Source organism: Ensifer sp. D2-11 (assembly GCF_054161295.1).
Genome location: NZ_CP096433.1, coordinates 3,305,343 through 3,420,685 on the forward strand (window position 1 = coordinate 3,305,343; position 115,343 = coordinate 3,420,685).

Annotated in this window: 98 protein-coding genes and 1 riboswitch (1 of these 99 only partly in view); of the genes, 57 read left to right on the forward strand and 41 right to left on the reverse strand. The window is 63.9% G+C overall.

Annotation, left to right across the window (positions count from 1 at the left end):
* Window positions 1-280 precede the first annotated feature (280 nt).
* Window positions 281-2,170, forward strand: coding sequence for an MFS transporter (locus M1D34_RS15795; protein WP_498779837.1), 1,890 nt, complete (start codon window positions 281-283; stop codon window positions 2,168-2,170).
* A 100-nt stretch (window positions 2,171-2,270) separates the two neighbouring features.
* On the opposite strand, the gene M1D34_RS15800 is transcribed toward M1D34_RS15795, so the two are convergent.
* Window positions 2,271-2,978 carry a phosphatase PAP2 family protein gene (locus M1D34_RS15800; protein ID WP_003535894.1) on the reverse strand — a complete coding sequence of 236 codons (708 nt, stop codon included), beginning with the start codon at window positions 2,976-2,978 and terminating at the stop codon, window positions 2,271-2,273.
* 128 nt (window positions 2,979-3,106) lie between these two features.
* The gene (gene leuB / locus M1D34_RS15805; RefSeq protein WP_003535893.1) at window positions 3,107-4,219 is read right to left on the reverse strand and encodes a 3-isopropylmalate dehydrogenase; all 1,113 of its coding nucleotides are present in this window, start codon (window positions 4,217-4,219) and stop codon (window positions 3,107-3,109) included.
* A gap of 172 nt (window positions 4,220-4,391) precedes the next feature.
* On the opposite strand from leuB, the gene M1D34_RS15810 reads away from it, so the two are divergent.
* A complete protein-coding gene (locus tag M1D34_RS15810) occupies window positions 4,392-5,033 on the forward strand; it encodes a LysE family translocator (protein WP_498779840.1) in 642 nt (213 codons plus the stop codon).
* Window positions 5,034-5,119: 86 nt separating this feature from the next.
* Window positions 5,120-7,183 carry a M3 family metallopeptidase gene (locus M1D34_RS15815; protein ID WP_498779842.1) on the forward strand — a complete coding sequence of 688 codons (2,064 nt, stop codon included), beginning with the start codon at window positions 5,120-5,122 and terminating at the stop codon, window positions 7,181-7,183.
* Window positions 7,184-7,401: 218 nt separating this feature from the next.
* On the opposite strand, the gene M1D34_RS15820 is transcribed toward M1D34_RS15815, so the two are convergent.
* Window positions 7,402-8,571 carry a dihydrodipicolinate synthase family protein gene (locus tag M1D34_RS15820; RefSeq protein WP_498779844.1) on the reverse strand — a complete coding sequence of 390 codons (1,170 nt, stop codon included), beginning with the start codon at window positions 8,569-8,571 and terminating at the stop codon, window positions 7,402-7,404.
* Between the two features lie 297 nt (window positions 8,572-8,868).
* Here M1D34_RS15820 and M1D34_RS15825 point away from each other — a divergent pair, with 297 nt between their 5' ends.
* The 13 genes from M1D34_RS15825 (at window position 8,869) to M1D34_RS15885 (ending at window position 24,813) form a co-directional block, all read left to right on the forward strand.
* Window positions 8,869-9,912, forward strand: a complete 1,044-nt coding sequence (locus M1D34_RS15825; RefSeq protein ID WP_498779846.1) for a LacI family DNA-binding transcriptional regulator — start codon at window positions 8,869-8,871, stop codon at window positions 9,910-9,912.
* Window positions 9,909-10,910: a 1,5-anhydro-D-fructose reductase gene (locus M1D34_RS15830; RefSeq protein WP_127596800.1), complete on the forward strand. Its 1,002-nt coding sequence runs from the start codon at window positions 9,909-9,911 to the stop codon at window positions 10,908-10,910. Before M1D34_RS15825 ends, M1D34_RS15830 begins: the two co-directional genes overlap by 4 nt.
* On the forward strand, window positions 10,910-12,532 hold the full coding sequence (locus tag M1D34_RS15835; RefSeq protein ID WP_498779848.1) for an acyl CoA:acetate/3-ketoacid CoA transferase: 1,623 nt from the start codon (window positions 10,910-10,912) through the stop codon (window positions 12,530-12,532). The genes M1D34_RS15830 and M1D34_RS15835 overlap by 1 nt, the downstream gene beginning before the upstream one ends.
* Window positions 12,525-13,304 (forward strand): enoyl-CoA hydratase/isomerase family protein, encoded by a 780-nt coding sequence (locus M1D34_RS15840; RefSeq protein ID WP_010970558.1) that lies wholly within the window; start codon window positions 12,525-12,527, stop codon window positions 13,302-13,304. Before M1D34_RS15835 ends, M1D34_RS15840 begins: the two co-directional genes overlap by 8 nt.
* Complete coding sequence (locus M1D34_RS15845) at window positions 13,304-14,812, forward strand: aldehyde dehydrogenase family protein (protein ID WP_498779851.1); 1,509 nt, start codon at window positions 13,304-13,306, stop codon at window positions 14,810-14,812. Before M1D34_RS15840 ends, M1D34_RS15845 begins: the two co-directional genes overlap by 1 nt.
* 160 nt (window positions 14,813-14,972) lie before the next feature.
* A complete protein-coding gene (locus M1D34_RS15850) occupies window positions 14,973-16,217 on the forward strand; it encodes an ABC transporter substrate-binding protein (protein WP_010970556.1) in 1,245 nt (414 codons plus the stop codon).
* A 184-nt stretch (window positions 16,218-16,401) separates the two neighbouring features.
* The gene (locus M1D34_RS15855) at window positions 16,402-17,280 is read left to right on the forward strand and encodes a carbohydrate ABC transporter permease (protein ID WP_003535875.1); all 879 of its coding nucleotides are present in this window, start codon (window positions 16,402-16,404) and stop codon (window positions 17,278-17,280) included.
* Window positions 17,280-18,161 (forward strand): carbohydrate ABC transporter permease, encoded by an 882-nt coding sequence (locus M1D34_RS15860; RefSeq protein WP_003535874.1) that lies wholly within the window; start codon window positions 17,280-17,282, stop codon window positions 18,159-18,161. Before M1D34_RS15855 ends, M1D34_RS15860 begins: the two co-directional genes overlap by 1 nt.
* Window positions 18,162-18,164: 3 nt before the next feature.
* Complete coding sequence (locus M1D34_RS15865; RefSeq protein ID WP_003535873.1) at window positions 18,165-19,277, forward strand: ABC transporter ATP-binding protein; 1,113 nt, start codon at window positions 18,165-18,167, stop codon at window positions 19,275-19,277.
* The gene (locus M1D34_RS15870; RefSeq protein WP_498779855.1) at window positions 19,274-20,794 is read left to right on the forward strand and encodes a GMC oxidoreductase; all 1,521 of its coding nucleotides are present in this window, start codon (window positions 19,274-19,276) and stop codon (window positions 20,792-20,794) included. Before M1D34_RS15865 ends, M1D34_RS15870 begins: the two co-directional genes overlap by 4 nt.
* Window positions 20,791-21,564, forward strand: a complete 774-nt coding sequence (locus tag M1D34_RS15875) for a 3-ketoacyl-ACP reductase (protein WP_498779857.1) — start codon at window positions 20,791-20,793, stop codon at window positions 21,562-21,564. The genes M1D34_RS15870 and M1D34_RS15875 overlap by 4 nt, the downstream gene beginning before the upstream one ends.
* 210 nt (window positions 21,565-21,774) lie before the next feature.
* Complete coding sequence (locus M1D34_RS15880) at window positions 21,775-23,430, forward strand: GMC family oxidoreductase (protein ID WP_010970552.1); 1,656 nt, start codon at window positions 21,775-21,777, stop codon at window positions 23,428-23,430.
* A 15-nt stretch (window positions 23,431-23,445) separates the two neighbouring features.
* Window positions 23,446-24,813, forward strand: coding sequence for a glycerate kinase type-2 family protein (locus tag M1D34_RS15885; protein WP_498779859.1), 1,368 nt, complete (start codon window positions 23,446-23,448; stop codon window positions 24,811-24,813).
* 78 nt (window positions 24,814-24,891) lie between these two features.
* Here M1D34_RS15885 and aptA read toward each other — a convergent pair whose 3' ends face one another.
* Window positions 24,892-26,229, reverse strand: a complete 1,338-nt coding sequence (gene aptA, locus M1D34_RS15890; RefSeq protein ID WP_498779862.1) for an omega-aminotransferase AptA — start codon at window positions 26,227-26,229, stop codon at window positions 24,892-24,894.
* 145 nt (window positions 26,230-26,374) lie between these two features.
* On the opposite strand from aptA, the gene M1D34_RS15895 reads away from it, so the two are divergent.
* A complete protein-coding gene (locus M1D34_RS15895; RefSeq protein WP_498779864.1) occupies window positions 26,375-26,923 on the forward strand; it encodes a cupin domain-containing protein in 549 nt (182 codons plus the stop codon).
* 187 nt (window positions 26,924-27,110) lie between these two features.
* Here M1D34_RS15895 and M1D34_RS15900 read toward each other — a convergent pair whose 3' ends face one another.
* From M1D34_RS15900 to hglS, 4 genes are read right to left on the reverse strand one after another with little or no spacing between them, the layout of a single operon-like run.
* A complete protein-coding gene (locus tag M1D34_RS15900; protein ID WP_498779866.1) occupies window positions 27,111-28,343 on the reverse strand; it encodes a pyridoxal phosphate-dependent aminotransferase in 1,233 nt (410 codons plus the stop codon).
* Window positions 28,344-28,359: 16 nt separating this feature from the next.
* Window positions 28,360-29,892: an L-piperidine-6-carboxylate dehydrogenase gene (gene amaB, locus M1D34_RS15905; protein WP_498779868.1), complete on the reverse strand. Its 1,533-nt coding sequence runs from the start codon at window positions 29,890-29,892 to the stop codon at window positions 28,360-28,362.
* Between the two features lie 34 nt (window positions 29,893-29,926).
* Window positions 29,927-31,348 (reverse strand): FAD-binding oxidoreductase, encoded by a 1,422-nt coding sequence (locus M1D34_RS15910; protein ID WP_498779870.1) that lies wholly within the window; start codon window positions 31,346-31,348, stop codon window positions 29,927-29,929.
* A 10-nt stretch (window positions 31,349-31,358) separates the two neighbouring features.
* Window positions 31,359-32,759, reverse strand: coding sequence for a 2-oxoadipate dioxygenase/decarboxylase HglS (hglS, locus tag M1D34_RS15915; protein ID WP_127516410.1), 1,401 nt, complete (start codon window positions 32,757-32,759; stop codon window positions 31,359-31,361).
* Window positions 32,760-32,872: 113 nt separating this feature from the next.
* On the opposite strand from hglS, the gene M1D34_RS15920 reads away from it, so the two are divergent.
* The gene (locus M1D34_RS15920; protein WP_027994095.1) at window positions 32,873-33,766 is read left to right on the forward strand and encodes a LysR family transcriptional regulator; all 894 of its coding nucleotides are present in this window, start codon (window positions 32,873-32,875) and stop codon (window positions 33,764-33,766) included.
* A gap of 62 nt (window positions 33,767-33,828) precedes the next feature.
* Here M1D34_RS15920 and M1D34_RS15925 read toward each other — a convergent pair whose 3' ends face one another.
* A complete protein-coding gene (locus M1D34_RS15925; RefSeq protein ID WP_003535216.1) occupies window positions 33,829-34,050 on the reverse strand; it encodes a hypothetical protein in 222 nt (73 codons plus the stop codon).
* A gap of 155 nt (window positions 34,051-34,205) precedes the next feature.
* Between M1D34_RS15925 and ndvB the strand changes: the two genes are divergently transcribed.
* Together ndvB and M1D34_RS15935 are read left to right on the forward strand one after the other, a co-directional pair.
* Complete coding sequence (gene ndvB / locus M1D34_RS15930) at window positions 34,206-42,704, forward strand: cyclic beta-(1,2)-glucan synthase (protein WP_498779874.1); 8,499 nt, start codon at window positions 34,206-34,208, stop codon at window positions 42,702-42,704.
* Window positions 42,705-42,881: 177 nt separating this feature from the next.
* Window positions 42,882-44,039 carry an OpgC family protein gene (locus M1D34_RS15935; RefSeq protein ID WP_027994093.1) on the forward strand — a complete coding sequence of 386 codons (1,158 nt, stop codon included), beginning with the start codon at window positions 42,882-42,884 and terminating at the stop codon, window positions 44,037-44,039.
* Between the two features lie 90 nt (window positions 44,040-44,129).
* On the opposite strand, the gene M1D34_RS15940 is transcribed toward M1D34_RS15935, so the two are convergent.
* Both M1D34_RS15940 and M1D34_RS15945 read right to left on the reverse strand, forming a co-directional pair.
* Entirely contained in the window at window positions 44,130-44,252 is a 123-nt protein-coding gene (locus M1D34_RS15940) for a hypothetical protein (RefSeq protein WP_498781745.1), read from the reverse strand.
* A 233-nt stretch (window positions 44,253-44,485) separates the two neighbouring features.
* Entirely contained in the window at window positions 44,486-46,243 is a 1,758-nt protein-coding gene (locus tag M1D34_RS15945; protein WP_028004583.1) for a glucan ABC transporter ATP-binding protein/ permease, read from the reverse strand.
* A gap of 379 nt (window positions 46,244-46,622) precedes the next feature.
* Here M1D34_RS15945 and M1D34_RS15950 point away from each other — a divergent pair, with 379 nt between their 5' ends.
* Both M1D34_RS15950 and pyc read left to right on the forward strand, forming a co-directional pair.
* Window positions 46,623-47,363 (forward strand): helix-turn-helix transcriptional regulator, encoded by a 741-nt coding sequence (locus tag M1D34_RS15950; RefSeq protein WP_003535227.1) that lies wholly within the window; start codon window positions 46,623-46,625, stop codon window positions 47,361-47,363.
* Between the two features lie 391 nt (window positions 47,364-47,754).
* A complete protein-coding gene (pyc, locus tag M1D34_RS15955) occupies window positions 47,755-51,213 on the forward strand; it encodes a pyruvate carboxylase (RefSeq protein WP_498779877.1) in 3,459 nt (1,152 codons plus the stop codon).
* Between the two features lie 14 nt (window positions 51,214-51,227).
* Here pyc and M1D34_RS15960 read toward each other — a convergent pair whose 3' ends face one another.
* The 3 genes from M1D34_RS15960 to M1D34_RS15970 form a co-directional block, all read right to left on the reverse strand.
* Entirely contained in the window at window positions 51,228-51,989 is a 762-nt protein-coding gene (locus M1D34_RS15960; RefSeq protein ID WP_010970537.1) for an amino acid ABC transporter ATP-binding protein, read from the reverse strand.
* Complete coding sequence (locus M1D34_RS15965) at window positions 51,986-52,666, reverse strand: amino acid ABC transporter permease (RefSeq protein WP_003535752.1); 681 nt, start codon at window positions 52,664-52,666, stop codon at window positions 51,986-51,988. The genes M1D34_RS15960 and M1D34_RS15965 overlap by 4 nt, the downstream gene beginning before the upstream one ends.
* Before the next feature lie 367 nt (window positions 52,667-53,033).
* The gene (locus M1D34_RS15970; RefSeq protein ID WP_003535753.1) at window positions 53,034-53,807 is read right to left on the reverse strand and encodes an amino acid ABC transporter substrate-binding protein; all 774 of its coding nucleotides are present in this window, start codon (window positions 53,805-53,807) and stop codon (window positions 53,034-53,036) included.
* A 255-nt stretch (window positions 53,808-54,062) separates the two neighbouring features.
* Between M1D34_RS15970 and M1D34_RS15975 the strand changes: the two genes are divergently transcribed.
* The 3 genes from M1D34_RS15975 (at window position 54,063) to ispG (ending at window position 57,546) form a co-directional block, all read left to right on the forward strand.
* The gene (locus tag M1D34_RS15975) at window positions 54,063-54,860 is read left to right on the forward strand and encodes a DeoR/GlpR family DNA-binding transcription regulator (RefSeq protein ID WP_014529968.1); all 798 of its coding nucleotides are present in this window, start codon (window positions 54,063-54,065) and stop codon (window positions 54,858-54,860) included.
* 72 nt (window positions 54,861-54,932) lie between these two features.
* Window positions 54,933-56,123: an MFS transporter gene (locus tag M1D34_RS15980; protein ID WP_003535755.1), complete on the forward strand. Its 1,191-nt coding sequence runs from the start codon at window positions 54,933-54,935 to the stop codon at window positions 56,121-56,123.
* A gap of 169 nt (window positions 56,124-56,292) precedes the next feature.
* Window positions 56,293-57,546, forward strand: a complete 1,254-nt coding sequence (gene ispG, locus M1D34_RS15985) for a flavodoxin-dependent (E)-4-hydroxy-3-methylbut-2-enyl-diphosphate synthase (protein WP_014527003.1) — start codon at window positions 56,293-56,295, stop codon at window positions 57,544-57,546.
* 9 nt (window positions 57,547-57,555) lie between these two features.
* Here the strand turns inward: ispG and M1D34_RS15990 are convergent, their stop codons facing one another.
* Complete coding sequence (locus M1D34_RS15990) at window positions 57,556-58,197, reverse strand: LysE family translocator (RefSeq protein WP_498779879.1); 642 nt, start codon at window positions 58,195-58,197, stop codon at window positions 57,556-57,558.
* 317 nt (window positions 58,198-58,514) lie between these two features.
* Here M1D34_RS15990 and M1D34_RS15995 point away from each other — a divergent pair.
* Window positions 58,515-59,461 (forward strand): IS630-like element ISRm2011-2 family transposase gene (locus M1D34_RS15995; protein WP_011970797.1). Its coding sequence is split into 2 segments (ribosomal slippage): window positions 58,515-58,854 and window positions 58,854-59,461, totalling 948 coding nucleotides; the frame shifts between segments, so codons are not numbered across the junction.
* Between the two features lie 374 nt (window positions 59,462-59,835).
* Here M1D34_RS15995 and hisC read toward each other — a convergent pair.
* On the reverse strand, window positions 59,836-60,891 hold the full coding sequence (hisC, locus tag M1D34_RS16000) for a histidinol-phosphate transaminase (RefSeq protein WP_498779881.1): 1,056 nt from the start codon (window positions 60,889-60,891) through the stop codon (window positions 59,836-59,838).
* A gap of 4 nt (window positions 60,892-60,895) precedes the next feature.
* Window positions 60,896-61,810, reverse strand: coding sequence for a polyprenyl synthetase family protein (locus M1D34_RS16005; protein WP_010970531.1), 915 nt, complete (start codon window positions 61,808-61,810; stop codon window positions 60,896-60,898).
* A gap of 150 nt (window positions 61,811-61,960) precedes the next feature.
* Between M1D34_RS16005 and mtgA the strand changes: the two genes are divergently transcribed.
* The 3 genes from mtgA (at window position 61,961) to rpmF (ending at window position 63,835) form a co-directional block, all read left to right on the forward strand.
* Window positions 61,961-62,749: a monofunctional biosynthetic peptidoglycan transglycosylase gene (gene mtgA / locus M1D34_RS16010; protein ID WP_010970530.1), complete on the forward strand. Its 789-nt coding sequence runs from the start codon at window positions 61,961-61,963 to the stop codon at window positions 62,747-62,749.
* Window positions 62,750-62,838: 89 nt separating this feature from the next.
* Window positions 62,839-63,486 carry a glutathione S-transferase family protein gene (locus tag M1D34_RS16015; protein WP_010970529.1) on the forward strand — a complete coding sequence of 216 codons (648 nt, stop codon included), beginning with the start codon at window positions 62,839-62,841 and terminating at the stop codon, window positions 63,484-63,486.
* A 163-nt stretch (window positions 63,487-63,649) separates the two neighbouring features.
* Entirely contained in the window at window positions 63,650-63,835 is a 186-nt protein-coding gene (rpmF, locus tag M1D34_RS16020) for a 50S ribosomal protein L32 (protein WP_003535764.1), read from the forward strand.
* Between the two features lie 73 nt (window positions 63,836-63,908).
* Here rpmF and phaR read toward each other — a convergent pair whose 3' ends face one another.
* On the reverse strand, window positions 63,909-64,487 hold the full coding sequence (gene phaR, locus M1D34_RS16025; RefSeq protein ID WP_003535770.1) for a polyhydroxyalkanoate synthesis repressor PhaR: 579 nt from the start codon (window positions 64,485-64,487) through the stop codon (window positions 63,909-63,911).
* Window positions 64,488-64,709: 222 nt separating this feature from the next.
* Between phaR and M1D34_RS16030 the strand changes: the two genes are divergently transcribed.
* From M1D34_RS16030 to M1D34_RS16060, 7 genes are all read left to right on the forward strand, one after another.
* Window positions 64,710-65,891: an acetyl-CoA C-acetyltransferase gene (locus M1D34_RS16030; protein WP_003535771.1), complete on the forward strand. Its 1,182-nt coding sequence runs from the start codon at window positions 64,710-64,712 to the stop codon at window positions 65,889-65,891.
* Between the two features lie 117 nt (window positions 65,892-66,008).
* Window positions 66,009-66,734, forward strand: coding sequence for a beta-ketoacyl-ACP reductase (locus M1D34_RS16035; protein WP_498779885.1), 726 nt, complete (start codon window positions 66,009-66,011; stop codon window positions 66,732-66,734).
* A gap of 687 nt (window positions 66,735-67,421) precedes the next feature.
* Entirely contained in the window at window positions 67,422-70,493 is a 3,072-nt protein-coding gene (locus M1D34_RS16040) for a helicase-related protein (RefSeq protein WP_498781736.1), read from the forward strand.
* Window positions 70,494-70,502: 9 nt separating this feature from the next.
* Complete coding sequence (locus M1D34_RS16045) at window positions 70,503-70,934, forward strand: RNA-binding S4 domain-containing protein (protein ID WP_498779886.1); 432 nt, start codon at window positions 70,503-70,505, stop codon at window positions 70,932-70,934.
* Window positions 70,935-71,318: 384 nt separating this feature from the next.
* The gene (gene fdxA, locus M1D34_RS16050; protein WP_003535779.1) at window positions 71,319-71,657 is read left to right on the forward strand and encodes a ferredoxin FdxA; all 339 of its coding nucleotides are present in this window, start codon (window positions 71,319-71,321) and stop codon (window positions 71,655-71,657) included.
* Between the two features lie 408 nt (window positions 71,658-72,065).
* On the forward strand, window positions 72,066-72,635 hold the full coding sequence (locus M1D34_RS16055; protein ID WP_003535785.1) for a CarD family transcriptional regulator: 570 nt from the start codon (window positions 72,066-72,068) through the stop codon (window positions 72,633-72,635).
* Window positions 72,636-73,059: 424 nt separating this feature from the next.
* A complete protein-coding gene (locus M1D34_RS16060; RefSeq protein ID WP_498779889.1) occupies window positions 73,060-73,926 on the forward strand; it encodes an RNA polymerase factor sigma-32 in 867 nt (288 codons plus the stop codon).
* A gap of 265 nt (window positions 73,927-74,191) precedes the next feature.
* Here M1D34_RS16060 and M1D34_RS16065 read toward each other — a convergent pair whose 3' ends face one another.
* The 4 genes from M1D34_RS16065 to thiB all read right to left on the reverse strand — a co-directional run bounded on the left by M1D34_RS16065 (window position 74,192) and on the right by thiB (window position 79,405).
* Window positions 74,192-75,703 (reverse strand): M48 family metalloprotease, encoded by a 1,512-nt coding sequence (locus M1D34_RS16065; RefSeq protein WP_498779890.1) that lies wholly within the window; start codon window positions 75,701-75,703, stop codon window positions 74,192-74,194.
* 321 nt (window positions 75,704-76,024) lie between these two features.
* Window positions 76,025-76,741, reverse strand: a complete 717-nt coding sequence (gene thiQ / locus M1D34_RS16070) for a thiamine ABC transporter ATP-binding protein (RefSeq protein ID WP_107608554.1) — start codon at window positions 76,739-76,741, stop codon at window positions 76,025-76,027.
* Window positions 76,738-78,345, reverse strand: a complete 1,608-nt coding sequence (gene thiP / locus M1D34_RS16075) for a thiamine/thiamine pyrophosphate ABC transporter permease ThiP (protein WP_498779892.1) — start codon at window positions 78,343-78,345, stop codon at window positions 76,738-76,740. Before thiP ends, thiQ begins: the two co-directional genes overlap by 4 nt.
* A gap of 31 nt (window positions 78,346-78,376) precedes the next feature.
* Window positions 78,377-79,405, reverse strand: coding sequence for a thiamine ABC transporter substrate binding subunit (gene thiB / locus M1D34_RS16080; protein WP_003529762.1), 1,029 nt, complete (start codon window positions 79,403-79,405; stop codon window positions 78,377-78,379).
* Window positions 79,406-79,453: 48 nt separating this feature from the next.
* A riboswitch (TPP riboswitch) is annotated at window positions 79,454-79,567 on the reverse strand.
* Between the two features lie 133 nt (window positions 79,568-79,700).
* Between thiB and M1D34_RS16085 the strand changes: the two genes are divergently transcribed.
* The 3 genes from M1D34_RS16085 to M1D34_RS16095 all read left to right on the forward strand — a co-directional run bounded on the left by M1D34_RS16085 (window position 79,701) and on the right by M1D34_RS16095 (window position 82,745).
* Window positions 79,701-80,186, forward strand: coding sequence for a GNAT family N-acetyltransferase (locus tag M1D34_RS16085; protein WP_107608551.1), 486 nt, complete (start codon window positions 79,701-79,703; stop codon window positions 80,184-80,186).
* Window positions 80,187-80,263: 77 nt separating this feature from the next.
* A complete protein-coding gene (locus tag M1D34_RS16090; protein WP_010970521.1) occupies window positions 80,264-80,914 on the forward strand; it encodes a thiamine diphosphokinase in 651 nt (216 codons plus the stop codon).
* Window positions 80,915-80,918: 4 nt separating this feature from the next.
* Window positions 80,919-82,745: an ABC-F family ATP-binding cassette domain-containing protein gene (locus tag M1D34_RS16095; protein ID WP_498779895.1), complete on the forward strand. Its 1,827-nt coding sequence runs from the start codon at window positions 80,919-80,921 to the stop codon at window positions 82,743-82,745.
* A 65-nt stretch (window positions 82,746-82,810) separates the two neighbouring features.
* On the opposite strand, the gene M1D34_RS16100 is transcribed toward M1D34_RS16095, so the two are convergent.
* From M1D34_RS16100 to rplS, 3 genes are all read right to left on the reverse strand, one after another.
* Complete coding sequence (locus M1D34_RS16100) at window positions 82,811-83,632, reverse strand: amino acid ABC transporter permease (protein ID WP_003529754.1); 822 nt, start codon at window positions 83,630-83,632, stop codon at window positions 82,811-82,813.
* A 69-nt stretch (window positions 83,633-83,701) separates the two neighbouring features.
* Window positions 83,702-84,511, reverse strand: coding sequence for a basic amino acid ABC transporter substrate-binding protein (locus M1D34_RS16105; protein ID WP_010970519.1), 810 nt, complete (start codon window positions 84,509-84,511; stop codon window positions 83,702-83,704).
* 126 nt (window positions 84,512-84,637) lie between these two features.
* A complete protein-coding gene (gene rplS / locus M1D34_RS16110) occupies window positions 84,638-85,171 on the reverse strand; it encodes a 50S ribosomal protein L19 (RefSeq protein ID WP_003529750.1) in 534 nt (177 codons plus the stop codon).
* A 333-nt stretch (window positions 85,172-85,504) separates the two neighbouring features.
* On the opposite strand from rplS, the gene M1D34_RS16115 reads away from it, so the two are divergent.
* Window positions 85,505-86,251 carry a sulfite exporter TauE/SafE family protein gene (locus M1D34_RS16115; protein WP_498779897.1) on the forward strand — a complete coding sequence of 249 codons (747 nt, stop codon included), beginning with the start codon at window positions 85,505-85,507 and terminating at the stop codon, window positions 86,249-86,251.
* Here M1D34_RS16115 and trmD read toward each other — a convergent pair.
* From trmD to M1D34_RS16150, 7 genes are all read right to left on the reverse strand, one after another.
* Window positions 86,233-86,955: a tRNA (guanosine(37)-N1)-methyltransferase TrmD gene (trmD, locus tag M1D34_RS16120; protein WP_498779898.1), complete on the reverse strand. Its 723-nt coding sequence runs from the start codon at window positions 86,953-86,955 to the stop codon at window positions 86,233-86,235. The genes M1D34_RS16115 and trmD overlap by 19 nt on opposite strands.
* A 10-nt stretch (window positions 86,956-86,965) precedes the next feature.
* Window positions 86,966-87,529 carry a ribosome maturation factor RimM gene (gene rimM, locus M1D34_RS16125; protein WP_010970516.1) on the reverse strand — a complete coding sequence of 188 codons (564 nt, stop codon included), beginning with the start codon at window positions 87,527-87,529 and terminating at the stop codon, window positions 86,966-86,968.
* Between the two features lie 135 nt (window positions 87,530-87,664).
* Complete coding sequence (gene rpsP, locus M1D34_RS16130) at window positions 87,665-88,039, reverse strand: 30S ribosomal protein S16 (RefSeq protein ID WP_003529742.1); 375 nt, start codon at window positions 88,037-88,039, stop codon at window positions 87,665-87,667.
* A gap of 38 nt (window positions 88,040-88,077) precedes the next feature.
* Window positions 88,078-88,413 (reverse strand): chorismate mutase, encoded by a 336-nt coding sequence (locus M1D34_RS16135; protein ID WP_003529740.1) that lies wholly within the window; start codon window positions 88,411-88,413, stop codon window positions 88,078-88,080.
* 12 nt (window positions 88,414-88,425) lie between these two features.
* The gene (gene ffh / locus M1D34_RS16140; RefSeq protein WP_248448779.1) at window positions 88,426-89,964 is read right to left on the reverse strand and encodes a signal recognition particle protein; all 1,539 of its coding nucleotides are present in this window, start codon (window positions 89,962-89,964) and stop codon (window positions 88,426-88,428) included.
* Window positions 89,965-90,383: 419 nt separating this feature from the next.
* Window positions 90,384-90,797, reverse strand: coding sequence for a hypothetical protein (locus M1D34_RS16145; RefSeq protein ID WP_003529738.1), 414 nt, complete (start codon window positions 90,795-90,797; stop codon window positions 90,384-90,386).
* Window positions 90,794-91,063 (reverse strand): type II toxin-antitoxin system prevent-host-death family antitoxin, encoded by a 270-nt coding sequence (locus tag M1D34_RS16150; RefSeq protein WP_003529737.1) that lies wholly within the window; start codon window positions 91,061-91,063, stop codon window positions 90,794-90,796. Before M1D34_RS16150 ends, M1D34_RS16145 begins: the two co-directional genes overlap by 4 nt.
* Window positions 91,064-91,320: 257 nt before the next feature.
* Here M1D34_RS16150 and dapF point away from each other — a divergent pair, with 257 nt between their 5' ends.
* The 5 genes from dapF (at window position 91,321) to M1D34_RS16175 (ending at window position 96,472) form a co-directional block, all read left to right on the forward strand.
* Entirely contained in the window at window positions 91,321-92,226 is a 906-nt protein-coding gene (gene dapF, locus M1D34_RS16155; RefSeq protein ID WP_050543906.1) for a diaminopimelate epimerase, read from the forward strand.
* Entirely contained in the window at window positions 92,223-93,497 is a 1,275-nt protein-coding gene (mtaB, locus tag M1D34_RS16160; RefSeq protein WP_498779901.1) for a tRNA (N(6)-L-threonylcarbamoyladenosine(37)-C(2))-methylthiotransferase MtaB, read from the forward strand. Before dapF ends, mtaB begins: the two co-directional genes overlap by 4 nt.
* A gap of 14 nt (window positions 93,498-93,511) precedes the next feature.
* Window positions 93,512-95,152 (forward strand): signal recognition particle-docking protein FtsY, encoded by a 1,641-nt coding sequence (ftsY, locus tag M1D34_RS16165; protein ID WP_498779903.1) that lies wholly within the window; start codon window positions 93,512-93,514, stop codon window positions 95,150-95,152.
* Window positions 95,153-95,249: 97 nt separating this feature from the next.
* A complete protein-coding gene (locus M1D34_RS16170; protein WP_010970512.1) occupies window positions 95,250-95,882 on the forward strand; it encodes a septation protein A in 633 nt (210 codons plus the stop codon).
* Window positions 95,879-96,472 carry a DUF2585 domain-containing protein gene (locus tag M1D34_RS16175; RefSeq protein WP_498779904.1) on the forward strand — a complete coding sequence of 198 codons (594 nt, stop codon included), beginning with the start codon at window positions 95,879-95,881 and terminating at the stop codon, window positions 96,470-96,472. The genes M1D34_RS16170 and M1D34_RS16175 overlap by 4 nt, the downstream gene beginning before the upstream one ends.
* Window positions 96,473-96,630: 158 nt before the next feature.
* Here M1D34_RS16175 and M1D34_RS16180 read toward each other — a convergent pair whose 3' ends face one another.
* Genes M1D34_RS16180 through ccmA form a run of 5 tightly spaced genes read right to left on the reverse strand, consistent with a single transcriptional unit; the run spans window position 96,631 to window position 99,518 of the window.
* A complete protein-coding gene (locus M1D34_RS16180) occupies window positions 96,631-97,239 on the reverse strand; it encodes a DsbE family thiol:disulfide interchange protein (protein ID WP_088217593.1) in 609 nt (202 codons plus the stop codon).
* Window positions 97,236-97,412, reverse strand: coding sequence for a heme exporter protein CcmD (gene ccmD, locus M1D34_RS16185; RefSeq protein WP_003529719.1), 177 nt, complete (start codon window positions 97,410-97,412; stop codon window positions 97,236-97,238). The genes M1D34_RS16180 and ccmD overlap by 4 nt, the downstream gene beginning before the upstream one ends.
* A complete protein-coding gene (locus M1D34_RS16190) occupies window positions 97,409-98,179 on the reverse strand; it encodes a heme ABC transporter permease (RefSeq protein ID WP_107608085.1) in 771 nt (256 codons plus the stop codon). The genes ccmD and M1D34_RS16190 overlap by 4 nt, the downstream gene beginning before the upstream one ends.
* A 59-nt stretch (window positions 98,180-98,238) precedes the next feature.
* Window positions 98,239-98,898: a heme exporter protein CcmB gene (gene ccmB, locus M1D34_RS16195; RefSeq protein ID WP_003529714.1), complete on the reverse strand. Its 660-nt coding sequence runs from the start codon at window positions 98,896-98,898 to the stop codon at window positions 98,239-98,241.
* Entirely contained in the window at window positions 98,895-99,518 is a 624-nt protein-coding gene (ccmA, locus tag M1D34_RS16200; RefSeq protein ID WP_248448775.1) for a heme ABC exporter ATP-binding protein CcmA, read from the reverse strand. Before ccmA ends, ccmB begins: the two co-directional genes overlap by 4 nt.
* Window positions 99,519-99,788: 270 nt before the next feature.
* Here ccmA and acnA point away from each other — a divergent pair, with 270 nt between their 5' ends.
* From acnA to M1D34_RS16230, 6 genes are all read left to right on the forward strand, one after another.
* Window positions 99,789-102,479 carry an aconitate hydratase AcnA gene (acnA, locus tag M1D34_RS16205; protein WP_028010562.1) on the forward strand — a complete coding sequence of 897 codons (2,691 nt, stop codon included), beginning with the start codon at window positions 99,789-99,791 and terminating at the stop codon, window positions 102,477-102,479.
* 242 nt (window positions 102,480-102,721) lie between these two features.
* Window positions 102,722-103,525, forward strand: a complete 804-nt coding sequence (locus tag M1D34_RS16210) for a DUF1223 domain-containing protein (RefSeq protein ID WP_003529710.1) — start codon at window positions 102,722-102,724, stop codon at window positions 103,523-103,525.
* A 328-nt stretch (window positions 103,526-103,853) separates the two neighbouring features.
* Complete coding sequence (locus M1D34_RS16215; protein WP_027993216.1) at window positions 103,854-104,264, forward strand: DUF2794 domain-containing protein; 411 nt, start codon at window positions 103,854-103,856, stop codon at window positions 104,262-104,264.
* A 152-nt stretch (window positions 104,265-104,416) separates the two neighbouring features.
* Window positions 104,417-104,731: an ArsR/SmtB family transcription factor gene (locus M1D34_RS16220; protein ID WP_003529706.1), complete on the forward strand. Its 315-nt coding sequence runs from the start codon at window positions 104,417-104,419 to the stop codon at window positions 104,729-104,731.
* The gene (locus M1D34_RS16225) at window positions 104,728-105,087 is read left to right on the forward strand and encodes an SRPBCC family protein (protein ID WP_010970508.1); all 360 of its coding nucleotides are present in this window, start codon (window positions 104,728-104,730) and stop codon (window positions 105,085-105,087) included. The genes M1D34_RS16220 and M1D34_RS16225 overlap by 4 nt, the downstream gene beginning before the upstream one ends.
* Before the next feature lie 44 nt (window positions 105,088-105,131).
* Window positions 105,132-105,749: an ATP-dependent Clp protease proteolytic subunit gene (locus M1D34_RS16230; protein ID WP_028010559.1), complete on the forward strand. Its 618-nt coding sequence runs from the start codon at window positions 105,132-105,134 to the stop codon at window positions 105,747-105,749.
* Between the two features lie 21 nt (window positions 105,750-105,770).
* Here M1D34_RS16230 and M1D34_RS16235 read toward each other — a convergent pair whose 3' ends face one another.
* From M1D34_RS16235 to M1D34_RS16250, 4 genes are all read right to left on the reverse strand, one after another.
* Window positions 105,771-106,328 (reverse strand): GNAT family N-acetyltransferase, encoded by a 558-nt coding sequence (locus M1D34_RS16235; protein WP_498779909.1) that lies wholly within the window; start codon window positions 106,326-106,328, stop codon window positions 105,771-105,773.
* Between the two features lie 125 nt (window positions 106,329-106,453).
* Window positions 106,454-107,191 carry a Bax inhibitor-1/YccA family protein gene (locus M1D34_RS16240; RefSeq protein WP_010970505.1) on the reverse strand — a complete coding sequence of 246 codons (738 nt, stop codon included), beginning with the start codon at window positions 107,189-107,191 and terminating at the stop codon, window positions 106,454-106,456.
* Between the two features lie 246 nt (window positions 107,192-107,437).
* Window positions 107,438-110,029: an ABC transporter permease gene (locus M1D34_RS16245; RefSeq protein ID WP_498779911.1), complete on the reverse strand. Its 2,592-nt coding sequence runs from the start codon at window positions 110,027-110,029 to the stop codon at window positions 107,438-107,440.
* Complete coding sequence (locus M1D34_RS16250) at window positions 110,026-110,745, reverse strand: ABC transporter ATP-binding protein (protein WP_003529697.1); 720 nt, start codon at window positions 110,743-110,745, stop codon at window positions 110,026-110,028. Before M1D34_RS16250 ends, M1D34_RS16245 begins: the two co-directional genes overlap by 4 nt.
* A gap of 70 nt (window positions 110,746-110,815) precedes the next feature.
* Between M1D34_RS16250 and M1D34_RS16255 the strand changes: the two genes are divergently transcribed.
* From M1D34_RS16255 to rlmN, 6 genes are all read left to right on the forward strand, one after another.
* Window positions 110,816-111,457 (forward strand): arylesterase, encoded by a 642-nt coding sequence (locus tag M1D34_RS16255; RefSeq protein WP_003529696.1) that lies wholly within the window; start codon window positions 110,816-110,818, stop codon window positions 111,455-111,457.
* A gap of 114 nt (window positions 111,458-111,571) precedes the next feature.
* Window positions 111,572-112,159, forward strand: coding sequence for an RNA 2',3'-cyclic phosphodiesterase (gene thpR, locus M1D34_RS16260; protein ID WP_003529695.1), 588 nt, complete (start codon window positions 111,572-111,574; stop codon window positions 112,157-112,159).
* 130 nt (window positions 112,160-112,289) lie between these two features.
* A complete protein-coding gene (locus M1D34_RS16265) occupies window positions 112,290-112,607 on the forward strand; it encodes a 4a-hydroxytetrahydrobiopterin dehydratase (protein ID WP_028010554.1) in 318 nt (105 codons plus the stop codon).
* 128 nt (window positions 112,608-112,735) lie between these two features.
* The gene (locus M1D34_RS16270) at window positions 112,736-113,113 is read left to right on the forward strand and encodes a YkvA family protein (protein WP_003529692.1); all 378 of its coding nucleotides are present in this window, start codon (window positions 112,736-112,738) and stop codon (window positions 113,111-113,113) included.
* Between the two features lie 549 nt (window positions 113,114-113,662).
* Window positions 113,663-114,166 (forward strand): invasion associated locus B family protein, encoded by a 504-nt coding sequence (locus M1D34_RS16275; protein ID WP_003529690.1) that lies wholly within the window; start codon window positions 113,663-113,665, stop codon window positions 114,164-114,166.
* A gap of 255 nt (window positions 114,167-114,421) precedes the next feature.
* Window positions 114,422-115,343 carry the 5' portion of a dual-specificity RNA methyltransferase RlmN gene (gene rlmN / locus M1D34_RS16280; RefSeq protein ID WP_003529689.1) on the forward strand. 314 nt of this gene lie beyond the right edge of the window, so the window shows 922 of its 1,236 coding nt (coding positions 1-922); its start codon is at window positions 114,422-114,424; the stop codon falls past the right edge of the window.

A 115,343-nucleotide genomic window follows, 5' to 3' on the forward strand; every position in this document is an offset into this window, starting at 1 on the left:
AACTCCTATCCATAAGCGTCTACAGGTCCTAGGCCTTGCCCGGTGCCGGCTGCGCGTCGGGAGCCGGGCCGCCTTCCTCAGGAATTCCCCCATCCTGGTCACGGCATTAGACGAAAGTCATAAGCCCAAAGCATCCCTGCCTCGCGTGCCACTTTTCTGACATCTTGTTGCGAGGCGCACCACGCCCGGATGTCAAAGGGGACCCGACGTTCAGGGAGGAATGTCCGGACCGGGGAATGGGCGCTCCAATAGACCGATTTTTGGAGTGGAGGATATCAAAATGGCAAACGTCGTGACAGCGGGCGGCACAAAAGCCGGCCCGATGACCGGCGAGGAGAAGAAGGTCATCTTCGCCTCGTCGCTCGGTACCGTCTTCGAATGGTATGATTTCTATCTCTACGGTTCGCTTGCCGTTTATATCGGTGCAACCTTCTTCAGCCAGTATCCCGAGACCACGCGCAACATCTTTGCGCTTCTCGCCTTCGCGGCCGGCTTCCTTGTCCGGCCGTTCGGCGCGCTGGTTTTCGGCCGCCTGGGAGACCTCGTCGGCCGCAAATACACATTCCTCGTCACCATCCTGATCATGGGCCTGTCGACCTTCCTCGTCGGCGTCCTGCCCGGTGCCGCCTCGATCGGCATTGCGGCTCCGATCATCCTGATCGCGCTGCGCCTCCTTCAGGGTCTTGCGCTCGGCGGTGAATACGGGGGTGCCGCGACTTATGTGGCAGAGCATGCGCCGCACGGCCGCCGCGGCTATTTCACCTCGTGGATCCAGACGACGGCGACGCTTGGTCTCTTCCTCTCGCTGGTGGTTATCCTTCTGGTCCAGTACATGCTGGGTAAGGAAGCTTTCGCCGAGTGGGGCTGGCGCATACCCTTCCTGCTCTCCTTCGTACTGCTCGGCGTCTCCGTCTGGATCCGCCTGAAGATGAACGAGTCTCCTGCCTTCAAGAAGATGAAGGAAGAGGGCAAGGGTTCGAAGGCGCCGCTGACGGAGGCTTTCGGCCAGTGGCGCAACGCCAAGATTGCCCTTCTGGCGCTCTTCGGCGCGGTCGTCGGCCAGGCCGTGGTCTGGTATTCCGGCCAGTTCTACGCGCTGTTCTTCCTGCAGAGCATTCTGAAGGTGGACGGCCAGTCGGCAAACCTGATGGTTGCCGCCTCACTCCTTCTCGGCACGGGCTTTTTCGTCTTCTTCGGCTGGCTGTCGGACAAGATCGGCCGCAAGCCGATCATCATGGCGGGCCTCCTGCTTGCCATGCTCACCTACTTCCCGCTGTTCAAGGCGCTGACCTGGGCCGGCAACCCCGCGCTTGCGGAAGCGCAGCAGAGCGTTCGCGCCACCGTCACCGCGGCTCCGGGCGACTGTAAGTTCCAGTTCAACCCGACGGGCACGGCGAAGTTCACCACGTCGTGCGACATCGCCACCGCCTTCCTGACCAAGAACTCGGTTCCCTATGACGTCGTGACCACGGCGGCTGCGGGTACGCCGGCGACGGTGAAGATCGGCGAAACGACGATCACCAGCTATGACGCTATTGCGGCCGGCGACAAGGCGAAGGCCGAGGAAGCGGCTTTCGGCAAGCAGATCAACATGGCGCTGCAGGCCTCGGGCTATCCGCTGGTGCGCGGTGTTGCCAAGGTTCCGGAATCGAAGCTCGACGCCTTCGTCGCTGCCAATCCGGAACTTGCCCTCGACGCCGCTGCCGTGCGCGCCGGCGAAAAGACCATGGTGCCGGCCGACAAGCTCGTCGCCGACAAGCTGCTCACCCAGGAAGAAGTCGGCAGCGCCACCGAAATGGCGGTCTATAACATCGACAAGGGCGGCGCCTTCACGATGGTGGCCGACCCGGCCCGCGTCAACTGGACGGTGATCATTGCCGTGCTGACCGTGCTCGTCATCTATGTGACGATGGTCTACGGCCCTATCGCGGCACTGCTCGTCGAACTCTTCCCGACCCGCATCCGCTATACCGGCATGTCGCTGCCCTACCATATCGGCAATGGCTGGTTCGGCGGGCTGCTTCCGGCAACGGCCTTCGCGATGAGCGCGGCAAAGGGCGATATCTACTACGGCCTCTGGTACCCGATCGTTTTCGCGGGCATCACGCTGGTGATCGGTCTTCTGTTCCTGCCCGAGACGAAGGACCGGGATATCCACACGATGGAGTGAGCCGGCGGACGGGAGCGGGATGGGGAGCGTGTTTCCCATTCCGCTTTCTCAACAGCTCTCCTGACTCCGGCGCGGCTTCCGCGCCGGCTTTTTATTTGGTTTACTCGGCTCCCCTTTCCTTGGCCTCGTGCTCCACATGCCTCAGCACAGGCCAGCCGGCCGCACCGAGCTTGAACAGCCAGCCCTGCCGGGCAAAGACGAAAGCCATCATCAGCGCGACCCAGAGCCCGAGCAGCAGGCCGGCGGCGACATCGCTCGGGTAATGCGCGCCGACGACGACGCGCGAGATGCCGACAAGCAGGGCCAGCAGCAGAAACAGCGGCCGAAGCTGCGGCATCACCATCGCGAAGGCGCCGAAGAAGGCGCCGGCCGCCGTGGAATGTCCCGACGGGAAGCTTTCGAACAGCGTGTCGCCGGTGAAGGGCGTGAGGCTGTAGGGGCCGTAATCGGCAAGGAGTTCGGGACGGGCACGGCCGATCAGGAATTTCAGGCCGTGCACCAGCACGCTCGCCGTGCCGATCGTCAGCAGGAAATAGGCGGAAAGATTGCGCGCCGCGCGCGCCCTCTGCCGCAAGGTGTCGCGCGCGGAGGATCGCCTGACGACGAAGGCGATCAGCAGCAGCAAGGCCGAGCTGTAGATCATCCAGGCGAAGGTGCCGATATCGGTGATGGCGCGATTGAAGCCGACGATCTCCTCCGGCAGACCTTGCGCCCATTCGGACAGATGCGGGTCGAAAGGGGTGAAGGCGACGACGAGGACGACCGTCATCAGCCAGATCCAGACGGTCAGTGAAAGCGGTCGGTTCATTTTGCTCCTTCCTTCGCCTTATGGATGTGAAGGCGCGGCCGGCAAAATCAAGACCCCGCAAACGCAAAGCACCCCCGGCAAAGCCGGAGGTGCCGTTCTCCAGGGACAATTGCGCGAAAGCGCAGCCGTCAGGCCGAGAGGCTCTTGAACTCGGCGAGGATCGCGTCGCCCATCTCGGCGGTACCGACCTTCCGGCAGCCCTCCGCCATGATGTCGCCGGTGCGGATGCCCTGATCGAGCACGTTGGCGATCGCTTTCTCGAGGTCGTCGGCTTCCTTCACGAGGTTGAAGGAGTAGCGCAGGCACATGGCGAAGGAAGCGATCATGGCGATCGGGTTGGCGACGCCCGTGCCGGCGATGTCGGGTGCCGAGCCGTGCACGGGCTCGTAGAGCGCCTTGCGCTTGCCGGTCTTGGCATCCGGTGCGCCGAGCGAGGCGGAGGGCAGCATGCCGAGCGAGCCGGTCAGCATGGCGGCGACGTCCGACAGCATATCGCCGAAAAGGTTGTCGGTGACGATCACGTCGAACTGCTTCGGCTGCCGCACGAGCTGCATGCCGCCGGCATCAGCCAGCATGTGCTCGAGCTGGACGTCGGAATATTTCGCCTTGTGCGTCTCGGTCACGACCTGGTTCCAGAGCACGCCCGACTTCATCACGTTGCGCTTTTCCATCGAGCAGACGCGATTGTTGCGGGTACGGGCGAGTTCGAAGGCGACCCCGGCGATGCGCTCGATCTCGTAGGTGTCGTAGACCTGCGTGTCGATACCGCGCTTCTGGCCGTTGCCGAGATCGACGATCTCCTTGGGCTCGCCGAAATAGACGCCGCCCGTCAGCTCGCGCACGATGAGAATGTCGAGGCCCTCGACCAGCTCGGGCTTCAGCGACGATGCGTTGGCGAGCGCCGGGTAGCAGATGGCCGGGCGCAGGTTGGCGAATAGCTCGAGGTCCTTGCGCAGGCGCAGGAGCCCGGCTTCCGGCCGCACCTCGTAGGGCACCGCATCCCATTTCGGTCCGCCGACGGCGCCGAAGAGCACCGCATCGGCGGCAAGCGCCTTCGCCATATCCCCTTCGGAGATCGCCGCGCCATGGGCGTCATAGGCGGACCCACCCACAAGTCCCTCGTCCGTCACGAAGCCGGCGTCACGTTCGGCATTCATGTAAGCGATGATTTTGCGGACTTCCGCCATGGCTTCCGGGCCGATGCCGTCGCCAGGCAGAAGGAAGAGATTGCGCACAGTCATGGAAAGTCCTTCTCGCGTGAAAACTCGGCCGGGTTCTTAGCGCAACTTCGTATCGAGGGAAATTGCGTCTGCGAAAGAATTGTGCGTGCTGCTGTGTCACGGCTACCCTGTTTCCGCTTGACGGAACCGCGCGCCGGCGCTCGAATGGCTGCACTCAACCGGGGATTTCGCCATGTCCGAAACGCTTCTTTTCGGTGCCTTTCTCGCAGCGCTTTCCTACACACTGATCCCCGGCCCCGCCTTCCTGGCGCTTCTGGGCATCGGAGCAGGCCAGGGCCGAAGGGCCGGCGCGCTCTTCATGGGCGGTCATCTTGCCGGCGACATTCTCTGGTCGACATTGGCGCTCGTCGCCATCGTCGGTGCCCGATCGGTCGGCACGGCGCTCTTCGACGTGCTCGGGCTCCTCTGCGGCGCCTATCTCGCCTGGATCGGCTGGACGGCGCTCACCGCCCGCCCGAGGGGCGACAACAAGGGGCTGTTGGTGGTGGAGCGGCCGCTCAGGCGTGGACTTGTCTTCGGGCTCACAAACCCCAAGGGCTATCCGGTCGCGCTCGCGACCTTCACGGCGCTTCTTGCGGGTTCCGCCAATGCGCTGGAATTCACGGCGCTGCCGATGTTGCTTGCCGTGTCGCTGGTCGGCTTCCTGGTCGCCGACGTCATTCTCATCGCGATTATCGGCGCATCCGTGGTGCGCCGTTTCTATCGCCGCCACGAGCTGGCGATCGTCCGGCTCTCGGGATTGCTCTTCATCGGCTTCGCGGCGCAGGCGGTCTGGCACGCGGCGCCCGGCCTTTTCGGCCTGCGCAGACCTTGACGGTCCGGCGTCGATCGACCACTTCAAGCACCTGCTTCGCGGTTCGCGCTACGCCCCCGCCCGCTGCATTTCGAAAAGGAATCCTGATGACCACCATTGCTTCGCTCAACCCCGCCCTCGTGAACTGGACCGGACATGAGGGCCTGCCCCGGTTCGAGGCGATCATGGACGAGGATTTCGCGCCTGCCTTCGACGCGGCATTGGCGAGTCATGAGGCGGAGATCGAGGCCATCGCCAACAATCCGGAGGATCCCACCTTCGCCAACACCGTCGTCGCGCTGGAAATCGCCGGCGATGAACTTTCGCGCGTCTCCGCTCTCTTCTGGAGCAAGGCGGGTGCCCATACGAACGAGGTGATCCAGGCGCTGGAGCGCGAGATCGCGCCCAAGATGTCGCGCCATTATTCGAAGATCGGCACCAATCCGGCACTCTTCGGCCGCATCGACGCATTGTGGGAGAAACGGCAAGAGCTCGGCCTCGATGTCGAGGCCATGCGAGTTCTGGAGCGGCACTGGAAGAGCTTCGTGAAGGCAGGCGCCAAGCTTCACAAGCCCGAGCAGGAGCGCCTCGCGGCGATCAACGAGAAGCTCGCCGGCCTCGGCGCCCGGTTCGGGCAGAACGTTCTCGCGGACGAGAAGGACTGGGCGCTGATCCTGTCGGGCGAAGAGGACCTGGCGGGGATTCCGGATTTCCTGAGAGATGCGATGGCGGCGGCCGCGCGCGAGCGCGGCGGGGAAGATAAATATGCGGTCACGCTGTCGCGCTCGATCATCGAGCCGTTCCTGACCTTCTCCGAAAGACGGGAACTGCGCGAACAGGCTTTCAGGGCCTGGACGGCGCGCGGCGAAAATGGCGGTGAGACCGACAATCGCGGCATCATCGCCGAAACGCTCGCTCTGCGGGCGGAGAAGGCGAAACTGCTCGGCTATGAGAATTATGCGGCGCTGAAGCTCGACAACACCATGGCGAAGACGCCCGAGGCCGTGAACGGCCTGCTGATGCAGGTATGGGAAAAGGCGGTGGCGCGGGCTCGCGAAGAGGAGGCGGACCTCGCAACGCTCATTGCCGAAGAAGGCCGCAACCACGAGGTCATGCCTTGGGACTGGCGCCACTATGCGGAAAAATTCAGGGCGCAGAAATTCAGCTTCTCGGAAAGCGAACTGAAGCCCTATCTGCAGCTGGAGAAGATCATCGACGCCTGCTTCGCCGTTGCCCGGCGCCTCTTCGGCATCACGGCAACCGAGAAGAAAGGCATTCCCGCCTATCACCCGGACGTCCGCGTCTTCGAGATCCGCGACGCCTCCGGCCGGCTTACGGCCCTTTTCCTCGGCGATTATTTCGCGCGCTCCTCGAAACGCTCCGGCGCCTGGATGAGCTCCTTTCAGTCGCAGCACAGGCTGAAGCTCAAGAATGGCGAGACCGGCGAAATCCCGATCGTGTACAATGTCTGCAACTTCGCGAAACCCGCCGAGGGCAAGCCGGCGCTTCTGTCGATCGACGACGCCCGCACGCTCTTTCACGAATTCGGCCATGCGCTGCACGGCATGCTTTCCAACGTCACCTATCCCTCGGTTTCGGGTACCGGTGTCGCGCGGGATTTCGTGGAGCTGCCCTCGCAGCTTTACGAGCATTGGCTGACGGTGCCTGATATTCTGAGGAGATATGCGGTGCACTACAGGACCGGCGAGCCGATGCCGCAGGCGCTGCTCGACAAGGTGTTGGCGGCGCGGACGTTCAATTCCGGCTTCGCGACGGTCGAGTTTACCGCCTCGGCTCTCGTCGACATGGCCTATCACACGGCGGAAGCGGTCGGCGATCCGATGGCGCTCGAAGCGGCGACGCTCGAGAAGATCGGCCTGCCGCAGTCGATCGTCATGCGCCACCGCAGCCCGCATTTCCTTCACGTCTTCTCCGGCGACGGCTATTCGGCCGGCTACTACTCCTACATGTGGTCGGAGGTGCTCGACGCCGACGCATTCGCGGCTTTCGAGGAGACCGGCGATCCATTCGATCCGGCGATGGCGGCCAGACTGAAGGACAATATCTATTCGGTCGGCGGGTCCCTCGATCCGGAAGACGCCTACAAGGCCTTCCGCGGCAAGCTGCCGAGCCCGGATGCGATGCTGGCGAAGAAGGGGCTGGCGGCTTAGGTTTAAGTCGGGAAAATTGCCCCTCACCCTAGCCCTCTCCCCGCAAGCGGGGAGAGGGGACGTGCACCGCATGGGCGATCTCATTGCGGCTACGCCTATGGCGTGGAGGGGGACCGGGAGGGTGCGGCGTCGCCCCTTCGCCCCGCTTGCGGGGAGAAGGTCGCGGCAGCGGGATGAGGGGCTCAATCGGCCCAGATGAGGACGCGATCAGGCGAGATCTACGCCTGCTCCACGCCCAGCACAGCCAGCAGATTGCGCATGCGTGCCGCCGCGAGTTCCGGCTTGTCGAGCACATTGGCCTGATCTGCCAGGCGGAAGATGTCGGCATAATGGAGCAATCCGCGGGCCGATTGCAGGCCGGACGGCAGGGTGAAATGCCGTTGGTGGCCGTTCAGCCAGGCCAGGAAGACGACGCCGGCCTTGTAGTATTGCGTCGGCGCTTCGAAGATCTTGCGCGAGAGAGGCACGGTCGGCTCGATGACGCCGCGAAAGGTCGCAAGATCACCCTCGGCGAGGGCCGCGAGCGCCTTCGAGGCGGACGGCGCGACGGCGTCGAAGATGCCGAGCAGTGCGTGGCTGTACTTCTTGCCGTCGCCCTCGATCAGTTCCGCATAGTTGAAGTCGTCGCCGGTGAAGCAGAGCACGCCCTCCGGCAGCCGGCTGCGCAGCGCCAGTTCCTTGGCGTTGTCGAGCAGCGAAATCTTGATGCCCTCTACCTTTGCGCTGTTCTCGCCGATGATGGCCAGCACGGTTTCGAGCGCCTGCCCGAAGTCTTCCGAGCCCCAATAGCCTTTGAGCTGCGGGTCGAACATGTCGCCCAGCCAGTGGAGTACGACCTTGTCCTTCGTCCGGGACAGGATGCGGCCATAGACGCGGCGGTAGTCGTCGGGGGAGCGCGCCACGCGGGCGAGCGCCCGGCTCGCCATCATGATCGCCCGGCCGCCCTCGGCCTCGACGAAGCCGACCTGTTCCTCGTAGGCGGCGATGACATCGTCTATCGAGCGCGCGTCGGCTGGCGAAAGGTGGTCGGTGCCGGCGCCGCAGGCGAGATCGGCGCCCGGAACGTTCCGCGCTTCGGCGAGCGAGCGGCGGATCAGTTCCTGCGCCGCCGGCCATGGAAGTCCCATGCCGCGTTGCGCGGTATCCATCGCCTCGGCGATCCTGAAGCCGAGGCCCCACAGGTGATGGCGGAAGGCCATCGTCGCCTCCCAGTCGATCGCCGGATTGCCCCAAGGGTCGCTATCGCGAAGCGGATCGGAAACGACATGCGCGGCCGCATAGGCGATGCGGTTGAAGGCCGGGGCCGCGCCGGGCCGGGTGATGGGTTCGCCCCGAAGCCGGTACTCTTCGAGCGAACCGTCCTGGCGTGGCAGAAAAACGCTGGTCATCGGCTTTAAGTCCTCCTCTAGCTCATCGCATCGAATAATTTAGACCGTTCCAAATTTCAAGGTGAAAATCAAACTCTCTCCTCGCAACAGGGGGCGCTCACCTTTGGAATCCCCGTCAGTCCGAGAAGAAGTAATCCCCTCGGAGTAATTATATCAGCCACTTAAGGAAACGTTGCAGTTCCATGCATTGCCAGGCGCCGGGCTAAATCGGAGAAGAATGTGAGCAGAAGCCTCTTGACGAAATTGGAACGTTCCAATTATTAAGAATGCGAGAGATGAAATTTCAGGAGGATGTTCATGAGGAAGGAGCGGGTGACGGTTGTCGACATCGCGCGCGCCGCCGGCGTGTCGAAGTCGACCGTGTCGCTCGTGCTGCAGGCAAGTCCGCTCGTTAATGAATCGACGCGGGCGAAGGTCAATGCAGTGATCCGTGAGCTCGGCTATGTGTATAATCGCAGCGCCGCCAATCTGCGCCAGGCGAGATCGAAGATCATCGGCATCGTCGTCAACGATCTCACGAACAGCTTCTTTGCGGAGCTCGCGGTCGGCGTCGATGAGGTCGTGCAGACGGCCGGTTTCGTGCAGTTCCTCGCCAATACGAGCGAGAAGCTCGACCGCCAGCGCGAGGTCATCGCTTCGATGCGCGAGCACGGGGTGTCGGGGCTCATCATATCCCCGGCGCGCGGAACGGAAGCCGCGGATCTCGCGCCGCTCGTTGCCGCCGGCATTCCGGTCGTGCTCGTCGTGCGCGACATCCCCGGCGCCGGTGTATCCTCTTTGACTTCGGACAATCACGCCGGCGCCGTTGCCGCCGTGCGCCACCTGGTCGAGCGTGGCCATCGCCGCGTCGCCTTCCTCGGAGGCTTCGCCGATACCGCGGTCTTCGAAGCACGCATGCGCGGCTATGGCGATGCCCTTCGGGAAGCGGGCCTCGAGGTCTCAGACGATCTCATCATCGGTTCGGCGCCGTCGCGCGCCGGCGGGGTGACGGCGATCGAGCAGGCGATGATGCTGAAGGAGCGGCCGACCGCGGCTCTCTGCTTCAACGATGCCGTCGCCTTCGGCGTCTGCGACGGGCTGCGTGCGCGCCGGCTGGAGCCCGGCGAGGATTTCGCGGTGATCGGTTTCGATGACGTGATCGAGGCCAAGACCGCGGTGCCGGCGCTGACCACGGTCTCCGTCGATCCGCAGGGCATGGGCGAGCGTGCGGCGGAACTGCTCTTGAAACAGATCAATAGCGGCCGTGTCGAGCCGGAAGCGATTGTCAGCCCGGTTCGGCTCGCCATTCGCCAGAGCTGCGGCGCTGCCGTCGGACGCAGAGTGAAGGAGATTTCGTCATGATTCGCTGGGGACTGATCGGCGCGAGCACGATCGCGCGCGAATGGGTGATCGGCGCCATCCGCGCCGCAGGCGGCGAAGTCGTCTCGGTGATGAGCTCGAGCGCGGAACGAGGAGAGGCCTATGCCGCGGAGAACGGGATCGCAAAGGCTGTGACGAGCGTCGACGATCTCGTCGGCGATCCCGACGTGGACGCCGTCTACATCTCGACGACCAACGAGCTTCACCACGGCCAGGCGCTGGCAGCGATCCGCGCCGGCAAGCACGTTCTCTGCGAGAAGCCGCTGGCGATGAACCTCAATGACGGCTGTGAAATGGTGCTCAAGGCCTGTGAGGCCGGCGTCGTGCTCGGCACCAATCATCACTTGCGCAATGCCGCCACGCATCGGGCCATGCGGGAAGCGATCGCCGCGGGCCGGATCGGCCGGCCGATCGCGGCGCGGGTCTTCCATGCCGTCTATCTGCCGCCGCACCTCCAGGGCTGGCGGCTCGACAAGCCGGAGGCGGGCGGCGGCGTCATTCTCGATATCACCGTGCACGACGCCGACACGCTGCGCTTCGTTCTGAACGACGACCCGATCGAGGCCGTCGCGATCAGCCACAGCGCCGGCATGGGCAAGGAAGGACTCGAGGACGGGGTCATGGGCGTGCTCCGCTTCCGCTCCGGCGTTATCGCCCAGTTCCATGATGCCTTCACCACGAAATTTGCCGAGACGGGTCTCGAAGTGCACGGAACCGCGGGATCGCTGATCGGCCGCAACGTGATGACGCAGCGGCCTGTCGGCACGGTCGTGCTGCGCAATGAGGAGGGCGAGAGCGAATTGCCGCTCGACCACCGCAATCTCTACGAGACTGCGATCGAGGCTTTCCATTCGGCGATCGGGGGCAATGGCCGTCCGTCGGCGAGCGGTGAGGATGGCGTCTGGTCGCTCGCCACCGGCCTTGCGGTGGTCAAGGCGGCCGCCACCGGCGGTGCCGTCGAGATCGAAACGGGACTTTGATGCGCATGACGGGCAAACATATTTCGCTTGCGGACGCTGCCGGCTTGATTCCGGACGGCGCAGTCGTTTCGGTCTCCTCCTCCAGCGGGCTTGGCTGCCCGGACCTGATGCTGAAGGCGATCGGCGAGCGCTTCGAGGCGACCGGACATCCGCGCGATCTGACGACGCTGCATCCGATAGCCGCCGGCGACATGAGCGGCATCAAGGGCGTGGACTACATCGCCAGGAAGGGTCTCCTGAAAAAAATCATCGGCGGCTCCTATCCTTCCGGTCCGTCGAGCGCCGAACCGCCGCTGATCTGGCAGATGATCGGCGCGAACGAGGTGGCAGCCTACAATATTCCCTCGGGCATTCTCTTCGACATGCATCGCGAGGCGGCGGCGAAGCGTCCCGGCGTAATGACCAAAGTCGGGCTCGACACCTTCGTCGACCCGTCGCGCGAAGGCTGCGCCATGAATGCGTCCGCCGCTGCCGAACCGGTGGTGAAGAAGGTCGCCTTCGAGGGCGAGGACTGGCTTTATTTCAAGGCGATCGCGCCGCAGGTGGCGATCATCCGCGCGACGACCGCCGACGAGCGCGGCAATCTCACCTATGAACACGAGGGCGCCTATCTCGGCGGCCTCGACCAGGCGCTTGCGGCCCGCAACAATGGCGGCATCGTCATTGCCCAGGTGAAGCGGATAGCCAAGGAGGGCTCGCTGAAGCCTCATGATGTGCGTGTTCCGGGCGTCCTGGTCGACTATGTCGTCGTGGATCCCGATCAGAAGCAGACGACGCAGACGCTCTATGACCCCGCCATTTCCGGCGAGATTTTCCGTCCGCTCGACAGCTTCCGGCTGCCGGAATTCAATATCCAGAAGGTGATCGCGCGGCGCGTTGCCCAGGAGCTCGAGGCGGGCAGCGCGGTCAATCTCGGTTTCGGCATTTCCGCCAACGTCCCGCGCATCCTCATCGAAGAGGGTCTGCACGGCGCAGTCACCTGGGTCATCGAACAGGGCGCCGTCGGCGGTGTGCCGCTCCTCGATTTCGCCTTCGGCTGCGCTTCCAATGCGGACGCCTTCATGCCGTCGCCGTACCAGTTCACCTATTTCCAGGGCGCAGGCTTCGATGCCTCGCTGCTCTCCTTCCTGGAGATCGACCGCACCGGCTCCGTCAACGTCTCGAAGCTCAGCTTCCGTCCGCATGTGACGGCGGGGGCAGGCGGCTTCGTGGACATAACCGCGCGGGCGAAGAAGGTCGTCTTCTCCGGCATGTTCAATGCGGGCGCGAAGCTGGCGGTCGCCGATGGCCGGCTCGTGATCGAGAAGGAAGGCAAGCTCAGGAAGCTCGTCAACGCGGTCGAGCACGTCACTTTCGCCGGCCGTCGCGCCGTCGAGCAGGGGCAGGACATCACCTATGTCACCGAGCGCTGCGTGATGAAACTGACCCCGGAGGGCGTGATGCTCACCGAAATCGCCCCGGGCGTTGATCTCGAAACGGATATCCTTGGCCAGTCGGAGTTTCCGCTGATCGTCTCCGACGCGCTGAAGCCGATGGATCCGGCGCTGTTCGGCGAGGGGCCGATCGGCCTGACGCTGCCCGCCAAGGCGCCGCGCCGGCTCAAGGGAGGCGCCGATGGCTGACGAACGCATCCGCGTCGATTTCGAAGGCCCCATAGCGATCGTGACGGTCGCACGGCCGGAAAAGCTCAACGCCTTCGACATCGACATGCTGAAAGCGCTCGACTCGGCCTGCGATACGGTCGAGGCAAGGCGCGACTTGCGGGCCGTGATCCTTACCGGCGAGGGCAAGGCCTTTTCCGCCGGCGGCGACATCAAGGCCTGGGGCGGAATGGAGCCAGCCGCCTTCGGCCATGACTGGGTGCGTTTCGGCCACCGCGTTTTCGAGCGGCTCGCGACGCTGCGCATGCCGGTGATCGCGGCCCTCAACGGCCATGCGCTTGGCGGCGGTCTGGAGCTCGCGGCGGCGGCGGATATACGTCTGGCCGAAAAACAGGTGAAGATCGGCCTGCCGGAGACGAGCCTCGGCATGGTTCCGGGCTGGTCGGGCACGCAGCGCCTGGTCGCGCGCTTCGGCGCGCAGATCGTTCGCCGCATGGTGCTCGGCGGCGAGATGTTCTCGGCGGCGGAAGCCAGGGCCGAGGGGCTCATCGACGCAGTGGTCGAGACCGGCGCGGTCATGCAGGCGGCGCGCGACTACGCCGCGCGGGTCGCCGGCCGCGGGCCGGCGGCGCTCGAAATATCGAAGCTGATGATCGCCTCGGCGAGCGGCGAAGACAAGGGCGCGGCGGTGGAAGCGTTGGGATCGATCCTCGTCGCCAAGACCGGCGATCTCAAGGAAGGCGTAGCCGCCTTCAGCGAAAAGCGTGAAGCCCGCTTCAAGGGAGAATGGTGATGACGGTGGTGGTGAGGCCAAAGGCGCTCGGCGACTACGAGACCCGCGAATTCCGGATGCTGATCGACGGTCAGTGGGTGGATGGCGCCGAGGGCCGCACGATCGAGCGCGTGGCGCCGGGTCACGGCGTCGTCGTCAGCCGCTATCAGGCGGCGGCGAAAGCGGATGCCGAACGGGCGATCGCCGCCGCACGGCGCGCTTTCGACGAAGGTCCGTGGCCGCGCATGACCGCCTCGGAACGGTCGTTGATCCTGCTCAGGGCCGCCGACATGATTGCCGCGCGAGCGGATGAGCTGGCTTTTCTCGACGCGGTCGAATCCGGCAAGCCGATCAGCCAGGCGAAGGGCGAATTGGCGGGTGCCGCCGACATCTGGCGCTATGCGGCAGCACTTGCCCGCGAACTCTCGGGCGAAAGCTACAATACGCTCGGGGAGGGTACGCTCGGCGTCGTTCTGCGCGAGCCGATCGGCGTCGTATCGATCATCACGCCGTGGAACTTCCCTTTCCTGATCGTCAGCCAGAAGCTTCCCTTCGCCCTTGCCGCCGGCTGCACGACGGTGGTGAAGCCCTCTGAACTCACCTCGGCCTCGACGCTGGTTCTCGGCGAAATCCTGGAAGCGGCCGGCGTGCCCCAGGGGGTCGTGAACATCATCGTCGGCACGGGGCCGGAGGCCGGCGCGCCGCTCACCACGCACCCGCATGTCGACATGGTCTCCTTTACCGGCTCGACCGGAATCGGCCGGCTGACCATGGCGAATGCGGCGCAGACCCTGAAGAAGGTCTCGCTGGAACTCGGCGGCAAGAACCCGCAGATCGTCTTTCCGGACGCAAACCTGGACGAACTCATCGATGCGGCCGTCTTCGGCGCCTATTTCAATGCCGGCGAATGCTGCAATGCCGGCTCGCGGCTGATCCTGCACCGCGATATCGCCGAGGAGGTGACGGCGCGCATCGCCAGCCTCTCGGCCAAGGTCAAGGTCGGCGATCCGCTCGACCCCGAAACGCAGGTCGGCGCGATCATTACACCGCAGCATCTGCAAAAGGTTGCCGGCTATGTTTCTTCGGCATCGAACGAAGGCGCGAGAATAGCCCATGGCGGCACCACGCTCGATCTCGGCATGGGACAGTTCATGGCGCCGACCATCCTGTCGGCCGTTCGGCCCGAAATGGCCGTGGCCCGGGAGGAAGTCTTCGGGCCGGTTCTCTCCGTTCTGACTTTCGAGAAGACGGAAGAGGCGATCCGCATCGCCAATTCGATCGATTACGGGCTTTCCGCCGGAGTCTGGAGCCGCGACTTCGATACCTGCCTGACGATCGGGCGGCGCGTACGCGCCGGCACGGTCTGGATGAACACCTTCATGGATGGCGCATCCGAGCTGCCTTTCGGCGGCTACCGGCAATCCGGGCTCGGCCGCGAGCTCGGTCGCCATGCAGTCGAGGACTATACGGAGACGAAGACGCTCAACATGCATATCGGCCGGCGCAGCAACTGGTGGATGCCGCGCTGAGGAAGGGGAGGGGTGAGGTTTCGTAATCGGCGAAAGGGTGTAACGTCTTGAATTGGCCGAGTGATGTTAGTCGCAGGCCATGCCGTCCGCGGGAACCGGGCGGTACCAGAAAAGAGCGGAGGAGGTTCCGCTTCGGAAACTTGCAAACGGGAGGATAACGATGCGCAAGTTCATGACGACGACTGCTGTTGCAGCACTGATGTTGGCGGCGACAGCCGCGCGTGCAGCCGAGAATGTGGAAGTACTGCACTGGTGGACGTCCGGCGGCGAAGCCGCGGCCCTCGACGTCCTCAAGAAGGACCTGGAGAGCAAGGGCATCAGCTGGACCGACATGCCGGTCGCCGGCGGCGGCGGCACCGAAGCGATGACGGTGCTTCGTGCCCGCGTCACCGCGGGCAATGCGCCGACGGCCGTGCAGATGCTCGGCTTCGACATTCTGGACTGGGCCAAGGAAGGCGCGCTGGGCAATCTGGACGAGGTCGCCGCCAAGGAAGGCTGGGACAAGGTCGTTCCGGCTGCCCTGCAGCAATTCTCCAAATATGACGGCCACTGGATCGCCGCGCCGGTGAACGTTCACTCGACCAACTGGGTCTGGATCAACAAGGCCGCGCTCGACAAGGCCGGCGCCAAGGAACCGACGACCTGGGAAGAGCTGATCGCACTGCTCGACAAGTTCAAGGAGCAGGGCATCACGCCGATCGCCCATGGCGGCCAGCCCTGGCAGGACGCGACGATCTTCGACGCCGTGGTTCTTTCGCTGGGCAACGACTTCTACAAGCAGGCCTTCATCGATCTCGATCCGGCGGCGCTCGGCGGCGACAAGATGAAGGAAGCCTTCGATCGCATGACGAAGCTGCGCTCCTATGTGGACGACAACTTCTCCGGCCGCGACTGGAACCTCGCCTCGGCGATGGTCATCGAGAACAAGGCCGGCCTGCAGTTCATGGGTGACTGGGCGAAGGGCGAGTTCCTGAAGGCGAAGAAGGTGCCCGGCACCGATTTCGTCTGCATGCGCTTCCCCGGAACGCAAGGTTCGGTCACCTTCAATTCCGACCAGTTCGCGATGTTCAAGGTGTCGGAAGACAAGGTTCCGGCACAGCTGCAGATGGCCTCGGCAATCGAGAGCCCGGCCTTCCAGTCGGCCTTCAACGTCGTCAAGGGCTCCGTTCCCGCCCGCACCGACGTCCCGGATACCGATTTCGACGCCTGCGGCAAGAAGGGCATCAAGGACCTCGCGGAAGCCAATACCAACGGCACGCTTTTCGGGTCCATGGCCCACGGTCATGCCAATCCGGCTGCCGTCAAGAACGCGATCTACGACGTGGTCACGCGCCAGTTCAACGGCGAACTCAACTCGGAAGAGGCGGTGACGGAACTCGTCGCGGCGGTCGAGGCTGCGAAGTAAGGCGGAGCGAGGGAAGTTGCCCTTCTCCTCGGGTTAAACCCGAGGACTAACCCTCTCCCCGCTCGCGGGGAGAGGGGACGGAGGCGGCGCGGCATACCCCTTCTCCCCGCATGCGGGGAGAAGGTGCCGGCAGGCGGATGAGGGGCAGACCGCGGCACGAACGAAACATACGGTGGTAGCAAACATGGATAGCCGCAACCGGCTGCAGGAGCTTTTGCCGAAGCTCGTGCTCGCCCCCAGCTTTCTCATAGTTCTGGTGTTCGTCTACGGCTTCATAGCCTATACGGGCTTCCTGTCGATGACGGACAGCAAGATGCTGCCGTCCTACAATTTCGTGGGTTTGAGTAATTACAGCCGGCTTTGGGCCCTGCCGCATTGGTGGCGCGCGGTCAGCAACCTGGCGATCTTCGCCACGCTCTACATCGCCGTCTGCTCGGTGCTGGGACTGGCGCTGGCGATCCTGCTCGACCAGAAGATCCGCGCTGAGGGATTTCTGAGGCCCATCTATCTCTATCCGATGGCGCTTTCCTTCATCGTCACCGGCACCGCATGGAAATGGTTCCTCGATCCGGGGATCGGGCTCGAGAACACCATGCATCTCTGGGGCTGGGAAAGCTTCTCGTTCAACTGGATCAAGGACCGCAACTACGCGATCTACTGCGTCGTCATCGCCGCCGTCTGGCAGTCGACCGGCTTCATCATGGCGATGTTCCTGGCGGGTCTGCGCGGCGTCGACAACGAGATCATCAAGGCCGCCCAGATCGACGGGGCGACGACCCCCACCATCTATCGGCGGATCATCATTCCCCTGATGCGGCCGGTCTTCCTTTCGGCTTTTGTCGTCCTCGCCCATCTGGCCATCAAGGCCTACGACCTGATCATCGCACTGACGGGCGGCGGGCCGGGGCAGGCGACCGAGCTGCCGGCGACCTTCATGTATTCCTACACCTTCACCCGAAACCAGATGGCGATCGGCGCCTCGTCGGCGATCGTGATGCTGGTGATGATCTTCTCGATCATCGTTCCCTATCTATATTCCGAAGTCCGGGGAGGAAAACGCTGATGGGCGCTCCCAATCCCGAGAACGTCATCTCGCACAACCGCCTGACGCGCGCCCTGATCTATTCGGCGCTGATCCTCTTCGCACTCTATTCGCTGCTGCCGCTCTACGTGATGCTGGTGAATTCCCTGAAGCCGCTGGATGAGATTCGCCAGGGCGGCATGCTGAACCTGCCTCAGACCTGGACCGTCGAACCGTGGCTCTCGGCCTGGTCGACGGCGCAGATCGGCGTGCAGCCGACGGGCCTTCGACCTTTCTTCATCAATTCGATCCTGATGGTCGTTCCGGCCGTGGCGATCTCCACGATCATCGGCGCGCTCAACGGCTACGTGCTGACCAAGTGGCGCTTCCCCGGCGCGAACATATTCTTCGGCATGCTGCTTCTCTCCTGCTTCATCCCCTTCCAGATCGTGCTGATCCCGATGGCGCGCATTCTCGGTATTCTCGGCATCGCCGGTTCGATCTGGGGTCTGATCCTGGTTCATGTGGTCTACGGTATTGGCTTCACGACGCTCTATTTCCGCAACTACTACGAGGCCTTCCCGACCGAGCTGGTGCGTGCGGCGCAGATCGACGGCGCCAGCTTCTTCCAGATATTCCGGCGGATATTGCTGCCGTCGTCAGGGCCGATCATCGTCGTCTCGGTCATCTGGCAGTTCACCAATATCTGGAACGACTTCCTGTTCGGGGCCTCGTTCTCCGGGCCGTATTCAACGCCTATGACGGTGGCTCTCAACAATCTCGTGAGCTCGTCAACGGGGGTCAAGGAATACAATGTCCACTTCGCCGGCGCGATCCTCGCCGCCCTGCCAACGCTCATCGTCTACATCGTGTCCGGCCGCTATTTCGTCCGCGGGCTGATGTCCGGCGCCGTGAAAGGATAAGCCATGTCGTTTCTGAAGATCACCAATCTGCGCAAATCCTACGGTGCCCTCGAGATCTTGAAGGACATCAACCTGGAGATCGAAGAAGGCGGCTTCCTCGTGTTGGTCGGCCCCTCCGGCTGCGGCAAGTCGACGCTTCTGAACACGATCGCCGGCCTGGAGCCGATCACCTCGGGCGACATCGCCATAAACGGCCGCTCGGTTTCGGGGCTGCACCCGTCGAAGCGCGACATCGCCATGGTCTTCCAGTCCTATGCGCTCTATCCGAACATGACTGTGGCCGGGAACATCGCCTTCGGCATGGAGATCCGCGGCGTGCCGAAGGAGGAACGCGAGAAGGCGATCAAGCAGGTGGCCGACATGCTGCAGATCGGCCATCTGCTCGACCGCAAGCCGAGCCAGCTTTCCGGCGGCCAGCGTCAGCGCGTGGCCATGGGCCGGGCGCTGGTGCGCAATCCCCAGGTCTTCCTCTTCGACGAGCCGCTCTCGAACCTCGACGCGAAGCTGCGCGTCGACATGCGCACCGAGATCAAGCGGCTGCATCACCGCATGAAGACGACCATCGTCTATGTGACGCACGACCAGATCGAGGCGATGACGCTCGCGACCAAGATCGCCGTCCTGAAGGACGGCGTGCTGCAGCAATTCGGAACGCCGGCGGAGATCTACAACAACCCCGCCAACATGTTCGTCGCCGATTTCATGGGATCGCCTGCGATGAACCTGCTCAAAGCGCAGATAGAGACCGCAGGCTCGCAAGTCTCGGTGACGCTGGCGCGGCCGAATGCCGAACCCTTGAGACTCGCCGTGCCGCATAACGGCGCGCTCTCCGCCTATGCCGGCAAGGAGGTGGTCTTCGGCATCCGTCCGGAAGCGCTCACCGACCCGGACGGGGCGGACCGCAATGCGCAATTCGTCGCCGAAGGCGAATGCCTGATCGAGGTGGTCGAGCCGGCCGGCTCCGATACCTTTGCCGTGACGAGGCTTGGCGGCAAGGAAATCGTCGCAAGGCTCAGGGCCGATGCGCGCATCGCGCCCGGCCAGACGTCACGGCTCGCCTTCAACCTCGACAAGGCCGTCTTCTTCGACCCGCAAAGCGAAAAGCGGATTGCATGAGGAAGACGATGGAGAGCCAGCCGGATATCGTCATCATCGGATCGGGGGTCGGCGGCGCAACGGTCGCTGCGGGCCTTGCTGCCTCGGGCGCCGAGATACTGATCCTCGAAGCGGGCTCGCATATCGAGGACCTGCCGGTCAATCGCGACCAGCGGGCGATCTTCCAGCGCGGCCATTTCCGCCCGAAGGAGACCTGGTACGAGGCCGGCGGCCCCGGCTTCAATCCCGGCAATTACTACAATGTCGGCGGCAATTCGAAGTTCTATGGCGCGGTGCTGACCCGCTATCGCCGGGAGGATTTCGAGGAGATGCAGCATCGGGACGGCGTCTCCCCGGCCTGGCCCTTTTCCTATGAGGAGCTCGAGCCGTGGTATTCCAGGGCAGAGCAGCTTTACCAAGTGCGAGGTAAATTGGGCGAGGACCCGACGGAGCCCGCTCATTCGAGCGGCTATCCCCACGGCCCGGTGCCGGACGAGCCTGCGATCGCCATGGTCCGCGAGCGCCTGGCCGAGATCGGCCTCCATCCCTATTCGCTGCCGCTCGGCGTCGATATCGAGCGCTGGCTGGCCAAGGGCAAGACGCCGTGGGACGCGCATCCGAACTCGTCCGACGGCAAGATGGATGCCGAAACGGCGGCGCTGGCGGCGGCGCTGAAATTTCCGAATGTGCGGCTGCAGACCGGCTCGCGAGTGACCCGGCTCGTAACCGGGCCGGACGGCAAGGCGATCGAAACCGTGCTCTACGCCAGGGACGGGGCAGAGCACAGTCTTTCGCCGAAGCTCGTCATCCTCTGCGCCGGCGCGGTGCAGTCGGCCGTACTGCTCCTGCGCTCGGCCGACGACAGCAATCCGACCGGGCTTGCCAACCGGTCCGATCAGGTCGGCCGCAATTTCATGAACCACAATTCAAGCGCCGTCATCGCGCTCAGCCCCTGGTACCGGAACGACTCGGTCTATCAGAAGACCTTCGGCCTCAACGACTTCTATCTCTCCGACGGTGCGGGCGGGCCGCCGCTCGGCAATGTCCAGCTTCTCGGCCGCATTTCCGGCGCGATACTGAAGGCGAACATGCCGGCAATGCCGGAATGGCTGCTAAACCGGGTGTCCGCCCGCGGCATCGACTTCTACGCCATGAGCGAGGACCTGCCCTCACCGGAAAGCCGCGTCATGGTCGACGGCGAGCGCGTTGTGCTGAAATGGGTGCGCACCAATTGGCAGGCCCATCTCGACCTCGTCGCCAGGCTCAAGGCGGTGCTGAAGAAAGCCGGCTTCCCGATCGTGCTCGCACGGGCCTTCGACAAGCGGACGCCCTCGCACCAGTGCGGCACGGTCCGGATCGGCAATGATCCCGGCCAGGCGCCGCTCGACGTCTATTGCCGCGCCTTCGATCATCCGAATCTCTTCGTCGTCGATGCCGGCTTCCTGCCGACCTCCGCCGCCGTCAATCCGGCGCTGACCGTCGCGGCACAGGCGCTGCGTGTCGCCGACCATATCGTGAAACAGGATCTGCGGTCATGACCGAGAAGGCACGCCCCGTCGCGATCGTCACCGGCGGCCGCCGCGGCATCGGGCTCGGTATCGCCCGGGCACTCGCGGCGAGCGGCTTCGACATCGCCATCACCGGCATTGGCGATGCGGAGGGTGTCGCTCCCGTAATCGCCGAACTCAACGGGCTCGGCGCCCGGGTGATCTTCCTGCGCGCCGATCTTGCCGACCTTTCGAGCCATCAGACGACCGTCGACGCTGCCGTCGCGGAATTCGGCCGGATCGACTGCCTCGTCAACAATGCCGGCATCGCCTCCATCGTGCGCGGCGATTTTCTCGATCTGAAGCCGGAGAATTTCGACACGATCGTCGGCGTCAATCTGCGCGGCACGGTGTTTTTCACGCAGGCCGTTGTGAAGGCGATGCTGGCGAGCGACGCTCGAGCGTCGCGCTCGATCATCAACATCACCTCGGTCTCGGCCGCGATGACGTCGCCCGAGCGGCTCGACTACTGCATGAGCAAGGCGGGGCTTGCGGCCTTCAGCCAGGGCCTGGCGCTGAGGCTCGCCGAGACCGGCATCGGGGTCTTCGAAGTCCGCCCCGGCATCATCCGCTCGGACATGACGGCTGCGGTTTCCGGCAAATACGACGGTCTGATTGAAAGCGGTCTGGTGCCGATGCGGCGTTGGGGCGAACCCGAGGACATCGGCAATATCGTCGCCGGCCTCGCCGGCGGGCAGTTCGGTTTCGCCACAGGCTCTGTCATCCAGGCGGATGGAGGGCTCTCGATCGGGCGGTTGTGAATTTTCCTCTCGCCGGTCGTGAGATTTGCCCCTCACCCTAACCCTCTCCCCGCAGGCGGGGAGAGGGGACGTGCGCCGACGAGATGGTGGCGAGCGGTTGCCGCGAGTCCCTTCTCCCCGCCTGCGGGGAGAAGGTGGCGGCAGACGGATGAGGGGCATGGCGAGACAGACGATACCGCGCCCGAAGCGCGTGACTTTGAGGACATGTGAATGACCTACGACTACATCATCACCGGGGCCGGTCCGGCCGGCTGCGTGCTCGCCAATCGCCTGAGCGAGGATCCGGACGTCAGGGTGCTGCTGCTCGAAGCCGGCGGCGGCGACTGGAATCCGCTGTTCCACATGCCGGCCGGCTTCGCCAAGATGACCAAGGGGGTCGCCAGCTGGGGCTGGCACACGGTGCCGCAGAAGCACATGAAGGGCAGGGTGCTGCGCTATACCCAGGCCAAGGTGATCGGCGGCGGTTCTTCCATCAATGCACAGCTCTATACCCGCGGCAATGCGGCCGACTACGACCTCTGGGCGAGTGAGGAGGGCTGCGCCGGCTGGGACTATCGCAGCGTGCTTCCCTATTTCAAGCGCGCCGAGGACAATCAGCGCTTCGCCGACGACTATCATTCCTATGGCGGTCCGCTCGGCGTTTCCATGCCGGTTTCGGCGCTGCCGATCTGCGACGCCTATATCCGCGCCGGCCAGGAACTCGGCATTCCCTACAACCACGACTTCAACGGCAGGCAACAGGCGGGCGTCGGCTTCTATCAGCTGACGCAGCGCAACCGCCGCCGGTCCTCCGCCTCGCTCGCCTATCTCTCGCCGATCAAGGATCGCCCGAATCTGACGGTGCGCACCGGCGCCCGCGTCGCGCGCATCATGCTCGAGGGCAGGCGCGCCGTAGGGGTGGAAGTCGTAACGGGGAGGGGCAGCGAGATCATTCGTGCCGATCGCGAGGTGCTGGTCTCGTCGGGTGCGATCGGTTCGCCGAAACTGCTGTTGCAGTCCGGCATCGGCCCCGCCGATCACCTTCGTTCCGTCGGCGTCGAGGTCAGGCACGATCTCCCCGGTGTGGGCGGCAATCTCCAGGACCATCTGGATCTCTTCGTCATCTCCGAATGCACCGGCGATCATACCTATGACGGCGTCGCCAGGCTGCACCGCACGCTCTGGGCCGGGCTGCAATATGTGCTCTTCCGCTCCGGCCCGGTCGCCTCGTCTCTCTTCGAGACCGGCGGCTTCTGGTATGCCGATCCGAATGCCCGCTCCCCGGACATCCAGTTCCACCTGGGCCTCGGTTCGGGCATCGAGGCCGGGGTCGCACGGCTCAAGAATGCCGGGGTCACACTCAATTCCGCCTATCTGCACCCGCGCTCGCGCGGCACCGTCCGGCTCTCCTCGGCCGACCCGGCGGCAGCACCCCTGATCGATCCGAACTACTGGGAGGATCCGCACGATCGGCAGATGTCGCTCGAAGGTTTGAAGATCGCGCGCGAAATCATGCAGCAGCCTGCGCTGAAGCCGTTCGTCCTCGATGAACGTTTGCCCGGCAACGGCATCCGCACCGACGAGCAGCTCTTCGACTATGGCTGCGCCAACGCCAAGACCGACCACCACCCGGTCGGCACCTGCAAGATGGGGACCGACGCGGCGGCGGTGGTCGACCTGGAGCTCAAGGTTCGCGGGATCGAGGGCCTGCGCGTCTGCGACAGCTCGGTAATGCCGCGGGTCCCATCCTGCAACACCAACGGCCCGACGATCATGATGGGCGAGAAGGGGGCCGACATCATCCGCGGATTGCCGCCGCTGCCCCCGGCCGTGTTCCAGCACGAGCGCAACGACGCGCGCCCGCGGGCGCGCGCGGAGGTCCGCTGAAGGAGCGATCGGGCGTTGCAGTTTCGGGCGGCCGTTCGAAAAATCGTTGCGGCGGCTGAAGGCGGCGTCCAAGGTGCCTTCGTCCCTATCCAGAAATCCCGGTCTGATTCCATGACGTCAATAGAGCCGCGCCCTTTTCTCATATCCCTCTTCGAGGCCGCCGTCGCCGCGGCCGATCCTGAAGCAGCCATTCGGGCGCATCTTCCGGCGCGGCCGAAGGGCCGCACGATCGTGGTCGGCGCCGGCAAGGCCGCGAGCCAGATGGCAGCCGCTTTCGAGCGGCTCTGGGACGGGCCGCTCGCAGGCGCCGTCGTTGCCCGCCACGGGCCTGTCGAGAAATGCGGGCGGATCAGGGTCCTGCAGTCGGCTCACCCGGTGCCGGATGAGGCGGGGCTTGCCGCCTCCGCGGCGCTTCTCAAAGCGGTCGGGGGACTGACGGCGGATGATCTCGTGGTGGCGCTCATCTCCGGCGGCGGCTCGGCTCTGCTGCCGGCTCCGCCTGGCGGCTTGACCCTGGAGGACGAGATCGCCGTCAACAAGGCGCTGCTTGCCTCCGGAGCGCCGATCTCCGCCATGAATGTGGTCCGCAAGCATGTCTCGCGGATCAAGGGCGGGCGGCTTGCACTTGCCGCCGCGCCGGCGCGGGTCGTGAGCCTCGTCGTCTCCGACGTGCCCGGCGACAATCCGGCCTTCGTCGCCTCGGGCCCGACGGTTGCCGACCGATCCAGCCTCGAAGAGGCGCACGAGATCGTCGCGCGATACGCTATCGCCCTGCCCGAACGGGTGACGGCGCATCTCGCTTCCGATGCGGCGCGAGCACCCCGGCCCGACGATGCTGCATTCGCCGGCAACGAAGTCCACGTCATCGCCTCGGCGAGCGTTTCGCTGGAAGCGGCGGCGGCACGGGCGCGGGAAAGCGGCATCGAGGCGATGATCCTGTCGGATGCGATCGAAGGCGAGGCGCGCGACATCGGCCGCATGCATGCGGCGCTCGCGCGGGAAGTGGCCTCGCGCAACCGTCCCTTTTCGAAGCCGGTCGTGCTGCTTTCCGGCGGCGAGACGACGGTGACGATCTCAGGCGAACTTTACGGTAAGGGCGGACGTAACAGCGAATTCCTCCTGTCGCTCGCGCTCGACATCGACGGTATCGGTGGTATCGATGCGCTTGCCGCCGACACCGACGGCATCGACGGATCCGAGGACAATGCCGGCGCCTTTGCCGACGGCGCAAGCATCGGCCGGATGCGGGCGGCAGGCGCCGATCCCCGCTCGCATCTCGCAGGCCATGACGCCTGGACGGCCTTCGCGGCCAGCGGCGACCTCTTTGTGCCCGGCCCGACGGGGACGAATGTCAATGATCTGCGGGCGATCCTGATACGCTGAACTTCTGGAAGGGGATGGCACGGCCTGAAATTGCCCCTCCCAACCGTAGGGAGGGGTCATTCCGCGCGCGAACCGCTGTTACTTCACCCGGTTCAACGCATCGGCAAGGATCGAGACGATCTCGCCGAAATGCTGCTTTTCCGCGATCAGAGGCGGCGAGAAGGCGATGATGTCGCCGGTGACGCGGATCAGCAGGCCCCGCTCGAAACAATCGACGAAGACGTCATAGGCGCGAGCGCCGGGCGCGCCGTCGCGCGACTGGAGCTCGATGCCGGCGATGAGGCCGATGGTGCGGATGTCGATGACGTGCGGCAGGCCTTTCATGGAATGCATCGCCTCGTGCCAGTCGCCCTCGATTTCGGCGGCGCGCGTCATCAGGCCCTCGTCGCGATAGATGTCGAGCGTGGCGATGCCGGCGGCACAGGCGGCCGGATGGCCGGAATAGGTATAGCCGTGGAAGAGCTCGATCTGGCCTTCGGGGCCGTGCATCAGCGCGTCGTGCACCTTGCGGCTGGCAAAGACAGCGCCCATCGGGATCGCACCGTTGGTAAGCCCCTTTGCGGTGGTGACGATGTCCGGCGTGACGCCGAAATAGTCGGTCGCAAAGGCCGCACCGAGCCGGCCGAAACCGGTGATCACCTCGTCGAAGATCAGGAGAATGCCGTGCTTGTCGCAGATCGCGCGCAGCCGCTCGAGATAGCCCTTCGGCGGGATCAGCACGCCGGTCGAGCCGGCGACTGGCTCGACGATGCAGGCGGCGATCGTCTCGGCGCCGTGGAGCGCCACGAGCCTTTCGAGGTCGTCGGCAAGCTCCGCACCATGCTCCGGCTGCCCTTTGACGAAGGCGTTCTTCGCCGGGTCATGGGTGTGGCGCAGATGGTCGGATCCGGGAAGCTGCGGGAAGACGCGGCGGTTGTTGACGATGCCGCCGACGGAGATGCCGCCGAAGCCGACGCCGTGATAACCGCGTTCGCGGCCGATGAGGCGGGTGCGCGTGCCCTGGCAGATCGAACGTTGATAGGCAAGTGCCATCTTCAGCGCGGTGTCCACGGATTCCGAGCCCGAGCCGGTGAAGAACACCCGGTCGAGCTTGGCGCCAGCCGGGCCGGGCGCGATCTCGGCCAGCCGCTCGGCGAAGTCGAAGGCGATCGGATGACCCATCTGGAAGGACGGCGCGAAGTCCATGGTCGAAAGCTGCCGCTCGACCGCGGCGGCGATCTGCCGGCGGCCGTGCCCGGCATTCACGCACCAGAGGCCGGCGGTGCCGTCGAGAACCGTCCGGCCGTCGACGCTGGTGTAGTGCATGCCCTCGGCGGCGGCGAGCAGCCGGGGTGCCGCCTTGAACTGGCGGTTGGCGGTGAAGGGCATCCAGTAGCTGTCGAGAACCGGAGCGTTGGGCTTGTTGTGGGCGTTCATGGCATCCTCCTGTCGTTAGCCGATTGACGCCATGATTTGGATTTCCGAACAAGTCCTTTTCTAAGGTCATCTAAGCCGTTGTATTTGCACGAGGGAGTTTGATAGAGTTTCGCTATTTCAAACAACATCAACACCGGAGTTCGCTATGAGCGTCGATATCGGCAGCCGCCTGCGGCAGGTGCGGCTGAGGCACAAGCTTTCCCAGCGCGAACTCGCCAAACGGGCGGGGGTTACCAACTCCACCATCTCGCTGATCGAATCGAATGCATCGAACCCCTCGGTCGGGGCGCTGAAGCGTATCCTCGACGGTATTCCAATCGGGCTTGCGGAGTTCTTCTCCTTCGAGCCGGAGAAGCCGCGCAGGGCTTTCTATGCGGCTGAGGAACTGGTGGAGATCGGCAAGGGACCGATCTCCTATCGCCAGATCGGCGACAACCTTTTCGGCCGCAGCCTTCAGATCCTGAAGGAGTGCTACCAGCCGGGCGCGGATACCGGCAAGGTGCCGCTGGTGCATGAGGGCGAGGAAGGCGGCATCGTGCTTTCAGGCCGGCTGGAAGTGACCGTCGACGACGAGCGGCGCATCCTCGGGCCGGGCGACGCCTATTATTTCGAAAGCCGGCGGCCGCACCGCTTTCGCTGCATCGGACCGGTGCCCTGCGACGTGATCAGCGCCTGCACGCCGCCGACGTTTTGAAGGGGAAAGAACGCCACTCATCCGCCTGCCGGCACCTTCTCCCCGTTCTGACGGGGAGAAGGGACAAGCGGGCTACTCCCCTTCCTGCCGAAGCCGTTGCGGTGTTACGAGCGAGCGCCACGAGTCCCTTCTCCCCGTGGAACGGGGAGAAGGTGCCGGCAGGCGGTTGAGGGGCAATTCGAGCCACTCACGAAAGCCGCTCGCAAGCCGCAGCGATTCGTTCGAGCGCCTCCTTCAGCTCCGCCTCCGAGGTTGCATAGGAGATGCGGAAATAAGGTGAGAGGCCGAAGGCCGAGCCCGGGACGACGGCGACATGGGCGTCTTCCAAAAGATAGGCGCAGAAGTCCGTATCCGTTTCGATCCTCTTGCCTGATGGCGTCACCTTGCCGAGCACGCCGGCGCAGCCGGAGAAGGTGTAGAAGGCACCCTCGGGAACGCGGCACTCGAGGCCGTCGATCGCGTTCAAGCCGTTGACCACGAGATCGCGGCGGCGCTGGAAGCTCTCGGTCCGTTCTTTCAGGAAGTCCTGCGGCCCGTTGAGCGCCGCGACCGAAGCCGCCTGGCTTATCGAAGAGGGGCATGAGGTCGCCTGGCTCTGGACGACGGCCATCGCCTTGATGAGCTCGCGCGGGCCACCGGCATAGCCGATCCGCCAGCCGGTCATCGCATAGGCCTTCGAGACGCCGTTTACGGTCAGCGTGCGGTTCTTCAGGCCCGGCTCCAACTGCGCCGGGGTAACGAAGCGGAAACCGTCATAGACTATGTGCTCATACATGTCGTCGACGAGCAGCCAGACATGCGGGTGCCTCAGAAGTACCTCGAGCAGCGGCCGGTAGTCGGCCGCACTGTAGGCGGCGCCCGACGGATTGGAGGGCGAGTTTAAGAGCACCCATCGGGTCCGCGGCGTGATGGCCGCCTCCAGCTTTTCCGCCGTCAGGCGGAAACCGGAAGATGCGTCGCAGGCGATCAGGACCGGCTTGCCCTCGCAGATATGGACAATGTCCGAATAGGAGGTCCAGTAGGGCGTCGGAATGATGACCTCGTCGCCCGGATCGAGCGAGGCCATCATGGCGTTGAAGAGGATCTGCTTGGCGCCGGTCGCGACCGTGATCTCGTCCAGCTCGTAGGCCAACCCGTTCTCGCGCTGGAATTTCTCGCGGATCGCCTTCTTCAGTTCCGGCGTGCCGTCGAGTGCGGTGTATTTCGTCTCGCCGCGGTGAATCGCATCCGAGGCGGCCTGCTTCACGTGTTCCGGCGTGTCGAAATCCGGCTCGCCGGCGCCGAGGATGATCACCGGCTTGCCTTCGCGCTTCATGGCGGCGGCGCGGGCGCCGATCTTCAGGATTTCCGAAACTCCGATCGAGGAAATCCGCGAGGCGGGCTGAAAGCCCGCCTCCTTGACCGTTGCATTGATGGTCATGGCCGATCCTGTTCGATTATTCGATGTCGAAAGAGACGCCCTGCGCCAGCGGCAGAGCCTTCGAATAGTTCACCGTGTTGGTGGCGCGCCGCATATAGGCCTTCCAGGCGTCGGAGCCGGATTCTCGTCCGCCGCCGGTCTCCTTTTCGCCGCCGAACGCGCCGCCGATCTCGGCGCCGGAGGTACCGATATTGACGTTGGCGATGCCGCAATCCGAGCCGTCGGCTGCGAGGAAACGTTCCGATTCCTGCATGTCACGGGTGAAGATCGAGGAGGAAAGCCCGGCGGCAACCGCATTGTGCTCGGCGAGCACCGCGTCGAAGTCGCTGTACTTCATGACGTAGAGGATCGGCGCGAAGGTTTCCTCGAGAACCGGGCCTTCCTGCTTCGGCATTTCGACCAGTGCCGGCTTGACGTAGTAACCGTTCTCGTGGCCGAGCTCGACGCGCTCGCCGCCGGTGACGGCTCCGCCATGGTTCTTTGCCTCGGCGATCGCCTTCTGCATCCCGTCGAAGGCCGCCTTGTCGACGAGGGGGCCGACGAGTGCGGCCGATTCCAGCGGGTTGCCGACCGAAACCGACTGATAGGCCTTCTTCAGGCGCGGCACGAGCTGGTCGTAGACGCTTTCATGGACGAAGAGGCGGCGCAGGGTCGTGCAGCGCTGCCCGGCGGTGCCCATAGCCCCGAAAGCAATGGCGCGCAGCGCCATGTCGAGATCGGCGGACGGGCAGACGATGCCCGCATTGTTGCCGCCGAGTTCCAGGATCGCGCGGGCGAAGCGCTTGGCAAGCCGCGGACCGACCTCGCGGCCCATGCGGGTGGAGCCGGTCGCCGAAACCAGCGGCACCTTCGGATGGTCGACGAGAACCTCGCCGATCGCCCGGTCGCCGATCAGGACCTGCGACAGGCCTTCCGGAGCGTCGCCGAAACGGGCGATGGCGCGTTCCAGGATCGCCTGGCAGGCGAGCGCGGTAAGCGGCGTCTTTTCCGACGGCTTCCAGACGACGGCGTCGCCGCAGACGAGCGCGAGCGCTGCATTCCAAGACCAGACCGCGACGGGGAAGTTGAAGGCGGAAATGATGCCGACGACACCGAGCGGGTGCCAGGTTTCCATCATCCGGTGGCCGGGACGCTCGGTGGCGATCGTCAGGCCGTAGAGCTGGCGGGAAAGGCCGACGGCGAAATCGCAGATATCGATCATCTCCTGCACTTCGCCGAGGCCTTCGGACGGGATCTTGCCGGCTTCGATCGAGACGAGGCGGCCGAGATCGGCCTTGAAGGCGCGCAGTTCCTCGCCGAGAAGCCGGACGAGTTCGCCGCGCTTGGGCGCCGGTACGAGGCGCCAGGCGCGGAAAGCCTCGTCGGCCTTCTCGATTTTGCCGGCGGCTTCAGCGGCAGACACGGTCTTGAGACTTGCGATCTTCTCGCCGGTGACCGGGCTGAAGGACGGCATGTCGCCGCCGGTGTAGAGGTACTTGGCAACGCCCATTTTCTCGAGGAGCGCGGCTGCCTCGCTCGCGACATCGATTTTCTTGGCTGCAATGTTCATGTGATGACTCCCGTCTTGTAACTGGCGCGATGACCTAACCGAAGCGCACGCTGCCGAGCTTGCCCGGCGAGGTGAGCGTCTTGAGGCCGGCCGCCATGTTCTTCAGTTTTTCCGGCGTGTAGAGATCGTAAAAAGCCTGGTTGCGGCGGCCGAGCGCATGTTCCGCGCTGAAGCTGCCGTGATATTGCTCGACCGCCACCGCAAAGACCCATTCGCGCAGTCGCTGCTCGAAGGTCGCATCGGCCAGTAGCGGACTATCCTTGGCGACGACCAGGTTGAAGTGAACGCCGCCATCGCCGATATGGCCGAAATCGCAGACCGTGACGCTCGAAAATTTTTCCGGCATTTCCGCCTTCATATGGTCGCAGAAGGCCATGATGTCACCCCTGCGGAAGGAGAGATCGAAGGCGATGAGCTTGCCGAGGTGTTTTACGCCCTCCGAAAGCGCATGGCGCAGCGCCCAGATCTCGTGCGGCGGGCCGACGAGCGCATCGGCGAGCAGTACCTCTTCCATCTCCCATATCTCCGCGAGCACGCTTTCGAGAACCGCGTCGAGCGGCTGCTCGCCTTCGCGCGGGCTCGAGGTGCGGGAGATTTCGGCGAGGATCACGTAGTCGGGGACCTTGCCGCCCTGGAAGGGGTTTTTCAGCGCCGGCACATGGGCGAAGGCCGCGGCGATCGCGTTCCTCGACATTCCCTCGAAGGCCGAGAGATAGGCGCCGAGCCGCTCTTCCATGGCCTTCAGGAGCGGCAGGACATGCGCGCCGCTCGCCGGCACGAGGAAGGCGGTCGCCGTCTGCTTCGGCAGGCGCTCGAGATTGAGCACGCATTCGGTGACGATGCCGAAGGCGCCCGAGGTGCCGATGAAGATCTGCTTCCAGTCGACGCCGGTATTGTTCTTGCGCAGGTCCGAGCCGAGGTCGAGCACCGTGCCCGCCTCGTCGGCGAGGACCACTTTCAGACCCAGCGTGTTGCGGCGCACGTCGCCATATTTGAGGAAGCGCGAGCCGCCGGTATTGGTGGCGATCATGCCGCCGATCCGCGGGTCGGCGCCGAGATCGATCGGGAAGAACAGGCCGTGTTCCTCCAGGCGCCGATTGAGCTCGGACAGGCGGAAGCCGGCATCGACGCGCACGGAGCGATTGTCGAGGTCGAGCGCGAATTGGCGGGTCAGCCGGTCGAGGCTGACAACGACCTCGCTGCCGGACTCGTCCGGCGTCGATCCCGAGACGAGGCCCGTATTGCCCGACTGGGGGATGAGGGCGATGCCGCTGCGGACGCAGTAACCGACGGCGGCCGAGACCTCTTCCGTCGTTACCGGACGCAGGACGGCCGCCGCGCGGCCGCGGTCGTAGCGTGCGCCGGCCTCGTAAGCCTCCATGTCCTCCCGACGCGTGACGACGCCCTTGTCGCCGAGGAGCTTCGTCAATGCGTCGATATGGTGCTCGTCAATCATCGCCGGCGTATCACTCCGCTGCCATGGCGGCGGTAAGCGCCTTGAGGCAGCCTTCGATCGATGCCTGCTCGATGCCGGCATAGTGATCGAATTCGTTGAGCACGGCGACGCCGAGATCGGTCTCGAAGCGCTTCTGGTTCGGGCTCGCTTCGAATTCCTGCTGCGCACCGTCGCCGAGGTTCGACTGGAAGATACCGGCGGCGCTGACGGGAAGGAAGTCCTCATAGACGATCGGATCGAATTGAACGAGGCCGTCGGCGATCAGGGAATTGAGATCACGCCGGCCGGGCAGCTTCGTCCGCCGGCCCTTATCCGTCAGGGAGTAGCTGAAATAGCCGAGGCCCGCCTCGCGGAGCTCCGCCCAGCTGTCGGGGAACGCCTCGAAGACCTGGGCCAAGGCCGCTTCGTATTCCCTGGCGTTTGAACCATCGGCGGCCGGGCGTACGATCTTGCGCGATTCGTCGAGCAGCCGGTCGTAGAGACCTCGGCCCTTAGGCGTCAAAGCGATGCCGCGCTGCTCGATCTCGCCGAAGCGGGCGGTATGCGAGCCGGTCTTCCAGCTGCCGTCGGCGTCGCGGAAGGAAACCGGCTCTTCGAGCGCCTTGAAGGACGTCTGGCGAAGCAGGACCGGGCATTTGCGTGTCGGCGGTCCTTCGACGACGGCCTTCGGGGCAATGCCATATTCCGGCATCAGCGCCTGGACGCGGTCGATGTCGAGCGTCCGTGGCGTCAAATGGTTGATATGCGGCCCCTTGAAGGAGACCACGTCGGCGATCAGCCGGTGCGCATCGTGCAGGCGCTCGTACATGCCGGCGCTGACATTCGCCTCGTCGTGCCAGCGGAAGGTCTCGAGCACTTCGGCGACGAAACGCTCGGCATCGGCCTTGTCGAGGCCGCCGTCCCGCTCGGCCTTTTCGGTAAGCTCGACCGCACCGGATGTAAAGATCCGGCGCTCTTTCAGGATCGCCTCCGCCTCGGCGCGAAGGGCCTCGTCGGAAATGAGGTCGAGCCTCAGAAGCGAGGTGAAGACGCGGAAGGGGTTGTGCTTCAGAGCCGCGTCGCCCACCGGCCGGAAGGCCGTGGAGTGGACCGGCACCCCGGCGGTCGACAGATCGTAGTAGCCGACCGGATACATGCCCATCACGGCAAATACCCGGCGCATCATCGAAAGCTCCGCCGGCGTGCCGAGACGGATCGCGCCGTGACGCTCCTCGGAAATGCGTTCGAGCGAATCGGTCGCTTCCAGGCGCCCCTTCAGGGTGGCGTCGGCCGAGAGCGTTTCGCCGTTGACCCTGGCGACGAGCTCCATCAGCGTGCCGTAGGCCGGCACTTCCTCGCGGTACATCAACGACATCGCAGCGGAAAAGGCCGAGCGAATATCGTCGGCGGATACGAAACTATTCTCTTTCACTGGGGCTCGCCTCGCGCTATGGATGAAGGACAAGGTCATTCTTAATTCTGATCATATCGGAAGGCTCTGAGCTTGGATCGCGCTGCTTCTGACTATGTTGATGCGAGGCTGGAATGAAGTTGAGCCGCCGACTGGTTCCCGACGTGACGACGCTGCAGGCCTTCGAATGCGCGGCGCGCCATGGCAGTTTCACCCAGGCCGCCGCGGAGCTCAATCTCACGCAGAGCGCCGTCAGCCGGCAGATCAAGGATCTCGAGAACCAGCTGGGCGTGCTGCTCTTCGAGCGGGTACGCCAGCGGGTCATTCTTTCCGATGCGGGGCAGAAATTCCTGCCGGAAGTGCGCCGGCTTCTGAACCAGACCGAAGAGCTGATGGTGCGCGCCATGGCGTCGGCGCGGGCCGACTCGAGCCTCTCCATCGCATCGCTTCCGACCTTCGGCAGCCGCTGGCTGGTGCCTCGCCTGCCCGATTTCCTGAGGCGCCATCCGGGCACCGTCGTCAATATCGCCTCCCGCTCTGAGCCGTTCGACTTCGAAGAGCAGAACTTCGACCTCGCGATCCATTACGGCCAGCCCGTCTGGGCGCGGGCCATTTGCAACTACCTCTGCAGCGAAGTCATCGTGCCGGCAGCCAGCCCGACCCTTCTTTCGGTGCATCCGGTGGAAGCGCCTGCGGACATCGGCGGCGCCCCGCTGCTGCATCTGGCGACACGGCCCAAGCTCTGGGCGCAATGGTTCGAGGCAAACGGCGTCGAGCAGGACGGCGCCTATCGCGGCAACCGCTTCGATCAATTCTCGATGGTAATCGAGGCGGCGACTGCAGGTCTCGGTTTTGCCCTTTTACCTCGCTATCTGATCGAGCAGGAACTTACCGCAGGCACTCTGCGGATCGTTCTCGATCGACCGATGCAGACGGAGAACAGCTATTATCTCGCCATTCCGGAAGGCAAGCTCGAAAATCCGATCAGCCGCGCTTTCCGGGAGTGGATCACCGAACAGGTCGGTTGATCGGTCGCGGTGACAAGCCCGGTCGAGGGCCTGCGGATCTCAGCCTGCGGATATGATGCTGCTTACACCAGGAAGGGGCGGATTTTGACAGAGATATCCATCGAACCGAGGGAGCTTGCCGGCTGGCCGGGTTCCGCGCGGTGCGGGTCTCCGGAGCCGGCTGCGGGCGATGCTCGCATTCCTTGCAAGCTGCTGACATCACGGCTAAAAAATGCCATCTTCATGCACCACGCGGCCGTGAAATCCAGCGCGCCGCCGGCTTTGCGTTCGGCGCCTGCCTTCACCGATACTCTCTTCCCGGGACGATGACGGCGAAGGAGGGCACATGACCGTGTCTAGAAACGTGCCGGCGCCGTCTGCATCCTCGGGGTCGCAGCCACACCGGCAGAACAACGACAACCGGGCCGATCAGTCCCGAGTGGAACCAGAATCCGTACCCATGCTCCAGAACACAACGCAGTCCAATTTACCGCGCGAACCGGAAGCGAAGCAGATCGATTACAACGATTCGATCCGCTCGACCTATTTCTCGATAGACGACCTGCGAGCATGCGGCGCGAGCCTCGCCGAAAAAGGCACATCCGCTCTGCCGGGCTTCTTTCCTTTCGAATTTCGCGCCCGCCACCGGGAGAACGAAAAGGAAATCCTGCGCGTCTACCGGGCGACCGCGGCCGACGTGGAAGCCGGCGCCTCGATCACGCCTGCAGCCGAATGGCTGCTCGACAACCACCACGTCGTCGAAGAGGCGATCCAGGAGGTACGGCGCGACTTTCCGCGCCGGTTCTACCGGCAACTGCCGACCCTCTCGGTCTCCGGAACCGTCATCCCGCGCACGATGGCGCTTGCCTGGCTTTACGTTGCCCATACCCATAGTACCGTCACGCGGGAAAGCATCACCGCGATGGTGGAGGGCTTCCAGGAGCACGAGACCCTCAAGATCGGCGAGTTGTGGGCGCTGCCGTCGATCCTGCGTTTCGTCCTCATCGAAAATCTGAGGCGCATCGCCATCCGCGTCGAGCGCTCGCGCGGCATGCGGCGGAAGGCGAACGAGGTCGCCGACCAGCTCATCCGGCTGAACGATCCGGAAGGCTGCCGGACACTTCTGGTGGAGTCCGAGGCGCTCGCCGCCGACAACACCTTCATCGCACAGCTCCTTTACCGCATGCGTGACGGTTCGCAGAGCTCGGGTGCCGTCATCGCCTGGATCGAGGAGAGGCTGGAAAGGCGCGGCACCGATGTCGAGGAGGCGCTGGTAGCGGAGCAGAACCGCCTTTCGTCCGGCAACGCGACGATGAGCAATATCATCCGCAGCCTGCGCGAGATCGACGACACGGACTGGGCCGTCTGGTTCGAAAGCGTCAGCAAGATCGATGCGACGCTGCGCGAAGGGTCCGACTATGCGGCGCTCGATTTCGGATCGCGCAACACATATCGCGACACGATCGAGAAGCTCGCCCGCCGCTCCGGCCACAGCGAGCACGAAGTCACGGAGATCGCGATCGAGATGGTCGAGGAGGCGAAGGCCGCCGCGGCCGTCGAAGCGCCTCTGCAGGAGCCGAATGTCGGCTCCTTCCTCGTCGGCAAGCAGCGCCTGGCGCTCGAGAAGAGGATCGGCTATTCGCCCTCGATCTTCCAGCACCTCATCCGGTCGGTGCGCAAGCTCGACTGGTTCGCCATAGCCGGGCCGAACATTCTCTTGACGATCCTGGCGATGATCGTCGTCTATGCCTTCGTCAGCCCGATGGATATTCCGAGCGGCGCGAAGCTGATCATGCTCCTGCTCTTCGCGCTGCCTGCCTCCGAAGGCGCGATGGGGCTGTTCAACACGGTCTTCACGCTGTTCGCCAAACCCTCGCGGCTCGTCGGTTACGAGTTTCTCGACGGAATACCCGAGGATGCACGCACGCTGGTCGTGGTGCCTTGCCTGATTGCCAAGCGCGACCATGTGGACGAGCTCGTGCGCAACCTCGAGGTTCACTATCTCGCCAATCCGCGCGGCGAGATCTACTTCGCGCTCTTGAGCGATTGGGCCGACAGCAAGTCGGAGGAGGCGCCCGCCGACACGGATGTCCTGGAATATGCCAAGCGCGAGATTGCGTCTCTCTCTGCCCGCTATGCCTATGACGGCAAGACGCGGTTCTTCCTGCTGCACCGCCGCCGCCTCTACAACGAGGCCGAGGGCGTGTGGATGGGATGGGAGCGCAAGCGTGGCAAGCTGCACGAGTTGAACCTGCTGCTTCGCGGCGACCGCGATACCTCCTTCCTTCAGGGCGCCAACATGGTGCCGGAGGGCGTGCAATATGTGATGACGCTCGACTCCGACACGCGTCTCATGCGCGACGCGGTGACCAAGCTCGTCGGCAAGCTCTATCACCCGATCAACAGGCCGGTCGTCAATCCGAGGACACAGGAGGTCGTGACCGGCTACAGCCTCCTGCAGCCGCGCGTTACGCCGTCGCTCACCACCGGCAGCGAGGCCTCGGCCTTCCAGCGCATCTTCACCATCAATCGCGGCATCGACCCTTACGTCTTCACCGTTTCGGACGTCTATCAGGACATTGCCGGCGAAGGCAGCTTCACCGGCAAGGGCCTCTATCATGTCGACGCCTTCGAGGCTGCTCTCAAGAGCAGGATCGAAGAAAATGCGGTGCTCAGCCACGACCTTCTCGAAGGTTCCTATGCGCGTTGCGCGCTGGTCACCGACATCGAGCTCGTCGAGGATTTTCCGATCCGCTACGAGGTCGAGATGTCGCGCCAGCATCGTTGGGCGCGGGGCGACTGGCAGCTGCTGCCGTATATCTTCAATCCGAAGAACGGCCTGTCGATGCTCGGGCGCTGGAAGATGTACGACAACCTGCGCCGCTCGCTCATTCCGGTCGCCTGGCTCGCCGCCTCGGTCATGGGCTGGTACTACATGGAGCCGACCCCGGCGCTGATCTGGCAGCTCGTGCTGATTTTCAGCCTGTTCGTCGCGCCGACGCTGTCGCTGATTTCCGGGATCATGCCGCGGCGCAACGACATCGTCGCGCGTGCGCATCTCCACACGGTGCTGTCGGATATCCGCGCCGCAAACGCGCAGGTCGCGCTGCGCATCGTCTTCATCGCCCATAATGCCGCGATGATGGCGGATGCGATCGTGCGCTCTCTCTATCGCACCTTCGTCAGCCGCAAGCTTATGCTCGAATGGCGCACCGCCGCGCAGGTGCAGAGCGCCGGCCATGGTTCGATCGGCGACTACTTCCGCGCGATGTGGACCGCACCGGCGCTTGCGCTCGTGTCGCTGGCGCTTGCAGCCATCTCCGATACGGGGCTGCCCTTCATCGGGCTGCCCTTTGCCCTTATCTGGGCCGCCTCGCCGGCGGTTGCCTGGTTCGTCAGCCAGTCCGCCGAGACCGAAGACCAGCTCGTCGTTTCCGAGGAGGCGATCGAGGAGATGCGCAAGATCGCCCGGCGGACATGGCGCTATTTCGAGGCGTTCGTCACTGCCGAGCAGAACTTCCTGCCACCGGACAACTTCCAGGAAACGCCGCAGCCGGTGCTCGCGGAGCGAACCTCGCCGACGAATATCGGCGTCTATCTCCTGTCGGTCATGTCGGCCCGGTCCTTCGGCTGGATCGGTTTCGAGGAGACGATCACGCGCCTCGAGCAGACGATCGCCACGATCGACCGCATGCCGAAATATCGCGGCCATCTCTTCAACTGGTATCGCACGCGCGGCCTCGAACCGATGGAGCCGCGCTATGTCTCCTCGGTCGACAGCGGAAACCTCGCCGGACACCTGATCGCGGTCTCGTCCATGTGCCGCGAATGGGCCGAAGCGCCCTCCGCCCACGTCCAGGGCAATCTCGACGGCATCGGCGACGTCGCGGCGATTCTGAAGGAGGCGTTGAACGAGCTTCCCGACGATCGCAAGACCGTACGGCCGCTCAGGCGTCTGGTCGAGGAACGCATCGCCGGCTTCCAGAACGCACTTGCGGCGGTCAAGCGCGAGCGCGAATTCGCCTCCATCCGGGTGATCAACCTCGCGGTGCTCGCACGCGACATGCACAAGCTGACGGTCAATCTCGACCATGAGGTGCGCACCGTCCAGAGCGGCGAAGTGGCGACATGGGCGGGCTCGCTGGTGGCAGCCTGCGAGGCGCATATCGCCGACGGCGTCTTCGACCTCGGTGCCATCGAGGCTCTGCGCCAGCGTCTGCTGGTGCTCAAGGAGCGCGCGCGCGACATCGCCTTCTCGATGGACTTCAGCTTCCTGTTCCGGCCGGAGCGGCGGCTGCTGTCGATCGGCTACCGGGTCAACGCCAATGAGCTCGACGAGGCCTGCTACGACCTGCTCGCCTCCGAGGCGCGGCTGACGAGCCTTTTCGCGATCGCCAAGGGGGATCTGCCGACCGAGCACTGGTACAAGCTCGGCCGCCCGATCGTGCCGATCGGCGCGCGTGGTGCGCTCGTCTCCTGGTCGGGTTCGATGTTCGAATATCTGATGCCCCCGCTCGTCATGCAGGAGCGGCAGGGCGGCATCCTCAACCAGACCAACAATCTGGTAGTCCAGGAGCAGATCAATCACGGCCGGCGGCTCGGAACGCCCTGGGGCATTTCCGAGGCGGCCTTCAATGCGCGCGACCACGAGCTGACCTACCAGTATACGAACTTCGGCGTGCCGACGCTGGGCCTGAAGCGCGGCCTCGGGCAGAACGCCGTCATCGCGCCTTACGCGTCCATTCTCGCCTGCATGTACGATCCGAAATCGGCGCTCGCCAATCTGGCGCGGCTCCGGGAGGTCGGTGCGCTTGGGGCCTACGGCTATCACGACGCCGTCGATTTCACGCCGACGCGCGTGCCGGAAGGCCAGAAATGCGCCGTCGTGCGCAACTATTATGCCCATCATCACGGCATGTCGGTCGCCGCGGTCGCCAATGTCGTCTTCAACGGGCAGCTGCGCGAGTGGTTCCACGCCGATCCCGTCATCGAGGCCGCCGAACTCCTCCTGCAGGAAAAGGCCCCGCGTGACATCCCGGTCATGGCAGCCAAGCGCGAGCCGGAAGCGCTGGGCAAGGGCCAGGCCGATCTCCTGCGCCCCGAAGTCCGCGTCGTCGAAGACCCGATCAATCAGGACCGCGAGACGGTGCTTCTGTCGAACGGTCACTACTCCGTCATGTTGACGGCGACCGGGGCGGGCTATGCCCGCTGGAACGGCCAGTCGGTCACGAGATGGACTCCGGACCCGGTAGAGGACAGGACGGGGACCTTCATCTTCCTTCGCGACACGGTGACGGGTGACTGGTGGTCGGCCACGGCCGAGCCCCGGCGTGCGCCGGGCGAAAAGACCGTTACCCGCTTCGGCGACGACAAGGCCGAATTCGTCAAGACCGTCGGCGATCTGACAAGCGAGGTGGAATGCATCGTCGCGACCGAGCACGATGCCGAAGGCCGCCGGGTTATCCTGCTCAACACGGGCACGGAAGACCGGTTCATCGAGGTGACCTCCTATGCCGAGCCGGTGCTTGCGATGGACGATGCCGACAGCTCGCACCCGACCTTCTCGAAGATGTTCCTGCGCACCGAGATCAGCCGTCACGGAGACGTGATATGGGTCTCGCGCAACAAGCGAAGCCCCGGCGATCCGGACATCGAGGTCGCCCATCTCGTCACCGACAATGCCGGCAGCGAGCGCCACACGCAGGCGGAAACCGATCGCCGGCGCTTCCTCGGCCAGGGCCGCACGCTTGCCGAGGCGGCCGCATTCGACCCGGGCGCCACGCTTTCCGGCACCGACGGCTTCACGCTCGATCCGATCGTGTCGCTCCGCCGCGTCGTACGCGTGCCGGCGGGCAAGAAAGTGAGCGTCATCTTCTGGACGATCGCCGCCCCGGACAGGGAAGGCGTCGACCGGGCGATCGACCGCTACCGGCATCCGGAAACCTTCAATCACGAGCTCATCCATGCCTGGACCCGCAGCCAGGTGCAGATGCGCCATGTCGGGATCACCTCGAAGGAGGCCGCGAGCTTCCAGATGCTCGGCCGCTATCTCGTCTATCCGGATATGCACCTTCGCGCCGACGCGGAGACCGTCAAGACCGGGCTCGCCTCGCAATCGGCGCTGTGGCCGCTGGCGATCTCCGGCGACTTCCCGATCTTCTGCCTCAGGATCAACGACGACGGCGATCTCGGCATCGCCCGCGAGGCCTTGCGGGCGCAGGAATATCTGAGAGCTCGCGGCATCACCGCCGATCTGGTGGTGGTCAACGAGCGCGCCTCCTCCTACGCGCAGGACCTGCAGCACACGCTCGACTCGATGTGCGAGAATTTGAGGCTTCGCGGCCTTTCGGACGGCCCGCGCCAGCACATATTTGCGGTGCGCCGGGACCTTATGGAACCGGAAACCTGGTCGACGCTGATCTCGGCATCCCGCGCCGTCTTCCATGCGCGCAACGGCACGATCTCGGATCAGATAGCCCGCGCCACATCGCTCTACTCCAAACCTTCCGAAAAGAAGGAGGAGGGCGCCGAGATGCTGCTGCCGGTGATACGGGAGGCCGACGCGCGGACGGCGGTCGACCTCGATGGCGGCGACCTGGATTTCTGGAACGGCTTCGGCGGCTTTGCCGAGGACGGCCGAGAATATGCCGTGCGGCTGCGCGGAGGCGAGGCGACGCCGCAGCCCTGGATCAACGTCATCTCCAACGAGCAGTTCGGCTTCCATGTCTCCGCCGAAGGTGCGGCCTTCTCCTGGAGCCGCAATTCGCGCGACTATCAGTTGACGCCCTGGACCAACGACGCGGTCGTCAATCGTCCGGGCGAGGCGATCTTCGTGCGCGACATGGCAAGCGGCGCGGTGCTGACGCCCTATGCCGCACTGTCGCGGCGCAAGTCCGCCCTGTTCGAAACCCGTCACGGCCTCGGCTATTCGCGCTTTCTCAGCACACAGGACGAGCTCGAGATCGAGGCCATGCATACGGTCCACAGGACCTTGCCGGCCAAGCTCGTACGGCTGACGATCCGCAACCGCAGTTCGGCCGCGCGCAAGCTGCGCGTCTACGGCTATGCGGAATGGGTGCTCGGCAACAATCGCAGCCGTACCGCGCCCTTCGTCCTCAGCGAGTGGGACGAAAGCGCGAAGACGCTCGTCGCCACCAATCCCTACAGCATCGATTATCCGGGCCGGTGCGCGTTCTTCGCCAGCGACGGCGATATCGCCGGCTATACGGCGAGCCGGCGGGAATTCCTTGGCCGGGCCGGAGGAATCCTCGCCCCGCAGGCAGTGATATCAGGCGCCGAGCTCACCGGATCGACGGATGTGGACGGGGATGCCTGCGCGGCGCTCGCGACGGATATCACCGTCGAGGCCGGCGTGGAGCGACAGGTCACCTTCTTCCTCGGTGATGCCGACAATTCCGATCAGGTGCGAGCCGTCCTGGAGGAACTCAGGGCGGACAGTTTCGGCGCCGCGCTCGATGCGGCGAAGGCGTTCTGGGGGGATTTCACCGGAGTCGTGAAGGTGGAGACGCCCGATCGGGCCTTCAACCACATGATCAACCACTGGCTTCCCTACCAGGCGCTCGGCTGCCGGATCATGGCACGCTCGGCCTTCTACCAGGCAAGCGGTGCCTTCGGTTTCCGCGATCAGCTGCAGGACACGCTCGCCTTCCTCATCCATCGGCCGGCGCTTGCCCGTGCGCAGATTCTCAATGCCGCGGCGCGGCAGTTCGTCGAAGGCGACGTGCAGCATTGGTGGCTGCCCGGAACGGACGCGGGCGTCCGCACGATGATCTCGGACGACGTGGTCTGGCTCGCACACGCGGTTGCGCATTATTGCGCCGTCACCGGCGAGGAAGACATCCTCAAGGAGAAAGTTCCCTTCATCACCGGGCCGGCTCTGCAAGAGGGCCAGCACGACAGCTTCTACAAGCCGGATGTGGCCGACGAGGTGGGCGACGTCTACGAGCATTGCGCCCGTGCGCTCGATCTCGCCATCCACCGGACCGGTGCCAACGGTCTGCCGCTCATTCTCGGCGGCGACTGGAACGACGGTATGAACCGGGTCGGGGAGGCCGGGGAGGGCACGAGTGTCTGGCTCGGCTGGTTCCTGGCCGGCACCCTGCGTGCGTTCCTGCCCTATGCCCGTGCCCGGAAGGACAAGCCGCGCGTGGCGCTATGGGAGCGGCATCTCGAAGCACTGAAGGATGCGCTCGAACAGGCAGGTTGGGACGGCGACTACTACCGCCGCGGCTATTACGACGACGGCACGCCGCTCGGATCGGCGGAGAACGGCGAGTGCCGCATCGATTCGATCGCGCAATCCTGGAGCACGCTTTCGGGAGAGGGCGACAAGGAGCGCTCGCTGCGCGCAATGGACGCGGTGATGGCGGAGCTCGTCGATCCCGAAAAGCGTATCGTCCGGCTGTTCACGCCGCCGCTCGAGACGACGAAGCAGGACCCGGGCTACATCAAGGCCTATCCCCCGGGCGTGCGCGAGAATGGCGGTCAATATACCCACGCGGCCACCTGGGTGGTGCTGGCATTCGCTGCTCAGGAGCGGGCGGAGGAGGCCTGGCGCACCTTCCGCATGCTCAACCCCGTGTCGCATGCTCTCAGCCAGGCGGACGCCGAGCATTATCGTGTCGAGCCCTATGTGGTTGCTGCCGATATCTATGGTGAGGGCGCGCTTGCCGGCCGCGGCGGCTGGACCTGGTACACGGGCTCCGCCGGCTGGCTCTACCGCGCCGGCGTCGAGGGGATCCTCGGCATCCGCAAGAGAGGCGACAAGCTCTTGATCCGCCCGGTCCTGCCCTCCGAATGGCCGGGCTATTCGGCCGAAGTGCGCGTGAACGGCACCACGCACCGGATTTCCGTCAGCCGCGATTCAAAAAGTGGTGAACCGGTCGTAAGTGTAAATAATAGTGTCACAAAAAACGCGCATGAAGGGGTTTTGCTGTAGCTGCCGGACTTGAAGCATGAGCTGAACCGGCTTTGTATCCGTCAGGGCAAGGCCGGTTTTTGTTTGCCCAGGTTCGTTATTCATTCATGGCGTCGGCGCGGCCCGGATCGAGCCGGCACGGCGGCGCCGGTTTCAACAGGGGTGGGGCGGGGCGCCAAATCCCGGATATCGACGCGCATGCTGCAAAAGACTTTTGAGGGCGGCAACGATCAGAGAGGGGTCGCCCATCCGGTGCCGACCGGGCGCGACACACGCCTAGACGTTTTTCGGGCCCTCTGCCTGCTGACCATCTTCGTCAACCATGTACCGGGCCAATATCTCGAATATCTGACGCACAAGAATTTCGGCTTTTCCGATTCGGCGGAGGCCTTCGTGCTGATTTCCGGCCTGTCGGTCGGGGCGGCCTATTCCGGCAAGTTCCTGGCCGGCGGCCGGCTCGCCCTCACGCTGAAGATATGGCGGCGCGCCCTGGCGCTCTACGTCGCGCACATCATGACGAGCGTGGTGACGCTTGCGATCTTCGCCGGCGGGGCCCTCTATTTCGGCCGTCAGGAACTGATCGGCGAGATCAACATCCGGCCGATCGTCGAGCAGACGGAGCAGGGGATCGTCGCCATGGTCCTGCTCGGGCACCAGCTCGGCTACAACAACATTCTGTCGATGTATGCGGTGCTGTTCCTGCTGCTGCCCGGTTTCCTGTGGCTGAATGCCGTCCGCCCCAGATTGCTGCTCGCGTTTTCGGCAACGCTCTGGCTCGCTGCCGGCTGCTTCAAAATGGTGCCCTATAACTTTCTCGACGACGGCTACTGGTTCCTCAATCCCTGGTCCTGGCAGTTCCTGTTCGTGATCGGCATCCTGTGCATGAGCCATGTGCGGCGGGGCGGCAGTCTGCCGCGAAGCCCCTGGCTCCTTGGCCTTTCCGTCGCCTATCTCGCGATTTCCGCCTTCTGGGTGCTGTTTTCCTGGTGGAACATCGATCTCTCCTTCGGGCTGCCTGCGGTGCTGACCGGCTTCGACAAGACCTTCCTGTCGCTGACGCGGCTGCTGCATGTGCTGGCGCTCGCCTATATTCTCGCAACCGTTCCTGTCTTCAGCCGGCTGACGCGGGTCGGAAGCAACCATCCCCTGGTGATGATCGGGCGCCATTCGCTTGCCGTCTTCATCTTCGGGACGATCCTCGCAATGGCGGGCCAGGTGCTGCTTCTCGTCACCGACCGGGACCGGATCATCGGCACAATCTTCGTCATCGGCGGCATCGGCCTGCACTTCGCCTATGCTTATTACCTCGAATGGCTGAAGGAAGTGTCCGTGGCGCCGCCGCTGAAGGCGGCGTGAGGGATACCTTTATCCGCACGCAGGGAGCAGAGTCGCCCTGCCGCGTGCCCCAATTGGCGAGATAGAGGGGCAGGTCGAAGAAGCGTTCCATTAGTTCGTGAAGCTCGTCGCAGAGATCCGCGCCCGCGAGGAGAAGTCGCGCAGCATTCCCTGCTCGCCCTTCGTCAGCGACCTGTCGGGCGCCTGAAACTCGTAGAACTGATATTCACTCATTGAATGCAGGTCTCCCGGAATTGGACGGAGCAGGCCCAGTGCTTTCCAGCGACGGACGAAAGTGTGTGCCGAGGGGCAGTCTTCTCCCGATCGCCGTGGAGGTGCAAGCCGTGGATTATCCCCAAGCGCTCCGGTCGTGCCGGCAGCGCCGTGCGCCGAATGGCAGCCGACTTTCCCGGTCAACAAAAAATGCCCCGGAATCCGGGGCATCCTGTTGCAATCCAGTGAGGCGATCACGCCGCCGTAAGGCTCTTGCGGACATCCTCGTCCGTCAGGATACCGCTGGCGCGAAGCAGCGCGGCGAAGCGGCCGTTGCTCTGGCTGAGTTCGTGGAAGCCGCCCATTTCCACGATCCGGCCCTGATCCATGAAGATGACCAGATCGGCTTCCCGCACGGTCGACAGGCGGTGGGCGATGATGAAGGTCGTCCGGTCCTTGCGCAAGGCGTCGATGGCATCCTTGACGCGGGCCTCGGTCTCGACGTCGAGCGCGCTGGTCGCCTCGTCGAGCACCAGGATCGGCGCATTCTTCAGGATCGCGCGGGCAATCGCGACGCGCTGGCGTTCGCCGCCCGACAGGCGGTTGCCGCGTTCGCCGACGACCGTGTCGTAGCCGTTGAGGCGGTCCTCGATGAAGTCGCTCGCGGCGGCGGCCTCGGCGGCGGCCATCACCTCGTCCAGAGAGGCGTCCTCACGGCCAAGGCGAATATTTTCGCCGATCGAGCGGTTCATGAGGCCGGCATCCTGGAAGACCGTGGCGATCGACCGGCGCAGCGACTTGCGGGTGACGGTCGCGATGTCCACGCCGTCGATGAGGATCTGGCCGTGTTTCGGCTCGTGGACCCGCTGCAGGAGGTTGACGAGCGTGGTCTTCCCGGCACCGGTCGGGCCGACGATGGCGATCGTCTGGCCGGCCTTCGCCTTGAACGAGACGTTGCGCACGCCCTGGGCCGAGTTTGCGAAGTCGAAGGAAATGTCCCTGAATTCGACCTCGCCGACGACACCCTTCAGTTCCCCGGCATCGGCCGGTTCCTCGCGGTCCTGCACGGAATCCTCGAGCTGGAAGAAGTCTTCGAGCTTGGCGCGGGCTTCGAAGATCTGGGTGGCGAAGGCCTTCATCTGGTCGAGGCGGCCGATCAGCAGATTGGCGAAGCCGATGAAAGCGATCACTTCGCCGACGCCGAGCTCGCCGCGCTGCACCAGCACGGTGCCGATGACGAGGATCGCCATCATCGAGATCGTCGATGCGATGCGGTTGAGGCCGCTCGCCAAAGCCCACCAGTCGAGCACCGGATACTGGGCCGACAGCAGGCGCTGCGTGAACTTCTTCAGTTCGCGCGTTTCAGCCTCGATCCGATTGTAGCTGTGAACCACCGAAACATTGCTGATCGAGTCGGACACGTGCGAGAAGACCGTGTGGTAATGTCCCTCGACGGCAGCCTGGCCCTCCTTCGTGCGGCTCATCACGACCTTGCTGATCATCACATAGGCCGCACCGAGCACCACGAGGATGAGCGACAGGCGGACGTCCATAGCAAAGGCGGTCGGAATCAGAAGCATGAGCGCCACCGCCGTCGCCAGATGCTGCCGCATGAATTCGAGCCAGAGGCCGAAGAGCGTCTCGCAGGCGCGCAGCAGCGTATGCAGCGCATTGGAGGTGCCGCGCTGGCTGTGCCATGAGAGAGGCATCGAGACGATCCGGCCGAAGGCTTCGGTCAGGAGCGAAGCGCGGCGACCATGCGCGAGACGGTCCGCCTCGCGGGAGACGAGCACGAAGGCGATCGTATTGAAGACGCCGAAGCCCGCCCACAGGAGCAGCATCGGCGCGACGTCCTTCTGTGACGAGATCGCGTCGATGATTCGGCCGAACAGAATCGGCTCCGCAATGGTGATGGCAGCCAGGACGATATTGGCTATGACGATCGCCCCGACGCGAAACTTGTGGACAGCAAGATACTGAAGCGCTCTTGCATACACCTGAAACAAGGACACTGTCTCACCCCTTTCGGGTATCGGAATTGGCGCCGCAACGGCACGATGCGGCAATGCGTTGCGTCTTGAACCGACGGCAAGGATGATCTTCATCCACCTTGCGTGCCGGCAAAGCCGCGGGTGACGGCCTTTGCGTTCTCCCCAAAAAACGCGGTAGACGGGGCGGATCAGCGAGAAGGATCATCCGATACCATGGGAGGGTTGGCGGGATGATTCATCGTTAGCTATCTTGATGCCTCGACTCCGAGTTTTTGCAGGTTTCCTGCAAGACCGGGCGTGATATGAAGAATTATCGCGGTTGCAACATGAATGGCTTCTGAACGGCGTATTCACATGGCCTGGCGGGTTGCGCGGCGCGTTTTTGATTTGAGGATGCTCTATGAATATTACGTTGCTCGTACAGTTTCTGGCGCTACTGGAAGAGATGAAGACGCGCGAGGAGATCCTGCCCGAGTTCGAGCGCCTGCTCGACCGCTGCGGTTTCGACTTCTACGGCATCGTGCGTCAGCCGAAACCGCATGAGAATCCGCTGAGACTTCTTCTGGCCGGACGCTGGCCGGAGGGCTGGCCGCAAATCTACATCCGCAAGAAATACGTCGTGATCGATCCGACCATTCGCTTCCTCGGGCATGCCCAGCGCGGCTTCCGCTGGCGCGACACGCTCGTGGCCTTCCGCTCGGACCCGCACCGCAAGCGCATGGAAAGCATGATGGTCGAGGCGCGCAATCATGGCCTCTTCGACGGCTATATCTTTCCCGTCCACGGCCGGCGCGGGCTCATGGGCAACCTGACCGTGGGCGGCCGTGTGGTCGATCTTAGCCCGGTGGAGTTGAGCCTTTTCGACGCCATCGCCAAGCGGCTGTTCTGGAAGCTGCTCGAACTCACCGATCCGGAGATCATGGCGGAACTCGTCTCGCGCGTCGAAGTCCAGATGACGCGGCGCGAAATGGAGGCGCTCCACTATCTCGCCGACGGAATGACGTCGAACGACATCGGCAAGGTCCTCGACATTTCCAGCCACACGGTCGACTGGTACATGAACGGCATCCAGGAAAAGTTGAAGGCGAAGAACCGCCATCACGTCGTGGCGATCGCCTTCCGCCTGGGACTGATCTCCTGACGGCACAAGCCGAAGTGCAGCGCCTCGACCGGATTCGAAAGGGGTCGCGCTCCCTCCCCTTCATTCCTGTGCCCGTCACAGGAATCCGGCCAGCCCACGTCCTGTAGAAGTTAGAGCGGGATGCGGGCGGAAAACCGCACACACTTTTCCTCATCCCGCTCTAGGCTGACAGGACGTCTTCCCCGCCGCAGACGCGGCGGTGCTGGCTCCCTGTGACAAGCACAGGGTCAGGGAGGTTCCGAATGTTCACGCCACTCTCGTGCACCGTGCTCCTGACCGAATGGGTCAGCGTTCATGTCGCATCTGAAATTGCGCTTCATTCCTTGACTCGCTAATAGTTCTTTTCGCGGGTGCAGCATTCCCGCGTGTCCAAGTCTATGAGGAGTCCGACTTGTCCATTTCCAAGATCCTTGTTGCCAACCGTTCCGAAATCGCCATCCGCGTCTTCCGCGCGGCCAATGAGCTGGGGCTTAAAACGGTCGCGATATGGGCTGAGGAGGATAAGCTGGCGCTGCACCGCTTCAAGGCGGACGAGAGTTATCAGGTCGGACGCGGGCCGCACCTTCCCCGCGACCTCGGACCGATCGAGAGCTATCTGTCGATCGACGAGGTGATCCGCGTCGCCAAGCTCTCCGGCGCCGACGCCATACATCCGGGCTATGGGCTGCTCTCCGAAAGCCCGGAATTCGCCGAGGCCTGTGCCGCAAACGGCATCACCTTCATCGGCCCCAAGCCGGAGACGATGCGCCAGCTCGGCAACAAGGTCGCGGCCCGCAACCTCGCGATCTCGATCGGCGTGCCGGTCGTGCCGGCGACCGAGCCTCTGCCGGACGACCCGGAAGAGATCAAGCGACTGGCCGAGGAGATCGGCTATCCGGTGATGCTGAAGGCCTCCTGGGGCGGCGGCGGCCGCGGCATGCGGGCGATCCGCGACCCCAAGGACCTGATCCGCGAGGTGACCGAGGCCAAGCGCGAGGCCAAGGCCGCCTTCGGCAAGGACGAGGTCTATCTCGAAAAGCTCGTCGAGCGCGCCCGTCACGTCGAAAGCCAGATCCTCGGCGACACGCACGGCAATGTCGTCCATCTTTTCGAGCGCGACTGCTCGATCCAGCGTCGCAACCAGAAGGTCGTGGAGCGGGCGCCGGCGCCCTATCTCAATGATGCGCAGCGCCAGGAACTCGCGGATTATTCGCTGAAGATCGCCAGGGCGACCAACTATATCGGCGCAGGCACCGTCGAGTATCTGATGGATTCCGATACCGGCAAGTTCTACTTCATCGAGGTCAATCCGCGCATCCAGGTCGAGCATACGGTCACCGAGGTCGTCACCGGCATCGATATCGTCAAGGCGCAGATCCATATTCTCGACGGCTTCGCCATCGGTGCGCCGGAATCGGGCGTGCCGCGCCAGGAGGACATCCGCCTCAACGGCCATGCGCTGCAGTGCCGCATCACGACGGAAGACCCGGAGCAGAACTTCATTCCGGATTATGGCCGCATCACCGCCTATCGCGGCGCCACCGGCTTCGGCATCCGCCTCGACGGCGGCACCGCCTATTCCGGCGCGGTGATCACCCGTTACTACGATCCGCTGCTCGAGAAGGTCACCGCCTGGGCGCCGAACCCGGGCGAGGCGATCCAGCGGATGATTCGTGCGCTGCGAGAATTCCGCATCCGCGGCGTGGCGACCAACCTCACCTTCCTCGAGGCTATCATCAGCCACCCGAAGTTCCACGACAACAGCTATACGACGCGCTTCATCGACACGACGCCGGAATTGTTCCAGCAGGTCAAGCGCCAGGACCGCGCCACCAAGCTTCTCACCTATCTCGCCGACGTCACCGTCAACGGCCATCCGGAAGTCAAGGGCCGGCCGAAACCTTCCGACGATATCGCCGCGCCGGTCGTGCCGTTCATCGGCGGCGATGTGAAGCCCGGCACGAAGCAGCGCCTCGACCAGCTCGGCCCGAAGAAATTCGCCGAATGGGTGAAGGCGCAGCCGCAGGTGCTGATCACCGACACGACGATGCGCGACGGCCACCAATCGCTTCTCGCCACGCGCATGCGCACCTACGACATCGCCCGCATCGCCGGCACCTATGCGCGGGCGCTGCCCAACCTCTTTTCGCTCGAATGCTGGGGGGGCGCGACCTTCGACGTGTCGATGCGCTTCCTCACGGAAGACCCGTGGGAGCGGCTGGCAATGGTGCGCGAGGGTGCGCCGAACCTGCTCCTGCAGATGCTTCTGCGCGGCGCCAACGGCGTCGGCTACAAGAACTATCCGGACAATGTCGTCAAATATTTCGTCCGCCAGGCCGCGAAGGGCGGCATCGACGTCTTCCGCGTCTTCGACTGCCTGAACTGGGTCGAGAACATGCGCGTGGCGATGGACGCGGTGGCCGAGGAGGACAGGATCTGCGAGGCGGCGATCTGCTACACCGGAGACATCCTCAATTCCGCCCGGCCGAAATACGACCTGAAATACTACACGGCGCTTGCGGCCGAGCTGGAAAAGGCCGGCGCCCACATGATCGCCGTCAAGGACATGGCCGGGCTCCTGAAGCCGGCCGCGGCGCGTGTGCTTTTCAAGGCGCTCAAGGAAGCGACCGGCCTGCCGATCCATTTTCACACGCACGACACTTCCGGAATTGCGGCGGCGACCGTGCTCGCCGCAGTCGAGTCGGGCGTCGATGTCGTCGATGCGGCGATGGACGCGCTCTCCGGAAACACCTCTCAGCCCTGCCTCGGCTCGATCGTCGAAGCGCTGTCCGGCTCGGAGCGCGACCCGGGCCTCGATCCGGAATGGATCCGCCGCATCTCCTTCTACTGGGAGGCGGTACGCCATCAATATGCGGCCTTCGAAAGCGACCTCAAGGGGCCGGCTTCGGAAGTCTATCTGCACGAGATGCCGGGCGGCCAGTTCACCAACCTGAAGGAACAGGCCCGCTCGCTCGGCCTCGAGACCCGCTGGCACGAGGTGGCGCAGGCCTATGCCGACGCCAACCGGATGTTCGGCGATATCGTCAAGGTGACGCCGTCTTCCAAGGTCGTCGGCGACATGGCTCTGATGATGGTCTCCCAGGATCTGACGGTCGCCGATGTCGAGAATCCGGGCAAGGACATCGCCTTCCCGGAATCGGTCGTCTCCATGCTCAAGGGCGATCTCGGCCAACCGCCGGGCGGCTGGCCGGAGGCGCTGCAGAAGAAGGCGCTGAAAGGCGAGGAGCCCTATGACGCGCGTCCGGGCTCGCTGCTCGAAGACGCGGATCTCGACGCCGAGCGCAAGGGCATCGAGGAGAAGCTCGGCCGCGAAGTGACCGATTTCGAGTTCGCCTCCTACCTCATGTATCCGAAGGTCTTCACCGATTATGCGGTGGCCTGCGAGACCTACGGCCCGGTCAGCGTGCTGCCGACGCCCGCCTATTTCTACGGGATGGCGCCGGGTGAGGAACTCTTCGCCGACATCGAGAAGGGCAAGACGCTCGTCATCCTCAACCAGGCGCAGGGGGAGATCGACGAGAAGGGCATGGTCAAGATGTTCTTCGAAATGAACGGGCAGCCGCGTTCCATCAAGGTACCCGACCGCAACCGCGGCGCCTCGGCTGCCGTCCGCCGCAAGGCGGAAGCCGGCAACGCCGCCCATCTCGGCGCGCCGATGCCGGGCGTGATCTCGACCGTCGCGGTGGCCTCCGGCCAATCAGTCAAGGCCGGAGACGTGCTGCTCTCCATCGAGGCGATGAAGATGGAGACGGCGCTTCACGCCGAGAAGGACGGGGTGATTTCCGAGGTGCTCGTAAGGGCCGGCGATCAGATCGATGCGAAGGATCTGCTGGTGGTGTTCGGGGGTTAAGCACCGCCCGCCCTTCAGATGTCATAGCTCATCGGCGCACTCAGCGAGGCGATGAACCGCTTGGTCCGCTCGCGCTCCGGTGTCGAGAAGATCTTGCGCGGGGGGCCGCTTTCGACGACGACGCCCCCATCCAGGAAGACGACGTGATCGGCGACGCGGGAGGCGAGGCGAAGGTCGTGGGTGGCCATGATCATCGTGGTGCCTTCCCGCGCAAGGCGGCTCAGGACCTCCACCACTTCTTCCGCCAGTTCCGGATCCAGCGCCGAGGTCGGCTCGTCGCACAGGAGCACGCGCGGCGAGGGGGCGAGTGCGCGGGCGATCGCGACGCGTTGCTGCTGGCCGCCGGAAAGCGTGGCCGGCCAGGCATCGGCCTTGTGTGCCATGCCGACCTTCTCCAGCAGCTCGAGCGCCCGGGCGCGCGCCCGGTCGGCCGGCCATTTGAGAACGGTGACGAGGCCTTCCATCACGTTGCCGATCGCCGTCTGGTGCGGGAAAAGCTGGAAGTTCTGGAACACCATTCCGGTCTGGCGGCGCAGTCTCTGGATCGCCTGCCAGCCGACCTTCCGGCCTTCGGCGAATTCGAGCCGGTCGTCGCCGAGGCGGATTGTCCCGGCCGTCGGGATTTCCAGCAGGTTGACGCAGCGCAGCAGCGTGCTCTTGCCGCCGCCGGAGGGACCGACGAGCGCAGTCACGCTGCCTTCCGCGAGCGAGACGCTGATGTCGTTCAGCACGGTGTTGGTGCCGAAGCGCTTGACGATGTGGGAGAGCTCGATCATGCGCGCGCCTCCAGGAAGCCGCCATAGCGGGCGAAGCGCTGCTCCAGTTTCCCCTGCAGCGCCGAAAGGACGGAACTCATGACAAGATAGATCAGGGCAGCCTCGATGTAGAGGATCAAGGGTTCGTAACTGGTGGCGACGATGCGCTGCGCCGTCTGGAAAAGCTCCGGCACCGTGATCGCAGCGGCGAGCGAGGTGTCCTTGACGAGCGAGATGAAGGTGTTCGACAGCGGCGGAACAGCGACGCGGCCCGCTTGCGGAAGGATCGTCCGGCGCATCGCCTGGCTCCAGCTCATGCCGATCGAATAGGCCGCTTCCCACTGCCCCCTCGGAACCGACGAGATCACCGCGCGGATGATTTCGGAACTGTAGGCGCCAATGTTGAGCGTGAAGCCGATCAGCGCTGCAGGAAAGGCGTCGAGCAGTATGCCCATGCTCGGCAGGCCGTAGAAGATGACGAAGAGCTGCACGAGCAGCGGCGTGCCGCGGATCACCCACACATAAAACCGGGCCACGGCCGCGAAAGGAGCCGGAGCAAACAGCCGGACGACGGCGGTGACGAGGCCGAGAGCCAGGCCGAGGGTGAAGGAGAGGAGCGTCAGCGGGATCGTGAAGATCAGCCCCGCCCAGAGCAGGGCCGGCAACGAGTCCGCCATCAGTTGAAGCCAGTGGGGCAAGACAGAACCTTTCAAAACGCGCGATCCGTCCCGGATGCAGGGACGGATCGCGATTCATAAGCAGGATGGGGAAAGGTGTGAAGCCCACATCCGTGCAACTGTTCCGCGGGACTCTCTCCCCGCTTCAGGTCACCCTGGTTGATCCGCCGGCCGCAGGGAATGCGAAGGCACGGATTGCCCCTCTCCTCGGGTTAAACCCGAGGACTAACCCTCTCCCCGCAGGCGGGGAGAGGGTTAGGGTGCCGCGGCGCATCGCGTCTTCCAAAGGCGAGTAAGGTGCGAGAGGTTGCCGCGTGTCCCTTCGCCCCGCTGGCGGGGAGAAGGTGCCGGCAGGCGGATGAGGGGCCGTTCCGACATCTTCCACACGCTATTTCGAAACGTCGGCGCCGAAATATTTCTGCGAGATCTTCTCATAGGTGCCGTCGGCCTTGATCTCGGCCAGCGCCTTGTTGATCGCTTCGAGCAGCTCCGGCTCGCCCTTGCGGATGATGATGCCCGAATAATCGGCATCGGGCTTTTCGGCGGCGATCTTCACATTCGCATCCGGCTTCTGCTTCTTGAAGTCGAGGAAGGAGAGGCTGTCATTGATGGTCGCGTCGGCGCGGCCCGTCAGCACGAGCTGGATCGACTGGTCGAAACCGTCGGTTCCGACGAGCTCGGCGCCCGAGGCTTGCGCGAGCTTGCCGAAGTTGCTGGTCAGCGACTGTGCCGATTTCTTGCCCTTCAGGTCGGCGAAGTCCTTGATCTCCTCGTCGTCGCCGCGGACGATCAGCACGGCCTTGGAGGCGATATAGGGTTCGGAGAAATCGTATTTCTTCTTGCGCTCCTCGGTGATGCCGACCTGGTTGATGACAGCGTCGTAACGGTTGGCGTCGAGGCCGGCGATCAGTCCATCCCACTTGCCTTCCAGGAATTCCGGCTTGACGCCGAGGCGCTTGGCGACTTCCTGGCCGATCTCGACGTCGAAGCCGACGAGAGCGCCGCTCGCGTCATGATAGGTGAAGGGGGCGTAGGTGCCCTCGGTGCCGATCTTCAGCACGCCTGCGGACTTGACCTCGTCCAGGTTCTGCCCCGCCTCAGCGGGAACGAAGGCGGCGAATTGCAGGAGTGCGGCGGCAAAAAGCGTCGGAAGGAGTTTCATCGTTGTTTTTCCAGTTCTGGTTCTCCGGCCCGTCATCCGGATTACAGCGAATTTCGCATAAACCCGCCGGTTTCCAAGCGTATAAAAGACCAATTCCGAACGGTTTCGATAAAGATTTTTCCTCAGATGGCCGATTCCCACCCAAAACGCTGAGGCGTGAAATGTTCCGTTTGCGTGCCTGCGGTTTTGCGGCAGGCGGGATTGAAAGCCGCGCTCGGGAATGATAATCACGTTTCCATCGATTCATGCACGATTATGCACGGTTCCAGGATGTCCACCGATCTGCTGCTGCGAGAGAGAAAGAGCCTGATCCAGGAAAGGCTGAGAACCGAGGGCCGGGTGCTCGCGGTCGATCTCGCGCGCGAATTCGGCGTGTCGGAAGACACGATCCGTCGCGACCTGCGCGAGATGGCCGCCGCCGGCCTTTGCGAGCGCGTCTATGGCGGAGCGCTGCCGGTTGCGCCCGACGCAGGCTCGCTTGTGGCCCGGATATCCCGCGCGCCCGAACGCAAGGCGGCGCTGGCGCGGGCTGCCGTCGCCTTTCTAAGGCCGCGCATGACCGTGTTCCTCGACGCCGGCTCCGCCAATCTGGCGATTGCGCAGGCAATCGGACCGGACCTCTCCGCGACGATCATCACCAATACGCCGCCGATCGCCGCGGCCTTGATGGAGAAGCCGGGCATCGAGGTCATTCTGGTGGGCGGGCCGCTGAACCGCGCTGTCGGCGCGGCGGTCGGTGCGCGGGCGCAGCGCGATGCCGAGCTCTTGCGGCCCGATCTCGCGATTCTCGGAACCTGCGGTGCGGATGCCGAAGCAGGGCTGACCGCGTTCCACTTCGAGGATGCGGAATTCAAGCGGCTGATCGCTTCCAGGAGCCGCGCCCTGCTTGCGGCCGTCACGACCGACAAGCTCGGTACCGCAGCACCGCATACGGTGGTCGCCATAGACGGCGCCTCCACGCTCGTTCTCGAGGCGGATGCGCCGGAAGCCGAGGTCGCGGCCTTCACGGCGCGGGGGGCGAACGTCGTTCTCGCGAAGGAGCCTATCCGGTGATCCGCGATCCCGACGGCAATCTCATCGAAATCACCAATTGAGCCGGACAATCCGGCAGCGGAAGGTTAACCCATGGATCAGCGCACAGATTCCGCCCCGAAAGCCGTTGGCCGGCAGGGCTATATGTCGAAAAACCGGCTTGCCGTGTCTCTCCTGTTTCTGATGAACGGCTTCGTCACCGGAAGCTGGGCGCCGAAAATCCCGGAGTTCAAGGAGCGGCTCGGCATCGGCGAGAGCGTTCTCGGTCTTCTCATCCTCGGTTTCGGCATCGGCTCGCTGGTGCTGATGCCGATTGCCGGCGGCTTCATCGCCCGTCTCGGCTCGCAGAAGGTGGTCAAGGTCACGGCGATCATCCTTTCACCGCTGCTTCTCCTTCTGACGCTCCTGCCGAATCTGTGGACGGCAGCACTCGGCATGTTCCTGCTGGGTGGCTTCGTCGGCGCGATGGATGTGGCCATGAACGCCAATGCCGTCGAGGTCGAGAAGTCGATGCGCCGTGCCATCATGTCCTCGTGCCACGCCTATTGGAGCCTCGGCGGGCTGATCGGCGCGGGGATCGGCGGCTTTCTGATGGCGCGCTTCGGCGTGCTGCCGCATGCGATCGTCGTCACCTGCCTGTGTCTTGCGATACTCGCGGTTGCCTGGCCGATGATCCTTGCCGACCGTCCGCATCCTGCGGCAACCAGAGAGAAGCTCAGGCTGCCGATGACACCGCTGCCCTGGCTGATCGGCATCATGGCCCTTTTCTCGATGGTGCCCGAGGGTGCCGTTCTCGACTGGGGTGCGCTTTATCTGAAGGATGAACTCGGCGCCTCCGTCGAGCTTTCGGGCTTCGGCTTTGCCGCCTTCTCGGCGACCATGGCGGCGATGCGCTTTGCCGGCGATCACGTGCGCGACCGGCTCGGTGCCACTCTGACCTTGCGCATCTGCACCGTGACCGCTCTCGCCGGCATGGTGCTGGCCGGTCTCGCTCCCAATGCCGTTCTCGCGATCCTCGGTTTTGCGCTTGCAGGCATCGGCATATCCAACATGGTGCCGATCGCCTTTTCGGCCGCCGGCAATATGCCGGGTCTGCAGCCGGGCATAGGGCTGTCGGTCGCGACCACCATGGGCTATTCCGGCATGTTGTTTGCGCCCTCATTGATCGGCTTCATCGCGGAACACAGCGGCTTCGCGATCATCTTCGCCTGCGTTCCCGTGCTGTTCATCGTGGTGCTCCTGCTTTCGCATCACGCCGTTCACGCGGATCACAGCAAGGGGTGATCGTCGTTTGGGCGGATGAGGGGCAGTCGCGCAGCCGCTGCCATCAATTCGCCGTCAGCGCGTGATGTTGCCGTTGACAAGCGGGCGTTCCTTCGCCACCTGAAGTGAAAGTTCCCGGGCGGTCCGTGCGCGTTCCGCTCTGCAGCAACGGACCCAAGAAGAGGCCTTCATGTCTTCTGCCTTCGATTTCGAGCCACAGCCGCGCCGCGCCTCGGTCGCCGTCGATGTCGGCGGCGTGATTGTCGGCGGCGGTGCTCCGGTCGTCGTCCAGTCGATGACGAACACCGATACGGCCGATATCGATGCGACGGTCGCGCAGGTGGCCGCACTCCACAAGGCAGGGTCGGAGCTGGTGCGCATCACGGTCGACCGCGACGAGAGCGCCGCGGCCGTGCCGAAGATCCGCGAGCGGCTCCTGCGCCTCGGCATTGACGTGCCGCTCGTCGGCGATTTTCACTATATCGGCCACAAGCTGCTCGCCGATCATCCGGCCTGCGCCGAGGCGCTTGCGAAATACCGCATCAATCCCGGCAATGTCGGCTTCAAGGACAAGAAGGACAAGCAGTTCGCCGAAATCATCGAAATGGCGATCCGCTACGACAAGCCGGTGCGGATCGGGGTGAACTGGGGCTCGCTCGACCAGGAGCTCCTGACGCGGCTGATGGACGCGAACCAGGCGAATGGCTCCCCTCTGACGGCACAACAGGTGATGCGAGAGACGATCGTGCAGTCGGCGCTTCTCTCGGCGGAACTTGCCGAGGAGCTGGGCCTGCCGCGTAGCCGCATCATCCTGTCCGCCAAGGTTTCGGGCGTGCAGGATCTGATCGCCGTCTATGCGATGCTCGCCGCGCGTTCCGACCATGCGCTTCATCTCGGCCTCACCGAGGCGGGCATGGGCACCAAGGGCATCGTCGCCTCTTCCGCCTCGCTCGGCATCCTGATGCAGCAGGGCATCGGCGACACCATCCGCATTTCCCTGACGCCCGAACCCGGCGGCGACCGCACGCGCGAGGTGCAGGTGGCGCAGGAGCTTCTGCAGGTGATGGGCTTCCGTCAGTTCATTCCGGTCGTCGCGGCCTGTCCGGGCTGCGGCCGCACCACCTCGACCGTGTTCCAGGAACTCGCCCAGAAGATCCAGGAGGATATCCGCGCGAGCATGCCGGTCTGGCGTGAGAAATATCCGGGCGTCGAGGCGCTGAAGGTCGCCGTGATGGGCTGCATCGTCAACGGCCCCGGCGAGAGCAAGCATGCCGATATCGGTATTTCGCTTCCCGGCACCGGCGAAATGCCGGCCGCACCCGTATTCATCGACGGGCAGAAGGCGCTGACGCTGCGCGGGCCGAAGATCGCCGAGGACTTTCAGCTGCTCGTCGCCGATTATATCGAGAAACGCTTCGGCCACGGCCAGGCGGCGGCGGAGTAGTATCGAGGATCAGAGCCGTGCCGTCAGCAGCTTGAAGCCCGCAAAGGCGAAGAAGCCGGCCATCAGGCTCTCGATGATCCGCCGCGATTTCAGATAGGCGCGATGTACCGGCGCGAGCGAGAAGACGATCGCGAAGCCGCAGAAGATCACGAGACCGATCAGCATGCAGCCGCCGATGAAGGCGGCCGTGACGCCGACCGGCGCTCCCTCCGGCATCCCGAGCGAGACCAGCATGATCCAGGCGAAGATCGCCTTCGGATTGGTCAGGTGGATCCCGAGACCTTTGAGGTAAAGCTTCTTCAGCGAGGAAGTCGGGGGAACACGAAGGGCGGACGGTTGGGCGTCGCCCCGCATCGCCGCTCTGAGCGCGTTATAGGCAAGCCAGAACAGATAGCAGGCGCCGGCGATCTTCAGGACGATGATCGCCTGGCCATAGGTTCGGATGAGGGCCGACAGGCCGGAAGCCGTCAGCATCGCCCAGGTGTAGCTGCCGCTCAGCACGCCGAAGGCGAGCGCCAGGCCCGCGCTTCTCCTCCGGCTGACCGAGGTCGCGATGATCGCCAGAACCGCTGGCCCCGGCGAAGCAACGGCGATGATATAAGCTGTCCACGCGACGAGGAGCTGCGGCAGATAGGGCGTGAGGTCGAGCATGACGGCGTCCGATTGTCCTTGCGGACGGGACAGTAGCCGAGGCCTCCGTCGATGCCAATGGGGTGCGCGATGCGCCGAGCGCGAAGAAACGGCCGGTATGTTTTTGGCTTCCCCTCATCCGGCCTGCCGGCCACCTTCTCCCCGCAAGCGGGGCGAAGGAGATTCGCGGTGAAGCGTTGCCCAAGTCCCCTCTCCCTGCAAGTCCCCTCTCCCTGCCTGCGCTAGAGCGGGATGCATTTAGGCGGAATCGGAAAGGGGATTCCTTTTTCTGCGCAAATCAGATTCACCATTCAGGCCGGTGAAGGAGGCCGGCCTTTATGGCGAGACCTTTTTCGAATGATCTTCGGGAACGCGTTGTCGATGCGGTGACGGGCGAGGGCCTATCGTGCCGGGCAGCGGCCAAGCGCTTCGGCATCGGCATCAGCACCGCGATCGATTGGGTGCGGCGGTTTCGCGAGACGGGCAGCGCCGCACCCGGCCAGATGGGTGGGCACAAGCCCCGCAAGCTTTCCGGTCCGCACCGGGCTTGGCTGCTTTGCCGCTGCCGCGAGCGCGACTTCACGCTGCACGGACTTGTCGCCGAGTTGAGCGAGCGCGGCCTGAAGGTGGATTATCGCGCCGTCTGGACCTTCGTGCACGAAGAGGGGTTGAGTTATAAAAAAAGACGCTGGTCGCCAGCGAACGGGAGCGGCCCGACGTCGCCCGCCACCGGGCACGATGGCTGAAGCACTGCCCCGGAATTGATCCCGCCCGCCTCGTTTTCATCGATGAGACCTGGACGAAGACGAACATGGCGCCGCTGCGGGGCTGGGCGCCTCGCGGCGAACGACTGGTGGGCTACGCCCCCTTCGGCCATTGGAACACCATGACCTTTGTCGCCGCACTCAGGGCCGACCGCGTCAGCGCTCCCTTTATCCTCGATGGCCCGATCAATGGCGAACGCTTCCGCATCTATGTCCAGCAAGTTCTGGTGCCGGAACTCAAAGCCGGCGACATCGTCATCCTGGACAATCTCGGCTCCCATAAGGGTCAGGAGATCCGCGCCGCCATCCGTAAGGCCGGCGCCCGCCTGTTCTTTCTGCCGAAATATTCCCCCGATCTCAATCCGATCGAAAAGCTCTTCGCCAAAATCAAGCACTGGTTGCGTGAGGCACAGGCCAGATCACGCGATGCAATCCATGACGAACTGCGCCACATTCTCCAAGCCGTCACCCCACAGGAATGCGCAGCCTACTTCAAAGAGGCGGGATATGAACGGGCTTAAATACATACCGCTCTAGGGCATATACGCATCTGCTCCTCTGGCGGAATCCGTTGCCATGGGGAGAAACCGGCTGGTTCTCGCTTCCGGTTATGCGGTCTCCCGACGGCATCGTTTGGGATAGGTGAAGGTCAAGCCGCTTGTCGTCTCCCCCACAAGGGGGGAGAATGTATGCGGCGGGCCCTCGCCTCCACTTCTGCGTTCTGTCCGTGGCATCGTTTAGGCATGCGAAGGTCAAACCGTTTATCGCATACCCATGGCAACGGCTCCCGCCGGAGGAGCAGATATGCATATGCCATAGCCGGCCTGCCGGGAGAGGGTTGGTCCTCGGGTTAAACCCGAGGAGGGGGCGAAACGCGCGGTCCGCCGTTCAGCCCTTACAGAACCTCGTCGAGCGCCGCGACCAGCTTGGCGCATTCCGCGTCGGTGCCGATGGTGATGCGCAGGAAATCCGCGATTCGCGGCTTGGCGAAATGGCGGACGATCACAGCCCTTTCGCGCAGTTTCGCCGCCAGCGTCTGGCCCGCATGTCCGGGGTGGCGGGCGAAGACGAAGTTTGCCTGCGACGGCAGGACCTCGAAGCCGCGCTTTTCGAGTTCGCTCGCCAGCTTCGCCCGCGAGGCGATGATCTTGCCGCGGGTCGCCTCGAACCACGCCTCGTCCTCGATCGCGGCCGTTGCGCCGGCCTGGGCGGCGCGTCCGAGCGGATAGGAGTTGAAGCTGTCCTTGACGCGCTCCAGCGCCTCGATCAGCGGCCGCTGGCCGATCGCGAAGCCGACGCGCAGGCCGGCCAGCGCGCGTGACTTCGAGAAGGTCTGAACGACGAGCAGGTTGTCGTATTTCGGAACGAGCGCGATTGCGGATTCGCCGCCGAAATCGATATAGGCCTCGTCGATCACCACCGGCTGACCGGGATGGTCGGCCACCAGCCTTTCGATTTCGGCAAGCGGCAGGCCGATGCCGGTCGGGGCGTTCGGGTTCGGCAGGATGACCGCGCCCGAGGGCCGGCGATAATCGGCGATGTCGATGCGGAATGCGGCGTCGAGCGGCACCTCCACCGCCTCGATGCCGAAAAGGCCCGCATAGGTCGTGTAGAAGCTGTAGGAGATGTCCGGAAAAAGCAGCGGCCTGTCGTGCTTCAGCAGCGCCGCGAATGTGTGTGCCAGGACCTCGTCGGAACCGTTGCCGACGAAGACTTCGCCGACCGATACCTGGTGGCGCGCGGCGATCGCCTGCCGCAGTCCGAGAGCCACCGGATCCGGGTAGAGCCGGAGATCCGTGTCTGCGGCCGCCCGGATCGCCCCCAGCGCCTTTTCCGAGGGGCCATAGGGGCTCTCGTTGGTGTTGAGCTTGACGAGATCGGCCATGCGCGGCTGTTCACCGGGGACGTAAGGTTTCAGCGCGGCAACGATCGGCGACCAAAGTTTGCTCATGAGCTCAGTTCCTGCGGTTGGCGATGAAGCGGGCGGTTTCGGCAAGGATCGCCGAGCGTGGTCCGTAGGGTTCGAGCAGGCCTTCCGCCTCGGCCACCAGGCTTTCGAGCCGCCGCTCGGCCCAGGGCTGGCCATGCAGGGAGACAAGCGTGCCCTTCCCCCGTGCGGCATCCTTGCCGGTCGCCTTGCCGACGATTGCGGCATCGGCGGTGAGGTCGAGCAGGTCGTCGGCAAGCTGGAAGGCGAGGCCGATCTTGTCCCCGAAGGCGCGCAGCCGTCGGCGGTCCTCTGCCGGCGCATCGGCGATGATCGCACCCGCCTCGCAGGCGAAGCGGATGAGGGCACCTGTCTTCATCGACTGCAAGAGGACGATGCCCGCTTCGTCGGGGGCGCTCTTTTCGGCGGCTAGGTCGAGCGCCTGACCGCCGGCCATGCCCCCATGCCCCGCGGCGCGCGCGAGCGCCAGCACGAGCGTCGTCTTCTGACGGTCGGAGAGCGCCGTTTCCGGCGCCGCGACGATGTCGAAGGCGAAGGTCAGCAGGCTGTCGCCCGCAAGGATCGCCGTCGCCTCGTCGAAGGCGACGTGCACCGTCGGCTTTCCGCGGCGCATGTCGTCGTCGTCCATGGCCGGGAGGTCGTCATGGACGAGCGAATAGCAGTGGATGCATTCGAGCGCGGCGCCTGTTCTGAGCGCCGCTTCCGCATCGCCGCCGAGGAGGGCCGTGCTTTCGGCGACGAGAAAAGGCCGCAGCCGCTTGCCGCCGTTGAGCACGCCATGGCGCATGGCTCCGAGCAGGTTTGCCGGGCGGGCGATTTCGCCCGTGCCCACGGCCGGACCGAGCAATGTCTCGAGCAGCGCTTCGACCGCGACCGCGTTGGTCTTGAGGCGCGCCGGAAAGGATGATCTCTCGTCTTTCATAAAGGCTCTTTGACACGCGGCGGAGCGGCTTTCAACGGGCTTTGGCGTCGCAGCGCACAGGGCTGGTCCGGGGATGACGGCGCTGCAGAGCCTTGCCTTTTGCGAGAAAGGCCGTTCAACTTTCGCTCGCCATCGCATATGAGAGGGTGAATGGGACAAGAGGCGGGCGGAAAAGAGGTGGACGGACGGGGCGTGGAGATCGTTTCGGAAGAACGCGAGGAGGCGGAGTTGCCCGCCGGTCGCTGGACGGCCACGCGCAGGACCTGGCGCTCGCGGCGGCGTCGGCTCGTTTTTATCGTCCTCTCAGTTCTCATCCTGCCCTATGCCCTGATCGGCCTCTATCTCTTGGAGTTCATTCACCCGGTTTCGACACTGATGCTGCGCGATCTCGTGCTGCTGCGCGGCTATGACCGGCAGTGGGTGGAATTCGACGACATCGCGCCGGTGCTCGTCCAGTCGGTGATGATGTCGGAGGACGGGCAGTTCTGCGCCCATGCCGGCATCGATTGGGCGCAGATGCGCGGCGTCGTCGAGGATGCGCTCGACGGCGAACAGACGCGCGGCGCCAGCACGATCCCGATGCAGACGGTCAAGAACCTGTTCCTCTGGAACGGCCGTTCCTTCGTGCGCAAGGCGATGGAACTACCGCTCGCGATCGCGGCCGATTTCGCCTGGAGCAAGCGGCGCCTGATGGAGATCTACCTGAACGTCGCCGAATGGGGCGAGGGCATATACGGGATCGAGGCCGCCGCCCGGCATCATTTCGGCGTTTCGGCGGCGAAGCTTTCGCGCCGCCAGGCCGCTCTCCTCGCCGTCTCGCTGCCCAACCCGATCGATCGCACTGCCGGCAAGCCGGGGCGTGGCCTGCGGCGTCTCGCTGCGGTGATCGAACGCCGGGCCGGCCGCTCCGGCGGTTATATCACGTGCCTTTATGATTAGGATGAAACCAATTCATTGGTTCGCCGGCCGCTGATGTGGCAAGGCTGCGTTTGTATCTCGCATGAGCGAACCCAGTCGGAGACAGGATCATGGCCAAGCTCGTCCTCTATGTCGGCAACAAGAACTATTCGTCCTGGTCGCTGCGGCCCTGGCTCGCCCTCACGGCCGGCGGAATTCCGTTCGAGGACGTCGTCGTTCCCTTCGATTTTGCGGCCGGAAATCCGCGTTTTCACGAAATCTCGCCCACGGGCCGCGTTCCCGTTCTTCATCACGGCGAGATCCGCATATGGGAATCGCTCGCGATCATCGAATATGTCGCGGAGCTTTTCCCGGATGCGGGTCTCTGGCCGGAGGACCGCGCGGATCGTGCCCGTGCGCGCAGCTACTCCATGGAGATGCTCTCCGGCTTCCGGGCGCTGCGCGGCGCCTGCCCGATGAACATCCGCCGTCCGAGAAAGGCGATCGCTCTGCCGGACGGCGTCGTCGAGGACGTGGCGCGGATCGAGACGATCTGGCGGGAGTCGGTCGCGCAATCAGGGGGGCCGTTCCTTTTCGGCCGGTTCACCGCGGCCGACGCGATGTTCGCCCCGGTCGTCAACCGTTTCGAGACCTATGAGCTCGTGGCGGACCCGGCGACGCTCGCCTATATTGACGCCGTCAAGGCGCATCCGGCCTTCCGCCAATGGGAGGAGGCGGCGAGAGTCGAAACATGGATCGTACCCGAGGACGAGGCCTGAGGCGGATCGGGGCTTCCCGCGCCCGAGTCGAAAATTTGCCCGCGGGGACTGGTCAAAGTGCGGTTCGACATGTATAAGCGCGCGAAATTCCGAGATCGACATCTGTTTGACCCGGCCATTTTCGGCTGCTGAACAGTGTTTTGCCCGATAAGTGGAGAATGAAATGGCTGTACCGAAAAGAAAAACGAGCCCGTCCAAGCGTGGCATGCGCCGTTCCGCTGACGCCCTCAAGGCTCCGACCTACATCGAAGACAAGAACTCCGGCGAACTGCGCCGCCCGCATCACATCGACCTGAAGACCGGCATGTATCGCGGCCGCCAGGTCCTGACGCCGAAGGAAAACGCATAAGCGTTTCCGCCTGCGGATGAAGTTCGAAGGGTCGGCATTGCCGGCCCTTTTTCTTTGGTGGATCGAGGGGTGATCAGCCCAGATTATCCAGTTTCGTCTGAAGGGCGCGGAGCTGTTCCTTCAGTTCGTCGATGTCCTTCGCCTCGGCCTTCCTGGTTTCCTTGGCCGGCGGGGCGGCCATGAAGGGCGAAAACATCTGCATGGCCTGATGGAACATTTCAGTGTTGCGCCGGACCTGTTCCTCGACGAGCTGCAGCGGCACCTTCAGGTTCTTGCCGATCGGCGTATCGCCGAAGGCCTTGGTGATCTGCTCCCGCATCTGCGCCTGCTGTTCGGTGAAGGCCTGCATCGAGTGCTCGAGATAGCTCGGTACGACCATCTGCATCTGGTCGCCATAAAAGGAGATCAACTGGCGGAGAAAGGAAATCGGCAGGAGCGTGTTGCCGGTCTTCGACTCCTGTTCGAAGATGATCTGCGTCAGCACGGAATGGGTTATATCTTCGCCGGACTTGGCATCCTGAACTATGAAGTCCTCGCCCCTCTTCACCATGACAGCCAGGTCGTCGAGGGTCACGTAAGTGCTCGTACCGGTATTGTAGAGTCGCCGGTTCGCGTATTTCTTGATAACGATCTGGCCTTCGTTTTTCCCCATCAGGGTCTCCTCTTACCCATGGTCCCGTCTTTATTGTATTTTTCAGAGTATCCGCAAAAGAGCGCCACTGACAATCTCTTTGTGCAATGCGGCGACGCAGGTGCGAAGGAGCGCCGACAAGCGACCGTGAAGCTTTTGCGGCAGTGCAACTAGCCGTTTGACTCGCGCTCCTCCCTTTGCCAGTCTGCCTCCATCAGGCAAAGCAAATATGAGGAACGTCCCATGAGCAATCCCTCGATCGTCATCGCCAGCGCGGCTCGCACGGCCGTCGGCTCCTTCAACGGCGCCTTCGGCAATACTCCCGCGCACGAACTGGGTGCGGCCGCCATCAAGGCGGTGCTGGAGCGGGCTGGCGTCGAAGCGGGCGAGGTGGACGAGGTGATCCTCGGTCAGGTGCTGCCGGCGGGCGAGGGGCAGAATCCTGCGCGGCAAGCGGCGATGAAGGCCGGTCTCCCGCAGGAAAAGACCGCCTGGGGCATGAACCAGCTTTGCGGCTCGGGCCTGCGCGCCGTAGCGCTCGGCATGCAGCAGATCGCAACCGGCGATGCGAAGGTCATCGTTGCCGGCGGCATGGAGTCGATGTCGATGGCGCCGCATTGCGCGCACCTGCGCGGCGGCGTGAAGATGGGCGACTACAAGATGATCGACACGATGATCAAGGACGGCCTGACGGATGCCTTCTACGGCTACCACATGGGCATCACCGCCGAGAACGTTGCGCGGAAATGGCAGCTGACGCGCGAGGAACAGGACGAATTCGCGCTTGCCTCCCAGAACAAGGCGGAAGCGGCCCAGAAGGCCGGCCGTTTCGCCGACGAGATCGTGCCTTTCGTCGTGAAGACGCGCAAGGGCGACGTAAACGTGGATCAGGACGAGTACATCCGCCACGGTGCCACGCTGGATTCGATCGCAAAGCTCCGCCCGGCCTTCGACAAGGAAGGTACCGTGACCGCGGGCAACGCTTCGGGTCTCAACGACGGTGCCGCCGCGGCGCTCTTGATGACCGAGGCCGAGGCGGCCCGGCGCGGCATCCAGCCGCTTGCCCGCATCGTCTCCTGGGCCACGGCAGGCGTCGACCCGCAGATCATGGGCACCGGCCCCATCCCCGCATCGCGCAAGGCCCTCGAAAAGGCCGGCTGGTCGGTCGCCGATATCGAGCTCGTGGAGGCGAACGAGGCTTTCGCGGCTCAGGCCTGCGCCGTCAACAAGGACCTCGGCTGGGATCCTTCGATCGTCAACGTCAATGGCGGAGCGATCGCCATCGGCCATCCGATCGGTGCCTCCGGTGCCCGCGTGCTGAACACGCTTCTTTTCGAAATGAAGCGGCGCGGCGTCTCCAAGGGGCTTGCCACCCTGTGCATCGGCGGCGGCATGGGCGTCGCCATGTGCGTGGAACGCCTGTAACCGGCCTCCCGCGATGCGGGCAAGTTTCGGATCAGACGATGCACATCAGCGGCCCGGGCTCGCCGGGCTGCAGGGGTGTGCTTTTGCAAATTTGACTTAACCGAGTGGGAGGCGAGTATGAGCAGGGTAGCACTGGTAACGGGCGGATCCCGCGGCATTGGCGCTGCGATTTGCGTGGCGCTGAAGGCTGCGGGCTACAAGGTGGCCGCAAACTATGCCGGAAATGACGAGAGGGCCAAGGCCTTCGAGCAGGAAAGCGGCATTCCCGTCTACAAATGGGACGTATCGAGCTATCAGGCCTGCGTCGATGGCATCGCCAGGGTCGAGGCCGACCTCGGACCGGTCGACATCCTCGTCAACAATGCCGGCATCACCCGTGACGCCATGTTCCACAAGATGACGCCGGAACAGTGGGCCGAAGTGATCGGCACCAATCTCACCGGCGTCTTCAACATGACGCATCCGCTGTGGTCGGGCATGCGCGACCGCGGCTTCGGCCGTATCGTCAACATCTCGTCGATCAACGGCCAGAAGGGGCAGATGGGCCAGGTGAACTATTCCGCCGCCAAGGCCGGCGATCTCGGCTTGACCAAGGCGCTGGCCCAGGAAGGGGCGGCGAAAGGGATCACCGTCAACGCGATTTGCCCCGGCTATATCGGCACCGAGATGGTGCGCGCCGTTCCGGAAAAGGTGCTCAACGAGCGGATCATTCCCCAGATACCCGTCGGACGCCTCGGCGAGCCGGAGGAAGTGGCACGCTGCGTCGTGTTTCTCGCTTCCGACGACGCGGGCTTCATCACCGGCTCGACGATTTCGGCCAATGGCGGCCAGTACTTCGCCTGAGGCATGGTGCCCTCGGCTTTCCGGCGCCCTTCGGGGCGCCGGATTCGTTTCGGCCCTGGCACTAGATATTGTGGTGAACGAAAGGGGAAACCGTTCCCGCCGGCGAGTCGGCGTTGCTCTGCCCCGGCAGGAGGCGGGTGCCTGTGAAGCGATTCCTATTTCCGGACTCGGCCGATCGGCAGCGAATCCCGTTAAAATTTTTCAATCTTTCCAGACTCTTGGATTCGGAATCCTTTGCGTGGTCAACGGCCGCAATGACGCCAAACGAAGCCGATCGGCAGCTTCTGAGGGGTGATCCTCCCTTGGATTCAGCATATGGTGCGTAACTAGATGTTGAAAACTATATATAGCCGTGAACATAAAGTGAATCAGCGGGAGTCAGCGATTCGTGTCTGATTCGTTCCGTCGCTGTTCCAGAATCCTGAACGAGAGTTCTAAGGGGAGGCGCAAGATATGGTTGCCGATTGGCGTATTTATTCCCCGTGAACCCTTGCGTTTGGCACGTCGCATAGGCATCTGTTTCCCGCCGGAGCATGAAAGCGCACCGGCTCTCAGTGCGTGTTCCATAAATCGGAGCCGTTTTACGGATAATACATACGGAAAATCAGCACTGCAGCGAGCTTCGCGACCAAAAGAAGTGCGGCGCTGCAGAGACTGCCCGGGATCGAGACCTTGTCCTTTCAATCCATGATCCTGAGCGGCCGCGGCGTGACCGCGGTGCTCGGACCCACCAACACCGGCAAGACCCATTATGCGATCGAGCGCATGATCGCGCATGACAGCGGCGTCATAGGGCTTCCGCTGAGATTGCTCGCGCGCGAGGTCTACACCCGTCTCGTGGAGAAGGTCGGTCACCACAATGTCGCGCTGATCACGGGCGAGGAAAAGATCGCGCCGCATCGCGCCCGTTACTCGGTCTGCACGGTGGAGGCGATGCCGCGCGAGACGACGGCCTCCTTCGTGGCGATCGACGAGGTTCAGCTCGCAGGCGATCTCGAACGCGGCCACATCTTCACGGACCGGATCCTGCACCTGCGCGGCCGCGGCGAGACGCTGCTGCTCGGCGCCGCGACGATGCGGCCGATCCTCGAATATCTGCTGCCCGGCATCACCGTCGTCGAGCGGCCGCGCATGTCGCAGCTTGTCTATGCCGGCTCCAAGAAAATCACCCGCCTGCCGAACCGCTCGGCAATCGTCGCCTTTTCGGCCGACGAGGTCTATGCGATCGCGGAGCTCATCCGGCGCCAGCGCGGCGGCGCGGCCGTCGTACTGGGCGCGCTTTCGCCGCGAACCCGCAATGCGCAGGTGGCACTCTATCAGGAGGGGGACGTCGACTATCTCGTGGCGACCGACGCGATCGGCATGGGGCTGAACCTCGACGTCGATCATGTCGCCTTCGCTCAGGACCGGAAGTTCGACGGCTACCAATACCGTAACCTCAATCCGGCGGAGCTCGCCCAGGTCGCAGGGCGCGCGGGCAGGCATGTCCGGGACGGGACCTTCGGCGTGACCGGACGCGTCGATCCGTTTGACGAGGACCTGGTGCACCGCATCGAATCGCATGAGTTCGACCCTCTCCGGGTGTTGCAATGGCGCTCCAAGGCGCTCGACTTTTCTTCGCTGAAGGCACTGAGAAAGAGCCTCGAGGCCGCACCGGCGGTATCGGGCCTGGCGCGGGCGCTCCCGGCCGTCGATCAGCAGGCGCTCGAGCATCTGACCCGCTACCCGGAGATCGTCGACGTCGCCACGGCGTCCGAGCGCGTCGAGAAGCTCTGGGAAGCCTGCGCGCTCCCGGATTATCGCCGCATCACGCCGGCCCAGCATGCGGATCTGATCTCGACCATCTATGCCGACCTCGTTCGCCATGGCACGGTCAACGAGGATTTCATGGCCGAACAGGTCCGGCGCGCCGATCATACGGACGGCGAAATCGACACACTTTCGGCGCGAATTGCGCAGATCAGGACCTGGACCTATGTATCCAACCGGCCCGGGTGGCTTGCCGATCCGACACACTGGCAAGAAAAGACGCGGGAAATCGAAGATCGATTGTCCGACGCGCTACATGAAAGGTTGACGAAACGCTTTGTTGATCGCAGGACATCTGTGCTCATGAAGCGCCTGAGAGAGAATGCGATGCTGGAAGCAGAAATCAGTGTGAATGGTGATGTCTTCGTCGAGGGACACCATGTGGGTCAGCTAGCCGGTTTCCGGTTCACGCTCGCCGCGGGCAGCGAGGGAACGGACGCGAAGGCCGTTCAGGGTGCCGCCCATAAGGCGCTCGCGCTGGAATTCGAAGCGCGCGCCGCTCGTCTCCATGCGGCCGGCAACGGCGACCTGGCCCTGTCGTCGGACGGTCTCGTCCGTTGGCTCGGCGATCCGGTCGCGCGGCTCACGGCGAGCGACCACGTCATGCGTCCCCGCGTCATCCTGCTTGCCGACGAGCAGCTCCAGGCCAATGCCCGCGAACACGTGCTGGCGCGGATCGAGCGTTTCGTGAACCATCACATCAGCACGGTGCTGAAGCCTCTGGACGACATTTCGCGCGCCGAGGATCTCGAGGGTCTCGCGAAGGGTCTCGCCTTCCAGATCGTCGAGAATCTCGGCGTGCTCTTCCGTCGCGACGTCGCCGAAGAGGTGAAGTCGCTCGATCAGGAGAGCCGCGCGTCGATTCGCAGATACGGTGTACGCTTCGGCGCCTATCACATCTTCCTCCCCGCGCTTCTGAAGCCGGCTCCGGCGGAGCTGATCACGCTTCTCTGGGCGCTGAAGAACGACGGGCTGGACAAGCCCGGCTACGGCGAGCTCATCCCGATGCTTGCTGCCGGCCGCACCTCCGTCGTCACCGATCCGTCCTTCGAGCGGACCTTCTACAAGCTCGCGGGCTTCCGGTTCCTCGGCAAGCGCGCGGTGCGGATCGATATCCTGGAGCGGCTTGCCGATCTCATCCGTCCGCTCCTGCAGTGGAAGCCGGGGACATCGCCGCGTCCTGAAGGCGCCTATGACGGCCGCCGTTTCGTCGCGACGACGTCGATGTTGTCCATTCTCGGGGCAACGCCCGATGACATGGAGGAAATCCTCAAGGGTCTCGGCTATCGCGCGGACGCCGTGACGGCCGAGGAGGCGGCAGCTTTCCTGGCAAGCCAGAATGGGGAGACGGCGCCTGCCGAAGAGGCCGGTGCGAGTGTAGCGGATGCGGGGAGCGTCGAGGCTGAAGCCGCGGATGCGCCGACCGCAGAGACGGAAGCCACCGGAACCGCGGCTGCCGAGGCGCCGGCCGCGCCGGCTGCAGAGACGGAAGCCGCCGATACCGCAGCTGCCGAGACGCAGGCCGCGCCGGCGGGCGACGATGCGGCGGCACCGGCTGAGCCGGAGGCCCCGGCTGAAGCCAAGCCGGTGCTCCTGTGGCGTCCGGGCACCCGCCAGGACAATCAGCGACAGGGCGGTCGCCAGGGCGAACAGCGCCGAGGCGGCCAGCGCCATGGCCAGACCGAAGGCCGCGAGGGCGGCCGCAGGCAGGCCCCTCACGGCAAGTCGCAGGGCAAGTCGCAGGGCAAGCCCTGGGAAGGCAAGCCGCAGGAGGGCAAGGGGTCTGAAGGAAGGCCGGGCGGCCAGCGAAAAGACCGCGGCGACCGGCACGATCGAAACAAGTCGTCTCCTCCCAAGTTCGAAGGGCGCCCGCCCCGCAAGGAAAAACCGATCGATCCGGATTCACCTTTCGCCAAGCTCGCTGCTCTGAAGGAGCAGATGAAGAAGTAGGTCAGGCCCATGGAAAAGCAGCCGCCGTCCGCCCCTGCAATGCGCCAGCGGCTCGACAAGTGGCTGTTCTTCGCCCGGCTGATCAAATCGCGCTCGCTCGCTCAGAAGGCGATAGAGGCGGGTCATGTGGCGGTCAACGGCAAGCGTGAGACGCAATCGTCCGCCCAGATCAAGGCCGGCGACATGCTCGAGGTATCGCTGGAGCGGCGCGATCTCGTCGTGCGCGTGCTGCTGCCCGGGTCCCGCCGCGGCCCCTATGAGGAAGCGCGCCTGCTCTACGAGGATCTGACTCCCGCCGTGCCCGCCGGCAGGCCCACGCTTTTCGAGGAGGCGACGCGCGACCGCGGAGCGGGGCGGCCGACAAAGCGGGACCGCCGCGAGACGGACCGCTTGCGGCCGGGGCCGGACCGCTTGCGGCCGGGGGACCTGGAAGACGACTGATTTTCAGACATTGGACCCGGCGCCGTACACTGTCGGAGGCGGCCCGCAGCCGATTTCGGCACGCCCGTCCCGAGGCTGGAAAACTGTGCCCCCACAGGGGCAAATCGCGCATGGATAATTCTTGCAAAGGCCCGTCAAAGCCTTTACGTGACAAGCAACGCTACAGTGCCGAACGCCCCGTTCGAGGGGCGAAGGTTGGTGTAGCAGCTTGAACCGATGTGTGGTTTCACCGGATCGATTCCGATTCACGAAGCCATGCAGAGGATGGCATTCGGGTCTGCCTCGGCAGCTATGCGCGCCGGACATGCCTAGCATGCGCGGGCGATCGAGTATCACCGTTGATTGCCGTCTGCCATCAAATGTGAGCATTGGCTGGAGTACCTCATGACGTATGTCGTGACCGATAACTGCATTCGCTGCAAGTACACGGACTGCGTTGAAGTCTGCCCGGTGGATTGTTTCTATGAGGGGGAGAACTTCCTCGTCATCCACCCGGATGAATGCATCGACTGCGGCGTCTGCGAGCCGGAATGTCCCGCGGGCGCAATCAAGCCCGATACCGAGCCGGGCCTCGATATGTGGTTGAAACTGAACGCGGAATTTTCCACACAGTGGCCGAACATCACCGTCAAGCGCGACCCGCTGCCGGAGGCCAAGGAGATGGATGGCGTAGAAGAAAAATACGAGAAGTATTTTTCTTCCGAACCGGGACAGGGCGACTGAGGCGGTTCCGGCCGCTCGGTTCGTCACGGCTGACGGACGACAGATGGCGAGGCCGGAAAGCTGGGGAAATCCCGCCGGCACTTCGCGCTTGCGAGCGCGGCGACTTGATCGTTGCCGTGCAGCAAATTATTGATTTCCGCTCTTTTTTGTGATAGTTTTCATACACTGATCCACAGAGGGTGCTTTTGTGCGCCCGAAAACCAGCACGAAAGCACACGATCTCCACCGCGCGGCACTTTTGAGATATGCAACGGCTCGTTGCTTGTGACTGCGCCATAAGAGCTTGTTTGCGTTTCGTTGGAGGACCAGGTGGACCCACCCGGCGGTATCTCCGTCTATCCCGGGCCTGACTGACCCGGCCCCGGCCCCTGTGAGGGCCGGGTGCGCACTAGGGAGTGTTTGAAACGAATGACCACCCAGCAGAAGAAATCTTCAACGCGCCAAGGCTTCAAGACCGGTGAATCGATCGTTTACCCGGCCCATGGCGTTGGCCAGATCGTCGCGATCGAGGAGCAGGAAGTCGCGGGCATGAAGCTCGAACTCTTTGTCATCGACTTCGAGAAGGACAAGATGCGTCTCAAGGTGCCGGTGGCGAAGGCTGTGGGCATCGGCATGCGTAAGCTGTCCGAAACCGATTTCGTCGACCGCGCGTTGAAGGTCGTGCAGGGCAAGGCGCGCGTGAAGCGGACCATGTGGTCGCGCCGCGCTCAGGAATACGATGCCAAGATCAATTCCGGCGATCTCATTTCCATCGCGGAAGTCGTACGCGACCTCTATCGCGCCGAGAACCAGCCGGAACAGTCCTATTCCGAGCGCCAGCTCTATGAAGCCGCGCTTGACCGGATGGCGCGCGAAATCGCTGCCGTGAACAGGATGTCGGAAACTGAGGCCGTTCGCCTTGTCGAGGCCAATCTCAACAAGGGCCCGAAGCGCGGCAAGGCTATCGAAGAAGACGACGCACAGGACGAAGCCGCTTAAACACTCCTTGCGTAAAATCAATCAGAAAAGCCCGGCTCCAAAGGCCGGGCTTTTTTGTTGCCCTATGTTCCATGAAGCTGAGCGCCCGATTGCGCGAGAAGCCGAGAGCCGGGCGCGGCGCAGCCGCGTTACAATCGGTGGGGCGTAAAGCGGCGGGATCCACAATCAAAAATCGCGACCGCCCGCGGAACTTTTCGCGCCCGCGCACGTTTAACACTCCCGGCAGGGAGGCCTTCGCCTGTGCTGCCGAGCGATCTTGGCCCCGTGATTTCCTCACGCCTCAGGTTCGTATTCTTCCATCTAGGGCGCCCTGTCATTTCGTCAACCAGCGCCATCCGTCCCCGTTGCCGAACGCCGCAAGAGAGCGCTCGGCGTTTGGAGTTCAATCGTGAAATGGCGCTTGCCGCCAGCTACGGAGCAATCGATGAAGACCCTCACAGCAGACAGGCGTATGATCAAGATTGCCATGGAAGCGCCCTATCTCGAGCGGGATGAGGAACATGCGCTCGCACAGGCCTGGCGGAACGATAACGACCAGGAGGCGCGCAACAAGATCGCAATGTCGCACATGCGTCTGGTGATTTCGATGGCGGCGAAGTTCCGCAGTTTCGGACTGCCCATGGGGGATCTCGTGCAGGAGGGGCATATCGGGCTGCTGGAAGCCGCAGCGCGTTTCGAGCCGAGCCGGGAGGTGCGTTTCTCGACCTATGCCACGTGGTGGATCCGCGCATCGATGCAGGACTACGTGCTGCGCAACTGGTCGATCGTACGCGGCGGCACCAGTTCGGCGCAGAAGGCCTTGTTTTTCAATCTGCGCCGGTTGCGCGCGAGGCTCGCCCAGGGGGACAGGCAACTGACCTCGCAGGCGATGCACGAGGAGATCGCCGCGGCTCTCGGTGTCAGCCTTGCCGACGTGCAGACCATGGATGCGCGCCTTTCCGGAAACGACGCGTCGCTGCAGGCGCCGATCGGCAGCGGCGACCCGGATGCCGGCGCCCGGCTGGACTTCCTGGCGAGCGAGGCACCTCTGCCCGACGAGCAGGTGAGCGATCTGATCGACGGCGAGCGCGCCCGCCGATGGCTGCAGGTCGCGCTCGGAGAGCTCAGCGAGCGTGAAATGAAGATCATTCGCGCCCGCCGCCTGACGGAGGATGGCGCCACGCTGGAGGAGCTCGGCGTCGCGCTTGGAATATCGAAGGAGCGCGTGCGGCAGATCGAGACGCGCGCACTCGAAAAACTTCGTGCGGCGCTCACCGCCAAGGCGCCGGCGCTGACGGCGGCGATGCATTGAAGCGTAAGGCTTCGCGAGGTCATTTGCCCCTCATCCGCATGCCGGCACCTTCTCCCCGCGAGCGGGGCGAAGGGACGAGCCTTGGGCTCGCCAGTTCTCCATTGAGCGACTACAGCGCCGCGCGTCTTATCAGACGCGCAAAGGTCGCTGTAGCACTTTGATCTGCTGCATGTTTTTGTCCTTTAATCGGATACGATTAAAGGAAACATGCAGTAAGAGGCGAGACGGCACCGCGAGTCCGATGAGAGGCAGCCCCTGCGCCGCCTCACTCCGAAATGATCTTCACCTTGTCGCCGGGTCTGACGGTCGATGTGATCTGCATCGCATTGATCAGCCGGAAAAGATCGAGCTTGCGGTCTGTACCCATCATGCGGGCCGCAAGGGTCGCGATCGTATCGCCGGACCTGACCGTGACCACCCGGACGCGCAGCGGCTTCAACGATTGGACCTCGCCGGACGTCATGCGGCGGAAGGAGGTTCGCAACTGGTTTGCCGTCGGCTCGAGTGCGCTCGAGCCCTTCGGAACGGCCGTCAGGAAGCGGTAGATGCGCTCGCCGAACCTGATCACCGTGACATCGAAATCCCAGCGGTCGGCCGATGCGCGCGCCGTTGCGGCCTCGAGGCCGTTGACGGTGATCGGGCGGATCGTATCGGGCTTGAGGCCCGTTACCCAGCCGCTGGCGATGTAGTCGGTCAGGCTGCGCCGGCTCGCGTCGGCGATGCCGTCGAAACGAATGGCGACCTCGCCCGCCCCGGTGGCAAGCACCGCCTCGGCCTTGTTGTCGATCTGGAAGCCGGTGGGCACGTCGAAGCGTATGCCGAGCTGGCCATGCAGGAAGGTCTGTCCGCGGACATAGCCCTCCTGCGGGCTGTCGCCATAGAGGATACCGTCGATGCCGGCGAGATAATAGTCGCGCCCGCGGTCGCCGCTCGTCCCCTCGGGGCCGAAGGCGCGGGCATGCCGGCGCGCGAGATCGACGCGCTGCGGCGCGTTGGGGTGGCTCGACAGGAAGTCCAGGCTCTGATCCGCCTCCGGATCGACCGCGCTGAAGCGGCTATAGGCGGCCATGGAATCGAGGAAGCGCGCTGCCGCATAGGGGTCGTATCCGGCCTCGCCCAGCATGCGGACGCCGATCACGTCGGCCTGCAGTTCCTGATTGCGCGAGAAGGCGGCAAGGCGCAGCTTGCCGCGGGCAAGCGCCTGCTTCCCGGCAAGGTCGGAGGAAAGCACCTCGGACACAACACGGCTGGCGATCACCTCCGCTTCCTCGCGCTGCTGGCGCTGGATGCCGTGATTGGCCGTCACATGCGCCATCTCGTGCGAGAGTACGGCGGCCACTTCCGAGGCGTCGTTGGCGAGCGCCAGCAGACCCCGCGTCACGTAGAGATAGCCGCCCGGAAGCGCGAAAGCGTTGATTGCCGGCGAGTTGAGGATGGTGATGCGGTAGGATTGCTGCGGGTTTTCCGAAACGGCGGTCAGGGCGCCGGTGATCCGGGCGACCAGCCGCTCGGTCTTGGCGTCGCGGTATTCTCCGCCGTAGCTCGCCACGATGCGCGGATGCTCGCGCGCGCCGAGTTGGGCCCGCGGGTCGTTCTTCTGCACTTCCTCGACGATCTGCGGATTGGAGGATGGCGAAACGGTGGGCTCGTAGGTCTGCTCGATCACGGATTGGCAGCCAGCGATCAGCGTCGTGGCAGCCAATGCGACCAGCGCTCGTGCGCGCACGGCTCCATGCCGCCGCGGAAACCAGCCATTCATGACTGCCTGCCTTATCATGCCTCAGCCCGTCCCCATCCGCCGGCGCGACCCGCGGCTCGAAGCCATTCATCGCAATCGGCGAAAAGTCCTACTTTTTCAGCCGGATGCGGTGCACCGGCGCGGGTGTTTCAGCCAGGATTCTGCTGTATCCGATTTCAGCGCCGCCTGCCTAGCCGACCCCAGTAGAAATAGTTGCCCCGTGGTATCGCAGCAACGGATGCGCGAATTTTGCGAGATACCCGCTGGTGTCTCCCGCGCCTCGCACGGCGCGGCGGTCAAATTGTGGCGTCCGGCGAATTTAGTTCGCCCGGCGTCGGATCGGCCGCCGCGAACAATACGTCATCCTTCGTTGCCGAGGAACCGGTTGATCGCAGCGATGTCGCGGCGCCCGAGGAACCGATCGACTTCATCATGGGCGACAATCCGGCCCCGGTCGAGAAAAAGAACGCTGTCGGCGAGCGCCCTCACGTCATCGGGATGATGTGTGATCATCAGTATCGTGTTGCCTTCCTCCTCGTGCAGATCGCTGATGAGTGCCCGCATCTCGGCGCGCATGCCGGGGTCGAGCGCGGCGAAAGGCTCGTCGAGCAGGAGGATCGGGCGGTGCCGCACGAAGGCGCGCGCGAGCGCGACCCTCTGGCGTTCGCCGCCTGAAAGCGTCGGCGGCAGGCGCTTGCCAAAACCGGCGAGCCCGACCCGGGCCAGCGCATCCTCCACTTTCATGCGGTCGGCCGCATCCAGTCGCAGCGCCGGGCTGATGCCGAAGCCGACATTGGTGGCGACGTCGAGATGTGCGAAGAGGTTATGTTCCTGGAATATGATCGAGACCGGCCGTTCCGCCGGCGCCCGACCGGTCATTTCCTCGCCGAGGATGATGACTTCCCCGCGCTCCGGTTGCTCGAAGCCGGCGATGATGTTGAAGAGCGTCGACTTGCCCGAGCCGGAGGCGCCGGCCACGGCGACGATCCGCTCCGCGGGAACCGTGCAGTCGAAGGCGAGCGTCGTCGTTTCGAAGCTTATCTCGACGCCTTTGACGGCGAGAGCGGTGGAACTCATGTGCTTTTACCTTCGGGCGGCATCTCCTCTCCCGCCGTGCCGAGCACAGTCAGGACAAGGCAGAGAAGGCCGAGAACCAGCGCCAGTCCGGCCGCATCCGCGGTGCGATAGCTGCCCATCCGGCTATAGAGCAGGTAGGGGAGGGTTACCATGTCCTCGGAGCCGAAAAGAGCGACTGCTCCCAGATCGCCGAGCGAGAGGGCCATGGCAAAGGAAAAGGCGACAAAGAGAGGCTTGCGCAGGCCCGGCCAGTCGATCCACAGCAGGCGGTGAAAGCCGCCGATGCCAAGGCTCGCGGCAAGGCGCGCGGTGCGCGCGGCATGCGTCGCCATGGCCGGCGCGAGCACCCGGTGAACGAAGGGAAGCGCCATCAGCGCATTGATGGCGACGACGACGGCCGGCGCGAAACGGGCGACGTCGCCGAAAGGCCTCAGGAGCAGGAACCATCCGGCGCCGAGCACGACGGGAGGCACGAGCAGTATGAAGGAGGTGCTCGCGCCGATCGTGCCTGCAAAGAGGCGAGGCGCCGCTCCGGGGCGCCGCTGCGCCAGCGCGAGCCGTTCGGTACGGATCATCAGCGCCGCGATCGCGACGGAGATCGTGGCGGAGACAAGGGCGATCGTCGCGCTCATGGCGAGCGCCCGATGGAATGCCGGCTCGCTCACGAGACGGACGAGGTCGGCCTTCGATCCGCTATAGGCGATGGCCGCAAATGGCAGGCCGACGAGGATGACGGCGAGTATCAGCCAGATCCGGTCGGCAAGCCGCGACAGACCGCTTGCGCCGTCGAAACGCCGGATGGCCCTGCCGCTGGTCTCTCCCTCCAGCGGCGCCGGCGCGATCAATTTCAGGACGAGAAGCAGCGCTCCGGTAAGGGCGACCTGAAGTGCCGAAAGGGCGATCGCCCGCGGCGGGTCGAAGTCGAAGCGCAGCGCCTGATAGATCGCCACTTCGATCGTGCTGGCGGCCGGCCCGCCGCCAAGCGTCAGCACGAGCGTGAAGCTGGTGGCGCAGAGCATGAAGATGAGCCCGGCGATGCCGGGAAGCAATCCGCGGATCACCGGCCACTCGATGAAGCGAAAGGTGGCGAAGGATCCCATGCCGAGATTGGCGCTGGTGCGCCAGTATTCGGCCGGAATGCGCTCGATGCCGGCAAGCATCAAGCGTGCGGCGAGCGGCATGTTGAAGAAGACATGGGCTATGAGAATGCCGGAGAGGCCATAGATGCTGACCGGCTGCTCCAGCCCGGCTGCCGAAAGCACCCTGTTCAAGAGCCCCTGCCGGCCCCAGATTTCGATGAGCCCGAGTGCGGCGACGAGCGCCGGCAGGCCGAGTGGCAGCGCCAGAAGCCGCAGCACCCAGATGCGGCCGGGGAACGAAGCCTGGCGGGCAAGTGCCCGGGCCACCGGTATGGCGAATAGGATGGCAAGAAGTGTCGAGAGGCTGGCCTGCAGCAGGGTGAAGCGTGTGATGCGCCAGATATAGGCATCGAAAAGCGGACCGGCGCCGGCGCTGCCGGCCGATTGGGCAAGCAGTGCCGCGCCGGCGAGGCCGACGAAAAGCAGGATGCCGCCGAGGGCGAAGGCCCCGGCGGCGATGGTCATCCTGCTTTCCTTTGTGCCGGACAATCCGGCCTCAGTTCCGGCTCATGGCGGCCAGCCATTCGTCGATCCAGGCCTTGCGGCTGGCGGCGACCTCCCCGGAGGGAATGAGGAACGTCTTTTGCGGGTCGACGAGCTTGCCGAAGGCTTCCGGCAGCGGCTCCTTGGTCGCCGTCACCGGCATCATCCAGTTGGTCGTCGGGATGATCGACTGGAATTCCGGACCGATCATGAAGGTCAGGAAGTTCCGGGCGAGTTCCGGGTCCTTCGCGTTCTTCGTCAATGCGGCGACTTCGATTTGGATATAGTGGCCTTCGGCGAAGGGGGCCGCCTGGTAGCGCTCGGTGTTCTCCGCGACCATGTGATAGGCAGGCGAGGTGGTGTAGGAGAGAACCATCGGCGCCTCGCCCTTTGTGAAGAGACCGTAGGCTTCCGACCAGCCCGGCGTGACCGTCAGCACGCGGTCCTTGAGCTTCGCCCAGGCCTCGCCGGCCTTGTCGCCATAGACCGACTTCACCCAGAGCAGGAGGCCGAGGCCGGGGGTTGAGGTCCGCGGGTCCTCGATGACGATCTTCTGCGACGGATCGCCCTCGACCAGTTCCTTGAGGCTCTTCGGTGGGTCCTTCAGTGCCTCTGTGTCGTAGACAACGGCAAAATGGCCGTAGTCATAGGGTATGAAGGTGTCGTCGGAGAAGCCGCCCGGGACCTTGACGGAAGCGGTATCGGCGCCGTGCGGTGCGAAGAAGCCGGTCGCCTTCGCCTCCGCCACCAGATTGGTGTCGAGGCCGAGTACGATGTCGGCCTTCGATCCCTGACCTTCGAGCTTCAGCCGCGTCAGGAGTTCGACCCCGTCGGCGACCCCTACATAGTCGACCTTGCAGTCACAGGTCTTCTCGAACGCTTCCGCCACCTTGGCGCCCGGCCCCCATTCGGTGATGAAGCTCTCATAGGTATAGACCGTCAGCGTTTTTTCCGCGGCCGCCGCGCTCACGGAAAATGCCGCGATCGAAGCGGCGGCGATCGCAAGCCGGCCAAGGATTTTTCGATGGAGTGAACTGGACATTCTGGCACCTCTCCCTTTGTTGTTGCTGCAATGGGAAAAGCGCGTATCGGTCCGATCGCTTCTAATCCCTCCGCCGGTATGAGCCGGATCAGGTTCCGCGGGTTGGCTCGAAGCCTCTCAGCCATGGTCGCAAAGCCGGCCAGGGCACCCCGTTAGAGCAGCAAAAGATTTAGCTTCCGGCGACGGCTTAGGCAAGCTGAGTTTCAGCAGGGACGTTTGCCGTCCGCGCCGGGCGCGCTATTAAAAGTCAAACAATTGCCGGCGCCGTTTGTTCGCCGAAAGCGGAGACAATTCCATGCCAGACATGCTCGTCCGCCTCTATGCCTTGCCCGAGGGCCGTCCATCGCGTCTCGACCCCGACGTCCGCATCCGGCGGGCGCTTGCGGCCGAGCGGCGGGTCGTCATTCCCTGGATCGAGGAGCGCTTCGGGGCGGGGTGGGCCGGCGAGGCCGAAACCGCCTTCTCCTCGACGCCGGCGCGCATCCACATCGCTCACCATCGGGACCGGATCGTGGGCTTCGCCTGCCATGACGTAACCGCGCTCGGCTTCTTCGGTCCGACCGGAGTGGACGCGGCCATGCGCGGCAAGGGCATCGGCGAGGCCCTGCTCGTCGAAAGCCTGCTGTCCATGCGCGCCGCCGGCTATGCCTATGCGATCATCGGCGGCGTCGGCCCCGCCGAATTCTATGCCCGCGCGGTCGGTGCGGTGGAGATCGCCGGATCGACGCCCGGCATCTATGACGGCATGCTTTTCCCCGGAGATCCGGCGTCCGGAACCTGATCCGCGCAGCATGCGTTCGCAAAACAGCAGCCGGAGCCCTTTTCCTTCGCCGCTGCTTTGCGCTATGGGCTTCTGCCATGACCCGATCACCCTTCACCATCCTGCTCGGCGGCGCGCTGACGCCGACAGACCGGCTCGCTCGACAGCTCGAAGGCAGCCGCTTCGTCGCCGCCGACGGCGGCATGCGCCATGCAAGGACGCTGGGGGTCGTTCCCGATCTCTGGGTCGGCGACTTCGATTCCACGGACGAGGCGCTTCTGGCGGAGTTCGCCGGCGTCCCGCGTGAACGCCATCCGGCTGCCAAGAACGCGACCGATGGGGAGATCGCCGTCGAGGCGGCCCTCGAGCGTGGCGCGACCTCGCTCGTCTTCGCGGGCGGACTCGGCGGCGCGCGCAGCGATCACGCTTTCCTGCACCTCCTCGGCACCGTCGCGCTTGCCGAGAGCGGCGTTGCGGTGATGATGACCTCCGGCGAGGAGGAGGCCTATCCGCTGCTGCCCGGCTCGCAGGAGATCGAGTTGCCGAAAGGCAGCCTCTTCTCGATCCTCGGCTTTGCGGACCTTGACGGTCTCTCGATCGAGAACGTGCGCTACCCGCTGAAGGATTTTCATCTGCCCTTCGGCTCGTCGCGCACCATTTCGAACATCGCGGATGGCACGGTCCGCTTCACCCTGAAATCCGGCCGGGCCGTCATTCTCGCCCGGCCCTATGATCTTTCCGGAGCCTGATGCCTTGGCGCCTCCCATCCTGAAGCTTGACGACATTCTACTGACCTTCGGCGGCACGCCGCTGCTCGCGGGTGCGGGCCTGCAGGTCGAGCCGGGCGATCGCATCTGCCTCGTCGGCCGCAACGGTTCGGGCAAATCGACGCTGATGAAGATCGCCGCCGGGCTTGCAGAACCCCAGTCGGGCGAGATCTTCAGGCATCCATCGGTGACGATACGCTATCTCCACCAGGCGCCCGATTTCGACGGCTTCGATACGGTCCAGGCCTATGCGGAAGCCGGCCTCGGACCAGGCGACGATCCCTACCGGGTCGCCTACCTGCTGCAGCATCTGGGGCTGACCGGGGAGGAAGAGCCGACGCGCCTTTCCGGCGGCGAGGCGCGTCGTGCCGCCCTTGCCCGTGTGCTTGCGCCGGAACCCGACATTCTGCTTCTCGACGAACCGACGAACCATCTCGATCTGCCGACGATCGAGTGGCTGGAAGACGAGCTCGTCCGCAGCCGTTCGGCGCTGGTGCTGATTTCGCACGACCGGCGCTTCCTCGAAAAGGTGTCGACGGCGACCGTCTGGCTGGACCGCGGCCAATCGCGCCGCCTCGATCGCGGCTTCGCGCATTTCGAGGCCTGGCGCGACGAGGTGCTGGAGGCGGAAGAGCTCGAACAGCACAAGCTCGGCAAGGCGATCGAGCGCGAAGAGCACTGGCTGCGCTACGGCGTGACCGCAAGGCGCAAGCGCAACATGCGCCGGCTCGGCGAGCTGCAGGACATGCGGGCCCGCCATCGCGGGCACAAGGGGCCGCAAGGCACGGTCCAGGCCACCGTGGCCGACGCCAGGGAATCGGGCAAGCTCGTCATCGAGGCGGAGAAGATCACCAAGGCCTATGGCGATCGCACGATCGTCGCGCCGTTCTCGATCCGCGTCCACCGCGGCGACCGCATCGGCCTCGTCGGACCGAACGGCGCCGGCAAGACGACGTTGCTGAAGCTCCTGACCGGTCAGCTCGCGCCGGACACGGGCAGCGTCAAGCTAGGCACCAATCTGGAGATCGCCACGCTCGACCAGAAACGCGAGGAGCTGAACCTGGACGAGACGCTGGCGCATTATCTGACCGACGGGCGCGGCGAGACCCTCCTCGTCAATGGCGAGCAGCGCCATGTCACCGGCTACATGAAGGAATTCCTCTTCCAGCCGGAGCAGGCGCGAACGCCCATCCGCGACCTGTCCGGCGGCGAACGCGCGCGTCTCATGCTCGCCCGCATCCTGGCACGCCCGACCAACCTCCTGATCCTCGACGAACCGACCAACGACCTCGATATCGAGACGCTGGACCTGCTGCAGGAGATCGTGGCCGGATTTTCCGGAACGGTGATCCTGGTCAGCCACGACCGCGATTTCCTCGACCGTACCGTGACCTCGACCATCGCTCCGGCCAACCCGGAGGCGCCCGATGGCCGCTGGATCGAATATGCCGGGGGCTATTCCGACATGATGGCGCAGCGCCGCGGCGCACTCGAGGAAAGGCGCCGGAGCGAGAAAGCCGAGAAGGCCAGATCGAGCGGCGCCTCCTCGTCGCCGAGCGAACATCAGAAGGCGAAGGGCAAGCTCTCCTTCAAGCAGAAATTCGCGCTCGAAAACCTGCCGAAGGAGATTGCCAGGTCGGAGGCGGAGATCGCGAAGCGGGAAGAGAAGATGGCAGATCCCGACCTTTTCTCGCGCGACCCGAACGGCTTTGCCAAGCTCGCCGCCGAGCTTGAGAAGCTCAGGACGGACCTCACGCGCATGGAAGAGGAATGGCTCGAACTGGAAATGCTGCGCGAGGAACTCGAGGGCTGAGCGGGCGGACCGTGACGGCAGCGTTGGAGGTGCAGTACTCCCCTGCCTGCCCGACTCCCCCTTGCCTATCGCACTTGCGACCGCCTCAACCGCCGCTCGACCGCCCGAAGGGCCAGCGACAACCCAATCGTCAGCACGAGATAGACATAGGCGACGATGGAATAGGTCTCGAAGAAGCGGAAGGAGCCTGAGGCATAGACCTTGCCCATCTGGGTGATGTCGGCGACGCCGAGCACCGAGACGAGGGAGGAATCCTTGACCATCGCCACGAAGTCGTTGCCGAGCGGCGGCAGGATGACGCGGATCGCCTGCGGAAAGACGACGAGGCGAAAGCGCTGGTAGCGGGAGAGCCCGAGCGCCTTTGCCGCCTCCACCTGGCCCTTGTCGACCGACTGGATGCCGGCGCGGAAGACTTCGGCGATGAAGGCCGAATAGCCGATCATCAGCGCCATGATTGCCCGCCACATCAGCGACACGTCGCGAACGACGAACGGCTCGATCCAGCCCGCCGAAATCAGCGGCGCCGCCACGAAATTCGCGACCGTCACCAGTGCAGGCGCGCCGACGAAGGCGATATAGAACAGCAGCACGAGGATCGGTACGCCGCGGATGACTTCCGTATAGAAGCGCGCGATCTGGCGCAGGACCACATGCTCGGAAAGCGCCATCAGGGCCACGCCGAGGCCGAGCACCGTTGCGAGCACGAAACCGACGAGAGTGACGAAAACGGTGACGCCCAACCCCTTCAGGACGACGGTGAATACCTGCGTGAAGATATCATTGGCGGCGATGACCGCGGCCAGTGCCGCAGCGATCACGAGAAGGGCGATCAGCCACCAGGGATAATCGTCCTTCCCGGAAGTGTCGGATGATTGGACCGGCGTCATTTCAATTCCAGTAGGTGGAAGCGGGACGTGGGCGGAAAACCGCACATGCGTTTTATCCCGTTCCGGCGGTCAGCCGCCCATCTTGTAGTCGAGGAACCACTTCTTGTTGAGCGCGTCGAAGGTGCCGTCCTCCTTGAGCGCCTTGATGGCGGCATTGACCGGCGCGACGAGTTCCGATCCCTTCGGGAAGATGAAGCCGAAATCCTCGGTGCCGAGCGGCTCGCCGACCACCTTGAGCTGGCCGTCGGAGGAATCCACATAACCCTTGGCCGCGACACTGTCGGTCAAGACCAGATCGACGTCGCCGGCCTTCAGCGCCTGCACCGTCGCACCGAAGGTTTCGAACAGCTTGATGCGCGGGTTCTGCTCGTTGCCGTCGAGAACCTCGTAGACGGCCGTGTAGAAAGGCGAAGTCCCGGGCTGGGCGCCGACCAGACCGCTTTCGAGCGCTGCGAAGCTCTTGGCATCGTCGAAGCGGGTCTCGTCGCCGCGCACCAGCATGAACTGCTGCGAGCGCATATAGGGATCCGAGAAATCGACCTTCTCCTTGCGGTCGTCCTTGATGGTGATTCCGGTCATGCCGATCTGGTATTGACCGTCGGAAACCGCCTGGATCATCGCATCCCAGCTCGTGTTCTGGTACTCGACCTTGAAATTCAAGCGCTTGGCGATCTCGTTCATCGCGTCATATTCCCAACCGATGGCCTGGCCGGATTTCGGATCGACGAACTGCAGCGGCGGATAGGCATTCTCCGTCACCACGACGACCGTCTTGCCGCCGAGGTCGGGCAGGTCGCTGGCGAAAACGGGCGCAGAGACTGCGAATGGAACGGCAAGAACTGCGGCAATGCCCGCAAGCACGTGGCGACGAATTGTCATTGGAGGAACTCCCAGATTGTGGCGACAGAAAATGTCATAAAATCTATGGGGAGCACAAGCGGCTGATACCAAAAAGAAAGGCGGCCCGAGGACCGCCTTTCCGCACAACTCTGAAGAGTCGAAAACTTATTCTGCTGCAGCTTCCGCAGCCTTTGCTTCTTCCGCTGCCTTTGCCTCGGCGGCTTCGGCTGCTGCCTTCTCGGCGGCCAGAGCCTGGGCGGCTGCGACCTTTTCAGCCTCGATGCGTGCCTTCTCCTCGACAACGGCCTGGCGCTCGGCGTCGTTCAGCTTGCGGGCGCGGGTGCCGGTGTTTTCGACGATACGAGCCGACTTGCCGCGGCGGTCGCGCAGATAGTAGAGCTTGGCGCGGCGGACCTTACCGCGGCGAACCACATCTACGCTCTCGACGAGCGGGGAGTAGACGGGGAATACGCGCTCGACGCCTTCACCGTAGGAAATCTTGCGAACGGTGAAGCTCTCGTTGATGCCGCCGCCGGAACGGGCGATGCAGACGCCTTCGTAAGCCTGTACGCGGGTGCGGTTGCCTTCGACAACGCGTACATTGACGCGGACGGTGTCGCCCGGGGAGAATTCGGGAAGGGTGCGCTTTGCGGCGATCTTGGCGGCCTGTTCGGCTTCCAGCTGCTGGATGATGTTCATCGGTCTAACCTTTGCGTTTTTCTGAAACAGCCAGAGCGCTCTCGATCGGCCTGTCGGACTTCCCTTCAGGCCTTGCCGCATTTGCGGCAGGAGCGTATTCGCCATTCTTTGTTGACGGTCGACGGGCAAGGAACCCGAACCGGGCCGGCACATACACCATATGACCGGCCTTGTCATCCCCGAAAGCGGATTTTGTCGCACGCCCGCCTCAAGAATGCCCCTCCCCACCCCCTCCCGCCTGTGGGGAAAGATGGGGAGGGGCCGCAATGTATCGCGGACTTGCGGTCGACCGCGCCACCGGCTATCCCGATTCACGTGTTTCGGGGGAAAGCCATGACGTTGCTCCAGGTCTTTTTGCTCTTCGTCGCCGGCTTCCTGTCCGGCGTCGTCAATGCCATTGCCGGCGGCGGCACCTTCCTGACTTTCGGAGCGATGACGCTTGGCGGGCTGCCGCCGATCGTCGCCAACGCGACCTCGTCCATCATCCAGTTCCCAGGCTATATCACGTCGACGCTTGCCTATGCCAAGGAGATCCGCGCCGACCGGAAGAACGCCCTCGTCCTCGGTATCATTTCGGCGATCGGCGGGCTCGCCGGCGCGCTTCTGCTGCTGTCGCTCTCCAATCCGGCCTTCCGTGCGATGGTGCCCTGGCTGCTGATCGCGGCAACGGCGATCTTCGCCGCCGGCCCCCTCCTGAAGCCGAAGGCGCGCAGCGACGAGCATCGCATCGGCCCGCTGGGCGTGGCGAGCCAGCTGGCGACCTCCGTCTATGGCGGCTTTTTCGGCGCCGGCATGGGCATTATGATGCTTGCCGTGCTGGGGCTTGCCACCGGCGGCGGCTACCACCGGCTGAACGCACTCAAGAACTTCATCTCCATCGTCATCGCCGCAATCGCCATCGTGGTTTTCGCCGCGGGTGGCGTCGTCTCCTGGCTGCACGCGGCGATCATGGTGCCGGGCGCAGCTCTTGGCGGCTATATGGGCGTATGGGCGGCACGACGCGTCCCGCAGGCGGTCATCCGCGCCGTGGTGGTGGCGGTGGGTCTGCTGCTGGCGGCCTATTATTTCTTTACGGGCTGAGCCGGATCACGCTTCGGATGCCGGGCCCGTTCCAGGAGGTCGGGCCGGCGTTCCGCCGTCAGCCGGCGCGCCGTCGCTTCCCGCCACTGCGCAACGGCCGCGTGGTTGCCGGAGGTGAGGACGGCCGGGATTTCGTGACCTTCGAAGATCTGCGGACGCGTGTAGTGGGGATGTTCGAGGAGCCCTCCCTCGAAGCTCTCGTGGACACCTGAAAGCTGATTGCCCATGACACCCGGCAGGATACGCACCACGGCGTCGAGCAGAACGAGTGCTGCCGGCTCGCCGCCGGAAAGAATGTAGTCGCCGATCGAGACTTCCTCGAGTCCACGCGTATCGATGACGCGCTGGTCGACGCCCTCGAAACGGCCGCAGACGACGACTGCGCCGGGACCGTCGGCCAGCGCCCGCACCCGTTCCTGCGTCAGCGGCCGCCCGCGCGGGCTCATCAGAAGCCGCGGACGCCCGTCGTCTGCAGCGACATGATCGATGGCGCGGGCAAGAACGTCGGGCTTCAGTACCATTCCGGCACCGCCGCCCGCGGGCGTATCGTCGACGGTGCGGTGCTTGTCGCCGGCAAAGTCGCGAATCTGCACGGCCTCCAGCGACCAGTCTCCGCGCTCCAGCGCCTTTCCGGCGAGCGAAACGCCGAGGTGCCCCGGAAACATCTCCGGGTAGAGCGTCAGGACAGTCGCGCGAAAGGGCATTGCCGTGGGCTCACTTGCGCTTGGTCGGAAAGGGCTTGCCGGGCCCGCTCTTCTCGTCGTCGACGAGCCCGGCGGCGGTCGGGTCGATGACGAGCTTGCCCGCTTCGAGGTCGATTTCGAGTACCGACCATTCGGTGAAGGGAATAAGCACCGGCCTGAGGCCCGGGCCCTTCAGTTCGAGGAGATCGCCAGCGCCGAAATCGAAGACGCCGGTCACCGAACCATAGCTCTTGCCGGTGCGGTCGACCGCTTCCAGACCCTCGAGGTCTGCGTAGAAGAATTCGTCCTCGTCTAGATCGTCGTCGGGGAGATTGTCGCGCTCGATGAAGAGTTCGAGACCGTTGAGCGCTTCGGCAGCGGTCCGGTCGTTGATGCCCCGAAACCGCACGACGACCACGTTCTTGGCCTCGCGGATCTCAAGCACCTCGAAGACGCGGCCGTCCTCGCTGTGGAGGTTGCCATAGTCGCCGAGTGCGGCCGGATCGTCGGTGAAGGACTTTACCCGCACCTCGCCGCGCAGCCCTTGCGCCGCGCCGATCGTCGCCATCAGGACAGGGTTCTTCAGCTGTGTCATCGTCGGGCATCCAGGGTGAACGTGCTGCATGTTTCCTGAACCACATCGGGATGAGAACATGCGATTTTCCGGTGCACATAAAGCAAAACGGGCGGCATGGAAATGCCGCCCGTTTTCAATGCCGGTCGTCGGAAATTATTCCGCGGCTGCTTCCGAAGCTGCAGCGGCTGCTTCTTCGGCCTTCTGCTTGGCTTCAGCGGCACGTTCCTGTGCCTTCTTGCCGGGCTGCGCCTTGGTCGGGTTGTTGCGGGCCGGGCGCTTGGCAAGGCCGGCCTGGTCGAGGAAGCGCATTACGCGGTCGGTCGGCTGGGCGCCCTGGGCGATCCAGTGCTGAACGCGCTCGGCGTTCAGTTCGATGCGCTTTTCGTCGTCCTTGGCAAGCATCGGGTTCCAGGAGCCGAGCTTTTCGAGGAAGCGGCCGTCACGCGGGCTGCGCGCGTCGGCAACGACGATCTGGTAATAGGGACGCTTCTTGGAACCGCCGCGGGCGAGACGAATTTTCAGTGCCATTTCAATTTACTCCTTGCAGGCTTTCTTGACCGCTTGACTCAAGCGGAATGGGTGGTGCCGGCGCTGCCCGCGTTCTGCGAGCAATCGGCGGCGATGGCTTCATGATGCCGGATGACTTCCTTGATGATGAAGTTCAGGAACTTCTCGGCGAAATCCGGATCCAGATTGGCGTCTTTCGCCAGGTGGCGGAGGCGTTCGATCTGGTATTCTTCGCGCGCCGGATCGGCCGGCGGCAGCTGGTGCTTGGCCTTGAGCACGCCAACCGCCTTGGTGCAGCGGAAGCGTTCGGCCAGCATGTGGACGAGCGCGGCATCGATATTGTCGATCGACTGCCGGTAGCTCGCCAATTCCTCTTTGATCTCGGGATCAAGCATTCGTCGCGATCCTCACTTCTTCTTCGGTAGGCCGGGGAGGCCGGGGAAACCGCCGCCCAGACCGGGCAAACCACCAAGACCAGGCAGGCCGCCGCCGGGCTTGCCGAGACCCGCGGCCTCGGCCTGCTTCTGCAGGGCCTCGAGCTGCTTCGGATCCATCTTCGAGAGATCGGGCATTCCGCCGCTTAAACCCCCGAGACCCATCTTGCCGGCGAGGCCGCCCATCATCTGCTTCATCATGCCGCCTTTGCCCTTGCCGCCCATCATCTTCATCATGTCCGCCATCTGGCGGTGCATTTTCAGAAGCTTGTTGATGTCGGAGGCATCGGTGCCGGAGCCGCTGGCGATGCGCTTCTTGCGCGAATGCTTGAGAATATCCGGATTGGCGCGCTCCGCCCTGGTCATCGAGGAGATGATCGCGAGCTGGCGCTTGAAGAGCGAGTCATCCAGGCCGGCGGCGGACATCTTGTCCTTCATGCCGGCCATGCCGGGCATCAGACCCATGATGCCGCCCATGCCGCCCATCTTCTGCATTTGCTGCAGCTGATCGGCGAGGTCGTTGAGGTCGAACTTGCCCTTGGCCATCTTGGCGGCCATGGCGGCCGCCTTTTCGGCGTCGATGTTCTCCGCCGCCTTCTCGACGAGCGAGACGATGTCGCCCATGCCGAGGATGCGGTCGGCGACGCGGCGGGGATGGAACTCCTCGAGTTCGTCCATCTTCTCGCCGACGCCGATGAGCTTGATCGGCTTGCCCGTGACGGCCCGCATGGAGAGCGCCGCACCGCCGCGGCCATCGCCGTCCATGCGGGTCAACACCAGGCCGGTGATGCCGACGCGTTCGTCGAAATTGCGGGCGAGGTTGACGGCGTCCTGTCCGGTCAGCGCATCGGCGACGAGCAGGATCTCATGCGGGTTGGATTTCCGCTTGATCTCCGCCATCTCGATCATCAGCGGCTCGTCGATATGGGTGCGGCCGGCGGTGTCGAGGATGACGATGTCGTGGCCGCCGAGCTTGGCCGCCTGCACGGCACGTGCGGCAATGTCGGTCGGCGACTGGCCGGCGATGACCGGAAGCGTATCGACGCCGGTCTGCACGCCAAGCTGGCGCAACTGTTCCTGCGCGGCCGGGCGGCGGGTATCGAGCGAGGCCATCAGGACCTTCTTCTTGTCCCGTGCGGTCAGCCGCTTGGCGATCTTGCCGGTCGTCGTCGTCTTGCCCGAGCCCTGCAGGCCGACCATCATGATGACGACCGGAGCCGCCGCATTGAGATCGATCGTAACGCCCTCGGAGCCGAGCATCGCTATGAGCTCGTCATGAACGATCTTGACGACCATCTGGCCGGGCTTGATCGACTTTACGATTTCGGCGCCGACCGCCTTTTCGCGAACCTTCTCCGTGAAGGACCGCACCACGTCGAGCGCCACGTCCGCTTCGAGCAGCGCACGGCGAACCTCCCGAAGCGCTGCGGAAACATCGGCTTCCGACAGGGCGCCGCGGCCGGTCAGTCCATTCAATATGGAACCAAGACGGTCCTGGAGGCTCTCGAACATATTCTCTTCCTTCTTGTCTCCGGATTGCGATAGGTCGGCTCGTCCGGAAACGTGGGTCCCTTCGCGCGGAAAACAAGGCGCAAAGCCAAAAACCACCCGAGGGCGCAACGCGCTGTCGGGTGTTGACCTCCGGGCTCTCTTTATACCTTTGCGGGGCCCGGTCGGTGGCTTCGGAAGTCATCACTTGCGAAGGAATTCGTCGCGATAAACAGGAAACCGGAAGAAAAGTCAAGGATCGAGCGCTCCACTGGCACGCTACGGTGCTGTTGAGGGCGCGCCAACAAACATGTGACCTTTGATCGTACCCGGTTAAAGGACAAAAAACGCGCAGCAGGTCAAAGTGCTGCAACGACCTTTGCGCGCCTGGTAAGACGCGCGGCACTGCAGGACCAACGAAGCGCTAACCGGTCCTGGCGACGCTACCGAAAACGAACGACGTCCGTGGAGGCCTTTCGCCGGGCGATAAATTCCCGCAGCAGCGGCAGGAAAAATGCTTTGCTGAAACGGCCGATCGGCGGTTCCGGTTCGAGATAGAAAGATCTGCCAACGATATCGCTGTTGAATTCGTCGAAGATGATCCAGAGACGTAGATCGACGTCGAGGCCGGCCCGCCGCTTTTCGATCGTCGGGACCTCCGCAGCAAATCGCGATGCATCCGGCTGCCTGGAGGTAATCGGGAAGAAGATGACGAGATTTCCGTCGGGTCGAGCTATGCGCACTCCGACCGCAACGGGCCGGTCTTTCCGGCCTTCCGTCTCACCCGCACGAGCCTGCCGTGCCCAGAGGTAAGGGTAGCGGATGACGGACGCGGTCTGGAAGTGGTCGTAGCTCATGGCTTTCCAGACTCATCCTCTTGCGCATAGGTTTCGACGGCATTCTCGAATTCGGCAAACAGGCCGTCAGACATGGTCTCGATCGTGCCGGCGCTTCGGCTGTCCAATTGCCGCGTCAACCGTTCGTAGTCTTCGATGTTGAGCAGCACCAGGCGCGGCTTGTTGCGCTGCGTGATGGTAACGGGCCGCCGCAATGCCTCGGCGATGATGTCGCCGGACTTACGGGAAAGCTCGCTTGTGGTGTAGGAACCGCCTGAACGGGGCATGGCCCTCTCCTATGATCGTTAGGTTTGCTGTATATTGCAGCATTTACAGCATTTATGCAAGTAAGTGTTCCCCGCGAGGAGCCTCAATCGAATCCGTTGGCGGAACCAGCGGTCTACCGGTCGATCTCCCCGGCGCTCCGCTGCACCTGGCGCGCCGCACTCAAAGGCGGCACTGGTAATTTCCGGGCTTTTCCGCCATATACAGCCCGAATGAAGGGCGCCTCCCGATCGGGGGCCAGGGTTTGGACCAGCGCGACATGGGCGATCAGGTGCAATTTGCCAGGATGAACGGGCTTGGAAACAAGATCCTGGTGGTGGACATGCGCGGGCGCAAGGATCGCGTGACGCCTCAGGCAGCGATCGCGCTCAATGCCGACCCGGCGACCGAGTTCGACCAGATCATGGCGATCCATGACCCGAAGTCCGCCGGCACCGATGCCTGGATAGACATCGTCAATTCCGACGGGTCGATGGCCCAGGCCTGCGGCAACGGCACCCGATGCGTCGTGCAGGCGCTTGCGGCCGAGACCGGCAAGAAAGCCTTCCTGTTCCATACGGTCGCGGGACTTCTCGAAGCGAAGGAACACGACGACGGCACGATCTCGGTCGATATGGGAAAGCCGCGTTTCGGCTGGGACCAGATCCCGCTCGCGGAGGAATTCCACGACACGCGGCGCATCGAGCTGCAGATCGGGCCGATCGATGCGCCCGTGCTGCATTCCCCCTCGGTCGCATCCATGGGCAATCCGCATGCGATCTTCTGGGTCGAGAACGATGTGTGGAGCTACGAGCTGGACCGGTTCGGACCACTCCTCGAGAACCATCCGATCTTCCCCGAGCGCGCCAATATCTCGATCGCCCGCATCCGCTCCCGCCAGGAGATGGACCTTAGGACCTGGGAACGCGGCGCCGGCCTGACGCTTGCCTGCGGTTCGGCCGCCTGTGCCGCCGCCGTCAACGGCGCGAGAACCGGCCGGACCGAGCGGATGGTTACCGTGAACGTGCCCGGCGGTCCGCTCAAGATCGAATGGCGCGAGCGCGACGACCACGTCATCATGACCGGGCCGGCCGAATGGGAATGGTCCGGCACCGTCGATCCCGTCACCGGCATCTTTGCACGCAACGAGCCGGAGAGCGGCGACAACGGAGCGAGAGCCCTTTGAGCGGCGTCGAGGTCATAACCTTCGGCTGCCGCCTCAACACCTATGAATCGGAAGTGATGCGGGCGGAGGCCGAAAAGGCGGGGCTGAACAACGCCGTCCTCGTCAACACCTGCGCCGTCACCGCCGAGGCCGTGCGCCAGGCGCGCCAGGCGATCCGCCGCGCGCGGCGCAAAAATCCGCACGCCCGTATCATCGTCACCGGCTGCGCCGCCCAGACCGAGAAGGAAACTTTCGCCGAAATGGCAGAGGTGGACGCGGTGCTCGGCAACGAGGAGAAGCTCGCAAGCGTTTCCTATCGCTCGCTGCCGGATTTCGGCGTCTCGGCCGAGGAGAAACTCCGTGTCAACGACATCATGAGCGTGCGCGCCACCGCACCGCAGATGGTGAAGCACATCGACGGGCACGTGCGCGCCTTCATCCAGGTGCAGAACGGTTGCGACCACCGCTGCACCTTCTGCATCATTCCCTATGGCCGCGGCAATTCGCGCTCCGTGCCGATGGGCGCCGTCGTCGACCAGGCGAGACGCCTTGCCGAAAGCGGCTATCGCGAGATCGTTCTGACCGGAGTCGATGCCACGAGCTACGGCGCCGATCTGCCCGGAACGCCGACCCTCGGGCTTCTCGCGAAGACCTTGCTGAAACAGGTGCCGGAAATCCTCCGCCTGCGGCTTTCCTCCATCGACAGCATCGAGGCGGACGGCCACCTCCTCGACCTCATCGCCGAGGAGCCACGCTTCATGCCGCACCTGCATCTTTCGCTGCAGCACGGCGACGACCTGATCCTGAAGCGCATGAAGCGGCGGCATTCGAGCGCCGATGCGCGTGCCTTCTGCGACGGGGTCCGGCGCCTGCGCCCCGAGATCAGCCTAGGTGCGGACATGATCGCCGGATTTCCGACCGAGACCGAGCCGATGTTCGAGAATGCCATGCGGCTCGCCGAGGATTGCGGCATCGCGCATCTTCACGTCTTCCCCTACAGCCCGCGCCCCGGCACCCCGGCCGCCCGCATGCCGCAACTCGACCGCGCGCTTGTCAAGGAGCGTGCCGCGCGCCTGCGTGCGAAGGGGGCGGAGCTTCATGCGGGCCACCTCGAGGGCATGATCGGCAGCAGCCAGACGATCCTGGTGGAGATGAACGGTCTGGCACATACGGAAAACTTCACGCTCGTAGACGCGGCCGGCCTTGAGCCGCGGTCGCTTGTTGCAGTCGGAATCACCGGCCACAATGGCAAGCATTTGACGATCGAGCGCAAACAGATGGCTGCGGCCTGATAGCGGACATTCCCATGGCGATTGGTTTCATCAAGAAGATCTTCTCCTTCGGCAAGGATGCCGTCGAAGAGAAACCGGCGCCGCCGCAGGAGACGGCCGTTTCCGATGAGGTCGCGGTAAACCCCTCCGTCCCTTCGGGAGAACAGGGCGGGACCCAGGCACCCGTCGAGGAAAATCGTAGCGCAGCCGAGGCAACGGAAGCTGGCACAGACGATCGCGATGTTTCCCTCGAGCCAAGCACGCCGACGAGCGAAACCACGAGCGAGGAAGCGCCTGCAAGCACTGCTCCCGCCGCGGATGAAAACACCGTGGAGGAGGACGAGAGCGTCCCGCACCCGATCTCCCCCCCTGCGGGGGAGATGCCCGGCAGGGCAGAGGGGGATGAACCTCCTTCCGAACACCCAACGACTGTCGATGAGCTCTCGGCACCCCCCTCTGTCCCTTCGGGACATCTCCCCCTCAAAGGGGGAGAGCAGGAGGAGCGCGAAGCCGCCGTCGCAGCCACCGTCGAAGAGGTGGTGATTGACGTAGACGACCGAGGCGCTTCGGCAGATGAAAAGGCGGCGTCGGAGGACGAGAGCAATCCTCCTCCAATCTCCCCACTTGAGGGGGAGATGCCGGGCAGGGCAGAGGGGGGCGAGCCTCCATCCGAGCCCCTCGCACCCAGCCTTCCCAAAGGCTTCGCCGCTGCCGAGAGGCGCCCCAGGGAAGAAGCGCCCGCCCCGCAAGCCAAGCTCAACTGGTACCAGCGCCTTCGCCTGGGCCTTGCGCGCACCTCGTCGCAACTCACCGGCCAGATCGCCAGCCTCTTCACCAAGCGCAAGCTCGACGAGGCGACGCTGCAGGATCTCGAGGATCTGCTGATCCAGGCGGACCTCGGCGTCGAGACGGCGATGCGCATCACCGACACGCTCGCCTCGGAGCGCTATGGCAAGGATGTGTCCGGCGAGGACGTTTCGCGCATCATGGCCGGCGAGATCACCAAGGTGCTGGCGCCGGTCGCCAGGCCGCTGGAACTCGATCTCAGCCACAAGCCGCACGTGATCCTCGTTGTCGGCGTCAACGGAACCGGCAAGACGACGACGATCGGCAAGCTTGCGGCAAAGCTTTCCGGCGCGGGACTCAAGGTCATGCTGGCCGCCGGCGATACTTTCCGAGCGGCGGCGATCGAGCAGCTGAAGATCTGGGCCGAACGGACGAAATCCGAAATCGTCTCCTCGAAGCTCGGCGCCGATGCGGCGGGGCTTGCCTATGAGGCGTTCCAGCGTGCCCGCGAGCAGAAGGCGGACGTGCTGATCATCGACACCGCCGGGCGGCTGCAGAACAAGGCCGAACTGATGGCGGAGCTCGAAAAGATCGTGCGCGTTCTCGGAAAACTCGATCCGGACGCGCCGCATACGGTGCTGCAGACGCTCGACGCGACGACCGGGCAGAACGCCCTGCAGCAGGTCGAGATATTCCGCAACGTCGCCGGCGTCAGCGGCTTGATCATGACCAAGCTGGACGGCACGGCACGCGGCGGCATTCTGGTGGCGATCTCCGCCAAGCACAAGCTGCCGGTCTATTTCATCGGCGTCGGCGAAGGGATCGACGACCTCGAACCGTTCGAAGCCAAGGACTTCGCCGAGGCGATCGCCGGTGTTGCGGCTCCTTGACGAAGCGGGGGAGGTTTGCGTCAAAACCGCGGTTGATATGGTTTTGCCGCAATCCTGATGCTATGAGCGGCAGAAGATGACAGAACAGGATCCGCACATGTCGACGATCGAGGCCGCCAAGCCGAAGACAGAGGTAAGCCCGCTGCTCAAGCTCGTGCTGGAACTCGGCCCCCTGATGGTCTTCTTCTTCGCCAATTCGCGGGGCGAGTGGCTGGCTGGCCGCTTTCCTGCGCTGGCCGAGCTCGGCGGGCCGATCTTCATAGCGACGGGCCTCTTCATGGCGGCAACGGCGGCGGCGCTGATTGCTTCATGGATCATGACACGCACGCTGCCGATGATGCCGCTCGTCTCCGGTATCGTCGTCTTCGTCTTCGGCGCGCTGACGCTCTGGCTGCAGAACGACACCTTCATCAAGATGAAGCCGACCATCGTCAACACGCTCTTCGGCGCGATCCTGCTCGGCGGGCTCCTGTTCGGCAAATCGCTGCTCGGCTACGTCTTCCACGCCGCCTTCAAGCTGGACGAGGAGGGATGGCGGAAGCTGACGATCCGCTGGGGTGTGTTCTTCCTGTTCCTCGCCGTGCTCAACGAGGTGATCTGGCGCTCCTTCTCGACGGATTTCTGGGTCGCCTTCAAGGTCTGGGGCACCATGCCGATCACCATCCTCTTCACGCTCGCCCAGATGCCGCTGATCATGAAGCATTCGCTCGAACAGGATAGCGCGGAGTGACGATCGCGGCCGGCTCGCAGGGCGACAAGCAGCGAAGAGCGGCGCTCTGGTTGCTTGCCTGCCTCGGCGTGCTGGCAATCCAGGTCCTCGTGCAGCATCTGATGGGGCGGCTATGGATCTGCGAATGCGGCTACATCAAGCTCTGGGAAGGCGTCGTCAAATCCAGCGGTAACTCCCAACACCTTTCCGACTGGTACACGCCGTCCCATGTCATCCACGGCTTTCTCTTCTACGGCCTCGGTCACCTTCTCATGCGCGGCAAGCCCTGGAGCGCGCGCCTGCTTCTCGCAACCGTGATAGAGTCCGCCTGGGAGATCGCCGAGAACACGCCGATGGTGATCAACCGCTACCGCGCCGCGACGATCTCGCTCGATTATTTCGGCGACAGCATCCTGAATTCGGCCATGGATACGTTCGCCATGGCTGTCGGCTTCCTCATCGCTTCGCGGCTCCCGGTGGCAGCCACGGTCGCGATCGCCATCGTTCTCGAACTCTTCACCGGCTACATGGTGCGCGACAACCTGACGCTCAACGTGCTGATGCTGGTCTGGCCGCTCGATGCGGTGAAGGCATGGCAGGCGGGGGTTTAGACTAACGGCTCCCTCTCTCCGGCATTTGCCCCTCGTCCGGCTGCCGCCACCTTCTCCCCGTTCAACGGGGAGAAGGGACATGCGGGGCCGCCGCGAGTCTCCTTCGCCCTGCTTGCGGGGAGAAGGTGGCCGGCAGGCCGGATGAGGGGCAGCTGCGACTACGAACCCGCAAGCGCCTTCTCGATCGCCGGCATCAGCCCTTCCCGGAGGCTCTTCTCGTCGAAGGGGCCGGCGCGCTTGTAGAGGATCGTGCCGTCGGCGGCGACGAGGAAGGACTCCGGGATGCCGTAGACGCCCCAGTCGATCGCCGCCTTGCCGTTCGGATCGACGCCGATCGCCGAGAACGGATTGCCGAGTTCGCCGAGGAACCTCAGCGCGTTCTCGTTCCGGTCCTTGTAATTGATGCCGACGACGTTGAGGCGCGGGTCCTTCGACAATTCGAGGATGATCGGATGCTCCTGCCGGCAGGGGACGCACCAGGAAGCCCAGACATTGACGAGCGTGAGCTTGCCCTTTACCGCCGCGTCGTCGAGAGCCGGCATCGGCTCGCCCGACGGCGTTGCAGCCCCTTCGAGCGGGGGCATGGCGAGCATCGGCGCCTTGGTGCCGATCAGCGCCGAGGGGATTTCGCTGACGTCCCTGCCGGAGTTCAACTGGCTCCAGAAGATGAGTGCGAGCACCGCGAAGATGAGGAGCGGAAGCGCCGCCATGAGATAACGGAGGGCTCCGGGCCTGCGCTCGTCCTGCGGCGTCTCAGCGTCCGTCATTTGCCCCCTCCGGCTGGCCCTGCCGCGGAGCGGCGGCGGATCCCGGCGGCCTCGAGCTGCTGCAATTCGCGCCTGCGGGCGCGGCCGTCGGTAAGGACCCACAGGATGAGTCCGGCTACCGTGGCGGCGGCAACCGCGTAGCTGGCGACGACATAGGCGGCATGGCTCATCATGGCGTAAGCTGCTCCCGGCCGGCATTGCGCGCCGCCTGGCGCCTGAGCGAGGCCACGCGACGGCGCCAGATATCGTTGCGCATGGCGGCGATATGCAGGGTGAAGAACAGGAGCGTGAAGGCGATCGCCATGACGATGAGCGGCCGGAGGAATTCCGGATCGATCGTCGGCCCGTCGAGGCGTATGACGCTTGCGGGCTGATGCAGCGTGTTCCACCATTCGACCGAGAACTTGATGATCGGGATGTTGACGAAACCGACAAGGATAAGCACGGCCGAGACTCGCGCAGATCGGCTCGGGTCATCCATGGCGCGGTTCAGCGCGATCAGCCCGAGATACATGAGGAAGAGCACGAAGACCGAGGTCAGCCGCGCATCCCAGACCCACCAGGTGCCCCACATCGGCTTGCCCCAGAGCGAGCCGGTGACGAGTGCCAGAAAGGTGAAGCAGGCGCCGATCGGCGCTGCGGCTCTTGCCGAGACGTCGGCGAGCGGATGACGCCAGACGAGCGTGCCGAGTGCGGAGATCGCCATGACCGTGTAGCACATCATGGAAAGCCAGGCCGAAGGCACATGCACATACATGATACGCACCGTCTCGCCCTGCTGGTAGTCGCCTTCGGTGGTAAAGGAGAGCCAGAGCCCGACCGCGAAGACGAGCAGCGTGAGAGCGGCAAGCCAGGGCAGCACGCGATCCGTCAGCGCCAGGAACCGGGTCGGGTTGGCGAGATCGCTGAATTTGCGTATGGCCAGGCTGCTTTCACTCATGACGGTTCTTTAACGCGGAAGGCCGGCTTCCGCAATTCATCCTAAGGTGCCGGGTCCCGTCAGTCGGCCGAGTGCCTGAGTGCCGCCGCGGCCGCCACTGGTCCGATCACCGCGAAGAACAGGGTTATCGCCATCAATATCATGAAAGGCGGCAGAAACGGGGCCGGATCCTCGATTGCCGCATAGACCGCGCTGACGCCGAAGATGAGCACCGGTATGGCAAGCGGCAGGACGAGGATCGAGACGAGCAGGCCGCCGCGCGGCAGCGCCACCGCGACCGCAGCACCGACCGCGCCGATGAAGGTTATCGCCGGCGTTCCCGCGAGCAGGGTGACCATGGTGGCCCCGATGGCGCCTTCGTCCATGTTCATGAACAGGCCGAGAAAGGGCGAGGCGATCACCAGCGGCAGGCCGGTGGCGGTCCAATGAGCGGCGCATTTGACGAGAACGGCGAGAAGCAATGGCGTCTCCTGCATCATGATGAGGTCGAGCGAGCCGTCCTCGCGCTCCGCCTGAAAGAGCCTGTCGAGTCCGAGCAGCGACGCGAGCAGCGCGCCGATCCAGAGGATCGCCGGGCCGATGCGGGCGAGCAGGTTCAGATCGGGGCCGACGCCGAAGGGGATGACCGCGACGACCGTCATGAAGAAGAGCACGCCGATCATCGCGCCGCCGCCGGCGCGCACCGAAAGCTTGAGATCCCGGAAAAAAAGGGCGATCAATGGACGAATCCCGTCATTTCAAGGCTCTTCGCCCCCGCGAATCCAAGCGGCTGGTGGGTGGCCGCTACGACGATGCCGCCGCGGTCGAGATGGGCGGCGACCAGCCCGGCAAAAAGCCTGTCGGCGCTGAGGTCGAGCGCCGCCGTCGGTTCGTCGAGAAGCCAGATGGGCCGGAAGGCGACAATGAGCTTCGCCATCGCCATGCGCCGCTGCTGGCCGGCGGAGAGATAGCCGAAGGGCAGATGAATGATGTCGGCGAGCCCCACGGCCTCCGCCGCTTCGACGAGGCCGATGCCGGAGCCGCCCGGCGAATCGCCGAGGAAGCGCTGCCAGAAGGTGAGGTTTTCCTCCACAGTAAGCTCGCGCTTCATCGCGTTGCGGTGGCCGAGATAGTGGCTGAGTTCGCGCGGATGCTCGAACCCCGAGGGGCCGTCCTCGAGCCGGACGCGGCCCCCTTCCGGCTCGAGAAGCCCCGCCAGGACGCGCAGGAGCGTCGACTTGCCGGCACCGTTCGGGCCGGTCACCACAAGCGCCTCGCCGGCAGCCAGCGCGAACGAAATATCGTGGAAAATCAGGTCCTCGCCGCGCCTCGCACTCAAACCTTCAGCCATGAGGCGCATGAATTTCCAGCTTCCCTTGACGTATCTTTTCGCAAAGCAAAAAAAGTTCCGATTGGACCTTGGTTGGTCTGGCACGATTTGGAGAAATTATCTATAAGGCGGCCAACACGCCAGCGGTCGGCGTGAATTTCATCCAAGCGCCGAACATGGAACGAGCTTCCACGTACGGACAGCGGAAATGACCGTACCCGCATCCCACTTCGCGCCTCACAGGTGCTCGGGCGTTCGTACGTCAGTTTTTGGCGATCAGACGGAACGGGGTATCATCCAGTGTCCAAATCCCTAGACAGCTTCAATTGTCGCTCCACGCTCACGGTCAACGGCGTGGACTATGTCTATTACAGCCTGCCGAAGGCGGAGGCGAACGGCCTCGCCGGCATTTCGAAGCTTCCCTATTCGATGAAGGTTCTGCTGGAAAACCTGTTGCGCAATGAAGATGGACGCTCGGTCACCAAGAAGGACATCGAAAACATCGCCGCATGGCTCGGCGACAAGGGCACGGCCGAGAACGAGATCGCCTATCGCCCGGCGCGCGTGCTGATGCAGGACTTCACCGGCGTTCCCGCCGTCGTCGACCTCGCGGCGATGCGCGACGCGATGGTTTCGCTCGGCGGCGACCCGGAAAAGATCAACCCGCTCGTTCCCGTCGATCTCGTCATCGACCACTCGGTGATCGTTGACGAATTCGGCACGCCGACCGCCTTTGCCCGCAATGTCGAGCTTGAGTACCAGCGCAACGGCGAGCGCTACCGCTTCCTCAAATGGGGCCAGCAGGCCTTCAAGAACTTCCGCGTCGTGCCGCCCGGCACCGGCATCTGTCACCAGGTCAATCTCGAATATCTGGGTCAGGCCGTCTGGACCAGGGAAGAGGACGGCGAAGTCACCGCCTATCCGGATACCTGCGTCGGCACGGACAGCCACACGACGATGATCAACGGCCTCGGCGTGCTCGGTTGGGGCGTCGGCGGCATCGAAGCCGAAGCGGCGATGCTCGGCCAGCCGGTTTCCATGCTCCTGCCGGAAGTCATCGGCTTCAAGCTCACCGGCAAGCTCAAGGAAGGCGTGACCGCGACCGACCTGGTGCTTACCGTCGTGCAGATGCTGCGCAAGAAGGGCGTCGTCTCCAAGTTCGTCGAATTCTTCGGCCCCGGCCTCGACAACATGACGCTCGCCGACCGCGCGACGATCGGCAATATGGGCCCGGAATACGGCGCCACCTGCGGCTTCTTCCCGGTCGATGCCGAGACGATCAACTATCTCACCATCTCGGGCCGTGAAGAACAGCGTATCGCGCTGGTCGAAGCCTACTCCAAGGCCCAGGGCATGTGGCGGGAAGGGGATGGTTCCGAGCTCGTCTTCACCGACACGCTGGAACTCGACCTCGGCGACGTCGTGCCGTCGATGGCCGGCCCCAAGCGGCCCGAGGGCCGCATCGCGCTCGAGAACATCGCCTCCGGCTTCGCGGCGGCGCTCGACAACGACTACAAGAAGCCCGGTCAGCTCGCCAACCGCTACGCGGTCGAGGGCACCGACTACGATCTCGGTCATGGCGACGTCGCGATCGCCGCGATCACCTCCTGCACCAACACCTCGAACCCCTCGGTGCTGATCGCCGCCGGCCTGCTTGCCCGCAACGCCGTCGCCAAGGGCCTGAAAACGCAGCCCTGGGTCAAGACGTCGCTGGCGCCCGGATCGCAGGTCGTCGCCGAGTACCTGTCGAAGTCCGGCCTGCAGACGGATCTCGACAAGCTCGGCTTCAATCTGGTCGGCTTCGGCTGCACCACCTGCATCGGCAATTCCGGCCCGCTGCCGACGGAGATCTCCAAGACGATCAACGACAAGGGCCTGATCGCCGCCGGCGTGCTTTCCGGCAACCGCAACTTCGAAGGCCGCATCTCGCCGGACGTCCAGGCGAACTATCTCGCCTCGCCGCCGCTCGTCGTCGCCTATGCGCTGGCGGGTTCCGTCCAGAAGGACCTGACGAAGGAGCCGATCGGCGAAGACCGGGACGGGCAGCCGGTCTACCTGAGGGACATCTGGCCGACTTCGCAGGAGATCCAGGACTTCATCTTCAAATACGTCACCCGCGAGCTCTACGCGACCAAGTATGCGGACGTGTTCAAGGGCGACGCCAACTGGCAGGCGGTCCAGGTTCCGGCCGGCCAGACCTATGCCTGGGACGAGGGGTCCACCTACGTCCAGAACCCGCCCTACTTCGTCGGCATGGGCAAGAAGGGCGCCGGCATTTCCGACATCAAGAACGCCCGCGTCCTCGGTCTCTTCGGCGACAAGATCACAACCGACCACATTTCCCCGGCCGGTTCGATCAAGGCGGCCTCGCCTGCCGGCGCCTATCTGCTCGAGCATGGCGTCGGGATTGCCGACTTCAACCAGTACGGCACGCGCCGCGGCAATCATGAGGTGATGATGCGCGGCACCTTCGCCAATATCCGCATCCGCAACCACATGCTCGGCCCGAACGGCAAGGAAGGCGGTTATACGATCCACTATCCCTCCAAGGAGGAGATGTCGATCTATGACGCGGCCATGCAGTACAAGGAGGAGGGCGTTCCGCTCGTCATCTTCGCCGGTGTCGAATACGGCAACGGCTCTTCGCGTGACTGGGCGGCCAAGGGCACAAACCTCCTCGGCGTCAAGGCCGTGATCGCCCAGTCCTTCGAACGCATCCACCGTTCGAACCTGGTCGGCATGGGCGTCGTCCCCTTCGTCTTCGAGGAAGGCATGACCTGGGAATCGCTGGGTCTCAAGGGCGACGAAGTCGTGACGATCGAGAATCTCGCCAACGTCCAGCCGCGCGAGAAGCGCGTGGCGAAGATCACCTATGGCGACGGCTCGGTAAAGGAGGTCCCGCTCATCTGCCGCATCGATACGCTCGACGAGGTCACCTACGTCAACAATGGCGGCATCCTGCAGACGGTTCTGCGCGATCTCGCCGCCTGATCGGCAAGTCATGAACAGAAAAGCCGGGGCGTCTACAGCGGCGTCCCGGCTTTTTCATGCCAGCTCGGCGTGGGTTTTCCACGGCTTTGCGGCAGTCACTCCAACGTGACTTTTCGTTGAAGAATACCCGTCGTATGTAGGGGTCTCCCCACGCGGCAATCGCGTTGAAACGACGCACTTCCGGATGGAAAACGGTTCCACATTTTCCCGGAAGTGCTCTAACGAGCACGAACAAAGACGCCATGATATCCGCCTGCACACCAACAATCCGACGTCTCGCCCTGGCGGTCGGGCTGTTTGGTGCGTTCTGCGGAGCGTCCGCAGCGGATGACGGCAGGGCGGCCAAGGACGGGGCGGTCGGGGGCGGGGAGATCAAGGGCGTCGTCGAACTCTTCACCAGCCAGGGCTGCTCCTCCTGTCCGCCGGCGGACGCAGCGCTCAAGAAGCTCGTCGATGAAGGCGAGGTCGTCGCGCTCGCCTATCATGTCGACTACTGGAATTATCTCGGATGGGCGGACACGCTCGCTTCCAAGGAAAATACCGAGCGGCAATATGCCTATGCGCGGATGCTCGGCCGCTACGGCGTCTACACGCCGCAGGCGATCCTGAACGGGCGCGATCATGCCAACGGCGCGGACCTGCCGGCCATCAGGAACCGGCTTGCGTTGATGGACGAGAAGGGCAAGGGCCTGTCGGTGCCGGTCGATGCCTCGATCGGCGGCGATGAAATCTCGATCAAGGTCGGTGCCGGCAAAGGCAGGGCGAATGTCGTCGTCGTCTATTTCGACCGGGCAAGGGTGGTCAAGGTCGAGAAGGGCGAGAACAGCGGCAAGGAGATCGCCTATTGGCATGCCGTGCGCGACATCCAGACGATCGGCATGTGGGAGGGAAAGCCCGCGGAATTCACGCTGCCCGCCTCGGTCCTGATCGAAGGCCAGGGCAACAGCGGTTGCGCGGTGCTGCTGCAATCGATGAAGGACAAGGAAACGCCCGGAGCCATCATCGGCGCTGCAACGGTTCTCGCGGGGCCGCAGGGAAAGCTCTGAGGACGCAGGAAACGTTCCGCCTCGCTTGCGGCGGAACAGGGGATGGTTCGGCCCGGCAGCATCGAGGGGCTGGGGCTGAGGGTTCGAAGTTACCGGACCGAACCAGCCATGTCTGCGTTCGAGAACCTCCCGCAGCATGACGGCTGGCCGGACATACGGTGGCAACGACTCTGTCCGGCAGCGGTCGGAGTGTTGCGGCGAATTGGGGCGGCGTTTTGACTGAATTGCGGCAGCCCCAAGAATTGCTGACATTGATCAACAGCTTCCGTCTTGCTTTTCCGATCGTGTGAGGCACACTGTCGTGGTCCTGTCACATTAGAAGGCCGAAATGCCGATGACTGATGAAACGGATTTGCCGCGAGGCGAAGCACGTCACTACGGCCGGACCACCTCCGATGTGGTCGTCGATCTTCACGAATACAAGCAAGCCAAGAACCCCCCGCCCGTCACCTTCCATCGCCGCGAACTCGACCTGATCCTCAAGGTCTACGGCCGTATGGTGGGCGAAGGGGAGTGGCGCGACTATGCGATCGACCATCTGAGGGACCGGGCCGTTTTCTCGGTGTTCAAGCGCGCCGGAGAAGTGCCCCTCTACCGCATCGAGAAAAACCCGAAGCTCGCCGCGAAACAGGGCGCCTTCAGCGTGCTCAACGCTCACGGGACGATATTGAAGCGGGGCCACGAGCTCGCCCAGGTGCTCAAGGCCTTCGACAAGGTGCTGAAGCTCGTCAAGACCTGACCGACATATCACTGGAGCTGCCCCTCATCCGCCTGCCGGCACCTTCTCCCCGCAGGCGGGTTTATCCCTGAAACGGCGGGCAGGGCCAAATCGCCTGCACCGAGCGTGCCATCAGTGTTGCGAATCAGATAAGTGTATGCTTATCTGACGTCATGATTGAGAACGACATATTCAAAGCTCTCGCCGACCCGACACGCCGTGCAATCTTCGAGAAGCTGGCGAGCGGAAGTATGAACGCCAGTGCCTTGCGCAACGGAATGGACATCAGCCAGCCGGCCATGTCCCAACACCTCCACGTATTGCGTAATGCAAAGCTGGTGCGGGAGGAACGGCAGGGGCGCTTCGTGAACTACGAGGTCGACCCGGAGGGGCTGGCGCTCATAGCCGGATGGCTGGCGAAGTATCGCGCCTACTGGCCGGCGCGGATCGATGCGTTGAAGGTCTTGCTGAGGGATATGGATCAATGAACGATGTGGAGCTAAACGAGCAGGCAAGGAATCTGGTGCTCGAATACGAACTCGATGAAGCGCCTGAAAAGGTTTGGCGGGCGATCAGCATGCCTGAGTTTCGTGAGAGATGGTTGCCCAGGCGGGAACTGGCCGGGGCTGAGCCTGTCTCCACCGCACCGGGCAAGGAAATCCGCTACAAAATGCGCGACGACGAGCCTCCCTTTCTCGAAAGCCTCGTGGCGTTCCAGGTCAGACCCAACAATGACGGCGGCACGATTCTTAGAATTATCCATGGGCTGGAGGATGAGCGACTGGCTCCGCGAACTCCGCCGGCAGCGAATAGCAATCGGCTTTGGCTGATGCGCGCCGCCTGACGTCTCATTCTACCAAAACAAGCTCATCAGACAGGAGTTCGCCTATGCGCGAAGCGATGCAACTCGTCCCTATGGTCGTCGAACAATCCAGCCGTGGCGAGCGCTCTTTCGACATCTATTCCCGCCTGCTGCGTGAGCGAATCATCTTTCTGAACGGCGAGGTGAACGATGCAGTGTCCGCTCTCGTTTGCGCACAGCTGTTGTTCCTGGAGGCCGAAAGCCCCAAAAAGCCGATCCAACTCTATATCAATTCGCCCGGCGGTGTCGTTACCAGCGGCTTCGCGATGTACGACACGATGCGATACATCCGAGCGCCCGTTCATACGCTTTGCATGGGGACGGCCCGCTCGATGGGATCGTTCCTGCTGATGGCAGGCGAAGCGGGCGAGCGCACCGCCTTGCCCAACGCAAGCATCCTTGTCCATCAACCGTCGGGCGGCTTTCAGGGACAGGCCTCCGATATGCTCATCCATGCCGAGGAAATCAGGCGAACCAAACACCGCATGACGCGGCTTTATGCCGAGCATTGCGGGCGAACATATGAAGAATTCGAGCGCGCCATGGATCGCGACCGGTTCATGACGGCGGAAGAAGCTCTGGAGTGGGGTCTGATCGACCGCATCCTCACCGAACGGGAGATCGGCGCTGAGCGTGACGCATGAAGCTCACCTGCGCAGGCAGGCTCAGCTCCTATAAAGCGTATCCGGATAGACGCCCTCGGTGGGCTTGGTTGCGGTTCCTTCTCCGAGCGGCCGCTGCATGAAGGCGGTATCCAGCCATCGGCCATGCTTGAAGCCGGTTGCCTTCATCAGTCCCTGCAGCTCGAAGCCGAGCGCCCGGTGCAGGGCGATCGATGAGGGGTGCGCGCCGCCGATCACCGCTATCATCTGCCGGAAGCCGAGAGCCGTGCAACGCCCGACCAGTTCGGAAAGCAGCGCCTTGCCGATGCCCTTGCCCCGCGCTTCCGGCGAAAGATAGATCGAATCCTCCACCAGGAACCGATAGGCGGTGCGGTTGCGGAAGGCGGAGGCATAGGCATAGCCGATAACCCCGCCACGCTCGTCCAGCGCGACCACATAGGGGTAGCCGTTACCGGTGATCGTGGAGAAGCGGAGCGCCATCTCGGCTTCGGATGGCGGCGTCTCCTCATAGGTCGCGACCCCGTTCAGGACGGGCTCGCGATAGATTTCGGTGATCGAGCGGAGGTCGGCGGCAACGGCGTCGCGGAGCGTGGCAGTCATGGAATTCTTCGCGCGTTATGGTTGGATCTGTACTGTCTCGCATGGATGCGCCGGATCGATCAAGACCGGTTCCGGGCAATAAAAAAGGCGGCCGAAGCCGCCTTTTCCGTCGAACCGGTTCGCGACTACTCGTTCTTGTTGCCAAGGAACTGCAGCATGAACATGAACAGGTTGATGAAGTCGAGGTAGAGCGTCAGCGCGCCCATGATGGCCTTGCGGCCGGCGACCAAGGCGTCATCGCCTTCAAAGTACATTTCCTTGAGCTTCTGCGTGTCGTAGGCGGTCAGGCCGGCGAAGATGAGCACGCCGATCACCGAGATCGCGAAGCCGAGTGCCGAAGAGGCAAGGAAGATGTTGACGACGGATGCGATGATCACGCCGAAGAGGCCCATGATCAGGAACGATCCGAGACCCGAAAGGTCCTTCTTCGTCGTATAGCCGTAAAGCGACAGGGCACCGAACGAAGCAGCCGTCACGAAGAACGTCTGCACGATGCTCTGGCCGGTGAAGACCAGGAAGATCGACGACAGGGACAGGCCCATCAGCGCCGCATAGACCCAGAAGGTCGTCTGCGCCGCGGAAACGCTCATGGAATTGATGCGGAAGCTCAGGAAGAACACCAGCGCAAGCGGCGCCAGCATAACGACCCACTTCAGGGGCGAAGCGTAGATAAGCTGGGCGAATGCCGGATTAGAGGCGGCAAGCGCATAGGTTCCGTAAGCTGCCACGCCGGTAATCGCCAGGCCGAGGGCCATCAGGTTGTAGACCTTCAGCATATAAGCGCGAAGGCCTTCGTCGATCACGGCACCCGCCTGAGCGCCGGCGGGCGACATTCGGGTTTGGTAGTTTCTCAGATCAGCCATTGTTTCCTCATTTAAGCCCCGGTTGAAGTTACGGTGTCGGGCGGCGAACCTTGTCGTTCCTTTGCGCGCCCAGGCGCCGCTGCGGGGCTCCAGCATGCCTGTGGACAAATATGATGGTGAACGCCGTCATGCACAAGGGCGAAGCGCTTGGAATCGAACAAAGTCGGGCGGCCGGACCATCAAACTAGAGTGATTTACGGTTAATTCGGCCATCGTGGCCGAAAGCGCGCGACAGGGATGGCAGGATCAGAGTTCCCGCAGCACCGGAGCGGCCTTTTGCCCGAGGACGCGCCATGTGCCGGCGAGGCCGATCCCGACCGTCACGATCAGCGCAAGAACGATCGTCGCGACGGCAACGTCCGGCAGGAAGCTCGAGGGCAGGGTCATGATGCGGCTGACGACGAACCAGGCCGAAACGCCGCCGGCGAAGAGCGCGAAGACGGCAGTCGCCAGGCCGAGAATGACGTATTCGTAGCTGAAGGCGCGGATCAGGGTCGCCCGCGTCGCGCCGAGCGTCTTCAGGACCACCGCATCGTGGATGCGGGCACGGTTGCCGGCGGCAAGTGCGCCGGCGAGCACGAGGATAGACGCGATAAGCGCGACCGCCGCGGCGGCGCGCACCGCCGTTGCAAGCTGCCCGAGCAGCGTATTGACGATGTCGAGCGCGTCCTTCACACGCACGCTGGTGATCGTCGGATAGGCATTGGTCACCCTCTTCAACACCGCCGCCTCCTCCTCGGCCGAGGCGTCGGGATCGATGATGGTCGCGAGCCAGGCATGCGGGGCGCCGGCGAAGGTGTTCGGCGAGAAGACCATGACGAAATTGATCGACAGCGATTCCCACTCGACCTCGCGGAAATTGGCGATCCGGGCCGTGATGTTGCGGCCGAGCACGTTGACGGTCACCGTATCGCCGAGCTTCAGCCCGAGTTCGCGGGCTTCCTCCGCCGAGAAGGAGACGAGCGGCTCGCCGCCATAGTCCTCGGGCCACCAGCTGCCTTCGGTGAGTTTCGAATTTTCAGGCCTGTTCCTGGCATAGGTGATGCCGCGATCTCCGCGCAGCACCCATTGGCCGCCGGGGGGAACGTTGCGGCTGTTCACATCCTCGCCGTTGAGCGCGACGATGCGCCCGCGCAGCATAGGCACTTCGATGATCTTGCCCTCCGGCATCGCTCCTGCGAGCAGGGAGCGGAAGCCTTCGATCTCGCTGCCCTGGATGTCGACGAAGAAGAAGTTGGGAGCGCGCTCGGCCATGTCGCCGGTGAGCTCGCGCCGCAGATTGCCGTCGATGAGCGCCAGTGTCACCAGAAGAGCGAGGCCGAGACCGAGCGACAGCACCACCGACGGCGTCAGGGCGCCCGGCCGGTGAATGTTTCCGATCGCCAATCTCAGCGCCGGCGAATTGACGCGCGGGCTGCGCCGCGCCAGCCAGGATATGAGGAGCGAAACCCCGCGCAGCACGATGAAGGCAAAGGCGATCGCGCCAAGGAAGATCAGCGAAATGTAACGGTCATAGGCGGTCCAGACCGCGAGCCCGGCAAGTGCTGCCAGGCAGATGAAGGCTCCGGCGAGATAGGGCAGGGCAGGCAAGCCCGTCGGCTCGAAACCCTGTTGCCGGAAAAGCGCAGTCGCCGGCACCCGGCGCGCCCGCCCGAGCGGCAGGATGGCGAAGGTCAGCGCCGTCAAGAGGCCGAAAAGCGCCGCAAGGCCCAGGGCGGAGGGATAGAGCACGAACGCGGTGGAGACGGGCAGCAGGCCGGCAAGGAACTGCGCTGCCACGAAGGGGATGAGGGCGCCGAGCACGAGGCCGATCGCGATGCCGATGAGGGCGATCATCAGGATCTGCGCAAGGTAGATCATCGCGACCAGCGACGCCGGAGCGCCGAGACATTTGAAAGTCGCGATGACGCTGCGCTTGCCGTCGAGATAGGAGCGCACGGCGTTGGCAACTCCGACGCCGCCGACGATCAGCGCCGTGAGCCCGACGAGCGTCAGGAATTGGGAGAAACGCGTGATGTTTGCATTGAGGGACGGTGCGGCATTGCCGCTCGTCCGTATCGACCAGCCGGCGGAGGGAAAGCGGGTCTCGGCCTGCACGCGAATGAGCGGCACGTCTGCGGGATCCGGCAGGCGGACCTTGTAGGTGTGTTCGACAAGGCTGCCGGTCTGCACGAGCCCGGATGCGGCAAGCGCATCGGAGGAAATCATCAGCCGCGGCGCAAAACCGAAGCCGTCGGAAAGAGCGTCGGGTTCGCTGGCGAGTGTCGCGCCGATCCGGATACGCGCATTGCCGATGAGAATTTCCGCGCCGGGCGAGATGCCTAGGCGCTCGAGGAGTAAAGGTGCGGCGACTGCGCCGAACACCTCGCCGTCCTTGGCCAGCAACTCAGGGAGCGGCTTTACCGGCTCGCTTTCGAGCTTGCCGTAAAGCGGGTAGGCGCCGTCCACGGCCTTGAGCTCCACCAGCGCCTGGTTGGAGCCGTCCGGAAGCCGCGCCATGGAACGCAGACCCGCGGATACCGAAACCTGGCCGAGACCCTGGAGGAAGGCCCGCTCGTCCGCGGTCGCCACCCGATTGTTGAGCTCGAACCGGATGTCGCCGGCGAGCAGTTCCTGCCCTTGCGAGGCGATCGTTTCGCTGATCGACTGGGACAGCGAGTTGACCCCGGCGATCGCGGCCGTGCCGAGGGCGATGCAGGCGAGGAAAATATAGAAGCCCCTCAGGCCCCCGCGCATTTCCCTGAGCGCCAGACGAAGCGCGAACAGCGGGCGAAGCGCGAGCAGAGGGCGCAGGGAAATCATCGGGCGCAGCCGCCGGGCGGCAACCGTCCCGCTCATGCGGACACGGCTCCCTGCCGAGCCGAGGCGGAGAGCCGTTCCGCGTCGGAGACGATTTCTCCCGAGCGGACGCGTATCTGTCTTTCGCAGCGTCCGGCGAGCGCCGCATCATGCGTGACGAGAACGAGCGTCATGCCACGCTCGCGCTGTTCGGCAAAGAGAAGGTCGGCGATCTGTCGGCCGGTCTCGGCGTCGAGGTTACCCGTCGGCTCGTCGGCGATCAGGAGCTTCGGAGAGGGCGCGAGCGCCCGGGCGATCGCCACGCGCTGCTGTTCGCCGCCGGAAAGCTGCCCGGGGTAGTGCGTCAGGCGTTCGCCGAGCCCCACGGCGATCAGTTCCTTGCGCGCTATGTCGAATGCATTGCGGACATTCGCGAGCTCGAGCGGCACCGCGACGTTCTCGAGCGCGGTCATGTTGGGGATGAGATGAAAGGACTGGAAAACGATGCCGACATTGCGGCCGCGGAAATCGGCGACCGCGTCCTCGCCGAGGCGGTGGAGCGCCGTGCCGTCAATGATGATTTCACCGCCGTCGAGCCGCTCCAGCCCGGCCATGACCATGAGCAGAGTCGATTTGCCCGAGCCCGAGGGGCCGACGATGCCCACCGATTCGCCGGCATCGATCGCGAGGCTTACGCCCTTCAGCACATGCACGGACGCAGCGGCTTCGCCCAGCGTCAGATCCGCATTTTTCAACTCGATGATGGTTTTTGCCACGCGAAAGAGCCCTATATGAAAATTGAATACGGATCATCAAACAATTGTCCGCCGATTTAGGAACGAACCTATGGCATTAAAAGACTTTCTGCCCATTTTATTCGGCCTGACAATGACAATCGTGTTATCGGCGGCGGCTCGCGCCGAGCCCGTCAGCCTCGTCGGCTTCGGCGACAGCCTGATGGCCGGCTACCAACTCCCCCCGGAAGATGCCTTCCCCGCCCGCCTCGAAAAGGCCCTGAAGGAAAAGGGGATCGACGTCACGATCGCCAATGCCGGCGTTTCCGGCGACACGACCTCCAGCGGTCTCGCCCGCATCGACTGGTCGATCCCCGAGGGCACCGACGGCGTCATCCTCGAACTCGGCGCCAACGACGCGTTGCGCGGCATCCCTCCGGAGGAGACGCGCAAGAATCTGGAGGCGATGGTCGCACGGCTCAAGGAGCGCGGCGTCGCCGTCCTGCTCGCGGGAATGATGGCGCCGCCGAACATGGGGCCGGATTATGCGGCGCGCTTCAATCCGATCTATCCCGACCTCGCAAAGGAACACAATCTCGTCTTCTACCCTTTCTTCCTCGACGGCGTCGTCACCGAGGTCGGCCTGAAGCTCGACGACGGGATGCATCCGAACGGCGGGGGTGTCGGCGTCATGGTAGACCGCTTCCTGCCTACGGCGGAGCTTTTCGTCCGCTCACTTGCGAAAGGAGAATGACAGCGCATCCACAGTTAAGGGAAGGTTAACGTTCCGACGGAACAAATAATGGTTGCGTGCAGATGCGATGCGTGATTCGCTTCAAGCATCTGCAAGAGATTCGGGGAGCTCGCCATGCCGAGACTGTTCACCGCCCTCGAAATTCCGCGCAATGCAGCAATGAGTCTTTCCTTGCTGCGCGGAGGTCTTCCCGGAGCTCGCTGGATCGATGTGGAGAATTATCACATCACGCTCCGCTTCATCGGCGACGTCGACTGGCGAACCGCCGACGAGATCATCGACAGACTTGACCGCATCGAACGGCCCGAGTTTCAGCTGCAGCTGTCGGGCACCGGCGCCTTCGGCTCCAAGAAACCGCATTCCGTCTGGGCCGGCGTCAGCATCGCTCCCGAAATGTTCGCCCTGCAGGCCGAAATCGAGCGCATTTGCCAGCGCATAGGGCTGCCCTCGGATCCGCGCAAGTTCACCCCGCATGTGACGCTGGCGCGCCTGCGCTCCTCGCGCGTCGAGGATGTCGTCGAATATCTCTCCGGGCGCGGCAATTTCGTCACCGCTCCCTTCACCGTCTCCCGTTTCGTGCTCCTGTCGTCACGCGACTCGGTCGGCGGCGGCCCGTATCTCACGGAAGAGGTCTTCCCGCTTCACGAAGAGCGCTCGAACCTCGCGAGCAACGAGGAGCATCCTGCTTCGAGCGTCTGGTAAAGCGCCCGAAGGCCTCCGCCGTCTCCTAGACAGGGATCGGGAACGTCCTCGTCGTGCGGCAAGGATTGCGCGTGAACATTGTCGCGGGCAAGTTCGTTGTTAAGCACAGGATGCAGCAAGGAGGAACAGCATGCGGCCGGAAAAATTGGACGCGGCGGCCATCGCCGAGCACTTGCACAAGATGGAGGGCTGGGTCCTTGCGGAGGATGGCGGCTCGATATGGAAGACCTTCCGGTTCAAGACTTTCGCCGAGGCCTTCACCTTCATGACGCAATGCGCTTTCGCCGCCGAAAAGCTCAATCATCATCCGGAATGGTTCAACGTCTACAACAAGGTGGACGTGACGCTCTCGACTCACGACGCGGAAGGACTGACCGAACTCGATTTCAAGTTGGCGGCAAAGATGGACCAGGCGGCGGAGGGCCGCATGCCCGACCATATGAAATGAGGGCCGGATGCCCGACCATATGAAATGAGGGCCGGATGCCCGACCATTTGAAATGGCGGCCGCCATTCCCATATCAGGCTGCGGCACTACAGTGCCGCGCAGTACCCTGAACGACCGGAATCGACGCGATGGACGATATCAAGATCGGTGAAATCCTCCTCCCCGGCGAGGAATCCGAACAGGAGCGCAAGGAGCACAAGGTGCGCCGCCGGTTCTGGCCGACCTTCCGCCGCGCGGCCCGGCAGATTCCCTTCAGCCGCGACCTCGTCGCCGCCTATTATTGCGCAGTGGATCCGGCGACGCCGACGCGCACGCGCGGCATTCTGCTCGCGGCGCTTGGCTATTTCGTCCTGCCGCTCGATTTCGTGCCGGACATGCTGGCCATGATCGGCTTCTCCGACGACATCGCCGTTTTGACGGCCGCCTTTGCCGCGATCAGCGGCCAGATCAAGGAACGGCATTACCAAAAGGCCGACGAAGTGCTGCGAGACAGCGTCGAAAAGTGAGTTGTCCCCGCTATTGCGACATCTGTGCGTCTGATCATACCCCGGCACTAGAGCGGGATGAGGAAAAGTGTGTGCGGTTTTCCGCCCGCATCCCGGGTCTCAACTTCTTGGAATCGATCACGTTCATGTTTTAGGTCGACCCGACCTAAAAATATCGTGATCTAAGGCCTGTTGAGATTCAACCCCTCTGGCCTGCCGGCCATCTCCCCCACAAGGGGGGAGACGATAAGCGGCTTGACCTTCACCTATGAATCTCAACACGCCTTAGAGGAGCCTTGCCGCAATCCCGCCCGGAAAGTCAAACTCTTGCCCGATTCTTTGTGACATAGAGGGAGGCAAGGGGCGGCTCTCCAGTATCGACGTCGACCGGATCGGCAATCCGTGTGCGAATGGACCTCGAGGCGCGTTCGGGCGCAAAAAGGGGCGTTATCCCGAATCGTTGACGGTTTGGTAACCCGGATTAAGTCAAAATAAACTTAAATCGTGACTATGCGTTGCCCATCCCACGCGGTATCGGGCGACCGTAAGCAAGACAAGCGGCAGGAACTCATGTTTGTAAGAAAGATCGCAACTGCACTCGCACTCGTAATGGCTGCATCCGGCGTGGCTTCCGCTCAATCTCCGACGCGAATCCAGCAGTTCAACGCCTGGGGTGCATATTCCTACCAGGCCGGTAACGGCAAGGTCTGCTATGTGCTTTCCGTGCCGAAGGAAAGAACCCCGGCAAGTGTCGATCACGGCGATATCTTCTTCCTCGTTTCGCAGCGTCCGGGACAGAACATCAGCTATGAGCCACAGGCGATGATGGGGTATCCGCTGCAGGACAATTCCAAGGTCAACGTGGTGATCGACGGCCGCACCTTCGTCATGTTCACCAAGGGCAATTCCGCCTGGGTGGAAAATGCCGCCGAAGAGCCTGCACTGGTCGCTGCGATGAAGTCGGGCAAGGCCATGTCGGTCAACGCGAAATCGCGGCGCGGCACGGAAACCTCCTACTCCTATTCGCTCTCCGGCATTTCGGCCGCCCTGAAGCAGATCGAGGCCTGCAAGTAAACTAAGCGCGCTTCACCGATCGCAAGGGCCGGCCGTGAGGTCGGCCTTTTGCGTTGGGGGCCAGGCGGATCGGGGCAGAAAAATGTCCCATGGTGACTCGCCGCAAAAAGAATGCTAAAGCGGCCGCAAATTCTGAGCCCCTGCGCCCCCGTCGAGCGCGTGACCGAGGCTCGCCAGATTTCAATTCGAGCATCGGAACAGGACCCGGAAAACGTCTCCGGACGAGCCGTCGCTTTACGACAGGACAAGATGAGCATGGCAGCCACCGAGATTCTAAACAGGGCGGACATCGTCAAGGCGCCGCAGGTGCGGCTCGCGCCACAGCCGGAAAAGCCGTCGCTGATCGGCCTGTTGCGCGACGACATCGCGAAGCTGCTCGCCGAAAAGGGCGTGCCGGAGCGGCAGGTGAAGATGCGCGTCAGCCAGCTCTGGCACTGGCTTTACGTTCGCGGCGTCTCGGATTTCGACGAGATGTCCAACGTCTCCAAGGACATGCGCGAGATGCTCAAGGAGCATTTCACCATCGCACGGCCGGAGATCGTCGAAGAGCAGGTTTCGGGCGACGGCACGCGCAAGTGGCTGCTGCGCTTCCCCCCACGCGGCGCCGGCCGTCCGGTAGAGATCGAGACGGTCTACATTCCCGAGGAGGGCCGTGGCACGCTTTGCATTTCGAGCCAGGTCGGCTGCACGCTCACCTGTTCCTTCTGCCACACCGGCACGCAGAAGCTGGTGCGCAATCTGACGGCGGAAGAAATTCTTTCGCAGCTTCTGCTCGCCCGCGACCGGCTCGGCGATTTCCCCGAGCGCGACACGCCGCAGGGTGCGATCGTGCCGGCGGAAGGCCGCAAGATCACCAATATCGTGATGATGGGGATGGGCGAGCCGCTCTACAATTTCGAGAACGTCAAGACGGCGCTGCTGATCGCGTCCGACGGAGACGGGCTGTCGCTGTCGAAGCGGCGCATCACCCTTTCCACCTCCGGCATCGTGCCGGAGATCTACCGCACCGGTGAGGAAATCGGGGTGATGCTCGCGATTTCGCTTCATGCAGTGCGTGACGATCTGCGCGACATGCTGGTGCCGATCAACAAGAAATATCCGCTGAAGCAGCTGATGGAGGCCTGCCGCGCCTATCCGGGCTTGTCGAATGCCCGCCGCATCACCTTCGAATATGTGA

Coding starts and splice junctions, on each gene's coding strand:
- M1D34_RS15795 (WP_498779837.1), top strand. CDS start 281: ATGGCAAACGTCGTGACAGCGGGCGGCACAAAAGCCGGCCCGATGACC.
- M1D34_RS15800 (WP_003535894.1), bottom strand. CDS start 2,978: ATGAACCGACCGCTTTCACTGACCGTCTGGATCTGGCTGATGACGGTC.
- leuB (WP_003535893.1), bottom strand. CDS start 4,219: ATGACTGTGCGCAATCTCTTCCTTCTGCCTGGCGACGGCATCGGCCCG.
- M1D34_RS15810 (WP_498779840.1), top strand. CDS start 4,392: ATGTCCGAAACGCTTCTTTTCGGTGCCTTTCTCGCAGCGCTTTCCTAC.
- M1D34_RS15815 (WP_498779842.1), top strand. CDS start 5,120: ATGACCACCATTGCTTCGCTCAACCCCGCCCTCGTGAACTGGACCGGA.
- M1D34_RS15820 (WP_498779844.1), bottom strand. CDS start 8,571: ATGACCAGCGTTTTTCTGCCACGCCAGGACGGTTCGCTCGAAGAGTAC.
- M1D34_RS15825 (WP_498779846.1), top strand. CDS start 8,869: ATGAGGAAGGAGCGGGTGACGGTTGTCGACATCGCGCGCGCCGCCGGC.
- M1D34_RS15830 (WP_127596800.1), top strand. CDS start 9,909: ATGATTCGCTGGGGACTGATCGGCGCGAGCACGATCGCGCGCGAATGG.
- M1D34_RS15835 (WP_498779848.1), top strand. CDS start 10,910: ATGCGCATGACGGGCAAACATATTTCGCTTGCGGACGCTGCCGGCTTG.
- M1D34_RS15840 (WP_010970558.1), top strand. CDS start 12,525: ATGGCTGACGAACGCATCCGCGTCGATTTCGAAGGCCCCATAGCGATC.
- M1D34_RS15845 (WP_498779851.1), top strand. CDS start 13,304: ATGACGGTGGTGGTGAGGCCAAAGGCGCTCGGCGACTACGAGACCCGC.
- M1D34_RS15850 (WP_010970556.1), top strand. CDS start 14,973: ATGCGCAAGTTCATGACGACGACTGCTGTTGCAGCACTGATGTTGGCG.
- M1D34_RS15855 (WP_003535875.1), top strand. CDS start 16,402: ATGGATAGCCGCAACCGGCTGCAGGAGCTTTTGCCGAAGCTCGTGCTC.
- M1D34_RS15860 (WP_003535874.1), top strand. CDS start 17,280: ATGGGCGCTCCCAATCCCGAGAACGTCATCTCGCACAACCGCCTGACG.
- M1D34_RS15865 (WP_003535873.1), top strand. CDS start 18,165: ATGTCGTTTCTGAAGATCACCAATCTGCGCAAATCCTACGGTGCCCTC.
- M1D34_RS15870 (WP_498779855.1), top strand. CDS start 19,274: ATGAGGAAGACGATGGAGAGCCAGCCGGATATCGTCATCATCGGATCG.
- M1D34_RS15875 (WP_498779857.1), top strand. CDS start 20,791: ATGACCGAGAAGGCACGCCCCGTCGCGATCGTCACCGGCGGCCGCCGC.
- M1D34_RS15880 (WP_010970552.1), top strand. CDS start 21,775: ATGACCTACGACTACATCATCACCGGGGCCGGTCCGGCCGGCTGCGTG.
- aptA (WP_498779862.1), bottom strand. CDS start 26,229: ATGAACGCCCACAACAAGCCCAACGCTCCGGTTCTCGACAGCTACTGG.
- M1D34_RS15895 (WP_498779864.1), top strand. CDS start 26,375: ATGAGCGTCGATATCGGCAGCCGCCTGCGGCAGGTGCGGCTGAGGCAC.
- M1D34_RS15900 (WP_498779866.1), bottom strand. CDS start 28,343: ATGACCATCAATGCAACGGTCAAGGAGGCGGGCTTTCAGCCCGCCTCG.
- amaB (WP_498779868.1), bottom strand. CDS start 29,892: ATGAACATTGCAGCCAAGAAAATCGATGTCGCGAGCGAGGCAGCCGCG.
- M1D34_RS15910 (WP_498779870.1), bottom strand. CDS start 31,348: ATGATTGACGAGCACCATATCGACGCATTGACGAAGCTCCTCGGCGAC.
- M1D34_RS15920 (WP_027994095.1), top strand. CDS start 32,873: ATGAAGTTGAGCCGCCGACTGGTTCCCGACGTGACGACGCTGCAGGCC.
- ndvB (WP_498779874.1), top strand. CDS start 34,206: ATGCTCCAGAACACAACGCAGTCCAATTTACCGCGCGAACCGGAAGCG.
- M1D34_RS15935 (WP_027994093.1), top strand. CDS start 42,882: ATGCTGCAAAAGACTTTTGAGGGCGGCAACGATCAGAGAGGGGTCGCC.
- M1D34_RS15940 (WP_498781745.1), bottom strand. CDS start 44,252: ATGAGTGAATATCAGTTCTACGAGTTTCAGGCGCCCGACAGGTCGCTG.
- M1D34_RS15950 (WP_003535227.1), top strand. CDS start 46,623: ATGAATATTACGTTGCTCGTACAGTTTCTGGCGCTACTGGAAGAGATG.
- M1D34_RS15960 (WP_010970537.1), bottom strand. CDS start 51,989: ATGATCGAGCTCTCCCACATCGTCAAGCGCTTCGGCACCAACACCGTG.
- M1D34_RS15970 (WP_003535753.1), bottom strand. CDS start 53,807: ATGAAACTCCTTCCGACGCTTTTTGCCGCCGCACTCCTGCAATTCGCC.
- M1D34_RS15975 (WP_014529968.1), top strand. CDS start 54,063: ATGCACGGTTCCAGGATGTCCACCGATCTGCTGCTGCGAGAGAGAAAG.
- M1D34_RS15980 (WP_003535755.1), top strand. CDS start 54,933: ATGGATCAGCGCACAGATTCCGCCCCGAAAGCCGTTGGCCGGCAGGGC.
- ispG (WP_014527003.1), top strand. CDS start 56,293: ATGTCTTCTGCCTTCGATTTCGAGCCACAGCCGCGCCGCGCCTCGGTC.
- M1D34_RS15990 (WP_498779879.1), bottom strand. CDS start 58,197: ATGCTCGACCTCACGCCCTATCTGCCGCAGCTCCTCGTCGCGTGGACA.
- hisC (WP_498779881.1), bottom strand. CDS start 60,891: ATGAGCAAACTTTGGTCGCCGATCGTTGCCGCGCTGAAACCTTACGTC.
- M1D34_RS16005 (WP_010970531.1), bottom strand. CDS start 61,810: ATGAAAGACGAGAGATCATCCTTTCCGGCGCGCCTCAAGACCAACGCG.
- mtgA (WP_010970530.1), top strand. CDS start 61,961: ATGGGACAAGAGGCGGGCGGAAAAGAGGTGGACGGACGGGGCGTGGAG.
- M1D34_RS16015 (WP_010970529.1), top strand. CDS start 62,839: ATGGCCAAGCTCGTCCTCTATGTCGGCAACAAGAACTATTCGTCCTGG.
- rpmF (WP_003535764.1), top strand. CDS start 63,650: ATGGCTGTACCGAAAAGAAAAACGAGCCCGTCCAAGCGTGGCATGCGC.
- phaR (WP_003535770.1), bottom strand. CDS start 64,487: ATGGGGAAAAACGAAGGCCAGATCGTTATCAAGAAATACGCGAACCGG.
- M1D34_RS16030 (WP_003535771.1), top strand. CDS start 64,710: ATGAGCAATCCCTCGATCGTCATCGCCAGCGCGGCTCGCACGGCCGTC.
- M1D34_RS16035 (WP_498779885.1), top strand. CDS start 66,009: ATGAGCAGGGTAGCACTGGTAACGGGCGGATCCCGCGGCATTGGCGCT.
- M1D34_RS16040 (WP_498781736.1), top strand. CDS start 67,422: ATGATCCTGAGCGGCCGCGGCGTGACCGCGGTGCTCGGACCCACCAAC.
- M1D34_RS16045 (WP_498779886.1), top strand. CDS start 70,503: ATGGAAAAGCAGCCGCCGTCCGCCCCTGCAATGCGCCAGCGGCTCGAC.
- fdxA (WP_003535779.1), top strand. CDS start 71,319: ATGACGTATGTCGTGACCGATAACTGCATTCGCTGCAAGTACACGGAC.
- M1D34_RS16055 (WP_003535785.1), top strand. CDS start 72,066: ATGACCACCCAGCAGAAGAAATCTTCAACGCGCCAAGGCTTCAAGACC.
- M1D34_RS16060 (WP_498779889.1), top strand. CDS start 73,060: ATGAAGACCCTCACAGCAGACAGGCGTATGATCAAGATTGCCATGGAA.
- M1D34_RS16065 (WP_498779890.1), bottom strand. CDS start 75,703: ATGATAAGGCAGGCAGTCATGAATGGCTGGTTTCCGCGGCGGCATGGA.
- thiQ (WP_107608554.1), bottom strand. CDS start 76,741: ATGAGTTCCACCGCTCTCGCCGTCAAAGGCGTCGAGATAAGCTTCGAA.
- thiP (WP_498779892.1), bottom strand. CDS start 78,345: ATGACCATCGCCGCCGGGGCCTTCGCCCTCGGCGGCATCCTGCTTTTC.
- thiB (WP_003529762.1), bottom strand. CDS start 79,405: ATGTCCAGTTCACTCCATCGAAAAATCCTTGGCCGGCTTGCGATCGCC.
- M1D34_RS16085 (WP_107608551.1), top strand. CDS start 79,701: ATGCCAGACATGCTCGTCCGCCTCTATGCCTTGCCCGAGGGCCGTCCA.
- M1D34_RS16090 (WP_010970521.1), top strand. CDS start 80,264: ATGACCCGATCACCCTTCACCATCCTGCTCGGCGGCGCGCTGACGCCG.
- M1D34_RS16100 (WP_003529754.1), bottom strand. CDS start 83,632: ATGACGCCGGTCCAATCATCCGACACTTCCGGGAAGGACGATTATCCC.
- M1D34_RS16105 (WP_010970519.1), bottom strand. CDS start 84,511: ATGACAATTCGTCGCCACGTGCTTGCGGGCATTGCCGCAGTTCTTGCC.
- rplS (WP_003529750.1), bottom strand. CDS start 85,171: ATGAACATCATCCAGCAGCTGGAAGCCGAACAGGCCGCCAAGATCGCC.
- M1D34_RS16115 (WP_498779897.1), top strand. CDS start 85,505: ATGACGTTGCTCCAGGTCTTTTTGCTCTTCGTCGCCGGCTTCCTGTCC.
- trmD (WP_498779898.1), bottom strand. CDS start 86,955: ATGCCCTTTCGCGCGACTGTCCTGACGCTCTACCCGGAGATGTTTCCG.
- rimM (WP_010970516.1), bottom strand. CDS start 87,529: ATGACACAGCTGAAGAACCCTGTCCTGATGGCGACGATCGGCGCGGCG.
- rpsP (WP_003529742.1), bottom strand. CDS start 88,039: ATGGCACTGAAAATTCGTCTCGCCCGCGGCGGTTCCAAGAAGCGTCCC.
- M1D34_RS16135 (WP_003529740.1), bottom strand. CDS start 88,413: ATGCTTGATCCCGAGATCAAAGAGGAATTGGCGAGCTACCGGCAGTCG.
- ffh (WP_248448779.1), bottom strand. CDS start 89,964: ATGTTCGAGAGCCTCCAGGACCGTCTTGGTTCCATATTGAATGGACTG.
- M1D34_RS16145 (WP_003529738.1), bottom strand. CDS start 90,797: ATGAGCTACGACCACTTCCAGACCGCGTCCGTCATCCGCTACCCTTAC.
- M1D34_RS16150 (WP_003529737.1), bottom strand. CDS start 91,063: ATGCCCCGTTCAGGCGGTTCCTACACCACAAGCGAGCTTTCCCGTAAG.
- dapF (WP_050543906.1), top strand. CDS start 91,321: ATGGGCGATCAGGTGCAATTTGCCAGGATGAACGGGCTTGGAAACAAG.
- ftsY (WP_498779903.1), top strand. CDS start 93,512: ATGGCGATTGGTTTCATCAAGAAGATCTTCTCCTTCGGCAAGGATGCC.
- M1D34_RS16170 (WP_010970512.1), top strand. CDS start 95,250: ATGTCGACGATCGAGGCCGCCAAGCCGAAGACAGAGGTAAGCCCGCTG.
- M1D34_RS16180 (WP_088217593.1), bottom strand. CDS start 97,239: ATGACGGACGCTGAGACGCCGCAGGACGAGCGCAGGCCCGGAGCCCTC.
- ccmD (WP_003529719.1), bottom strand. CDS start 97,412: ATGATGAGCCATGCCGCCTATGTCGTCGCCAGCTACGCGGTTGCCGCC.
- M1D34_RS16190 (WP_107608085.1), bottom strand. CDS start 98,179: ATGAGTGAAAGCAGCCTGGCCATACGCAAATTCAGCGATCTCGCCAAC.
- ccmA (WP_248448775.1), bottom strand. CDS start 99,518: ATGCGCCTCATGGCTGAAGGTTTGAGTGCGAGGCGCGGCGAGGACCTG.
- M1D34_RS16210 (WP_003529710.1), top strand. CDS start 102,722: ATGATATCCGCCTGCACACCAACAATCCGACGTCTCGCCCTGGCGGTC.
- M1D34_RS16215 (WP_027993216.1), top strand. CDS start 103,854: ATGCCGATGACTGATGAAACGGATTTGCCGCGAGGCGAAGCACGTCAC.
- M1D34_RS16220 (WP_003529706.1), top strand. CDS start 104,417: ATGATTGAGAACGACATATTCAAAGCTCTCGCCGACCCGACACGCCGT.
- M1D34_RS16225 (WP_010970508.1), top strand. CDS start 104,728: ATGAACGATGTGGAGCTAAACGAGCAGGCAAGGAATCTGGTGCTCGAA.
- M1D34_RS16230 (WP_028010559.1), top strand. CDS start 105,132: ATGCGCGAAGCGATGCAACTCGTCCCTATGGTCGTCGAACAATCCAGC.
- M1D34_RS16235 (WP_498779909.1), bottom strand. CDS start 106,328: ATGACTGCCACGCTCCGCGACGCCGTTGCCGCCGACCTCCGCTCGATC.
- M1D34_RS16240 (WP_010970505.1), bottom strand. CDS start 107,191: ATGGCTGATCTGAGAAACTACCAAACCCGAATGTCGCCCGCCGGCGCT.
- M1D34_RS16245 (WP_498779911.1), bottom strand. CDS start 110,029: ATGAGCGGGACGGTTGCCGCCCGGCGGCTGCGCCCGATGATTTCCCTG.
- M1D34_RS16255 (WP_003529696.1), top strand. CDS start 110,816: ATGGCATTAAAAGACTTTCTGCCCATTTTATTCGGCCTGACAATGACA.
- thpR (WP_003529695.1), top strand. CDS start 111,572: ATGCCGAGACTGTTCACCGCCCTCGAAATTCCGCGCAATGCAGCAATG.
- M1D34_RS16265 (WP_028010554.1), top strand. CDS start 112,290: ATGCGGCCGGAAAAATTGGACGCGGCGGCCATCGCCGAGCACTTGCAC.
- M1D34_RS16270 (WP_003529692.1), top strand. CDS start 112,736: ATGGACGATATCAAGATCGGTGAAATCCTCCTCCCCGGCGAGGAATCC.
- M1D34_RS16275 (WP_003529690.1), top strand. CDS start 113,663: ATGTTTGTAAGAAAGATCGCAACTGCACTCGCACTCGTAATGGCTGCA.